This window comes from Pelagirhabdus alkalitolerans, from assembly GCF_900096905.1.
Taxonomy (GTDB): domain Bacteria; phylum Bacillota; class Bacilli; order Bacillales; family Amphibacillaceae; genus Pelagirhabdus; species Pelagirhabdus alkalitolerans.
Genome location: NZ_FMYI01000003.1, coordinates 173,014 through 288,356 on the forward strand (window position 1 = coordinate 173,014; position 115,343 = coordinate 288,356).

Here is a 115,343-nt window from a genome sequence, read left to right on the forward strand (position 1 = left end):
AGAAACTCAAAATGTTCAAATTGATGGTGGTTTCACCGTTCAATCAGCACAGCAATTAGCTGATATTTTAAATGCAGGATCTTTACCTGTTGATTTAAATGAAGAATATTCTCAATCTGTTAGTGCACAGTTTGGGCTAGATGCTTTAAACGAAACAGTATTTGCAGGCGCGATCGGTATTTTATTTATCTTTATATTTATGATCGCTTATTATCGGTTCCCTGGTTTTATATCTGTTGTCACATTAAGTCTATATATCTATTTAGTCATTGTTGTCTTTGGATGGATGAATGGTGTGCTAACGCTCCCTGGTATAGCGGCACTTATTTTAGGTGTTGGGATGGCTGTTGACGCCAATATCATCACTTATGAACGAATGAAAGAAGAGCTCAGAACTGGCAAGACGATGATTGCTGCATATAAAGCGTCAAATACAAACTCATTATCGACGATTATTGATGCTAATGTGACAACATTGATTGCTGCAACGGTTTTATTTATCTTTGGTACAAGTTCAGTACAAGGGTTTGCAACATTACTAATTGTTAGTATTGTCCTCAGCTTTATTACAGCTGTCTTTATTTCTAGGTTCTTGCTCGGTCTATGGATTAAGAGTCGATTCCTTAATAATAAATATCGTTGGTTTGGATTGAATCCGAACAAAGTACAAGACATTGCTGATTCAACACCTATTGAACCAAAAGTGTTCGGTCGACGTTTTGATTTCGTTCAACACCGCAAGAAGTTCTTTACAGCATCTTTATCACTTATTGTATTAGGTATGATTTTCTTAAGTACGATTGGCTTAAACTTAAGTATTGACTTTACAAGTGGTTCAAGAATTGAAATTGACACACAAGAAGAAATCGATGAAGATGTTTTAATCGATCAATTTGAAGAAGTTGATCTGGAAGTATCCAATTTGTCATTTGCGGGAAGCGAAAATGAAATTGCGATTGCTAGAATTGATGAACAACTCAGTCAAGAACGAGTGGCAGAAGTACGTTCTCATTTTAATGATCTATATGACACTGAGGCAAGTATTAATACAGTGAGTCCAATTGTCGGACAGGAATTAGCACGAAATGCCATTCTTTCTGTGATCTATGCTTCGATCTTTATTGTCATATATGTGACAATAAGATTTGAATTCTATTTTGCGTTAACGGCGATTGGGGCTCTCTTGCATGATGCATTCTTTATTCTTGCAATATTTAGCCTCACACAAGTTGAATTTAATGTGACGATTATCGCGGCCATATTAACGATTGTCGGGTATTCAATCAATGACACGATTGTTACCTTTGATCGAATACGAGAGAATTTAAAGATCAAGCAACGTGTTCGCTCATTTGAGCAGTTAAAAGAAGTTGTTAATGATAGTTTAATGCAAACTTTAGCAAGAAGTATCAATACAGTAATAACGGTTATATTTGCAGCGCTATGTCTCTATATATTTGGCGCACATGCAATTACTAGCTTTTCATTCGCACTTGTGATTGGATTATTCGCCGGCATGTATTCTTCGCTTTTCATTGCTGCACAAGTCTGGCTTGTGTGGAGAGGGAGAACCATTGCTGAGAAACCAATCGTTTATCAAGAGAAAAAGCGAAATGATGGTCCACAAGTTTAATGTTAATCATAGACGGCTGGCTTAATATGAGTCAGTCGTCTATTTTTGTTTGAATATGTTGATTAAGTGGTAAATAGAACTATAATTGAATTAATGAGGTGATAGGATGAAGGGACAAGTTTATATTATTTCCGCACTAACTTTTGCATTAATTATTGCTATTTTTGCTGTCATTAATGTTGACGCTGTTGAAGTGAACTATTTGTTTACACAAAGTGAATCTCCTTTAATACTCGTGATTCTTGTATCGGCACTTTTAGGTGGTTTGATTACGGGTGGTTTCGGTATTTACCACTTAATCGGGATTCGAAAGAAAGTAAGACGATTAGAGGAAGAGAATTTAAATTTACGAATGAACCAATCACTTGAAGAGTCAACTGAAGAAGAGGACGCTCAAGAAGTTGAGGTTCTGGATGGCGAGCAATCCGTTTAACGAATAACTTTATTTGAACCCCCTGTGCCACTCTTGTATAATGGGTGAGTCAGGGGTGAATTTATGTTAAAAAACCGAATGAAGTGGAATTTTTTAAATCACGATCGTGATCTGCCAATCATTGATCAACTTTTAGAAAATCGACAGATTAATGATTCAATAGATAAAGAACAATTTTTAAACCCATCACTGGATCACTTAAACAATCCAGAAATGATGGATGGAATGAATATAGCAAAGGTGCGTATTGAAGAGGCAATTGAAAATGGCGAAAGCATTTTAGTTTTTGGTGATTATGATGCTGATGGTGTTACAGCAACAACACTCTTAGTCGAAACATTAAATGAATTGGGTGCGATGTGTGATTATTACATACCGAACCGTTTCACCGAAGGATATGGGCCCAATCCAAACGCATTTAAAGAAGCGAAACAACAAGGGTTCGATCTCATTATTACAGTTGATACAGGCATCGCAGCTGTTGAATCGGCGAGTACTGCTAAAGAATTAGGTTTGGATCTCATTATTACTGATCACCACGAGCCACAAGAAGAACTGCCAGAGGCATTGGCCATTATTCATCCTAAATTATCACCCGAGTATCCTTTTAACGAATTAGCGGGTGTCGGGGTTGCATTTAAACTGGCTCATCACTTACTTGGGTATTTCCCTCATCAGTTCTTAGATCTCGTTGCGATTGGGACAGTTGCTGACTTAGTCCCACTATTAGGGGAGAATCGAGTGTTGGTGCATCATGGTTTGCAAGGACTTAAAACGACGAAAAGACAAGGTCTAAAAGCATTAAAAGAAGTCATCGGCATAAAAGATGATGTGACTGAACAAGACATCGGATTTGGTATTGGACCTCGGTTAAATGCCGTCGGTCGATTACAAGCAGCCTATCCAGCTGTTGAATTGTTGTTAACAGATGATCCATCAGAAGCACAAAAAATAGCTTCAGAGATTCACTTGATAAATCAGGAACGTCAGGAAATTGTCACCGCGATTACTCAAGAGGCTGAAACGATCATAGAAGCCAATATCGAAAAGATGAAGCGAGTCATAGTCGTCGCAAAAGAAGGTTGGAATGAAGGGGTATTAGGTATTGTTGCTTCGAAACTTGTTCGCCACTATCAACGCCCCGTTATTTGTTTAACAATTAAACCGGAAGACCAAAAAGCTAAAGGGTCTGGGCGCAGTATACCGGCATTTGATTTATTCGAGAATGGAATGGAAATTAAACATTTATTTTTACAATTTGGTGGACACGCCCAAGCTGCGGGTATGTCACTTGAGATTGACCAAATTGATGCTGTAAGAGACTCACTCAACAAATTAGCAAAAGAGAAACTCTCAGATGATGATTATAAAGAACAACTTGATATTGATGCGACACTCTCCATTTCGTCTGTTGACCTGAACATTGTAGAGACGATTCAAAAATTAGCTCCGTTTGGGATGGGAAATCCAAAACCGATTTTTCACTTTAAAGGAACAACAAAATCGGTTAAGCAAATTGGTGCGAATAAAAACCATTTGAAGTTTGATTTAATCACTTCTAAAGAAGAACAAGGAATCTCAAGTGTTGCATTTGGCATGGGTGATTTAGTTAAATACCTGACACCAGAAACACCTATTGATGTATCGGCAAACTTAGAGATCAATGAATGGAACGGTATGAAGAAATCACAATTAATGATTAAAGATATTCTGATTGATGATTTTCAATTATTTGATTTTCGTGGCTCAAAGTTTTGGAAGTCTGAATTCAAGGAATTGAATGATGATAATGCTTTATTTGTTCGTTTCCAACCCTCTACGACAAGTGAGTTGTTTTCACTTATCGATGCGGATCAACTAAATGAACAACCAATACAATCAAAGATGGTTGTATTGGTTGATATGCCAAATGACTTATCAGAGATCAGTACGTTACTAAATACGATTCAACCTCAAAATATATTAGCTTGTTACTCAGTAGGAGATGATCATTTTCTAAATAGTTTTCCGACTCGAGATGATTTCAAATGGTTCTATGGCTTCTTAATGAAGAGAAAACGTTATTCAAAAGATCAAGATCGAAAGCTTATTCAACAGCATAAAGGCTGGAAAGAAGAAAAGATTGAATTTATAATTAACGTGTTTTATGACCTTAAATTTGTTACAATATTTAATGGAGTTGTACAACCCAATCAAGATGTGATTAAAAAAGATTTAACTGAATCTAATGTGTATCAAAATCGTTTAAAAGAACGTGAAGTACAAGAAGTGTTGTATTATTCTAATTATAATGAATTAAAAAAATGGCTAAAAAGCCAAGTGGAGCATAGTAGCTCCTCTGAGGAGGAAATCGCACATGGATTTTAAAAAGTATATTACAGTAGTAGAAGATTGGCCTAAAGAAGGTGTCAAATTTAAAGACATTACAACTTTAATGGATAATGGACCAGCATATAAAGCGGCAGTAGATGAAATTGTTCAGTATGCAAAAGAACAAGAAGTTGACCTTGTCGTTGGACCAGAAGCACGCGGATTTATTGTTGGCTGTCCTGTTTCTTACGCACTTGAAATCGGATTTGCACCTGTACGTAAAGAAGGTAAATTACCACGTGAAGTCATTAAAGTTGATTATGGTTTAGAATATGGAAAAGACGTATTAACGATTCACCGTGATGCGATTAAACCAGGTCAACGTGTCTTAATTACAGATGACCTTTTAGCAACAGGAGGTACAATCGAAGCGACCATTAAGCTTGTAGAACAACTGGGTGGTATTGTAGTAGGCTGTGCATTCTTGATTGAGCTCACATACTTGAATGGTAAAGACAAGTTAGAAGGCTATGATGTGTTAACGTTAATGCAGTATTAAGCAAAGTGAAGGGGCGCCTTATACTAAAGGTGCGCCTTCCTTTTTATCTGTCATTCGACAATTGTTGACGGAATTTGTTGAATTTACTTCAATAAATGTTATAGAATATAATGAATACATGTTATGATAAATAGCAACAAACCCCATTGTGTAATGGGAATGAGATGAATGTTTACAAGGATTAAGGTGGTTAACCATGGCTAAAGACAATTTATTGACGGCTCAGGACGTGATTGAAAAAACATCACACTATATGTCAGAAGAAGATCTTGCTTTTATTGAAAAAGCCTATAACTTCGCAAAAGAAGCGCATAGTGATCAATTCAGACGATCAGGAGAGCCATATATTATTCACCCTGTCCAAGTGGCAGGTATATTAGCTGATCTCGGATTAGATAAGGAAACAATCGCTAGCGGCTTTTTACATGATGTCGTTGAAGATACGGACTATACATTAGATGATTTAACGAAAAGATTTAATGAAGAAGTGGCCATGTTAGTCGATGGCGTTACAAAGCTAGGAAAGATCCGTTATAAATCAAAAGAAGCTCAGCAAGCGGAAAATCACCGCAAAATGTTCATTGCGATGTCAAAAGATATACGCGTCATTTTGATTAAGCTAGCAGACCGTGTTCATAATATGCGGACATTAAAACATTTACCACCTGAAAAGCAACGACGAATTGCAAATGAAACGTTAGAAATATTCGCTCCTCTAGCGCATCGACTCGGTATTTCAGCAATCAAGTGGGAATTAGAAGATACATCTTTGCGTTACCTTAATCCACAGCAGTATTATCGTATCGTGAATTTAATGAAGCAAAAGCGTGAAGAACGCGAACATTATATTGAAGAAGTGATGAATGAAGTTAAAAATCAGCTTGAAGATGTTGATATTGATGCTGAATTCTCAGGTAGACCGAAGCACTTATACAGTATTTATCGTAAAATGGTCTTACAAAACAAACAATTTAATGAAATTTATGACCTATTAGCCGTACGTATTATCGTTAATAGTATTAAAGATTGCTATGCTGTTTTAGGCATCATTCATACATGTTGGAAACCAATGCCTGGACGTTTTAAAGACTATATAGCGATGCCCAAACCGAACCTGTATCAGTCGTTGCACACAACAGTTATAGGACCTAAAGGCGCACCACTTGAAGTTCAAATTCGTACCCATGAGATGCATGAAATTGCTGAATATGGTATTGCCGCACACTGGGCATACAAAGAAGGAAAAAAACTCGGAACAGATAGTGAAAACTCAGAGGAGAAACTATCATGGTTTAGAGAAATCCTAGAATCCCAAAGTGAGACGAATGATGCCGAAGAATTTATGGAATCATTAAAAGTGGAATTATTCGCTGATTTAGTCTATGTATTTACACCAAAAGGTGATGTGATTGAATTACCTAAAGGTTCAGTTCCGATAGACTTTGCGTATAAAATACACACTGAAGTGGGTAATCACACAATTGGTGCTAAAGTGAATGGTAAGATGGAACCTCTTGATTATCAACTTAAGAATGGCGATATTATTGAAGTGATGACATCGAAACACTCTTACGGGCCATCACGTGATTGGTTAAGCATGACCCAAACCTCTCAGGCTAAAAATAAAATTAAACAGTTCTTTAAAAAACAGCAACGGGAAGAAAATGTTATTAAAGGTAAAGAATTAGTCGAAAAAGAACTGCGAAACAACGGTTACCAAGTGAAAGATGCATTAACAAATGAAAATCTAGAACGCGTAGCAGACCGGTTTAATTTTATTAGTGTGGATGATATGTATGCTGCCGTAGGCTATCAAGGTATTACAGCTTCACAAATTGCAACACGCTTAACTGATAAGCTTAGAAGAAAAGAAGAAAACCAAGAATTAGAAGAGACGATTGAGAATGTTCAACAAAAGACACAATCAAAACCAACGAAGCGTAAAGATTCTGGTGTTAAAGTAGAAGGTGTCGATAATCTATTAGTGCGTCTAGCTAAATGCTGTAACCCCGTGCCGGGTGATGACATTGTAGGGTTCATTACGAAAGGTCGAGGCGTCTCTGTGCATAGAAGAGACTGCCCGAATTTAAACGTGGATGGATTTGACCAACGTGCCCTTAATGTAGAATGGGAATCAAATAGCGCAAGCTCTAAACAGTATCATGTTGACTTAGAAATTTCAGGCTATGATCGTCGAGGATTACTAAACGATGTTTTACAATACGTGAATGAAATGGGAACGAATATTATTGCGGTGAGCGGTAAATCAGACCGTAATAAAATGGTTGTCATTCATTTAACATTATTGATTCATAACGTCAGTCATCTAAGACGGATCGTCGATCGCTTAAAACAGATTAAAGACGTTTATACAGTTGAACGTGTTGTACAGTAGAAGGTAAAAGGAGTCATAAAGAATGAAAGCAGTTATACAACGTGCCAAAAGAGGGAAGGTCACGGTTTCAGACCAAGTTGTGGGCTCAATTGAATCTGGACTGGTTGTACTTCTAGGCGTGACACATGATGATACATCTGAAGATGCTCAGTATTTAGCCAATAAAATTGTAAACTTACGCATCTTTGAAGATGAAGATCAAAAAATGAATAACTCATTACTAGACCAACAAGGTCAAGTTCTATCAATATCTCAATTTACATTGTACAGTGATACTAGAAAAGGGAGACGTCCTAATTTTATGGAAGCAGCTAAGCCAGATCAAGCCAAACAGTTGTATGAAACGTTCAATGATGCGCTTGGAGCTTTTGGTGTGGTGGTTGAAACGGGTGTGTTTGGTGAAATGATGGATGTTGAACTCGTAAATGATGGACCTGTTACGATTACAATTGATAGTGAACAAAGAAATTCGAAGTAATTATATTCATAGTTTTACATGCAAAATAAAAAACCTTTATTCTTCGCTCTTATGTGGGCGAATGAATAAAGGTTTTTTAATGTTTATAATAAATTTAAAGGTTTGTTCATGCTAATCAATATAGCAGATAATTGAGGGATAAGAAGTCGATAGGAGTTTAGATGGAGGTCTTGTATTGTATAAGATTGTGTAATACAATTATTTACAATAGAATGAAAGAATATTTTGGAATTTACATATTTGTAAGTGTGAAACAATATATATCAAATTGATCCTAAAGTAATTACTTACAAAAAATGTTATCTTATAGATTATGCTTTATATCGTTTAGAAACAGGCATGCTTTTATTCATCAGACTAAATATAAAGAAAGGGAGTTAGTTGTGTTAAAATCAAGATCAAAACTACTCGTTGTGAGTAGTATTTTGACATTGCTATATGGTTATATGTTATCTCCAAGTCCAGAAGAAGTTGCAGGCATACAAGCGTTTTTAGCCGTATTTATTATCTGGCCTGGATTCTTATTATTTCAATTTATTTGTTATGGTTTATTTAAAAACGATCAGAATCATAGTATTTATGTTGGGTTAATTCTTTTAAAGACAGCACTTTTTCTGATTCAACCTGTCAATTTTAACAAATAAAATGAATGATATAGCTTTTTATTTATCTATTTTGGTTATCTTTATCATTGATTTCCACATGATGACATTAGAGAATAAAATAAATATAAAAGAAATGACACTCTCAGTTGAAAAGAAAAATGCTGTAGTCGATCAATTTAACAATGCTTGGCTCTTAATTGGACCTGTTGTAATGTTATTTGCTTTATATTTTCAATTAAGTGAAGGAAATCATACATTGGTTATAACATTCAGTTTGTTTTACATCTTTTTATTTTTAAGAAAGTACAAGTCAAAAGGGAAGTTTGCTCTTATTCAATTGTGTGGTACTGTGTTTGTTTATACTTTATCAGTCAACAATAGCCCAGAAATATTAAAAGGGATCTTATTAATCGCTGCTTTATTTCTTTTGTATCAGATTAAAAAATCTATTTTTGAAAAAGAAAAACTGCTGGATTTAGTAGATTGAACGCTAATTATATATGTTTGTGAAATGGTTTTAGAAAGCGAGAGAGTGGTTGATCAATCTAAATTAAGGGAGTAATAACATGAAAAGCCTGAAATTAAACGTTATTTTTTTAGCTATTGGATTAGTCTTATTAGTTAGCCAGCTCATACTGCTTCTTGATGGACTGATCGGTTTTACTATCGCAACACTATCATTCTTTTTCATTTTCCTAGGTCTATTTTGGAAACAGAATCCAGTTAAAGTCATTATCATGATGCTAGATAATTTATTTTAATGATGTAACGTATTTGAACAGGTCTAAGTTAATTCTTCTATCAATTGAATAAATGCTATTTGCAACAAAAAGACAATTGCTTATATTAAGCAATTGTCTTTTTTTATCGTGAATTATTTACAATCTCTTAACAGTGAATTCATAGTGGCTTTATATTTGAACGTTATGATGTAATTGTGATCGAGATAGCGATCCAAAAATATAGCAATAAGGGGATGACATTCACATGAAACAGTTAAAGTTGAGTTTTTTATTGATGTTAGGATTTGTATTAATGGGCGTTTTAGTTGCTTGCCAAGATTCAAATGATGTAGAAGAAGCTGGTGCAGGTGATGCTGAAGAAACACAGGAAGAAACAACTGATGAAACGAGCGAAAGTGATCCAGAAGGTTATTTAGAAATAAGAGGTTCAGATACGATGGTTAACTTAGGTCAATCATTAGCTGAGCATTATATGGATACAAATCCAAACGCTGATTTATCGGTTACAGGTGGTGGATCTGGAACTGGAATTGCCGCAATGATCAATAATGAAATTGATGTTGCACAATCATCAAGAGCCATGACAGAAGAAGAAATTGAAGATGCAGAAAACAATGGTGCCCAGCCACTTGAATTTATTATTGGACAAGATGGATTAGCTGTTGCAACAAACAATGATAATCCAATTGAAGGCTTAACAGTTGACGAAATCAAGTCTATATTCGTTGGTGATATTACAGATTGGTCTGAATTAGGCTGGGATGATGGTGGAGAGATTACGGTCTATTCAAGACAATCGAACTCTGGTACCTACGTTTATTTTAATGAAAATATAATGGACGGAGAAGATTTTGCTGACGGTGCGATGTTTATGCCTGGTTCATCAGCTATTCGAGAAGCGGTAGAACAAGAAGCGAATGCGATCGGTTATATCGGAATCGGCTATATTGATGGTATTAATGCTCTAAATGTAGCAATAGATGAAGATCACGACTATGTGACACCTTTTGAAGAGTCTAACGTTGATGAAGGGATTTATCCAATCGCAAGACCCCTTTACTTCTATGTGAACGGAGAACCTGATGGTTTGATGTTCGATTACTTGAAGTGGGTCTTACAAGATGAAGACGCAGATGATGTTCGTCATGATACAGGCTTCTATCAAATCGGAAATGATTATCAAGACCAAAACGTAAATACTTTCGATTATTTAGGGATTGAGTGGTAAAAAAGTTATTAAGAGATGGTCTGAGTATTAGACCATCTCTTAAAACCATTAAATAGATAAAAAGAATTGAGGTGCTTATATGGAGGGGGAAACTCACGAAGCAGTTGAGAACAAGTCTGTTTCAAATCATTTAAAACAGCGTTCACTCAAAACAAATATAGTTGATGTTTTAATTGAAAAGATGTTTTTCTTATTTGGCATGATGGCTGTTGTTGTTTTGATGTTAATTTTGTATTTTTTAGTAAGAGAATCGCGGGATGCGTTAGTTGAAGTGGGGATCTTAGAATTCTTGACCGGTACACGCTGGTATCCATCATCACCACAAGGCGCTGGATATGGTGCATTACCATTCATATTCGGTTCGTTTATGGTTACAATCGGTGCTCTTGTCATTTCAGTACCGTGGGGTGTTTTTACAGCTATATTCATTGCTGAGATAGCCCCTAAAAGAGTACGTGAAGTTTTAAAACCTGTTGTTGAGATTTTAGCAATTTTTCCTTCTGTCATATTAGGTTTTATTGCCTTAGTTGTTATTTCACCCATTGTGGCTAATGTATTTGGTTTAACGAACGGGCTCAATGCATTAACTGCTTCAATCATTTTAGGTGTGATGTCATTACCAACGATTATTAGTATTTCTGAAGATGCACTAAAAAGTGTTCCAAAAGATTACCGTGAGGCTGCTTATGCTTTAGGTGCAACGAAATGGGAAACCATTAAAATTGTAATCTTTCCAGCAGCTAAATCAGGTATTACAGCAGGAATCATGTTAGGGTTTGGCCGTGCTGTTGGTGAAACAATGGCCGTACTAATGGCAGCAGGTAATGCTATTGATCTCCCTTTAACTGAAATCTTTGGTGTTCATTTGCCCAATTATTTAACGTCTGTTAGAACATTAACAGCTAATATAGCAATTGAAGGTTCAGATGTCCCTTGGGGAAGCTTGCACTATAGTTCACTATTTGTGATCGCGCTTATATTATTTGTGATTACATTCATTGTGAATATGGGTGCTGATTTACTAATAACGAGACAAAGGAGAAAGATCAAAAATGACTAAAAAGATATCTCAGAGATTTTGGTTTGCTTTTTCTGGCTTGTTTGCCTTTTTAACATTGATCACGCTAGGATTTCTCCTTTTCTCAATTATTCGAGAAGGAATCAGTGTGATTAGCTGGTCATTCATTACAGAACCACCAAGATCAAATATGACTGAAGGGGGCATTTGGCCTGCTTTAGTTGGGACGATTTATGTATCATCATTAACTATATTTATTTCTGTACCTGTAGGTATAGGGGCAGCGATTTATTTAAATGAATATGCTAAACAAGGTGTGATCGTACGTATTATTCGACTAAGCATTCGAAATTTAGCTGGTGTGCCATCCATTGTATATGGTTTATTTGGATTAGCGATTTTCGCTTCAACACTCAGAATAGGTGTGGGTCTATTAACAGCGGCTATCACATTATCCATTATGGTACTCCCGTGGGTTATTACCGCATCTGAAGAATCACTAAAAGCTGTTCCAGACTCATTTAGAGAGGGTGGACTTGCTTTAGGTGCAACGAAATGGCAAATGATTCGCCACTTAGTGTTACCTTCAGCCATACCAGGGATGGCAACAGGAGCCATTCTAGGGTTAGCGAGAGCGGCTGGAGAGACGGCACCCATTATTTTAACGGGCGCAGCTTATTTTTCAAGAAATTTACCATCAAGTTTATCTGACAGTTTTATGGCGTTACCTTATCACCTTTATATATTGGCAACTCAACACGCACAGACAGCTACTGTACGCCCGATAGCCTATGGTACAGCCTTTGTATTGATTTTATTAGTCGTTATTTTAAACTTGTTTGCGATTATGATTCGGAATTATTACCGTCGTCAAAATGAGTATTTGTAAAAAATTAAGGAGGAAATAACATGTTAAAGATTGTCCCGAATGAACAGACAACGAATAAACAAGAGCCTAACAAACAGCTGGATCCGATTTTTGAAACAAAGGATCTTAACTTGTGGTACGGAGAAGATCAGGCCTTAAAAAATATAAATTTATCGATTGATAAACAAAATGTCACAGCAATTATTGGGCCTTCTGGATGTGGTAAGTCGACATTTTTAAAAACGTTGAATCGAATGGTGGAACTTGTCCCAAGTGTTAAAACGAAAGGTGAAATAAATTATCAAGGGGTTAATATCTTTGATGAAAAAATAAATTTAGTTGAATTACGTTCATCAATTGGAATGGTCTTTCAAAAACCGAATCCTTTTCCAAAATCGATTTACGATAATATAGCATTTGGACCGAGAGTTCACGGTAAGAAAAACAAGAAAGAAATTGATGCGTTAGTCGAAAAAAGCTTAAAAGGATCAGGTTTATGGGACGAAGTAAAAGATCGATTAGGGGATTCAGCGCTTAGTCTTTCAGGTGGTCAACAACAACGTTTATGTATTGCGAGAACATTGGCAATCCAACCAGACGTCATATTGATGGATGAGCCAACATCGGCACTTGACCCTAAATCAACATTAATTATTGAAGAATTAATTCAAGAATTAAAACAAAACTATTCAATTATTATTGTGACACATAATATGCAGCAAGCAGCACGTGTATCTGATCATACAGCGTTTTTCTTAAATGGTGAAGTCATCGAGTTCGGTCAAACCGATACACTATTCCAAGCACCAACAGATAAACGAACAGAAGATTATATTACAGGACGTTTCGGTTAATAAAAGGGAGGTTACAGTTGTGCGTGAACAATTTGAAGAAGAGTTACTAGATGTAAAAAATCAGGTCAATCAGTTAGCAAAAAATGTATTAGACCAATTGGATAAATCGATGGATTCACTAAAATTTCATAATAATCAGCTGGCACTTGAAATTATTGAAGAAGATATTAAGATAGATAATTTAGACTTGTCCATTAATGAACAGGTAGTACGATTAATTGCAAAACAACAACCAGTAGCAACAGATTTACGGCATTTGATTGCTACGATTCGAATAACAACGGATTTAGAACGAATGGCTGATCATGCTAAAAACATTGCTCGAGTAACGACTAAATTAAAAGAATCCGAGTCAAGAGAAGTGGACCCAATCATTATCACCATGCATGAATTAGCAACAGAGATGCTAGAAAAAGCGATTGTGGCTTATAAAGAAGAAGATATTACGTTAGCTAAAGAATTAGCCGACAAAGATGATGAAATGGATAAACTCTATGCTAAGTTGCTTGAAGAAGTTGTCATGTATTCTACAGATTCAATTGAAGAACGAGAATGGATGATTCAAACAACTCTATGTGCGCGATTCTTAGAGCGGTTTGGTGATTATTTAACCAATATCTCTGAGAGCATCACCTATATGGTTAAAGGCTATAATATCGATTTGAATAAATAAACCCATAAGATGAGCATCCTATTTAAGGACGTTCGTCTCATGGGTTTAATAATCCTTTAATAACCCCTTCTGAAATAAGGTATTGATAAGGGGTTGATTGAATACGTTCTTCTTCTGTTTGATTCGATAAAAAACCTAATTCTAATAACATGCTGGGTCTTTTAGATAAACGTAGAATTTGATAGTTACCTGTTGAGGCTCCACGGTCATTGGCATCGGTTGTTTCGATCAATTGATCATGAACAGATAACGCAAGTTCTTCATCTATTTTGTCCCGGTAAAAAGTATCCATCCCGTTAGCACTTGGATAGTTTGGTTCACTATTGTAGTGAATACTAATAAAGGCATCAGCATGTTTATAATTACTAAGTGCAGGTCGTGGTCCGAGCGCATGGTAGTAATCATCCGTTCTGGTTAATGCTACATTTGCTCCTAGAAGCTCTAGTTGACGTTGTAAAATATAAGACGTGAAAAGCGCGTATTCACTTTCGTAACGTCCTGATATGCCTGTTGCACCAATATCTTCACCACCATGTCCTGGATCAATGACGATTGTTTGGTCATTGATTGGCTTTGCATCAGACTGATCGACATCTAAAAGCCAACTCGGAATATAACCTACTGTTTCATCACGTGTTTCAACTTGAATCCAACCATCAACGCTTTCAAGAATCGTCACTGTTTGATGTTTGGTAAGTTCTCGAAGTCGATTCGATCCAACCGTTGCGTCTTCTCGCAATGTGACCTTATCAATAGGAATCATCATCATTTCAGGCATATCTCCATTATCAAAAGATGGTGATTCACTTGACTGTTCAATGATGGAAACGAAATCTTCGTGAACCCAACCGGCCGCTTCGTTAAATTCAATTTCTAACCACTCTGCATCTGATTGAAGATAGGGATATGTATCACCAGAGTTGGCAGATCCGATCGGTTCATGTTCAGTGCCAGGTCCGCTTCGAATTAATAAATCATCCGAATCAATTTGAACCGATTGTGCATAAGTCGTATGAGTCGCAAATAGGAAAAAAATAAAGCTAAATCCTAGTAGAGTGGTAGTGATTTTAAAATTCATATAGTAAGCTCCTTTGTTGATCTCTTTATATGATAATAAACCTTCTTACAAAAAGTCAAAACATTCTTTAGTCTAGTAAAGAAAAATAACAGGATAGACTTGACATTACATAGTTCAAACAGTAATATTATAAACAATTCAAGTCAATTAAAGGAACCTCAACACCAATGAAGGAAAAAGTAATTAAAAAGAGCGGATATAAGAGAGGATAGCCACTAGCTGAAAGGTTGTTCATCAAGCATTTTAATGAAAGACATTCCGTAGGTGCTATGTTGAAATTTATAGTAAACATAGCCGCGAGCAGGCGTTATTGTTCAAAGTGGAGTTATCGATCATGCATAACTCAACTAGGGTGGCAACACGGGTTATTCGCTCGTCCCTTTTACAGGGAGGCGTTTTTTTTGTGTCTAAAAAAGGTTAAAGAAAGCTAAAGGAGGCTTATTAATGATTCACTTACCACGAGGAACACAAGATATATTGCCAGGTGATAGTGAAAAATGGCAGTATGTTGAAGATGTATTTACAACAATTTGTCATCAATTTAATTATAAAGAAATACGAACACCGATCTTTGAGCATACTGAATTGTTTCAACGAGGCGTTGGAGACACAACAGATATCGTTCAAAAAGAAATGTATACGTTTAATGACCGAAGTGACAGAAGTCTGACACTTCGCCCTGAAGGAACAGCTTCAGTTGTAAGGTCTTACGTTCAAAATAAATTATATGGCGTAAACACACAGCCACAAAAATTATTTTACAACGGCCCCATGTTTCGATATGAGCGTCCTCAACAAGGTAGAATGCGCCAGTTTGTCCAATTTGGCATAGAAGCGCTAGGAAGTGCAGATCCTTCAATTGACGCAGAGGTGATTGGTCTGGCGATGCACTTATATCAAAGCCTAGGTTTAAAATCACTACGTCTTGTGATTAACTCTTTAGGCGATCAAGAAAGCAGGGAGGCTCACCGTCAAGCTTTAGTCAATCATTTCAAACCGCATGAAGAAGAATTGTGTTCAGATTGTCAGCAACGTCTTGAGAAAAATCCGTTACGTGTATTGGATTGTAAAAAAGATAAAGATCACCCGGCGATGCAAGATGCACCTAAAATTTTATCTTACTTAACAGATGAAGCAAGTGAGTATTTTAACCAACTCAAAAAATACCTTGATGCAATGGGAATTGACTATGTGGTAGATTCTAATCTCGTTCGAGGGTTAGACTACTACAATCACACAGCATTTGAGATCATGAGTGATGCTGATGGGTTTGGTTCGATTTCAACTTTATCAGGTGGCGGTCGCTATAACGGACTCGTTGAAGAGCTAGGCGGTCCAAATACACCAGGTATCGGTTTTGCATTAAGTGTTGAGCGTTTACTTATGGCTCTAGAGGTAGAAGGTGTGGAGTTACCAGTTAATGAAGGATTAGATTGCTACGTGATTTCAATGAATGATGAAGCAAACTTAAAAGCTGTTGAACTCGTTCACGAGCTTAGAAAACATAATATCCAAGTGGATAAAGATTATTTAGGTAAAAAGATGAAAGCTCAATTTAAAACAGCAGATCGTGAAAAGGCAACATTAGTATTAATCATAGGCGATGAAGAATTACAACAAAATGTTGTTCAAGTAAAAAATATGACGGATGGTATACAAGAAACAGTTGATCATAAAGACCTTGTATCATACATTAAAGACCGTATTTAAGGGGGCAAAAACATGGTAAAGGCGCGTTATTTAGCAGGCGACTTAACAGAAAAAGATATTGGAAATCAGGTGACACTGAAAGGTTGGGTCCAAAAACGTCGTGACTTAGGTGGTCTTATATTTATTGACTTAAGAGATCGATCAGGAATTGTCCAAATCGTTTTTAATCCAACTGTATCAGAAGAGGCATTAGCAGTAGCAGAACAAGTACGTACGGAATTTGTTATTGAAGTATCAGGAAATGTCGTTGATCGTGACCCACAAACAGTCAATCCTAACATGAAGACAGGAACGATTGAAGTCAGCATCTCATCAATTGAAATTTTAAATGAAGCGAAGAATCCTCCTTTTTCATTGTCTGAAAAAGATGAAACTTCAGAAGATGTGCGCTTAAAATACCGTTATCTTGATCTGCGTCGTGAATCGATGCAAGAAACGTTCAAGCTACGTCACAAAGCATCACAAAGTATGCGCTCATTCTTAACAGAAGAGGATTACTTAGAGATGGAAACGCCGATGTTAACAAAGAGTACACCGGAAGGGGCAAGGGACTATTTAGTTCCAAGCCGTGTTCATGAGGGCCATTTCTATGCACTACCTCAATCTCCACAGTTGTTTAAACAATTGATTATGATGTCAGGGTTTGAACGTTATTTCCAATTTGCACGCTGCTTTAGAGATGAAGACTTACGAGCAGACCGGCAACCAGAGTTTACGCAAGTCGATATTGAAACGTCATTCATGTCGAGTGATGAAATTATGTCGATGACAGAGCGTATGTTGGCTAAAGTCATGAAAGATGTTAAAGGTATCGATGTTGAAATCCCGTTCAATCGCCTTTCATATGATGAAGCGATGCGTCGATTTGGTTCTGATAAACCTGACACGCGATTCGGATTAGAATTAATGGATGTTTCAGATATAGTCGAGCAATCAGACTTTAAAGTGTTTGCAAGTGCTGTCGCATCAGGTGGGAAAGTAAATGCAATTAACTTGAAAGGACAAGCACAAAACTTCTCTAGGAAAGATATTGATCGCTTGACTGATTTCGTGAAAATATATGGTGCCAAAGGATTGGCTTGGTTGAAAGTAGAAGAAGAAGGTCTAAAAGGACCGATTTCAAAATTCTTCACCGAAGATGTAGCGACTGCTATGACAGACCGTTTAGATGCGAGTGCAGATGATTTATTATTATTTGTGGCTGATGAGACACAGGTCGTTTATGACAGTTTGGGTGCTTTGCGTCTTAAGTTAGCAAAAGAGCTCGACTTAATCGATCATAATCGATTTGACTTTTTATGGGTGACAGACTGGCCGCTTCTTGAATACGATGACAATGAAAACCGATACGTCGCAGCACATCACCCATTCACACTTCCAAAAGAAGAAGATCTTGATAAATTAGAATCTGATCCAGCATCTGTTAAAGCATCTGCTTATGATATTGTTTTAAATGGTTTTGAGCTTGGCGGTGGTTCACTACGTATTCATAAAAAAGATTGGCAAGAGAAAATGTTCCGTGTATTAGGCTTTTCAAAAGAAGAAGCTCAAGATCAATTCCAATTTTTACTTGATGCATTAGAGTACGGAACACCTCCTCATGGTGGGATTGCGCTTGGTTTTGACCGTTTAGTCATGCTTCTGGCGGGTAAATCAAACTTAAGAGATACGATTCTCTTCCCTAAAACGGCTTCAGCAAGTGATCCGTTAACAAATGCACCGGGAACAGTCTCGACAAAACAATTAGAAGAACTACATCTTCAATTAATTGAGAAAAATTCACAGTCATAACAGAGTGAAAACCCTTTCAAATTAACTTGATTTTGCCTAGAATCTATGCTAATATGTATTTAACAAATCAATCCTGATGTGTTCGTTAAAATTATCATGTTTTGACCGAACATTATAAAGTCGGGAGCTTGATGTTTTCTTGTGGAATGCAAGCCTTGCATGTCTTGGACGCAAGAAGCAAGAAGCAGAGCACCCACCTGCCTAGGAGCGGGTTCAAAACTTTTTATTTCAACGGCACGATCGGGATTGAGATGTTTAATGTATTAAACAAACCGTAAGAAAACTAATGAATGTCACTAGTTTTCTTACGGTTTGTTTTTGATGTCTAGTCAACGTTATGAGAGCATTAAAGAATAATTAGTAAGTGCTTCTATATAGTCATTTCACTCATAAAAATAGCGCTTAAAATAAAGCGCTATTTTTAAATTATAAAGATTGTGGTGTAATCGGCTCTAAGTTTCCGTTTTTATCCATTGAGAAAGAAGGGAGTTCTGATGGGTCATTAAAGACAACCATCTTTCTTGCGCGATCCATGATCTTAATAAAGGTTTGATAGTCTTCTTGGACGGTTTCTAGTTGTTCAGTTAACGAATCCACTTGCTTTTTTAATTTCTCGTTTTCTTCAATTAATAATTGGTGCTTTTCTGTTAACGATTGAATAGATTCTTTACCTTTAGCTTCAACGTGCAACATTTGTTTTAATTGAGTTAAAGATTGAATGATTTGATCAATATCAACGGAATCAGTTAATTTGGATTCAGCTTCAACAAATGTATGTTTTAAATCATGTGAGGGCGTTAGGCGTTGTGCTTTAATCTGTGCGCGTTTTAACTCTTTTCTTTCACGTTTAGCCTGATCGACGGCTTTTTCATAGTTTTGTCTGACTTCAGCATTCCACCTAAACCCACAAGCTGCTGACGTTCTATTTAATTGATCGCCAACCTCTTCAAACGCGTTGAGTTGTGTGCTTCCACCGCGAATGTGTTTTAATACTGTTTCGGCTAATAGGCTATCATCTTGACTTGACCATGCATCTTGGCGTTCTTTTGTCATACTTATGGCTCCTTTTCAAGTGATCTAGTTTTACTAGTTAACTAAATCGTATTGTTATACCATAAGTATTCTCAATCATGTGTATTTTATTCATAATTATTGATTTGTTCGTACATTGTTTTTAAAGCTCTTTCAAATTTACCTGTATCTAGAGGCTCATAATAGTTTTTGTGTTGCAATGATTCTGGTAAATAGGTTTGTTTAACCCAACCACCGGGATAATTATGAGGGTATTTATAGTCAATCCCTCGGCCTAGTGACTCTGCTCCCTTATAATGACTGTCCTTCAAATGGATCGGTACTTGTCCGACTTGACCGCTTCGAATATCTGATAATGCCGAATCAAGTGCTTTATATGCTGAATTGGATTTTGGCGATAGTGCTAATTCAACAATTGCAACTGATAGGGGAATTCTAGCTTCGGGAAAACCGACGCGTTCTGCCGCTTCAATGGCAGCGAGTGTTCGTGGGCCTGCTTGTGGATTGGCAAGTCCAATATCTTCATAAGCAATCACTGTCATGCGCCGGGCGATACTATCTAAATCGCCCGCTTCGATGAGTCTAGCTAAGTAATGTAAGCTAGCATCGACATCACTGCCTCGAATTGATTTTTGAAAAGCAGAGAGCACATCATAATGAGCATCTCCATCTTTATCATGTGAGAAACTTTTCTTTTGCATACATGCTTCAGCTACTTCTAAATCAATGTGGATGGTTTCATCTGAACTTGGTTTGGTTGAATAAGCTGCTAATTCCAGTCCATTTAACGCCGCTCTTAAATCACCATTTGCTGCCAAAGCAAAGTGGTCTAATGCATCACTTGAAAGTGTGATGGATTTTTTCTTTAATCCTTTTTCATCATCATTTAGAGCCCGCTTAAGTGCTATTTTTACTTGATCAATCGTTAGACTTTCGAGTTCGAACAAGTGAATACGACTTCTAATAGCTGGATTAATGGAATGATACGGATTACTCGTTGTACATCCGATTAGTGTAATAAGGTTGCTTTCAACATGAGGTAGTAAATAGTCCTGTTTTGCTTTATCAAGTCGGTGCACTTCATCCATTACAATCACAAGTGTGCCGGACATTTTTGCTTCTTCAATCGCGATCTCCATATCTTTTTTCTTATCGGTCACAGCATTAAGGAGTTTATAGCGTAAACCTAATGTTTTAGCCAGTGCAATAGCCATTGATGTTTTACCTGTTCCAGGTGGGCCGTATAAAATCATCGACATTAAGCGATTGGCTTCAATCATCCTATGAATCATTTTTCCAGGTGCAACGAGGTGAAGTTGTCCGATAATGTCATCTATATGTGTGGGGCGCATTTTGAATGCTAATGGTTGGTTGACCATTTTATTCATCTCCTTTTTAAATCGTTCTGTTCATAAATGTTCACTGAATAACACATTATTTGAATAGGTTTTATCTAATTAACCTTGCATTCTAAATGCAAGTATAGAAGCATTCATGCTATAATGTTAAATGGACTTAATCGAAACGTCAAAGTATATAACAACGAATAGATATAGGAGTGTTAAATAATGAAAATTTCAACAAAGGGACGGTACGGATTAACGATCATGATTGCACTGAGTAAACACAATAATGAAGGTCCTATGTCTTTAAAAAAAATTGCATCAGATTATGAGCTAAGTGATCATTATTTAGAACAATTAGTTCCAGCCCTTAGAAATGCTGGATTAGTTAAAAGTATACGAGGGGCGTATGGTGGTTATTTGCTAGCTAAACCCGCTGAAGAGATTACAGCTGGCGATATCATTCGTATATTAGAAGGCCCTATTACACCTGTTGAAGGTATTGAAGATGAAGAACCTGTTAAGCAAGCATTATGGATAAGAGTACGTGATGCTGTCAAAAATGTTTTAGATACGACAACATTAAAAGACTTATCAGAATATAATGAGTCTGAGGATAACGATCCTTATATGTTTTATATTTAGAAAGGATGATGGTTGTGAAAGAACCCATCTATTTAGATCATGCAGCAACAACACCTATGCATGAAGAAGTGATTGATGCTGTGTCTACTTGTATGCGTGAGACGTTCGGTAACCCATCAAGTATTCACCAGTACGGACGCCAGTCACGACGATTATTAGATGAAGCGCGGCGAACACTTGCAAATTCCATTCATGCAAAGGAAAAAGATGTTTATTTTACAAGTGGCGGAACAGAAGCGGACAATTTAGCTGTGATCGGTACGGCACTTGCCAATCGCGATAAAGGTAATCATATTATAACATCAAAAGTAGAACATCACGCGGTTCTTCATGCTGCGGAATATTTAGAGACGATCGGCTTTGATGTGACCTATTTACCAGTTGATGAAAATGGAATTGTGGATGTTTCAACCGTGGCTTCTCATTTAAGAGATGATACCATTTTAGTCTCCGTTATGATGGTCAATAATGAAGTAGGAGCTATTCAACCGATTCGAGAAATCGGTCAATTATTAAACGAACACCAAGCATATTTCCATACAGATGCTGTGCAGGCTTATGGGCTGTTACCGATTGATGTGACAGACTTAATGGTCGATCTGTTAACGGTCTCTGCTCATAAAATTAATGGGCCTAAAGGTGTTGGCTTTTTATACAGCCAGCCAGCTGTTTCTGTGCAGCCTCATTTATTTGGGGGTTCTCAAGAAAGATTAAAGCGTCCAGGCACAGAGGCACTACCGTTGATAAAAGGTATGGAAAAGGCTGTCTCATTATTTAAAAATGATTTAGCAAAAGAATATGAAGCATATCGGACGTTATTTTTAGACCAGTTGAACACGTTAGGTGTTAAATATTCGATCAATGGCAATCTTGAAAATGCTTCACCGGCTATTGTGAATCTTAGTTTTGATGGAATGAATGTTGAATCGTTACTGATGAATTTTGACTTAGAAGGGATTGCTGCTTCTAGTGGAAGTGCCTGTACAGCAGGTTCGATTGAATCCTCGCATGTTTTAAGTGCGATGTATGAACAAAATGATGAACGATTAAATAGTGCGATCCGTTTTAGCTTTGGCTTAGCAAATAATGAAGGTCAAATTAAAGAAGCAGCGAAACGAATCGCTAACGTTATAAGCAGGCTTCAATAAGGAAAAGGAATGGAGGTGATTCTCAGTGAAAGAAAATAAAGATACACGCGTGGTTGTTGGCATGAGTGGTGGTGTTGATTCTTCAGTCACAGCGCTGCTTCTAAAAGAGCAAGGCTATGAAGTGATCGGTATTTTTATGAAAAACTGGGATGACACAGATGATGAGGGGTTTTGCACAGCGACAGAAGATTATGATGATGTCGTCCGTGTGTGCAATCAATTAGATATCCCTTATTTTGCAGTGAATTTTGAAAAACAATATTGGGATAAAGTGTTCACGTATTTCTTAGATGAATACAAAAAAGGAAGAACACCTAATCCAGATGTGATGTGTAATAAAGAAATCAAGTTTAAAGCGTTCTTAGACCACGCTTTATCTTTAGGTGCTGACTACGTTGCAACAGGCCACTATGCTAGAAAACGTGTGACAGGATCAAAAACAGAGATGCTTAAAGGCATCGATCATAATAAAGACCAAACGTATTTTTTAAATCAATTGTCTGAAGATGTGCTAGAGAAAGTATTGTTCCCGTTAGGTGATTTGCCTAAAAGTGATGTTCGTCAAATTGCACATGACCATGGCTTAGTCACGGCAACTAAGAAAGATAGTACAGGGATCTGTTTTATCGGTGAAAGAGACTTTAAGACATTTTTAAGTGAATACCTCCCTGCTCAACCAGGTCGAATCCAAACGATGGACGGTGAGGACAAAGGACAGCACGAAGGCTTGATGTATTATACAATTGGTCAGCGTCAAGGTTTAGGAATTGGTGGGCCAGGTGGTCCGTGGTTTGTTGTTGGTAAAAACTTAGAGGATAATATTCTCTATGTAGAAGCTGGTTATGACAATGTGTACTTGAAATCAGATCAATTATTCGCATCTGATGTCAATTGGATTGACAAAGCACCTAACGAACCGATCACATGTACAGCAAAATTTAGATATCGACAAAAAGACACGCCAGTCCAAGTGACACCACTCGATGATGGACGGATTAAAGTTGATTTCGATCACCAAGAAAGAGCCGTCACACCTGGCCAATCTGTCGTTCTTTATCAAGGCGATGTTTGTTTAGGTGGCGGAACGATTGATGACATATACAGAGAAGGCGAAAAACTAGATTACGTCGGCTAAGTAACAACTTGGCTGTTCTTTAAAAGATCAGCCAAGCCATACATAATGAATCAAACGCTATACTTAAGTATTTTAAAAGGAGAGAATAAAATGGATTTATTAAATCAAGGTGTTGCAAAGATGGAGAAGGGTGATTATCAAGAAGCTGCTGAGTACTTGGAGACATTTATTGAAAAGGAACCAGACAATCCACTCGGATATTTCCAATTTGCTAATCTCTTGTCGATTATGGAAGATGTCAAACGATCTGAAGTCTTTTATAAAAAAGCATTGGAGCTCGATCCGGATTTATCGATTGCTTATTTCGGTCTAGGTCACATCTATTTTGATCAAGATCAATTAAATCAAGCTACTGATCAGTTTTTAAAAGCGAGAGAGACAGGTCTAGAAGAAGTTGATAATGATTTTATGATTGGCATGTGTTTTTATTTATTAGAGTCAACTGAAGAGTCTTTACCGTATTTTGAACGTGCAGTTCAAGAAGACCCAAATCGTTATGAATTTAATTTCCATTACGGTCTAGCTTTAGCCCAACTCGATCAAGTCGATGAGGCCGTTGAATGGTTTGAAAAAGCGAAAACGATTGATCCTGAAAATGGTGATGTTTATTACAATTTAGGTATTGCTAAATTGTTTAAAGATGAAGTGGATGAAGCACTAGAGATTCTTTATACTGCGGTAGAAAAAGACCCAGAGCACGAATTAGCATTTGATGCGATATTCAATATTGAACAATTATTAGATGAAGAGGAATAAAGTGAGGTATGCATAATGGACGAAACATCGGTTGAGACACAATCAAACTATATAAAAGCTCAATTAATTCATATGATTTATGTCAATGAGACCGAGCAGTTCTCCATTGCAAAGGTAAGGGTTCTTGAAACAAATGAAACGTATGAAGATGATGAGATTGTGATTAAAGGTTATTTTGGTGAATTATTAGATGGTGAAGAGTATGTATTTCATGGCGAATTTGTTCATCACAAAAAGTTTGGCCTTCAATATGAAGTCTCACATTACAAACGTTATTTACCAGATACAGAAGAGGGATTGATCGGTTATTTATCCAGTGATTTGTTTTATGGAATTGGAAAGCGAATCGCTACTCGGATCGTTGACTCCCTCGGGCAAACAGCTGTTTCTAAAATCATGAAAGATCCGACTGTTCTGGATTCGATTAAAGGCCTTACTGAAGAAAAGCAAAAGCAACTTGTACAAACGTTAAATGAGCACCAAGGATTTGATCATATTGTTGTTGGTTTGCAGAAGTATGGTATTGGTTTAAAGTTGGCTCAAAAAATATATAAAGTTTATCAAGATCAAGCGCTTGAAACATTGGAGTCCAATCCTTATCAATATGTGTTTGATATCGAGGGGTTTGGTTTTCACAGAGCTGATCTTATAGCCGTTGGACAAGGTGTATCATTAAAAAGTTCAGCACGCATTCAAGCCGGAATCTTATATAGCTTACAAGAATCAATGCAAGAAGGTCATGTTTATTTACCTATGCATGATCTAGCGAATCGTTTAATTCAGCTCCTCGATGGTCATAAACACGGGATTACGGGACAAATGATTGAAGAAGAAGTGATTAAATTAAATGAAGAATCATTTGTCATTACAGAAGAAGAGCGTGTCTATTTACCTGTTTTGTTCTTTGCAGAAGCTGGATTATCAACCCAAGTTAACCGATTATTGCAACATCCAGTAGAAGATAAAGTGACAGAAGCGGACTTACTAAAAATCGTCGGTAATATTGAAGAGGAAGAATCATTAAGTTATGGAAAAGAACAATATGATGCGATCAAAACAGCGTTAGAAGAGAAAGTCATGATTTTAACCGGTGGGCCTGGTACAGGTAAGACAACGGTTATTAAAGGTATTCTAAAAGCATATAGCGTCTTAATGGATCAGTCACTAAATTTAGCTGATTACGATAGTAAAAATAAGTTTCCATTTATTTTAACAGCACCAACTGGCAGAGCTGCAAAGCGCATAACCGAATCAACAGGACTACCTGCTTCAACCATCCACCGATTGCTCGGTTGGGATGGTCATGAAGGTTTTGAAAAAAATGAAGCGAATCAGTTAGAAGGTTCGATCATCGTCGTCGATGAATTTTCAATGGTTGATGTATTTTTAGCCAATCAATTATTTAAAGCGATACCGGATTCGATGCAAGTATTACTTGTGGGTGACGAGGATCAATTACCTTCAGTGGGACCAGGGCAAGTCTTAAGAGATTTATTAGAGAGTAAAAAAGTGCAAGCGACTCAGTTAGATGAAGTGTACAGGCAAAAAGAAGGTTCTAAAATCATTCATTTGGCACATGATATTAAACACAATCGTGTCGACGAAACAACGTTATTAAAAGCATCAGATTTTAATTTTTTAAATAGAGAACAACATGAATTATTAGGCACGATTACACAAATTGTTGAGAAAGCACTTAGTAAAGGATTTGAGTTAAAAGATGTTCAAATTTTAGCTCCTATGTATAAAACAGACGTTGGTATACATCAATTGAACAGACAAATTCAATCAATTGCAAATCCGAAAGAAAAAAACAAGCGCGAATTGTATATGAAAGATGTTGTATTCAGAAAAGGTGATAAGGTCATTCAGCTCGTCAATCAACCTGAAGATGGTGTGTTTAATGGTGATATCGGTGAGATTACAGCTATTTTTAGGGCGAATGAAAATGTTGATGAAGAAGAACAAGTTGTCGTGACATATGAAGAGAACGATGTTGTGTATAACCGGAAAGATCTCTTAAACATTATGCACGCCTACTGTATTTCGATTCATAAATCACAAGGTAGTGAATTTCCGATTGTCGTGATGCCCATGACGATGAGTTACCGTCGCATGTTAAAGAAAAACTTATTGTATACAGCGATCACTCGTGCTAAATCGTCATTAATTATTTGTGGCTCGATGCATGCTTTCTTACAAGGTGTGCGAGCGGAAGATACGAATCAGCGATTTACGACACTGACAGATCGTCTGATTCATACAGTGACAGATTCTAAATATGCGGATCGATTAGAAGAGATCGTAGAAGACGAGCAAAATCTGTCTCCTTTTGATTTTATGAATTAGTTACGAGCTACAAGTTTAAAAAATATCCTTTTTTTCCATACTTAGATTAAGTGTGAAAGAAAGGGTGTTTTTTATGAGATGTTTAAATTGTGGTTCAAATCATTTAGGAGAAATAGGCCCAAGCCAGTATTATTGTTGGAATTGTTATGTCGAAATAAAAAAAGAACGTCATTTATATGACGTTGCGGGGCTCGACCGGGATGGGACACTCGTTTCATTAAATGATCTATTTACTGAAGATGAGCGACGTGTGGAGTAATCTTTTAAGAAAAAAACATGTCATCATTTTATTAATGAGCATCTTAGTTGTCATCCTGGTGACGAGTTTTCGAATGATTGAACCGATTCGTCACTTGGCTATTAAGCTCATGATTCCATTGGCATTAGCATTTTTAATAGCGTGTTTATTAAAACCGATTATGAATCAATTGATCAAATGGTCGATTCCTAAGTACTACAGTGTAGCTATAATTTATGTGAGTGTCATTCTCATCTTTTCGTTGTTTGTGATGGTTATTTATCCGGTTTTAGTCGAACAAATCGAACTTCTAATTAAAGAGGTTCAAACGTTATCGAATCACTATAGTGATACTATCAATATGTGGGTAAGGCGATTACCTCAAACATTGCAAGATGATGGGAAACAATTTACTGAGGCTATAGAGAGCCGTGTGATTCTTTGGATAGAAGACCGACTTACACTATCCTTTACTTATATTGATTATTTAATTAGTTTGTTTGCTATTCCTATTTTAGTTCATTACTTTTTAATTGATTCTGAAGTGTTTATCAAGACATGTTTAAAACGCTTGTCACCTCTTTATCGTGAAGAGGTATATAAATGGATGACTGATCTTTATCATTACTTAATTCAGTATGTGAGAAGTCAAATTCTATTAAGCATTATTGTTGGTGTTTTAACAGGTGTTGTCTATTTTTTATTTCAACTACCGCACAAATTAATGCTGATGCTATTTATGATGATCATGAACTTAATCCCTTTTATTGGTCCACTTTTGGGAGGGTTACCTGCTGCATTCATGATGGCTGCTCAAGATAGTAGACGTGTTATTTATTTAATTATTGCGCTTGTGATTGTTCAAATTATTGAGAGTCAACTTCTTAGTCCTATTATTTTTGGGAGGCGCCTATTGATCCATCCGGTTGCTATAATTGTATCGCTTATTATCTTTCAAGAATGGTTTGGCTTTATAGGGATGGTTTTTGCTGTTCCAATTTTAATTGTGATAAAGCGTTCATGGCCGTTTGTTAAACGGTTAATCTGGATTGACAGATAGTGAAAACTTATCTATAATATCCAGGTGAAGTTATAATGTAAATCATAGATGAACGCGAGTATGTAATAGTCCATTTCTAGAGAGGTTTATTCTTGGCTGAAAAATAAACTAAATGAAGGATTACAGAAGCTTGTTCGGAGTGTAAGGGAAAACTTACCGGTGGCACGCCGTTAATGGTGTATAAGGTGATAGCGTCTAGCGCTATAATCAGGGTGGTACCGCGATTATAATACTCTCGTCCCTGCAGTTCATGCAGAGGTGGGAGTTTTTTTAATACGCTTAAAGTAAGTATATAGCTATTTTAATGATGATGGAGGGAATATATTCATGACTACACTAACGTCACAAGAGATCAGGAAAAAATACTTAGATTTTTTCAAAGAAAAAAATCACCAAATTGAACCGAGTGCATCACTGATTCCTAAAGAAGATCCGACACTTCTATGGATTAACAGTGGTGTCGCAACATTAAAGAAATACTTTGATGGTCGTGTTAAACCAGATAATCCGCGCATCGTTAATGCGCAAAAGTCAATTCGAACAAATGATATCGAAAATGTAGGGTTCACACCACGTCACCATACATTTTTTGAAATGTTAGGGAATTTTTCAATTGGTGATTATTTTAAAGAAGAAGCCATTATGTGGGCGTGGGAATTTTTAACTGATGATAAATGGTTAGGGTTAGATCCTGCCAAACTATCTGTCACTGTGCACCCTGAAGATGATGAAGCGTTCAATTACTGGAAAGATATAGTGAAATTACCTGAAGAGCGCATTATTCGCCTAGAAGAGAATTTCTGGGACATAGGTGAAGGCCCAAGCGGACCAAACACAGAAATTTTTTATGACAGAGGAGAAAGCTATGGGAATGATCTTAATGATCCCGAGCTCTATCCAGGTGGTGAGAATGATCGCTATTTAGAGGTATGGAATCTTGTGTTCTCACAATTCAATCATAACCCTGACGACACGTACACGCCACTGCCAAAGAAAAATATTGATACAGGTATGGGGCTTGAACGAATTGTGTCGATTGTTCAAGACACACCGACAAATTTTGAAACAGACTTATTTTTACCGATTATAAAAGAAATCGAAAAAACAGCTAAAACAGCATATGGCAAGACTGATGAAGTCAATACGGCTTATCGTGTTATTAGTGATCATATTAGAACCGTTGCTTTTGCGATCAGTGACGGTGCACTTCCATCGAATGAAGGACGTGGCTATGTGTTGCGCCGATTGATTCGCCGTGCCATTCGCTTTAGTAAGGATTTAGGCATACATGACCCATTTATGTATAAGCTGGTTCCAACCGTTTCGCAAATTATGAAAGACTTTTATCCAGAAGTCGCTAAAAAAGAATCATTTGTTTCAGACGTCATTAAGAAAGAGGAAGAACGATTCCACGAAACGTTAAATGATGGCCTGCATATTCTTTCATCCATTATAAAGGATGAGAAACAAAAAGGATCAACAGTATTTCCTGGAGAAGCGGTCTTTAAATTATATGACACATATGGTTTTCCTAAGGAATTAACGGAAGAATACGTACAAGAAGAAGGATTCACAATTGATTTAGATGGTTTTAAAAAAGAAATGGAAGCACAACGTGAACGTGCGAGAAATGCGCGTCAATCATCTGATTCTATGCAAGTACAAGATGGTGTTTTCAGTGAATTGAACGTCGACAGTCAATATGTCGGTGAAGAACACCATCAAGTTGAAACGACAATTGAAGCGATTATTGAAAATAAACAGCGCGTTGATGCCTCAAGCGAAGAAGAAATCTATGTTATATTAAAAGACACGCCTTTTTATGCAGAAAGTGGCGGTCAAGTAGCTGATGGGGGAATGATTCAAACTAATGATGCAAAAGCATCAGTTGTAAGTGTTAAAAAGACACCAGATGGTCACCACTTACACCAATTAGCTGTACAATCCGGTAGCTTCCGAGTAGGAGAACAAGTTGAAGCATCAATTGATACAAAAGAACGAAAAGCGATTCAGAAGGCACATACAGCAACACATTTACTTCATCAAGCGTTAAAAGACCAATTAGGTGATCATGTCAATCAAGCAGGATCATTAGTCGAACCAGACCGACTTCGTTTTGACTTCTCACATTTTAATGCTTTAACAAAAGAAGATATAATCGCGATTGAAGAAGCGGTTAATCAAAGAATTTGGGATTCGATTCAAGTTGAAATTGGCTATCACTCACTTGAAGAGGCAAAAGCAAAAGGAGCAATGGCACTATTTGGTGAAAAATATAAAGACACCGTTCGCGTTGTTGAAATTGATGATTATAGCCTTGAGCTGTGCGGTGGTTCTCACGTTCATAACACATCAGAAATTGGCCTGTTTAAGATAACTGTAGAATCAGGTATTGGGGCTGGAACACGTCGGATTGAGGCGACAACTGGCCAAGGCGCGTATCGCCATATGAAACAACAAGAAGCTTTATTGAATGAAGCGGCTTCCTTATTAAAGGTTTCGAATGAACAAGTACCTGAAAAAATAAATACAGTATTTAAAGACTTAAAAGCGTTACAAAAAGAAAAAGAGCAACTTAAACAGAAATTGTCAAATACAGAATCAGCATCTCTTATTAATCAAGTTGAAACAATTAATAATGTTACCGTACTTGTTGAAAAGGTCGATGTGAGTGATATGAATCAATTAAGAACGATGGTTGATGATTTAAAACAAAAATTAGAATCAGGAATTATTTTATTAGCGGCTGCTAATGATGGGAAAGTACAGTTTGCAGCTGGTGTCTCAAAAGACTTAGTAGACCAAGGTTATCATGCAGGAAAACTTATAAAAGAAGCGGCAACAATTTGTGGTGGTGGCGGTGGCGGCCGTCCAGACATGGCACAAGCCGGTGGTAAAAAGCCAGAAATGATTGAGTCTGCCCTAAAGCAAGTAAAAACATTAATTGCTTCAGTTGATTAACTTGTTATTTAGGTGAGTAAACAGGTATAATGGGTGTAACTAACAGATGAAATAAGTGGAAAAGACCCATAAATAATAAAAGGCGGTGTTATCGATGGATTCTATGGATAAAACAATGAAGTTTGATGTATCCAATATGCCAGATGAACAAAATGTTAATGATGTATTGTTAACAGTCTATCACGCACTTCAAGAAAAAGGGTATCACCCAACAAATCAAATTGTAGGATACCTTTTAAGTGGTGATCCTGCTTATATACCTCGTTATAAAGATGCGCGTAATATGATTAGAAGACTTGATCGAGATGAATTAATTGAAGAATTAGTCACATACTATATCGATCATCACAAAGAGGGCTAATATGAAGAAAATGGGACTTGATGTTGGTTCAAAGACAATTGGTGTTGCCATTAGTGATGCATTAGGTTGGACGGCTCAAGGGCTAACGACGATTCATTGGGATGAAGGAGATATTACATCGGCTGATGATGCATTAGCTAAGATTATTTCTGAACATGAAATTGATGAAATTGTTATTGGTCTACCTAAGCATATGAATGGGTCAATTGGTGAACGCGGTGAATTGTCAAAAGAGTACGGCCAACATTTAGAAGAGATATTTCAGATTCCAGCGAAACTCTGGGACGAACGGTTAACGACGATGGCTGCTGAGCGAGTGTTATTAGAAGCAGATGTCAGTCGTAAAAAGAGAAAGAAAGTAATTGATAAAATGGCTGCGGCCATGATATTACAAGGGTATTTGGACGCCCAATAATTAAAGGAGGCCATCACATGGCACTATCAGAAAACGAACGTATTATCATTCCGGATGAAAATGGTGAAGAGCATTTATTTGAGGTTCTTTTCACTTTTGATGTTGAACAGAATAACCAATCTTATATCGCGGTTGTCCCAGTAGACCAAAAAGAAGAGGAAGAACAAGAAGTATTTGCTTTCCGCTTCGAAGAGAAAGAAAACGAAGATGATTTAGCCTTGTTTGCCATCGAAACGGATCAAGAATGGGACATGGTCGAAGAAATGCTAAACACATTAATCGATGAAGAGATATAAAAAAGTTTGTTAAGTAAATGGCGTCGGTGAGTCAAAAAACTCACTAGCGTCATTTTATTTATATAAATTAAATGCTAAGAAACTTATAGAAATATACATAAATGAACGTATGCATTTAGGAGAAGCTCGATATTTAATTTTGATTTAGGTGGTTAAAAAGATGAGTGCAAGAATAATGAAACCAAACGTATCTGATGAATCAAAAAGTGTAAAATTCTCAGAAATATATGATCCAGAAGATCTTTACATTGAAGGTGTAGTGATTGAGGATTGTACGATTTCAAAGTTAGAAGCAAAGGGAATTGAATTTATTAACGTTATTTTTCGCAATGTTCGATTTGAAGATGTTGTGCTGAATTTAACTTATCTAAGGGACGTTTTATTTGAAAAGTGTGATCTCTCTAATGCTCAGTTTGAAAGGTTGACGATGAAGCGTGTTCTATTTGACCACTGTCAAATGACTGGTGTGATGATGGCTGACAGTCGATTAAGTGATGTCACGTTTTCTAATTGCAACTTGCAGTTAGCTGGTTTTGGTTACAGTAAGCAAAAGTTTGTATGTTATGAATCGTGTATAGTGAGAGAAGCAGAGTTTTTTGAAAATGATTGGAAGAAAGTTTACTTTGAAAAGTGTGAAATGACTGGGGCGAATTTAGCCAATACACCTCTAAAAGGTATTGATATTAGTCGATCGACTTTTAATGCGATGACTGTAAGAATTGAAGATTTAAAAGGGTGTATTGTTAATGAGGAACAGGCAAGGGCATTTTCACAATTATTAGGTTTAGTTGTAAAAGATACAGGTTTTATGAGTGATGAGAGCCCATGAGCAGTATAGAGATAAAAAATAATTAGCTTTCACTGTCCAAGAAGATAAAGGAGAAACTGATTATTCACTGGTCTACACACCACCTTACCCAACAACAATTGACGTGTTAAATAAACATCCTGATGCGCTAGATATGTATTGCCATGGTTTAGCTAAATGTATTGATTAATGGTATGGAGCGTTTAAACTTATTTATTCTATGTGAAATACCTGTGATTAAGTAATGAATTTATTATTTATCGCAAAAAATGACGTAAAATAATAGAAATCAAATGGATTTTTATAGTATAATGTAGCGGATGAGGAGGAAATATATTATGTCAAAACAAAACAATGAAGATAAAAATCCTATTGAAAATAAAGATACTGATTCAAATGTAGACGATCAAGAAGCAGATGAGAATACACCTAAGAAAAAGAAAAAAACAACTAAAGATTCACGTCTCGTTAGACGAATCGTCATTTCGTTAATATTAATATTTGTTGCTGTTGTCGGATTTGGTGGATATACAGGCTATCAATATGTTCAGGATGGCTTATCACCAGTTGATGAACAAGATGAAGAATTAAGAGAAATTGAGATTCCGATGGGTACTTCTACATCTGGTATTGCGGACGTCTTAGAAGATGAAGGTATTATTGATAATGCCTTTATGTATACGATTTATTTAAGATTTAACAATTATTCTGGTTTCCAAGCTGGAGATTATCAGCTATCACCTAGTATGACGTTAGAAGAAATTTCAGAAGTGTTGTTAACAGGATCAGTTGGACAAGAAGCTGTATACACAGTGACCATTCCAGAAGGACGAACATTAGAAGAAATTGCTGAGCTATTTGAAACACATGCGAATGTTGATTCGGGTGATTTTATTGAGCAGATGGAAGATGAGGATTACATTGAAGAACTTATCGAAGACTATCCTGAGCTTCTAACAGATGATATCCTAAATGAAGACATTAGATATCCACTCGAAGGTTATCTGTTTGCAGCAACTTATCCAATTTATGATAGTGAGGCGAGTGTTGACGATATAGTGCGTATGATGCTCGATAAATCGGATGATGTTTTATCAGAGTATTATGATGAAATTGCAGCACTTGAAGATAAAAATGTTCACGATGTCGTCACGTTATCCTCTTTAGTTGAACGAGAAGCAAGAGATGAAGAAGAACGCCGTTTAATTTCTGGTGTTTTTTATAACCGCTTAGATGAAGGGATGCGTCTTGAGACTGACCCAACGGTATTGTATGCCCATGGCGAACATAAAGACCGCGTCTTGTTTGAAGATTTAGAAATTGAATCACCTTACAATACGTATTATATCGAAGGATTACCTGTAGGGCCGATTTCTAATTTTGGGGAAAGCTCTTTACGTTCTGTACTAAACCCTGAAGATACGTCATATTTATTCTTTGTCGCTGCACCCGACGGTGAAATTTACTATTCAGAAACTTTTGAAGAACATCGGGACTTAGCAAATGAACATTTAGATCGTGATTTATAAATGATAGAGATCAGAGGATGAGGTGTTGTCCTCTGATCTTCTATGTATTAATGTAGAGGTGGATTTTAATGAGCGAGTCATATTGGGACCAATTTATTGAAGAATCAATCCCTGAAATAAAGGAAATGGAAAGTGAAGCAATGCGTGACCATGTGCCAATTATGGAAGAGGATGGTATTGCTTTCTTGAAACAAATGATAAGAATAAAACAACCCAAAACGATTTTAGAAATTGGGGCAGCTATTGGCTATTCTGCTATACAAATGCACTTTGCTGCCCCGGATAGTCAAATTGTAACGATTGAACGTGATCAAGATCGGTTTGAACGAGCACGATATTATATCTCTAAATTTGATTTACAAGATAAGATTGATTTACAATTAGGTGATGCATTAGCAGATAATATGAATTATAATCATATGGGACCTTTTGATGTTATTTTTATTGATGCAGCTAAAGGGAAATACAAACAGTTTTTCGAAAAGGCAGAACAACTGTTATCTACAAATGGTGTCATTATTACAGACAATGTATTATTTAAAGGATATGTACAAAATCCTGAGTTGGCATCGAAACGACTAAGTAAGGTGGCACAGAAAATCGATCATTATAACAAATGGCTAATGTCACACCCTGATTTTGAAACAATTATTGTACCAGTTGGAGATGGCATTAGTTTGTCTACAAAAAGATAATAAAGGAGTCTAACATGGTTGAAAAAAATAAAAAACCGATTGTAATAGGTGTAGCAGGTGGATCGGGGTCTGGAAAAACATCCGTCACACGTTCAATCTGTGAAAAATTTGCTAATAAATCAATTTTAGTTATGGAACAAGATTTTTACTACAAAGATCAATCTCATTTACCTTTTGAGGAGCGATTGAATACGAATTATGATCATCCATTCGCCTTTGATAATGATCTTTTAATTGCACACTTAAAACAATTAATGAATCATCACCCTGTCGAGAAACCGATGTATGATTTTAAAAGACACACGCGTTCTGATGAAACCATGCAGGTTGAGCCACAGGATGTTATTATTGTAGAAGGTATTCTGATTCTTGAAGATGATCGGCTCATGGATTTGATGGATATCAAAGTGTTCGTCGATACAGATGCGGATCTAAGGATTATTCGTCGTTTACTACGAGATATTAATGAACGTGGACGAACAATTGATTCTGTTATCGATCAATATTTAAATGTCGTGCGACCGATGCACTTACAATTCATTGAACCGACAAAGCGTTATGCAGATATCATCATACCTGAAGGTGGCGAGAATCATGTTGCTATTGATTTAATGGCAACTAAAGTAGAGAAAATATTATCAAAGACGGATGAATAGAGAACGATCAGCATATAAATATGAAAAATTAAGCATTTTCTCTGATCATGCATAGATTATGAGAAGAAACTATTGAAATTATATCAAAAATCTGCCATAGTATTGTTTAGTATCGCTCAGAAAGCGCTATTATTCGGTTGCATGGTCTGAAACTTAAGTGATAAAATGCTTCCAACTAGTCAAAAGTTGAATGTTTTTATGGCACATATATTCCGATACGCAACTAAATTACAGATCTCTTTCAATTTTTGGGTTATTTAGTTTCGATTTGAATAGTCATGTAACATACTTATTTTTGTATATTTAAAGGAGTGTAAGAAATGGCGAACGAGAAAAGCTATTATATGACACAAGAAGGTAAAGACAAATTAATAGAAGAGTTAGAACATTTAAAAACAGTTAAACGTCCAGAAGTCGTAGAACGTATTAAGATTGCACGTGACTTTGGTGATCTGTCTGAAAACTCAGAATATGATGCAGCTAAAGATGAGCAAGCTTTTGTTGAATCAAGAATTACACAAGTTGAGAATATGATTCGCAATGCAGAAATTATTGAAAACAATGGTGGCGACCAAGGTGTTGTCACACTAGGTAAAACAGTTGTGTTCCAAGAATTACCGGATGGTGATGAAGAAGAATATACAATCGTAGGTAGTGCTGAGGCAGATCCATTTGAAGGGAAAATTTCAAATGATTCACCGATTGCAAAGAGCTTAATGGGATGCAAAATTGATGAAGAGGTGAAAGTACCTACACCAGCTGGCGATATGCACGTAAAAATTGTTGAAGTTAAATAATAAAAAAGTGACATATATGTCACTTTTTTATAGTTTTCATGCAAAATATATGTCTTTTTCAAAATAAACGATCATAAGGAGGCGTATAAATGGATTATGAAGAGCCATCGTATAGCCGTTTGAACCGTTTTGAAAAAAAGAGAAACAACACAAAGTGGTTATCGATTTTTATTATCGTTGGTATTAGTTTAGTCGTCTTGTTTATTACGATTATTCTAGTGACGAATGATAATCAAGAAGATACCGTTACTGAGCCTGGTACAGAAGAAACTGAAGAAGAATCAGCAACAGAAACTGAAGAAGAAAATAGTGTAGATGAAGAATTAGAAGAACCGGATGATGAATTTGATTCTGAATCAGAAAACCCCTCGGATGATGAGGAAGACCAAGATCAAGTGAGCCCCAATGATAATGATGTAGAACCTGTTGAATCAGATGACGATAATGTTATTAGGGCATTTACATCAGATTGGGCCCCAATTCCGACAGAGCAGTCAGAACCATTTAATTTTAGCTGGGATCAGTCTGAAAGTGATTGGCAAGAAATGATGCAAGCACTTGAATTAGCCACAGACGTTCCTGTAGATGAAATTTATTATTTATGGGTATCAGGAGATGGGCCTAATCAGATGGTTGCTACATTTTCTAATTCGGACATGACTGAACATTATCGTGTTAATGTCAGATGGGTTGAACAGGAAGGTTTTAAACCTGAGAAGGTGGAAGTGTTGCAAGAACATGATGAAATGGATCGCTTTGAATCCTAGTCATCAATACAGGGTAAGGAGATAAGTGAGTATGGTAATTGGAATAATTGGTGCGATGGATCAAGAGATTCATTTACTGAAGGAAAGTATGAGCGTTAAATCTGAAGAAACAATTGCAAATTGTCATTTTATTAAAGGACAACTAGGTGAAAAAGAGATCGTATTATTAAAGTCGGGTATAGGAAAGGTTAATGCAGCCCTAGCAACAGCTATATTGCACGAACGCTATCAACCGACTTGTATCATTAATACAGGATCAGCAGGTGGTTATGATAAGTCATTGTCTGTTGGAGATCTTGTTATTTCCGACGAAGTGACGCATCATGATGTCGATGTAACGGCATTTAACTATAGTTACGGACAAGTACCTAAAATGCCTGCACGCTTTAAAGCAGATGACAACTTAATTAAATCAGTCTCAGAATCTGTTAAATCGATTGAAGACGTTCAGTACAAACTTGGACTGATCGGTACGGGTGATTCGTTTATTGAGACTGAAGCACAAGTTCAAGTTATAAAGGATCACTTCCCAGATATGTTGGCATTAGAAATGGAAGCAGCAGCGATAGCTCAAGTTTGTCATCAGTACGAAACGCCGTTTGTTATTATTCGAGCGCTATCAGATATAGCAGGCAAAAAATCGTCACTTTCATTTGATCAATTTTTAGAAGTGGCTGCTAAAAACGCTGCAGTACTCATTATGAGCACGTTGCGTAAATTATAATGGATTTAACCAGGTTTCTTTTGTGTGACCTGGTTTCTTTTTATGTGATGTCGTGGGGGTAAGTTTCTTGTGAGTGAACAGGCAAAATTGCAATCCTAATTTTCTTTTATATAATATTCATGAAAAACTTTCATTAAGGCTCTTTTTTCAATTCTAGACACATAACTGCGTGATATATTCAGCTCTTCAGCGATTTCTTTTTGTGTTTTTTCTTCAGTTTGATTAAGCCCGTAGCGTCTAATTAAAATTAATTTTTCACGATCATCGAGCACATCAAAATATTGGTTGATCTTTTCAATCTCCATATTTAACTGTATAAATTCAACAATATCTTCATTTTCCGCTTGTAAGATGTCGATTAAACTGATCTCATTCCCTTCCTTATCTTGACCGATCGGATCTTGAAGTGAAATGTCTTTACTCTGTTTTTTGGTCGATCGAAGATGCATAAGTATTTCATTTTCAATACACCGTGCAGCATATGTTGCTAATTTCGTTCCTTTAGCGGGTGAATAACTCTCAATACCTTTAATTAAACCAATCGTTCCTATTGAAATAAGGTCTTCTTGATCCTCTCGCGCATTTTCAAACTTTTTCACTAAGTGTGCGACGAGACGTAAATTGTGTTCGATTAATTTATTCCTCGCATGATGATCACCAGCTGCCATTCGCTTTAACTGTTCTTGTTCTTCTTGATACGTTAGAGGTTGCGGAAATGTTTGGTTTTTTACATAGGAAACAAAGAAAAGGGCATCTTTCATTAAAAATAAGAGCGCACTTAAAACAATTGACATCTGTACAGCCTCCTAATTTTGTCATTCATTGGGTGAGTAACCTATCTCATTTAGGCTACCTTAGTTTAATTTATGAGTAGGAAGTTGTAAGATGTCTGTCCATAAATAAAAATGTTCAAGCGAGGTGATTTACACAAGAGATAAGCATCTAAAATGTAGAGCTCGACGTGTTATTTCTGCTTCAATTAATTGAATAAAGTCAGTACTTAGTTGTAACTCTAGAGCTTTTTCATACGATTGCAAAAGTAGATCATCAGATAATTTTTCCATGATAGAGCGTCCCTTCTTGCTTTCTATTTACAAAAAATGTTTTTCACATTCATACTGTATCAAATAAGGTTACGATGAACAAGTTCTAAAAATTGGTCTCGGATGTAGATAACTTTGTGAGTAAATTGTATAAAAATTGCTAAAAACATTGCTATTAAGCTTATTTGGTTGTTGATAATGTTATCCACAAACTCGAATTTTGAGTGAAAGTGTCGGACGATTTTAGTCATGAATTTATAAAGAAGATAAGAAATTTATCATTTTATTTGTATTTTGTTAAAATATTTTTGAAAGTAAGAGTTAAATTGTTTATGATGGTAAAGTGAAAAACAATAAAGATATGCTTAATTGAGGTGGAAATACCGTGTTAAAACGTTTTATACCAGATTTATATGTAGATAATATTTTCGAGTTAGAGCCTGAGTTTTTAAAAGATAAAGGCATTAAAGGAATTATAACCGATTTAGATAATACATTAGTCGCTTGGGACGAGACAGATGCTACTGAAAGGGTAGTGTCTTGGTTTAAGCAAATGGAAGAGAATGAAATTGATGTGACGATTATTTCTAACAATAATCAAAAGAGGGTTAAACGGTTTTCGGAACCATTAGAACGTCCTTATGTGTTCAGTGCTAAAAAGCCATTAAAGCGCGCATTTTTAAGAGCGGTTAAAAAAATGGGGTATCAAAAAAACGAAGTGGCAGTCATCGGAGACCAACTCATTACAGATATATTAGGTGGAAATCGTGCGGGGCTTATTAGTATATTAGTCGTCCCGATTGTTAAAACAGATGATAAAGCGACAAGAATTAACCGAAAAATCGAACGAAGAATTTTAAAACATTTAGAAAAAAGAGGGTTAGAAAAATGGGATCAGAAAAAAATGAAAACGTAACATGCCAAGGTTGTGGTGTAACCATTCAATCGAACGATAAAAATCAACCAGGTTTTGTTCCTGCTTCAGCTCTTTCAAATGATGAAGTCATTTGTCAGCGTTGCTTTAGGTTAAAGCATTACAATGAGGTTCAAGATGTACCGTATACTGATCATGACTTTTTACAATTGATTAGTCAAATTGGTGAAACGAATAGTTTGATTGTTAAACTTGTGGATATTTTTGATTTTAGTGGTAGTTTTATAAAAAGTCTCCACCGATTAACAGGCAATAATAAAGTTATTTTAGTAGCGAATAAAGTAGATTTACTGCCTAAGTCAACAAATCGTGGTAAATTAATTCAATGGTTGAAAAAGTCAGCGGCTGATTTAGGCTTAACTGTTCAAGATGTTTATTTAACATCTGCTAAGACTGGTCAAGGTTTTGACCGTGTTAAAGAGGCAATCGAACACCACCGTGACGGTGAAGATGTATACGTAGTAGGGTCTACTAATGTAGGGAAATCAACGTTTATTAATTATTTAATTAATGAGTCAACAGGTTTGAAAGAAGCGATTACAACGTCTTATTTCCCTGGTACAACACTAGGTTTCATTGATATACCATTGGATGAGACATCGTCATTATACGATACACCAGGTGTGATTAACCGAGGACAAATTACACACTACTTATCGAATGAAGACATTAAAACGATCACACCTACCAAAGAAATTAAACCCCAAGTGTTCCAATTAAACAGTGGCCAAACGTTGTTTATTGGGGGAATGGCTCGAATTGATTTCATAAAGGGAGACAGACAACCCTTCGTTTGTTACTTCTCAAATCAAATTACAATTCATCGTACTAAATTAGAAAAAGCAGACCAACTTTACAGCGATCATTTTGGTGAATTATTATCACCACCTAGTGCATCGTCTGTTGATGAGTATCCACCACTTAAGGAAAAGACGTTTAAAATTAGTGGCGATAAAACGGATATAGTTCTACCTGGACTCGGTTGGGTGACCTTAACGGGTGATGATGTGACGGTGTCAATCGCAACACCTGACAATGTACCAGTTTCTAGACGATCAGCGATTATATAGGGAGATGATAGGATGGAATTAGGACTCATTGGATATCCAGTACAAGGCTCATTGTCACCTTGGATCCACCATCAGTTTCTAGATCAGTTAAATATGACGGGTTCGTATGAATTATATGAAATAGCCCCGGATCAATTTGAAGAACAGATTAGTGATTTTAAACGTAAGAATCTGAACGGTTTTAATGTCACCATTCCATACAAGCAACGTATTATCCCTTATTTAGATGCGCTATCGGATAGTGCGCGTGCTATCGGTGCTGTGAATACTGTTGTTTGCCATAATGGAAAGTGGACAGGCTATAATACAGATGGATTTGGTTTGACGGCTGCATTAGAAGAGCGGTTTGATGATTTATTTTATAAAGACAAGCATGCGTTAATCTTGGGTGCCGGTGGAGCAAGTCGTGGTATTTATTATAGCTTACTCCAAGCCGGTTTTAATACAGTAGATATAAGTAATAGAACATATGAAAAAGCCGTTGAGCTCACCGGTTTAAATAACAGTGATACAATAACGAGCCCAATGACGTTTGATGAGGCTGAGCAAAAAATAAATCACTATGACTTAATTGTCCAAACCACTTCAGTTGGCATGACGCCGAATGAAAAGGCTCAGGTAATTGATTTGGAAAAGATTAAAAAAGGTGCCGTTGTAAGTGATATCGTCTATAAACCATTTTGGACTCAGTTATTAAAGCAAGCATATCAAAAAAGAGCACGTGTTCATCATGGACACGAAATGTTACTTTATCAAGCAAAATTAGCATTTGAGCATTTTACTGGTCAATCGGTAGATGCCAAAGGTATTTTAGGTGATTTTGAAAAAATGATTAAATCAAAAAATGAAGGATGATGACCATGTTAACAGGGAAACAAAAACGCTTTTTGCGTTCAAAAGCACATCACTTAAAGCCAATTTTTCAAGTAGGTAAAGATGGTGTTAATGAAAATATGATTATACAAATTAATGAAGCGTTAGAAAAACGTGAGTTAATTAAAATTTCGATTTTACAAAACTGTTTAGAGGATAAAGAAGATGTTGCCGCTCAGCTCATAGAGGGAACAGGAGCTGAAAAGGTTCAAATTATTGGAAATATGATTGTCCTATATAAAGAATCAGAAGATCACAAAGAAATCGAGCTACCATAGGGTCACTATGAAAAAAATTGGTCTTTTAGGCGGAACATTTGATCCACCTCATATCGGTCATTTAGTCATTGCAAATGAAGTGTATGAAAAATTATCATTAGATGAAATCTGGTTCATTCCCTCTGCTGAACCCCCGCATAAAAAGAAAGCAACGGTGTCAACAGATGATCGATTAGCTATGATCAAAAGTGCTATTAAAGATGAGGATCATTTTAAAGTAAACGATATAGAAATTAAGCGCCAAGGTAAGTCTTATACAATTGATACAATTAAAACACTTAAAGATATGCACCCGGATGTATCATTTTACTTTATTATTGGAGCTGATATGGTCGAGTACTTACCGAAATGGTATAACATTAATGAATTGATTCATTTAATCCGATTTGTCGGTGTCAAACGTCCGGAATACCGATTAGAGACAGCGTATCCTGTTACACTATTGGACGTTCCGGGACTTGATATTTCTTCAACATTAATTAGAGAACGCTTGTTAAACAATCAATCTGTCCGGTACTTGGTTCCTTCTGGCGTTATCGATGTGATAAGAAAGAGAGGATTGTATGAATAGAGAAGAAGCACTGAATAGATTAAGACCCCATTTGTCTGAAAAACGGTATAATCATACAGTGAGGGTATTAGATACGGCACTAGAACTTTCGACGTTTTATGAAGTGAACCGAAAAGAAACAGAATTAGCGGCTATTTTTCATGATTATTTTAAAGAACGTGATGTAAGTGAGATGAAGTCCATTATTATAAATAGTGACCTCTCAAATCATCTACTAAACTTTCATCATGAATTATGGCACGGTCCAGTTGCCGCTTATAAACTTGAATCTGAATTAGGGATTGAGAGTTCGCGTATTAAAGAAGCTATTTATTACCACACGACGGGCAAAGCTAATATGTCAATGCTTGATAAAATTATCTATTTAGCTGATTATATAGAGCCAGGGCGTCAATTTGACGGGATTGAAGATGTAAGAAACGAAGCGTTTCGTTCACTTGACTCTGCGTGTTTTATGGCAGTACGAAATAGCATTCGTCATTTATTAGATCTTGAACAGTTAATTTACCCGGAAACGCTAAATATGTATAATGATCTAAAACGAAAATTGGAGGAATCACATAGTGAGTAATGATCAATTTGTAAAATCAATCGTCAATGCTATTGATGATAAAAGAGGACATGATATTTTAACGCTAGACATGAGAGATGTATCTGTTATGGCTGATTATTTTGTTATTTGTGATGCGACAAGTGAACGTCTTGTCCAAACGATCGCAAAGGAAGTTAAAGAAAGAGCAGAAGAACAAGGTGTTGAAGTCAAACGTACAGAAGGATTTGAACATGCGCGTTGGGTCTTAGTTGACTTAGGAGACGTTATTTGTCATATATTCCATCAAGATGAGCGTAATTATTATAATTTAGAAAAATTATGGGGCGATGCACCGATCGTATCGGTAGAAATCGACTAAATAGGAGTTTGAATCATGTATCAAAAAATGGCGAAAGTATATGATGCACTAATGGAAGATGCCCCTTATGAAGATTGGGTTGCTTTTACGAAAGCCATGTTGGATAAAGATTTTGAATCTCAGCCGAAGCAATTACTAGACCTTGGTTGTGGTACAGGGCAAATAACCGTGCAACTAGCGGATTCATTTAGCCAAGTAACGGGTGTAGATTTATCGAGTGATATGTTAACAGAAGCATCGAATCGATCGATTGAAGAAGGCAAATCAATTCAATGGATTCATCAGGATATGACGCAACTTGAAGGTTTAAAAGGTTTTGATACCGTTATTAGTTATTGTGATGTCATCAACTATATAACAGAAGAAGAGAAAGTAAAGAGTGCTTTTTCAAATGCCTATCAAGCATTGAATGATCGAGGTATGTTTTTATTTGATGTTCATAGTCTCAATCATGTTCAATCAAACTTAGTAGGTGAGGTTTTTAGTGAGGTCTATGATGATTTAGCTTACATTTGGTTCTGTCAAGCAGGTGAGCGTGAAGGTGAGATGATTCATGATCTAACGTTTTTCATTCAAAATGACAAGCAATATGACCGAATAGATGAAACCCATCAGCAACGTACGCTTTCAGTTGAGACATACGTACAGTTGTTAAGTAAGGTTGGGTTTTCAAAAATAGAGATTTACAAAGATTTTGAAACGACACCGATTAATGAAGATGACTATGCTTATGCCAATCGTCTTTTCTTCGTTTGCTATAAGTGAGAAATCAGATTAGTGGATGCTTTTCCCAAAGTATTCACTAATTTTTTTAGTTAGAAAAAGAATTTTACCTCATTTTTAAAGCTGTTTAACAAGTTCAAAGTATTAGCAGGTATTCAGTCAAATCCAGTCGAATATACGTAAATGTAAAGTGGTGTGCTACGCAATTCACCTAATGATTTGAGGAGATGCTTTTTGAATTGGATTAAAGACAATCTTGTTATATGTGCTATATTATGTGTCATTTTAACCGCTCTTACATGGGAGTTTTATTTAAGTGAACGCCTTCAAGTCTCTTCAAATGAAACCGCTCCAATTGACACTTCTACTGAACAATCTGCAATTGAAATGGATGATCACCCTCCTGAACATGAGAAAAATCAAACGAATTCAACCTATTATGTAGACGTAAAAGGTGAAATTCAAAACCCGGATGTGTATCAAGTTGATCAGTCAGATCGAGTCATCGATGTGATTGAAAAAGCTGGTGGATTTAACGACGAGGCAGATACACTTAGCATCAACTTAGCAGAACGTGTTTATGATGAAATGGTGATTACTGTTTATCCGTTGGGGGAAGAAAATGAATCTGTTCAAGCAGAACCAACTCATGATAGAATAAGGATTAATATTGCTGATCAAGCAGAACTCGAACGATTACCAGGCATTGGCGAATCAAAAGCTCAGGCCATCTTAGCTTATCGAGATGAAAATGGTCCGTTTCATTCAACTGCTGATTTGGAAAACATATCTGGTATTGGAGCGAAGACGGTCGAGCAATTAGAAGACTATATTCAATTACCATAAAGACTGAGGAGTGATCATATGGAAAGAATCTCATGGCATCAATATTTTATGGCACAATCTCACTTAATCGCGCTTCGGAGCACATGTGAACGCCTAACCGTTGGAGCAACGATTGTACGTGATAAACGCATGATTGCTGGTGGCTACAATGGAAGTGTTTCGGGAAGTGCCCATTGCGTAGATGAGGGGTGCTACGTAATCGATGGTCACTGCGTCAGAACGATTCACGCAGAGATGAATGCGATTTTACAGTGTGCGAAATTTGGTGCCCCAACAGAAGGAGCTGAAATATACGTTACGCACTTTCCTTGCTTGCAATGTTGTAAATCAATTATTCAAGCAGGTATTAAAACGGTGTATTATGCCAAGGATTACAAAAATCACCCCTATGCCATTGAATTATTCAATGAAGCTGGAGTGAAGTTTGAGCGTATTCCATTAGAAGAAAGTACTTTAAATTTGTTACCACCTGAGTAAACGGTAGGGGTGAAGATGTGAGAGGTAAAGGACACCTGTTTGTATTTGCCACCATTGTTGGGTTTAGCTTAGCCTTAGATAACGGATACGGTACGCTTTATTTGTTCGTTTTTTTAATCTGTTTAATGATTTGGTGGGTTAAAAATCGTTTAACACTTTTAGAAATAGGCGTATTGTTAATCGTTTCTCTTTTTTTCTCTGTTCACTTTAGTGCAAATACGGTCATACATGAGGATAAATCATATCAGACAGAAATGATTATAGGTGAAGTAAGGCGGATAACGAACCGACAGGAAGATTTCACGACATTTTATTTTAAATCTTCCTGTCAAAATGAATTGCTTCAAGTGATCGATACAAATCATCATTCGCCAGATTATGAAGTTGGGAATCATTACAGGCTAACAGGTGTTTATCAAGAAATCGAGCGGCCAACAAATCCTGGTCAATTTAATTATCGCTCCTATTTAAGTCGTCAAGGTATATCCTGGCAGTTTCAAGTGAATGAATCAGAGTTAATGGCTTTAGGCAACAATCGTTTAACGCATCGATTGTTACGACTTCGTGAAGAGTTACTCGTGCATATGACGACTACGCATAGTGAATTTAACGCAGGATGGATTCGATCTTTAGTGCTAGGTGATCGTCACGGTTTAGATGATGGGGTCGAGCAGATTTTTCAAAATTGGCATTTGACCCATCTTTTAGCGATATCAGGTTTACATATTAGTATATTGATTGCTTTGATTTTATTTACTGGTTTATTTGTCTTTCGAATGACGAAGACATCGACTTACATGTTAATTCTGTTGGTTTTAGTTTTATTTCCCTTTATAGCTGGTGGTGCTCCATCGGTTTTTAGAGCAAGTGTTGTTAGTGCGATTGTTGTTTTGCTGTGGTTTTCTGATATTCATCTGAAAGTGATTGATTATTTAAGCTTAACCTTTATATTGCTCCTCATTATTTCTCCTAATTGGATTTATCACCTTGGTTTTCAATTTTCATTTTTAATTACTTATAGTATTATTTTATCGCAAAAAGTGCTCTCATCATTACCTCACATCGCTTATCAGTCCATTTACCTGACTCTGTTATCAACGTTTATTGTTATTCCTATTCAAATTCACCATTTTCATTTGTTCAATCCACTTAGCATTGTGATCAATGTCGTGTGGACTTGGTATTTTTCGATTTGGGTTGTGCCACTTGCCTTCATTTTATTTTTTATTTCGTTTATAATGCCCACTCTAATAACACCTCTAGCTTACTTGTTTGAACTAACGCATCGTTATAGTATGACTTTATTATCTTATATTAACGAAACATTTTATTTTAAGATTGTAGTCGGAGAATTTCCTGCCATTTATATGATCATCTTCTACTCAGTAATGATGCTTGTACTTATTCATCTCGAAAAACGGCAATGGAAGAAACTAAAAATTTCTATCTTCCTGCTTATGATGACATTAGGTTTTGTTTTAATTCGTCCTTATCTAAATCCTTATGGTACTGTGACGATGCTAGACCTTGGACAATCTGATGCACTTATTGTGGAATTGCCTCATCGAAAAAGTGTAATTATTTATGATCTTGGGGCACCCTATCATATAAACCAACAAGAGGTTTCAAGTGCAGAGTACAACAATGTGATAAAACCTTTTTTATACCAAGCAGGCATTCAAAAAATCGATGCTGTCATCTTATCTCATGAACATATTGATCATGTGGGGAGTGTTCCTTTTTTAGTGGATGATTTTAAAGTTAAACGATTTATTACGTCTCCTTATTTTGAATGGATAGATGAATTAACGAGCGTAAAGAAAAGCGTTTCTAGTATTGAGACATATGGGATGAGCGATACGTTTGATATTAATGGCCAAGTTTTTCATGTCATCAGTCCTGAGCGTGATTATCATGATGCAAATGATAATTCTCTCGTCGTGCTCACATCAATCAATGAATTGAATTGGTTGTTAACGGGAGATTTATCAAGTGTTGTCGAAGAACAAATTTTAAACGCCTATACTCAACTACCTGTTGATATATTGTCTATCTCTCACCATGGAAGTGATACGTCCTCAAGTGCTGCATTTTTAGATGCGATTGCTATCGATGTTGGGCTAATATCCGTAGGACGATATAATCGCTATCAACATCCTTCAGATCGTGTTATTCAAGATTTAATCGCTCGAAATGTAACCATCTATCGAACGGATCAAAATGGAGCGGTGCAATTTAAATTTCATAAAAACAGACCAGGAACGTTTATGCCGTTTCATCCATAGTATATAGAAGATCAAAGGGTATAAAAAATCAAAACCGTCATCAAATATCGTTTGCTTATGAGTTACCTAGGGCTCATAAGCAAACGTTAATATAGATAAAGGGAAGGTTTGTCCTTCTCTTTTCTTCTTGTCAAAAAAGTAAATAGCGATTAGGATAGTAATTAGTCATGAAGTGAACGGAGTGGACGTATTGAATTACATAGAAGCACGAAAAGAATTAAAAAACAAACCATTACCTAATCTTTTTTTAATATACGGTACAGAGGACTATTTAATTGAATCGATTGTGTCTCAGATCAGTGAACGTGTTTTAAAAACAGATGATGATCAAATCGAACGTTTTGACCTAGAAGAAACGCCTATTGAAGATTGTGTACTTGAAACAGAAACATATCCGTTTTTTGGTGGTGAAAAAATTGTACTTGCTGATCAAGCCTATTTTTTAACCGCTCAAAAATCAAAGTCAACAATTGAGCATCAAATAGATGCTCTTATAAACTATGTAGAAAATCCTGTTGATTTCTCGACCTTAATACTAGTCGCGCCATTTGAGAAATTGGACGAAAGAAAGAAAATAGTAAAAACCTTAAAAAATCAAGCGATGACCATCCATTGTGAGGAAGTCAAATCTTGGCATTATCATAAATGGGTCGATCACTTACTTGATGAGCATCAGTTATCAATTGACCCAAAGGCCAAAGACATATTAGTAGATAAAACTGGGACACATCTTGCCATATTGGAAAATGAGATTAAGAAGTTGGCTCTTTATGTAGCAGAAGATACTCATGTGACAGAGGAAATTGCATCACAGTTAGTATCAAATAATGGTCAATCAAGCGGTTTGAATTTAGTGGATGCTGTGATGAATAAAGATTTAAAAAAGGCAATCGAAGTGTACAAAGATTTACTTCATTTGAATGAAGAGCCTATTGCACTTATTGCTCTATTAGCTTCCCAGCTTAGAACGATTTATCAAGTAAAACGCTTAAAAACGAAAGGGTATAGTCAAAAGCAAATGGCTCAGCAGCTCAAGGTTCATTCGTATTTGATTAAAATGACTTTAGAAAGGGAAAGACGGTTTGATTTGGAGGCATTGTACCAGGCGTTATCTATTTTAAAAGAAACAGATTTGGCGATTAAACAAGGGAAAATGGATAAAAACTTAGCTTTTGAAATGCTTTTGTACAAACTGATTCATCAGTTGAAATAGCAGATAAAAAATGATATGACTTTTTTGAGGCTAACCCCGCAACAGGCGAGTAGTCGATCACACGCACGCTTTTTATAAAAGCAACGCGCCCGATTGTATCTTTACTCCAACATATCTCCAAAAGCCATAAAAAACGATCCTCTCTAATGATTAGAGAGGATCGTTTTTTATGTTGGTCATTTCAGGTTTTGTTATGCACTAAGTTGATTTACTTTTTTAGTTAAGCGTGATTTTTGACGATCACCGTTGTTTTGATGAACAATTCCGTTCTGAACTGCTTTATCAATGCTTTTAACAGCCTTTGGTAGGGCAGCTTTTGCTTCTTCAACGTTATTTTCAGCAACAAGTTTCTCAACATGTTTGATGTTGGTGCGCATTGTTGACTTAAATTTCACGTTCTGTACTCGGCGATCTTCATTAACACGAATACGTTTAACTGCTGATTTAAGATTAGCCATTTATTTTCACCTCCACTTGTTCGAACCATAATTCATTTGTTATGGACAAAGGTCATTGTACCAAAGCTTCGTCAAGTTTTCAATAAAAATATTGGAAAGAAAGGGTTGTATAGATAGTAAATGGGTTGGCTACACTAATTTTATATTTAGAGAGGGGTTAATTTAGATGAAGCATAACGAAGGATTAACGATTCGGACCGATTTAGCGATTGAAGCGAAAGATTTATTTTCTGACTACGACCATTCAACAAAGGATAAGACCATTTCGATGTCAGGGCTTAAGGTTCATCACGTTTGGGTAGATGAAGCGGCAGCTGAAACGCTTAATAAGCGTAAAGGTCATTACATTACGATTGAAACTAATGCGATTAAAAAAAATGACCCGGATCAAAAGCAAAATACATCACATGTTTTAAAAGAGGTACTTCAACAGTTGTTAGGTGAAAAAGGTATTTCACAAGACAGTCAGTGTTTAGTTGTTGGATTAGGGAATAATTATGTCACACCTGACGCACTTGGCCCTTCAGTTATTAGTAAACTGTTAATTACGAATCATTTGTTTGAGTATCACCCTGAATATATTGAAGATCATCAACGTCCAGTTGCAGCTATATCTCCGGGTGTCATGGGTGTTACAGGTATTGAAACAAGTGATGTCATTAAAGGTGTAGTGAATGAAATGAAACCTGACTTTTTATTAGCGATCGATGCGTTAGCTTCGAGGTCGGTTGAACGTGTTTACTCAACTATACAACTATCGGATGCAGGTATTAATCCAGGGTCAGGGATTGGTAATAAACGAAAAGAATTAAGTGAGGATGTCTACGGTATTCCTGTTATATCAATTGGTGTACCAACAGTTGTTGATGCGGTTACGATTACAAGTGATACGATTGATTTTGTATTTAAACACTTCGGAAGAGAGTTTAGTGAGAAGGATCAGCCCAAAAGTCGATTAGCACCGGCCCAAATATCGATTGGAGAGAAAAATTTAACGGAAAGTGATTTGCCAGAAGAGCACACTCGAAAAGAGCTATTTGGTATGATTGGTGGTTTAGAAGAAGATGAAAAACGTCAATTGATCCAAGAAGTATTAACCCCATTGGGGCATAACTTAATGGTAACGCCAAAAGAAGTGGATGCTTATATTCACGAACTATCAAAAGTGATTTCTGATGGAATCAATCAAGCCTTGCATGAACAATCTAGTGATTAGATGTTCATGTTCTATTCATCTATTCTCTAGCATATGCATTACTAATCACTAGAGAAAGAAGGTTGTCCATGCGCCAAACCCATTATTTTAAAAAATATACAATACGAATCGTAAAAGCTATGCTTCTTTGGACACTGATTACCTGTATTCTTTATTTACTTGTTGGATTGGTTGTCTTTCAATCTTTTACTGAGAGACTACCATTTCCGTTATTAAGAGAGTTTAATGAACAAATTGATCAGTCGATCTATCTTCATATGGTAAGTAGGACAAGCTCAGTCTTTAAAGCTGCGCCTGATGAAAGTGAAGTCATATCTACTCGACCGATTCAGTCTCTTTTTACCATGAATGGCGGTGGTACTCGAACATTGTTTGGTAACGAATTACCAGGCTTTTCATCTTTTAATCAACAGATTATTGTCGCGCAAAGTGATACGAATTACAGTAACCTACCTGTGGAGCTAACCCCTCCGATGGAAATCTTTGAATCTAAGAAAGTAGATAATGAAGAAAAACCTAGAGAGTCAGAGACTGAAATAACAGGTGATCCAAATGTGTTTATTTATAATACGCATACAAGGGAATCATTTTTACCGCATTTAGATGGCATTACAGATCCGTCGCATGCGTTTGATGTTGATGTGAATGTCACATTAATTAGCCAATACTTGAAAGATAAATTTGAGAAAAATGGAATTCTTACTTTAGTTGATGAGACAGACTTCACAGATGTATTAACAGAAAATGGGTGGGATTATTGGAGAAGTTACGATGCTAGTCAGCCCGCTGTAAAAGAAGTCATTAATCAATATGAAGCCATTCAATATGTATTTGACGTGCACCGTGATAGCCGTAGGCGGGAAGATACGACCATCACGATTGATGGTGAGGATCACGCACGTATATTTTTTGTTATTGGATCTGATTTTCAAGGAAATGAGACGAATATTGCTATAGCAAAGGAACTACACAATCGTCTTGAAGCTTTTGCACCGGGTATTAGTAGGGGTGTAGTACAGATGGGCGGTCAAGGTAGGAACGGAGTTTATAATCAAGATTTGTTAGATAATAGTTTGCTTATCGAATTTGGTGGTGTTGATAATACATTAGAAGAGATGTATCGTTTAGCAGATGTTTTTGTAGAGGTGTTTAGTGAATACTTTTGGCATGCTGAACCAGTTAATCAATAGAGGAGTGAATGGATATGTTAAAAGGCATTTTAAAATGCATCGTTTATACAGGCGTGATTCTAATGATGATAAACTTGGCTGAAGGAGAACCTCAAGAAGATGTATTTACGGAGGATCTTATATACAACGGATATATAAATGAACAACAAGTAACTGATATACAGAATGATGATCCTATGACTTATGTTATGGCTCAACATGTCGAACGTTGTGGTGTATTTGTATATGATACATTAATTAAAGCAATCGCAAACTCTAATTTATTTTAAATACGATGAATTCAGACTAAGCGTGTCGATAAAAGGTTGCATATTAAGAAAATAATTGAATCCACAACCTTTCACTGCTATAATCAACCTAGTATTGTTGTCTCGAGAAAATAGGAGTGAATATTGTGACGAATAAAAGAAACCAAGAGCGTGTCCGAAACTTTTCTATCATCGCTCATATTGATCACGGAAAATCAACACTAGCTGATCGAATATTAGAAAAAACAAAAGCACTAACACAACGTGAGATGAAAGAACAGTTTTTAGATGGGATGGACCTAGAACGTGAGCGAGGTATTACCATTAAATTAAATGCTGTTCAATTAAAGTACCAACATCACGATGATGAAGAGTATTTATTTCATTTAATTGATACACCGGGGCATGTCGACTTTACATATGAAGTGTCTCGAAGCCTTGCAGCTTGTGAAGGTGCAATCTTAGTGGTTGATGCTGCACAAGGAATTGAAGCTCAAACATTAGCGAACGTGTATTTAGCACTTGATAACGATTTAGAGATCATTCCCGTTATTAACAAGATTGATCTCCCGAGTGCAGACCCAGAACGTGTTAAGCAAGAAATTACCGATGTTATTGGTATCGACGGTGAGGAATCGCTTATGGTTAGTGCGAAATCAGGTATAGGTATTGAGTCGATCTTAGAAGCTATCGTCGATCAAATCCCAGCACCCATAGGAGATTCCAAAAATCCGCTGCAAGCGATGATATTTGATTCAGTGTATGACCCATATCGTGGTGTTATTGCCTATATTAGAGTGAAAGAAGGAACGGTTAAAGTAGGCGATGAAATTCAAATGATGGCCACAGGGAAAACGTTTGTTGTTAATGAAATAGGGGTTTTCACACCTAAGCCAACACCGCTTGATGAACTGACAGTCGGTGATGTAGGGTACTTAACAGCATCAATTAAAAATGTTGGGGATTCACGTGTAGGTGATACGATCACTTTAGCTAATAACCCAGCGACAAAACCGTTACCTGGTTATAAGCGTTTAAATCCAATGGTGTTTTGTGGTCTATACCCAATTGATGCCAATCGTTATAATGATTTAAGAGAAGCGCTAGAACGATTAGAGTTAAACGATTCATCATTACAGTATGAAGCAGAGACCTCACAAGCATTAGGGTTCGGTTTCCGTTGTGGTTTTTTAGGCTTGTTGCACATGGAGATTATTCAAGAACGAATTGAACGTGAATTTAATATTGATTTAATTACAACAGCCCCAAGTGTTATTTATCAAGTCGAAAAAACAGATGGAGAATCTGTCACAATTGATAATCCATCATTTATGCCGGATAATCAATCGATTCATACGGTTTCAGAACCCTACGTTAAAGCAACAGTGATGGTGCCAAATGATTTTGTGGGTCCTGTTATGGAGTTATGTCAGAAAAAACGTGGCGATTTTGTTGATATGGAGTACTTAGACGAAAATCGTGTCAATGTTACGTATGATATTCCTTTAGCAGAGATTGTTTATGATTTCTTTGATACGTTGAAGTCTCAAACCAAAGGGTATGCATCGTTTGATTATGACATGGAAGGTTATAAAGAATCGAACCTTGTGAAGATGGATATCTTACTAAATGGCGAGACGATTGATGCTCTATCATTTATCGTTCACCGTGATTTTGCATTTGATCGTGGGAAACAAATTGTTGAGAAATTGAAAAACTTAATTCCTAGACAACAATTCGAGGTGCCTGTTCAAGCAGCGATTGGAAATAAGATCGTCGCAAGATCCACGATTAAAGCAATGCGTAAAAATGTCTTATCTAAATGCTACGGTGGTGACATTTCAAGAAAGCGTAAATTATTAGAAAAACAAAAAGAAGGTAAAAAACGGATGAAGATGGTAGGATCAGTTGAAGTTCCGCAAGAAGCCTTCATGTCTGTTTTACGTATGGATGATGACGAATAAATAGACGTATGTGCCCTTGTTTATTTCTTTTAACAAGGGCATTAAACTTGTTTAATAAAGCGACATCATCTGTTAGAAAGGGAGGGTTATGTTCATGATTGAATCTGTTTATATACACATCCCATTTTGTGAGAAAATTTGTTATTATTGTGACTTTGTCAAGTTTTTTTATGAAGAAAAAATGGCAGATGATTACTTAGAGGCGCTAGAAAATGAAATGAGTCAACGATTAGCATCTCAAAGACAAAACGTCAAAACAATTTATGTTGGTGGGGGAACACCAACTGCCTTAAATGACCAACAACTTGAAAGGTTGCTCGACCGAATTGCTGGTCACTTCAATACCGAAACTGTTTTAGAATACACCTTTGAAGCAAATCCAGGTGATTTAACGGAATCAAAAATTATATTATTGAAAAACTATGGTGTCAATCGTATTTCAATGGGGGTTCAAACCTTTGATGATGAATTATTAACAGATTTAGGTCGCTTGCACAGGACAGAAGATGTGGATCAAAACATTGAATTATTAAAAAAACATGGCTTAACGAATATTAGTATTGATCTTATGTACGGCTTACCAAAACAAACATTGGAAGGTTTTAGACAGACGATCAAGAAAGCATTGTCCTATGATTTACCACATTATTCATCGTATTCATTGCAAATTGAACCGAAAACTATTTTTTATCAACGTTATAAAAAAGGTCAACTCCAAAAATCTCCAGAAGAATTGGAAGCGGCCATGTTCAATTTATTAATCGAAGAAATGAATAAACACGGTAAAGTGCAGTATGAGATTAGTAATTTCGCTAAACCTGGATATGAAAGTCAACATAACTTGACGTATTGGGACAATAATTATTATTATGGGTTCGGTGCAGGTGCGCACGCTTACTTACCAGGTGAGCGGATCATTAACCTAAGACCGTATCCGTCTTATGTAAAAAAAGCGAACGATACAGGAATGCCTGTACTTCATACTGAGAAGATTACAGTAAAAGAAGAAATAGAAGAAGAGCTCTTTTTAGGTTTGAGAAAACGAGAAGGAGTGAGCGCTAGTCAATTTGTTGAACGATATAATCGGTCTTTAAATGATATTTATGCCGAACCAATCGAGGATCTTATGAACAAAGGCTGGCTTGAACACACTCCAGATGGTATAAGAATGACTGAATCAGGTCAACTATTTGGTAATCATGTTTTTAGTCAATTTCTGTTAGATGATGATTTTAACTTGAATTAAGAATTATAAAGCAATTGCATTGACAACTTATAATGGATTTGATAATTTATTATTAGAATTAGCACTCGAAAAGAGTGAGTGCTAACAGAGGTGATCATCGATGCTATCAAACAGACAACTTTTGGTATTGCAAGTCATAATTGATGAGTTCATCGAAACAGCTCAGCCAATTGGCTCAAGAGCAATATCAAAAAAACAATCGGTCTCATTTAGTCCTGCTACGATCCGTAATGATATGGCGGATCTAGAAGAAATGGGTTTCATTGAGAAAACACACTCTTCATCTGGCCGTGTGCCGTCAGAAAAAGGGTATCGTTTTTATGTGGATCATTTACTATTGCCAGTTCATTTATCAGATCGTGATCAACGAACAATATCAAACTTATTTGATCAAGACTTAGTTGAGTTTGAGCAAGTTGTTCAAAAATCTGCCCATGTCTTATCTGATTTAACAAATTATACATCGATTATTTTGGGCCCAGAGGTTTATGAAACAACACTCAAGCAATTGCAAATTATTCACTTGTCGGAAACGACAGCACTTGCCATTCTTGTGACAAACACAGGCCATGTTGAACATCGGTCGTTTACTGTTCCTGAGAAGATAAAAGCCACTGATTTAGAGAAATTAGTCAACATTTTGAATGAAAGACTGATCGGTGTCCCAATCGTTCATCTTCACAAACAACTGCAAAAAGAATTGACAAGTGTACTCGATCGTTATGTCGATAATGTTGAAACGGCCTTTGACTACTTAAAAAGTGCGCTGTTAGATCAACACCCAAACAATATATATTATGGCGGTGTGACCAACATTATGTTGCAACCTGAATTTAATGATGTGGAAAAAGTCCACTCATTATATTCATTAATGGAAAAAAACGATTTAATTGCGAATGTTTTACGAACAACTGGAGAGGGTATCCATATTTCTATTGGCCAAGAAAACAAAATCGATGAAATGCAAGACTGTAGTTTAATTACGGCCACGTACTCCTTGGCAGGCCAACAATTAGGGACGATTGCACTCCTTGGTCCTAAGCGGATGGAGTATTCGAGAGTTATTTCGTTAATTAATGTGTTATCAAATCAAATGACACGAACATTTAATGATTGGTAGAATTTATAAATTGATAATGGCTTTCGCCTATGTTGATCATGAACTTTCATTTATAATGCGTGTTTTAAATAATAGGGGGTGACCTTTAAATGAGTGAAGAAAATCGCGAAGAAGTAATTGAAGAGGTCGAAGAAGTTGAAGAAGCTGAACAAGAACTTGTTAGTGATACTGATGAGCAAAAAGAAGAAGCAGAAGAGATCTCAGAACTCGACCAAGTAAAAAAAGAAAAAGAAGACTTACAAGATAAGTACGTCAGACTACAGGCTGAATACGATAATTTCAGAAAACGAACTCAACGAGAAAAGGCAGCAGATTTAAAATATAAATCCCAATCTGTCGTTGAACAACTATTACCTGTAGTTGATAATTTCGAACGTGCTTTAGAAGCAAAACCAGATGATGACACCGTAACTACATTCTATGAAGGAATGGAAATGATTTATCGCCAACTTGAACAAGTCCTCGAATCCGAGGGTGTAGAAGAAATTAAAACAGTTGGGGAAGCGTTTGATCCAAATGTGCATCAAGCAGTTTTACAAGTTGAAGATGACAACTATGATTCAAATGTAGTTGTTGAAGAAATGCAAAAAGGCTATCGTTTAAAAGACAGAGTCATAAGACCTGCAATGGTAAAAGTAAATCAATAGAGAAGTAAATCGAAGGAGGAAATTAAAATGAGTAAGATTATTGGAATTGACTTAGGAACAACAAATTCATGTGTATCTGTTATGGAAGGTGGCGAAGCAAACGTCATCCCAAACCCTGAAGGTAATCGAACAACAGCTTCTGTTGTGTCATTTAAAAATGGTGAGCGTCAAGTTGGAGAAGTAGCAAAGCGCCAAGCTATTACAAACCAAAATACAATTCAGTCAATTAAAAGACACATGGGAACTGATTATAAAGTAGAAGTAGAAGGTAAAGAGTATACACCTCAAGAAATATCAGCAATTATCTTACAATATATTAAATCATACGCTGAAGACTATCTAGGTGAAACAGTTGAAAAGGCTGTTATTACTGTACCGGCATACTTCAACGATGCAGAGCGTCAAGCAACAAAAGATGCTGGTAAAATCGCTGGCTTAGAAGTAGAGCGTATTATTAACGAACCAACAGCTGCTGCACTTGCTTATGGTATCGATAAAGGTGACCAAGACCAAACAGTTCTTGTCTATGACCTTGGTGGTGGTACATTTGACGTATCGATCCTAGACATTGGCGACGGTACATTTGAAGTCGTTGCAACAGCAGGTGATAACCGCTTAGGTGGTGACGACTTTGACCAAGTCATCATCGATCATATGGTGAAAGAATTCAAGAAAGAAAACGGTATTGATTTATCACAAGATAAAATGGCTCTTCAGCGTCTAAAAGATGCAGCTGAAAAAGCGAAAAAAGATTTATCTGGTGTGGGTCAAACGCAAATCTCATTACCATTTATTACGGCAGGCGATGCAGGTCCATTACACTTAGAAATGACACTAACCCGTGCGAAATTCGATGAATTATCAACTGAATTAGTCGAACGTACAATGGGGCCAACGCGTCAAGCACTTAAAGATGCTGGTTTTAAAGCATCTGACATTAATAAAGTGTTACTTGTAGGTGGTTCAACACGTATTCCAGCTGTACAAGAAGCAATCAAGAAAGAAATTGGTCAAGAGCCATCTAAAGGTGTTAACCCAGACGAAGTTGTAGCACTAGGTGCCGCGATTCAAGGTGGCGTTTTACAAGGTGATGTTAAAGATGTTGTCTTACTAGACGTTACGCCTCTATCATTAGGTATTGAAACAATGGGTGGTGTGACTACTAAATTAATTGAACGCAATACGACCATTCCAACAAGTCATTCACAAGTATTCTCAACAGCTGCTGATAATCAAACAGCAGTAGACATCCATGTCTTACAAGGTGAACGTGAAATGGCGCAAGATAATAAAACACTCGGACGTTTCCAATTAACAGATATTCCACCAGCACCACGTGGCGTACCTCAAATTGAAGTATCATTTGATATTGATTCAAACGGTATTGTGAACGTGCGTGCTAAAGATTTAGGTACAAATAAAGAACAATCCATCACAATCAAGTCTTCTTCTGGACTTTCAGATGAAGAAGTTGAACAAATGGTGAAAGATGCAGAAGAAAATGCAGAAGAAGATAAGAAGCGTCGTGAAGAAATTGACTTGCGCAACGAAGCGGATCAACTTGTATTCCAAACAGATAAAGTCATCAAAGATTTAGGCGAACAAGTGACAGATGAAGAAAAACAAAAAGCTGAATCAGCTAAAGACGAGCTAAAAGAAGCGCTAGAAGGCGACGATACAGAAGCAATTAAGACAAAGAAAGAAGCGCTTGAACAAGAAGTTCAAACATTATCTATGAAACTGTATGAGCAAGCACAACAAGCTCAAGGCGGCGAGGAACAACAGGCAAAACCTGAAGATGATGTCGTCGATGCAGATTATGAAGAAGTAGATGATGAAGAGGACAAATAAATAAAAATTGCTAGGTTGATACAAAGTCAAAGTCAGGTATACCTTGACTTTGACTTTTGTCCTGTTTAAGCCAGGTGTTAGAAAGAAATGTTGAGGTTCAAAACGTATTAATGTTATGATTAACGTTATGTACTAAAAGAGACGGGAGTGAGACGTCATGAGTAAACGTGATTATTATGATATATTAGGTGTCGATAAAGGGGCGTCAAAAGACGAAATAAAAAAAGCCTATCGAAAATTGGCACGAAAATATCACCCTGATGTCAGTGAAGAAGAAAATGCATCAGATAAATTTAAAGAAGCAAAAGAAGCATATGAAGTCTTAAGCGATGATCAAAAACGTGCCCAATATGACCAATTCGGTCATGATGGCCCACAAAGTCAATTTGGTGGTGGCGGATTTGGTGGCCAAGACTTCGGAGGCTTTGGTGACATCTTTGATATGTTCTTTGGTGGTGGCGGTCGTCGCGATCCAAATGCACCAAGACAAGGGAATGACCTACAATATACGATGGTTTTAGAATTTGAAGAAGCCATATTCGGTAAAGAAACCGATATTCATATCCCGCGTGAAGAAACATGTGAAACATGTAGCGGTTCAGGAGCAAAACCAGGTACACAACCTGAGACGTGTCAACATTGTCAAGGTAGTGGCCAACTAAATGTTGAGCAAAACACACCATTCGGTCGAGTGGTTAATAAACGTGTATGTCATCACTGTAATGGTACTGGAAAAGATATAAAAGATAAATGTACGACATGTCAAGGTAACGGAAAAGTGAAAAAACAAAAGAAAATCCATATCAGTATTCCAGCAGGTATTGATGACGGTCAACAAATCCGAGTGGCTGGACAAGGTGAGCCAGGCATAAATGGTGGACCATCAGGTGATTTATATGTTGTCGTTCAAGTGAAGCAGCATGAATTTTATCAACGTGATGGTGATCACATTTTTTGTGAAATGCCACTTACGTATACGCAAGCAGCTCTTGGTGATGAAATTGAGGTGCCAACTGTTCACGGAAAAGTGAAATTAAAAATTCCAGCCGGAACCCAAACAGGCAAAACGTTCAGACTGAAAAGCAAAGGGGCTCCAAATGTACGTGGATATGGTCATGGAGATCAGCATGTTCGTATGCGTGTCATTACACCGACAAACTTATCTGAGCGTCAAAAAGAGTTGCTTCGTGAATTCAATGACTTAGGTGGAAATGAACCACTTGATGAGCATGAAGATTCGTTTTTTAGTCGAGTGAAACGAGCCTTCAAAGGTGAGTAGTTTTAAACTTTAAAGAAATGAGTTGATGATCTTGAAATGGTCTGAATTGTGTGTTCATACGACGAATGAAGCAATTGAACCGATATCTAATCTAATGCATGAAGCAGGAGCAAGTGGTGTAGTGATTGAAGATGTCCTCGATTTTGCCAAAGAACGACCGGATACATTTGGTGAAATGTATGAGTTAGATCCGAATGATTATCCAGAAGAAGGCGTCATATTAAAGGCATATTTACCTGTAAATAGTTCTTTAAAGGATACAGTCGATCAGATAAAACAAGCGATCAATCATTTAGTAACGTACGGTATTAATATTGGACACAATCAATTAACAGTGAATGAAGTGAATGAAGAAGACTGGGCAACAGCATGGAAAAAGTATTATAAACCAGTCAAAGTATCAAATAAAATTACCATTACACCTACTTGGGAAGATTATCAAAAAGTGTCATCTGATGAAGTAATTGTTGAATTAGACCCTGGTATGGCATTTGGCACAGGAACGCATCCGACAACGGTATTAAGTATGCAAGCATTAGAGAAATACTTGCAAAAAAGTCAAACGGTTATCGATGTGGGAACGGGATCTGGTGTTTTAAGTATAGCATCTGTCTTACTCGGAGCTGACCAAGTCTACGCATATGATTTAGATGATGTAGCTGTCACAGCCGCTAAAATGAATGTCGACTTAAATGATGTGTCATCACAAGTTAAGGTTGAGCAAAACAACTTATTAAATGATGTGACGATTCAACCGGATGTTATGGTTGCTAATATACTTGCAGAAATTATTTTAAAGTTCGAAAAAGATGCTTATCGATTGTTAAAACCAGGTGGTGTGTTTATAAGCTCTGGTATTATTAAACAAAAGAAAGATGATGTTAAACAAGCTTTAATTGATGCAGGTTTTGAGATTTTGGAAGTCAATCAAATGGAAGACTGGATTGCGATCGTTGCCAAAAAAACTGAAGAGGTTTCCTAATATGCAACGCTATTTTATTGATCCTACCAGTTGGAATGAAGACACAGTCGTTATATCAGGAAACGATGCACATCATATTAAGAATGTGATGCGTATGTCAGAAGGTGAAAGTGTCATTTGTGTAAATGTAAAGGCACAAGTCACAGCTGAATGTTGCATTACTAATATTAAGGATGATGTGACGTTAACGGTTTTAAATTATCAAAACGAGGCTGTAGAGCTACCTGTTCACGTGACGATTGCTCAAGGTTTGCCTAAGGGTGAAAAATTGGAATCCATTGTACAAAAGTCGACTGAACTTGGTGTAGATAGGATTGTCCCTTTTGAAGCAGATCGTTCGATTGTGAAATGGGATTATAAAAAGAAAAAGAAAAAACAAGATCGCCTCGTGAAAATATCAAAAGAAGCAGCTGAACAATCCCACCGATCCTACTTGCCAACCATTTCACCGGTGACATCTTTTTCTGATGTTTTAGCAATTCTTGATGATTACGATCATGTATTGGTTGCACATGAAGACACCACAAGACAGATTGAGGCTAAGAGGTTAAGTTATTATTTTTCATTATTCAAACCAGATGATAAGATAATGTGCGTGATCGGCCCAGAAGGTGGTATATCAGAAGGTGAAATAGAAGCGTTACAAGAAGCGAAAGTAAAGCCCATTCGCTTGGGCAGAAGAATCTTACGAACTGAAACAGCAGCACTTTATTTTTTATCTGCTCTTTCGTATCATTTAGAAGAACAAGAATGATTAGAATTCTCACATTAAGGCTAAAACTTAAAGTTGACCTATTATAACCTGTATATTATAATACTAAGAGGCAATAGTTGTAGATACATATTGTCTAATTTAATTGTTAATGCTTCGGAGGGAGGGAAATTAGCATGTCAAACACAACTCGCGTTCGTAAAAACGAGTCTCTTGAAGATGCTCTTCGTCGCTTTAAACGCAGTGTATCAAAATCAGGTACAATATCTGAATATCGTAAGCGTGAATTTTATGAAAAACCTAGTGTTCGTCGTAAGAAGAAATCTGAGGCGGCTAGAAAACGTAAGTAATTTCAATGTGAGAAGCCCAGAGTTTCTTATGAAGAGGGTGTATAAGTAGATGTCATTATTAGACCATCTGAACCAAGATATGAAACAAGCGATGCGAAATCGTGAAAAACAGAAATTAAGTGTTATTCGCATGGTTAAAGCATCACTTCAAAATGAAGCGATCAAACTTGGTAAAGAAGAATTATCTGAGGAAGAAGAATTAACGGTTTTAGCACGTGAGCTAAAACAGCGAAAAGATTCCCTCCGTGAATTTGAAGAAGCTGGTCGTGAAGATCTTGTAGAAAACTTAAGGTTTGAAATAGATGTTTTACAAGTATACATGCCAAAACAGCTAACAACTGAAGAGCTTGAAGAAATTGTGCTTGAAACCATTAAAGAAGTTAACGCAACTTCAAAGCAAGAAATGGGTAAGGTAATGGGTGCGCTCATGCCAAAAGTAAAAGGTAAAGCAGACGGAACAGAAGTGAAAACACTCGTTCAAAAGCATTTATCTTAACAACTCTTCATTGCTCCATAAAAAGAAATCCTCTGTCATCGTGTATGATGGAGGATTTTTTGATCATTGTTTGCTATAAATTACTATATTTAATTAAATGTGGTAAAAAAACGCATCACTCTGGTAAGATGAATAAATTTAACGATAATGCTATTGAATAAATTAATGGAGTCAGTGCGAGATTTTTTTAAAATTATGTTAGAATAAGAAATGACAAGATTTGTTTACTTATAATTCGTGTCTTGTAAAGGAGGTGGTGTATGTGATGTATCGTTTGTTTAAAAGATTTGTATGTATTGCTGTCATTTTCATTGCCACTGGTTTTTTATTGAGTGATTCTACTACTCATGCAGAATCACAAGATGAAGGTGATGGTCAACTCGTCCATGTTATTCCGATAGAAAAGGAAGTTGAGCGAGGGCTAGAGGCTTTTTTAAGACGAACAACTAGTGAAGCGGCTGAGGAAAATGTCGATCATATTATTTTTGAGATTAATACACCTGGCGGAAGAGTCGATGCAGCCAATAACATTGGTGCTTTGTTGCAAGGTGTTGATATTCCAATGACTGCTTACATAAGAAGTCAAGCGCTCTCAGCGGGGTCTTATATAGCACTTTTTTCTGATCAGATTTATATGAATCCTCAAGCAACAATGGGAGCGAGTGGCGTTGTAACAGGTGATGGTACGGCAGCTGATGATAAGGCACAGTCATATTGGATTGAAGCAATGGGAAGTGCTGCTGAGGCTAAAGGGAGAGATCGTCTCTATGCTGAAGCGATGGCTAATGCCGATATCGACTTACCAGAATATAATGCACCTTCTGGATCATACTTAACTTTAGGGCCTGCTTCTGCTCTTGAGGTAGGTTACTCTGAAGGCACGGTAAATCACCGAACTGAGTTACTAGAAGAATTAGGTTTGGCTAATGCAACCGTTGAGGAGATTGAAGTGACAATTGCAGAAGAAGTCGCTCGCTTTTTAACAAACTCCGCAGTTGTATCTATTTTACTTTCACTCGCGGGTCTTGGTTTGATTCTTGAACTTTACTCACCAGGATTTGGTGTAGCGGGGTCAGTCGGTGTTTTATCAATCTTACTCTTTTTCTATGGACACACTATTGCTGGCTTTGCTGGTCAAGAAGCCTTTATCTTGCTAATTCTTGGGATTGGTTTGATTGTGGCTGAATTTTTTGTCCCAGGCGGTATTTTAGGTGGGTTAGGTGCCCTTGGTGTGTTAGGTTCACTTTTTATGGCAACGCCAAATCCACGCCAATTAAGCATTAGTCTTTTAATTGCACTAATCATTACAATTGGAGTGGCAATCTATTTATTCCAAAGAATAGGTCTTGAAAAAGGTGTGTTTAAATATATTATTTTAAACGATTCTGAAACACCAGAAAGAGGTTATATATCCAATCAAAATCGTCATGAGTTAACACATCAAACAGGTACAACGCTTACACCACTGCGACCAGCTGGTACAGCATTGATCAATGGAGAGCGATTAGATGTTGTGTCGGAAGGGAACTTTATTGCTCGGGATCAACAAATAACAGTAGAAAAAGTTGCAGGATCACGAATTGTTGTAAGAGAACGAAAAGAGGAGGATAACTAATGGATAATGGATTTGAAACTGTATCAGATTTTATGCCAATTATTATCATTGCATTAATTATTATTGCTTTGGTGGTACTACTGACATTTATACCCGTTGCTTTATGGATTAGTGCTTTAGCTGCAGGTGTTAAAGTTAGTATTTTCACACTTGTAGGTATGAGGTTACGTCGTGTTGTTCCACAACGTGTTATTAACCCACTGATTAAGGCGCACAAAGCGGGTGTTGATGTCACGATTAATCAACTCGAAAGCCACTACTTGGCTGGTGGTAATGTTGACCGTGTTGTGAATGCTTTAATTGCCGCTCAGCGTGCAAACATTGAATTAAGTTTTGAACGAGCAGCTGCTATTGATTTAGCTGGTCGTGACGTTTTACAAGCCGTTCAAATGAGTGTTAACCCTAAAGTAATCGAAACACCATTTATTGCAGGTATTGCAATGGACGGGATCGAAGTAAAAGCAAAAGCACGTATTACCGTGCGAGCTAACATTGACCGTTTAGTAGGTGGTGCTGGTGAAGACACTGTTATCGCGCGTGTCGGTGAAGGTGTTGTTAGCACAATTGGTAGCTCTCAAAACCACAAAAAAGTGTTAGAAAATCCAGATTCAATCTCACATAATGTATTGAATAGAGGCTTAGATGCTGGTACCGCATTTGAAATTCTATCGATTGATATTGCTGATGTGGATATTGGTAAAAACATTGGTGCGATCTTGCAAACAGATCAAGCTGAAGCAGACAAAAACATCGCACAAGCAAAAGCTGAAGAACGTCGTGCGATGGCAGTTGCTCAAGAGCAAGAGATGGTGGCACGAGTACAAGAGATGCGCGCTAAAGTTGTAGAAGCAGAAGCTGACGTACCTCTTGCGCTAGCTGAAGCACTACGTTCAGGTAATATGGGTGTTATGGATTACATGAACTATAAAAACATCAATGCTGACACAGGAATGAGAGATTCGATTTCTGAAATGACAGAAGATGAATCTGACGACGAATAAAAGTCAAAATAGTGAGGTGGCATAATGGAAGATATAATTGTTCCATTGATAACCTTTTCTTTAATTGTTGGCGGAAGTATGTTTAAATCGTTCCTCTCAGGTCAAAGGGATGAAGAAGCTTCGCCTGATCAAGGAAAAACGCAAAATAGACAGCGTCCTAAGCCGACAATAAAGCCAGAGTATCAACCAGTAGATCAAAAAACGCACGAACAATCTAGTTCCAATTTGGAATCGGATATGTCCGCTGCTAATACTGGCAATCAGAAAAATAAACAGTTAGAAGAATTGAGAAAAAGTCTTAATTTATCTTCTAAAAAAGAAACACAACAACAGAATCAACAAGCGCAAAAGTTAAGACAAAAAAATGGAAGCACGCTCGTTTCTGCTACGAATAAGAAGAAGAAAACAAAAAGGCGTTCATATCTAGCCCCAATAAATCGACAAACATTTGTTCAAAGTGTTGTGATGAAAGAGGTTTTAGGTCCGCCTAGAGCGCAGAAGCCATATCATCCGACTAAGCGCTAAACTAAACTCCAATCATTAATGAATCCATTAATGATTGGAGTTTTTTCGTTCTGTCTCATTAATAAAAACCATATGTTAGTAATAGGTGAGGTGGAGCATGTGTTAAAGCTTATTAATCAAGTGAAATCATATATAGATAATCATGATATTGTAAATGAATTAAAACTTGCAAAAGTGACAACGGTTGGAACGATTCATACCTATGTTGAAAATCATCAAGGTATCATTTCATTCACCTCCAAACAGATAAAACTAGAGGTTCCCAATGGATCGATCGATATATTTGGTAAAGAGTTAATGATCAATCGATTGGAAAAAGATGAAGTGATTATTGAAGGTGAAATTGATCTAATAAAACTTAACGATTCTGATCGAGGTGATAATCCATTCAGTCAAAGATGAACAGGTTGACAAGGACGTTGGTTGGTATTCGAATAAAAGGGGATCAATCGGAAAAATTTTTTGAACTGTGTCGTCGTCATCAGGTTAAATTATTTAAGTTGAAAGAAATAGCAAACAATGACTATATCATGTATATAGCATTAGAAGATTTAAAAAGCGTAAGAAAAATCCGTTATAAAACCAAACTTAAATTAACTTTTATTGATAAGAAAGGATTCCATTTTTTTAAGAACTCATTAATAAAAAAAAGTTCACTTGTTGTGGTTTGCGTGTTAGCTTTTCTTTTCTTTCTTTATTTAACACAAGCTATTTGGCTGATTGAAATTGAAAGTGATCAGGATCAATTAAATTACCATATTAAACAACATTTAAAAGATCACGGAATTAAAGAAGGGGTGTTATCTTGGTGGATTGATTCCCCCTCTACAGTTCAATCAAGGTTATTAGATGCTTTTCCTGAAATTCTTTGGGTCGGTATAAAACAAAGCGGAATCACCTATCAACTAGAAGTTATTCCTAAGCAAATTGAAAAAGAAATAGAAGATGACAAACCGTTTAACTTATATGCTCAAAAAGATGGTGTTATAAAAAGAGCGCACGTGAGAAAAGGAAGACTTGTGGTAGGTCAACATGAATATGTAAAAAAAGGACAGTTGCTAGTGACCGGGCAATTAAATCCGAACGCAGAAGAAAATGATGAAGAAAACGAAGATGAAGTTGAAAATGAAAAATTGACATGGGTGGAAGTTGATGCTGAAATAATCGCAGAGACGTGGTATCGATCGACTGTTGAAGTGCCTCTATCTGTCAAGCAAGACTTAGAAACGGGACGTGTATACCAAAAACATAACGTTAAGATGTATAACATTAATATACCATTATGGGGGTTAAACAATGATCCATTTGACGATTATCATATAGAAAAGAAGGAGACAAGGTGGCGTTTAGGCCCCATTAAATTACCGGTTGTATTTTCATCGAGTCGTTATAAAGAAACGATTCAACACGATGAAGAAAGATCAGTTGAAGAGGCTGTTGAGATTGGAGTTAGACAAGCTAGAGAAAGTTTAAAACATCAAATAGATCCTTCCAGTTCAATTTTAAACGAAAAAATTTTGCATCAACAAGTCGATGATGGTAAAGTGAAGTTACACATATACTTCACTGTAGAAGAAGATATTGTGAATAAAGTGAATGATCGTCAAGGAGATTAGTGTATGTCTGAAGCTTTACAAGAAATTGATTTATACATCAAAGATACAACTGAAGCGATGAATTTATTCGGAGCAGAAGATAGTCATTTAAAGCAACTCGAGTTAAAAGTTGATGCTAGCATTATTACACGTGGTGAAAAAGTAAGTGTAAAGGGATCAAAAGAGCAAGTTGAACTGATTAGTTCTGTTTTAAATGCCTTACTGTTTGTGATTCGTAAAGGTATTAAAGTGTCAGATCGTGATGTGATTTATGCGGTAGAACTTGCGAAACGAGATCAAATTGATCAGTTTAAAACGTTATTTGATGAAGAAATTATGAGAAATGCAGTAGGACGTCCTATTCGTGTTAAGACATTGGGTCAAAGGCATTATGTAAAAAAAATTAAGCAACATGACCTTGTCTTTGGCATTGGACCAGCGGGAACGGGAAAGACTTATTTGGCCGTTGTTATGGCTGTCAAAGCTTTAAAAATCGGTCAAATTAAGCGGATTATTTTAACCAGACCAGCTGTTGAAGCAGGTGAGAGCTTAGGTTTTTTACCAGGTGATTTAAAAGAAAAAGTGGATCCGTATTTACGTCCTTTATATGATGCATTACACGATGTATTTGGTGCAGAACATACTGCCAGACTAATTGAGCGTGGTACCATTGAAGTAGCGCCTTTAGCTTATATGAGAGGTAGAACCTTAGATGATGCATACGTCATTTTGGATGAAGCTCAAAACACAACCCCTGAACAAATGAAAATGTTCTTAACACGTTTAGGCTTTGGATCCAAAATGATTATTACAGGTGACATTACTCAAATTGACCTTCCTAATGGGACTGTTTCTGGATTAAAGTCAGTACAGCATACATTAAAAGGTGTCTCTGGAATTGATTTTGTCTATCTTGACCAATATGATGTTGTAAGACATCCTGTTGTCCAGAAGATCATTGAGGCTTATGACGAAAACAAAGCGTAATAAAACCATCATAGCTAGCTATGGTGGTTTTGTAATTGCTGTAGATAAAAGGATATACAATGATAGAAAATCGTTGTATGATATTGGTAAGCCATATCCTCGTCATATCGAAGGAGCCAATAAATATGAAGAAACTATTCGAAAAATTAAAGACATTTAATACGACCCTAGTATTCATTTTGACGCTTATTATTTTAGGCGTGTCCATTTTTTTGTTTACACTTTCAAATGTCTATACTGAGACATATGAGATTGAAAGATTTAGTAATGCATCAGAAACAATTCGTTCACCAATCACGATCGAGGACACAAGAGAAACTGAAAGAAGACAAAGAGAAGCAATTCAATCAGTTGATGATCGTTATGTTATTTCTCAAGAAGTTACACAGGAGCGACTCGACTATGTGGGTGAGTTGTTTGATGCGATCGAAACGGTGGATGAAACATCGATAGATGAAGAAAATATTGATGAGTTTGAGGAAGAAGAAACCGATCCAGAAGACATTGAATTTGAACGATCAAGTTCAGATAAATTAATCGACTTAAAGCAGCTTCTATCGGAGCACCTAACGGACGCACTATCAGACGATGATTTATTGTCCCTCATTCAAATGAGTGAAAATGAAAAAGAAATTAGTTATGAGCTGTTAACGACAACGTTAAGAGAAATATTTAATGAAGGTATAAGGCGAGATGACATCGAAGAAGCACAAGAACTTCTGAATCAACGTTTACAGTATTCAAATCTAGATGATTCCATTCAAGAAGCGCTTGATTCTGTTGGCCAATTTGCAATTGATGAAAACTCCTTCTTTTCGCTTGAAGATACAATGGAAGCTGAACGTGAAGCCATTGAAAATGTTGAGCCAGCGATGATTCGAGCAGGAGAAGTTATTGTAAGAGAAGGACAAACTATCTCAAATGAGATTTATGACCAATTAGCTTTAGTCGGTTTATTGAGCAATGACCGAAACGTTTTCCCATTAATTGGGTTGTTTGTGATGAGTTTACTCTTAACAGGCCTTTTAGCTTATGGAATGGCTATCTATTTTGATATAAAAAATAAAGATAGTAAACATTTATTTGCGATCGCAGTTATATTTGTTGTCACATTAGGAATTATGAAATTTATTAGTTATTTTACAACAGATGAAAATCAACTTTATTTTCTAATGCCAATTGCAACAAGTAGCTTGCTTTTAAAGATATTATATAATGAAAAAATGACGCTAATGTTCTCGGTTGTGTTTAGTATTATTGCGACCATTATATTTAATGGTGAAATACCAGGTTCATTAAATCTTGAAGCGGGTATCTATTTATTATTCGCACAATTAAGTAGTATGATTGCTTTGATTGCCATTAAAGATCGAATGACGATCTTTAAAACGGTCTTAGCAACCGGGGTTGTCAATATATTAGTCATTTTAACCTTTATTTTCCTATCATATGAAAGTTATCAGTTAAGAGACATTTTTCTTCATAGTGGTTATGGTTTTATTGGCGCCATTGTGTCTGGTATCTTAACAATCGGTGTTTTACCGTTTTTTGAGTCAGTATTGGGTATATTATCAGATACGAAACTCTTAACACTGTCTAGTCCTAACCATCCATTACTTAGAAAGATTTTGACTGAAGCACCAGGTACTTATCACCATAGTGTGATGGTCGCTAATTTAAGTGAAGCAGCTTGTGAATCAATTGGTGCAAATGGTTTATTAGCTCGTGTGGCATCATATTATCATGATTTAGGGAAGACAAAACACCCTCATTATTTTATTGAAAATCAGATGGGTATTAAAAATCCGCATGACTATTTATCACCAAAACAAAGTGCTACCATCATTTTGTCACACCCATATGATGGTGCCAGAATTTTACGCGAACACAAACTACCAAGTGAAATTATTGATATTGCCGAACAACATCATGGCACAACACTTGTGAAGTACTTTTATTACAAACAAAAAGAGATTGATGAGCATGTAAAAGAAAATGATTACCGTTATCCAGGTCCTAAACCACAAACAAAAGAATCGGCCGTTATTTCAATTTGTGATTCTGTTGAAGCGGCTGTACGGTCAATGGATACACCATCCAAAGATAAAATTGATGAATTGATTAACTCGATTATTCATGATCGATTAATTGATGGTCAATTTGATGATAGTGCTTTAACATTTAAAGAATTAAATAAAATAAAATTAACGATTAGTGAGACGTTAAATGGCATCTATCATACACGGATAAAGTATCCAAGTGAAGATTATGCTAAGGAGGAGTTATAAATGCAAATAGACTATCATGATGACACAAACACTGTGAAGGACGATTATATTGATTTAATTGATCAATTAATCCGATTTGCAGCTAAAAAAGAAGCGATCCAATCGGAAATGGAAATGTCGATTAACTTTGTTGACAATGAAATGATTCAAGAACTGAATCGTAATTATCGTCAACTTGATAAACCAACAGATGTCCTATCATTTCCTCTACTAGAAGAAGGTAAAGGAGAAGTGGCTGTCTTTAATGAAGAGTTGCCCATAAGCTTAGGGGATATCGTTATTTCCGTTGAAAAAGCAAAAGAACAAGCTGCCGAATATGACCATAGTTTAGAAAGAGAATTTAGCTTTTTAGCTCTCCACGGATTTCTCCATCTCTTAGGGTATGATCATATGAACGAAGAAGATGAAAAAGCAATGTTTAAAAAACAAGAGGATATTTTACATGAGTTCGGATTATCAAGAGATTAAAAATAAACATGTCGGATTAGGATATGCAATTAAAGGATTAAAATATGCACTTCATCATGAAATTAATATGAGAGTTCATTTGATGATGATGATTTTAGTCATTGGTTGTGGCATCTTTTTAAATGTGAATGCGATTGAATGGGTGTTATTGATCTTAACGATTGGTTTAGTTGTGATGGCTGAACTATTTAACACGGCCATTGAATTAATTTTAGATTACTTAGCACCGGAATGGCATTCAGCGGTTGGTACCATTAAAGATGTGGCAGCAGGCGCTGTTTTAGTGGCGAGTTTATTAGCTATGGTTGTAGGAATCATCATATTTATGCCGAAGATCATAACGTTGTTATTTTAGGAGAAAAGAGGAATTTTATATGACAGATACACCTTTTAAGTCTGGTTTTGTAACCATTATAGGAAGACCCAATGTCGGAAAATCAACATTTTTAAATCGAGTCATTGGTGAGAAAATCGCCATTATGAGTGATAAAGCACAAACGACTCGAAATACGATTCAAGGCGTTTACACATCAGATGATGCTCAAATTGTATTTATTGATACCCCTGGTATTCATAAACCGAAACATAAATTAGGTGACTTCATGGTAAAAGTAGCAATGAACACTTTAAATGAAGTTGATGGTATATTATTTATGGTGAATGCTGAAGAAGGGTTTGGTCGAGGTGATGATTATATCATTGAGCGTTTAAAAAACGTTGATCAACCTGTTTATTTAATCATTAATAAAATTGACAAGGTTCATCCTGACCAATTGTTTGATTTAATTGTTGAATATAAAGAAAAACTCGATTTTAAAGAAATCATTCCAATATCCGCGCTTGAAGGACAAAATGTTGATCATTTAATTACAGTATTGAAAGATCAACTTGAAGAAGGACCGCAATATTATCCAGATGATCATGTAACTGATCACCCAGAACGATTCATCATAAGTGAATTCATCAGAGAAAAAGCGATCACGATGACACGTGAGGAAATTCCGCATTCGATTGCGGTTTTAATCGAAAAAATTGATGATCAGTCTCAAGGTAAAATATTGGTACAAGCATCTATTATTGTAGAACGTTCGTCCCAAAAGGGAATCATCATCGGAAAGCAAGGGACAATGCTTCGAAAAATTGGTAGCCAAGCAAGACGTGATATTGAACTTTTATTAGGTTCTAAAGTGTACTTAGAACTATGGGTTAAAGTTGAAAAAAATTGGAGAAATCGTGATCATCATTTAGCTGAACTTGGCTTTAATGAAGATGATTATTAATCAAGTGTTAAAATGAGACATATTGGTGATCGGTGTAAAATTCATTATTCATGGAAAAAAATAATCAACATTGATCGATTGAATTCGGTTATTCTATGTACATAGACGTGTGATAAAAAACATGAGAGGTTGAATGATTAATGAATCAGTTACCATGGTATGTTTTCACTCGGACAGGAGATGTAGAGGCTTATCTGTTAATGAAAGGTCTTGATATAGAGGATCAGGCATGTAGAAGCGACATCGAAAGTGCAGACACACAGCCATCTATAGAGCAGTCTGCTGAACAGTAAATGGGAGTTGAGTAAGTGTGTTTGAAAAGGTAGAGGGCATTATTATCCGAACTCAAGATTATGGGGAAACACATAAAATTGTATCTATATTGTCAAAACAATTTGGCAAGTTTCAAGCGATTGCAAGAGGAGCCAAAAAGCCCAAAAGTCGAATGGCTTCTGTCACTCAACTGTTTATTGAAGCTGATTATTTAGTTCAGCTAAAGTCGGGATTGAGTGTTCTCCAGCAAGGTGAAGTCATTCAATCGAATCGATACATTCGAGAAGATATTGTAGCAGCAGCGTATGCCAGCTATTTAGCAGAACTATCGGACAAGATGTTGGAAGATAAGCAAGCGAACTTGTTTATCTATCAGCAATTAAAATCTACACTATCAGAGATTTCTGAAAAAAAAGATGCGATGACTTTAGCGATGATGTATGAGTTGAAATTATATCGACTTGCCGGGTTTGCTCCTGTGGTCGATCAATGTGTAAAGTGTTCATCACTCGATTTGAAAGGTTTTTCTATTATTGAAGGTGGCGTTATCTGTTCGCGTTGTTCACACCAAGTAGAAGATATGAGATCACTAACCGATACACAATTAAAACTGTTACGATTGTTTTACGATGTTGATGTATCGAGAGTGCAGAACATTCAAGTAAAAGATGAAAATAAGAACGCACTTAGAGAACTACTAGATGATTATTATGATCAATATGGTGGCTTTATAATTAAATCCAAAAATTTCTTAAAACAACTGGATTTGTTGCAGTGATTAACCAGTGTTCATTCTTGACAAGTTACATTAACTATCATATTATTATGGTTAGCTATTTAATCGATGTGATGAAAGAGAAGAGTAGACCAATGAATTAGTTTAGCGAACTTGGGATGGTGAAAGCCAAGGATAAGGCATGGTTGAACGGCGCTCTGGAACATAGAAGCCAAAAGTGACTAAAGCACTTGCTTTAGTAAGTAGGGTGGAACCGCGGAAATCCCGTCCCTATGTCTTATTCAATTAAGGCATAGGGACGGGATTTTCTTGTTTTTTAAAATGGCGTGGATGTAAAAATTATTAGCGCGAAAACTGTTGATAATACTGTTAGCTTTTTAGTTGTGTACATAAAATAGGAGGTTTAGATATGCATATTCAAGACATGATATTAACACTGCAGAAACATTGGTCTAATCAAGGTTGTATTCTGATGCAGGCATATGATACGGAAAAAGGGGCTGGAACGATGTCACCTATGACATTATTAAGAAGTTTAGGGCCGGAGCCTTGGAATGTAGCTTATGTAGAACCATCAAGAAGGCCGGCAGATGGGCGTTACGGTGAAAACCCTAATCGGTTATACCAACACCATCAATTCCAAGTCATTATGAAGCCCTCACCAGAGAATATCCAGGAGTTATATTTAGATTCCTTAAAACAACTTGGTATTGATCCGTTAAAACATGATATTCGTTTTGTAGAGGATAATTGGGAAAATCCAACTTTAGGTGCAGCTGGACTAGGATGGGAAGTCTGGCTAGATGGAATGGAAATTACTCAATTTACTTATTTCCAGCAAATAGGTGGTCTTGAGGCTGACCCTGTATCAGTAGAGATTACTTACGGATTAGAACGTTTAGCCTCATATATTCAAGATAAAGAAAACGTTTTTGATTTAACGTGGACAGAAGGTGTGACACTGCACGATATCTTTTATCAACCTGAGTATGAGCACTCGAGATATACATTTGAAGAATCGAATACAGACCTTTTATTTAAGTGGTTCAGTGATTATGAACAAGAAGCAAAACAATTGATGGAAAAAGCGCTCGTATTCCCTGCCTATGATTATGTTTTAAAATGTTCTCATACGTTTAACTTACTTGATGCTAAAGGTGTTATTTCTGTGACTGAACGTACAGGGTATATTGGACGGGTACGTTCATTAGCACGTTCAATTGCTTCATTATATGTTAAAGAGCGTGAGAAATTAGGATTTCCAATGTTAAAAAAAGAAGGTGAACAAGATGACGCATAATGTACTATTTGAAGTAGGACTTGAGGATATGCCGGCTCGATTTTTAAAATCAACCGAATCACAATTTTTGAATAAGACAAAAACATGGCTTGATGAACAACGATTAACTTACCATTCTGTTGAGTCTTTTATAACACCGCGACGATTCAGTGTTTTGATTAAAGACCTATCAGAAAAGCAACCAGATCTTCATGAAGAAGTGAAAGGGCCTGCTAAGAAAATTGCTTTAGATGAGTCGGGTAATTGGACAAAGGCTGCAATTGGCTTTGCAAAAGGACAAGGGGCCGATGTTGATGCCATTTATTTTAAGGAAATCAAAGGAGAAGACTACGTCCATGTAGAAAAGTTTATTGAAGGTCAGAGAGCTGATGAAATCTTACAAAACTTTAAAGATGTTATTTTGTCTTTAACATTTCCTAAAAACATGCGTTGGTCTGACCGTTCACTCCGATTTATTCGTCCAATTAAATGGTTGCTTGCTTTAAAAGATGATGAGGTGATTCCGTTTGAAATAGAGGGCGTTCAAACCTCTAATCAGTCGTTTGGTCATCGCTTTTTAGGATCGACATTTACACTTTCTTCACCAACTGAGTATGAAGAAAAACTAGAAACTGAGTGGGTCATTGCAAATAGTGACAAACGAAAAAAACTAATTATGGAGCAGTTAAATCATCTTGAAACTAGTCATAATTGGGTTATTCCAGTTGATGATGATTTATTGGAAGAGGTTACCCAATTAGTTGAGTATCCGACCGCGTTTTACGGTCAATTTAGTGATGACTTTTTAGAAGTACCTGAAGAAGCGCTTGTTACATCGATGAAAGAACATCAGCGCTATTTCCCTGTTCGTGATCAGAACAATCGATTACTTTCCTACTTTATAGGCGTGCGAAATGGAAATGAAGATTATTTAGATACAGTTGCAAAAGGAAATGAGAAAGTTCTAAATGCACGTCTTAAAGATGCCGTCTTTTTCTATCAAGAAGACCAAAAACAAACTATTGATGACTACAATCAGAAATTAAGCCGTATGGTATTTCAGGAAAATCTAGGAACGATTAAAGATAAAGTGGATCGTATTACGAATTTAACAGAACAAATAGCTAAAAGCTTGTCATTAAACGAAACAGACATTAATGATGCCGTTCGAACAGCGGAAATTTGTAAATTTGATCTCGTCACACAGATGGTTAATGAATTCACTAATTTACAAGGAATTATGGGTGAAAAATATGCTCGTTTATTCGGTGAATCAGAAGCCGTTGCAAAAGGTATTAATGAACATTACATGCCTAAACATACAAATGATGCATTACCAAATTCAACGATTGGATCGATCGTTAGTGTGGCTGATAAGCTAGATACAATTGTGGGATGTATAAGTGTTGGACTAGTCCCTTCTGGATCTCAAGATCCATATGCTCTTAGACGTCAAACAATGGGTGTCATTCGGATTCTAAAAGAAGAAAATTGGTCACTTTCGTTTGAAGCGTTGATCGACCTTGTGCTTGAACAATTGACAGAAGTCAATAAAGAGTCACATGATTCAGAAATAACACTAGCCGTTAAACGCTTCTTTGAATCAAGAATTAGTTATCTTGCCAAAGAAGAGAAAATTTCACAAGATATCATTCGCTCAGTTAGTCATAGAAATTTAGGTGTTGTCAGTCAATTATTTGCTAAAGCACATTTATTAGAAAATAAACGTACAGATGAAGCGTTTAAACCGACTCAAGAAGCACTTGTTCGAGTAATGAATTTAGCGAAAAAAGGAGATTCCGTTCAAATTGATGAAACTCAATTTGAAAATGAATATGAAAACAATTTGTTTAATCGTATCGAAGCGGTTCAGCAACCCATTTCTGATGCTTATGATAAAGAAGATTATCAAGACGTACTCAATCAATTAACGTTGTTAACAGACGATATAAATGCTTTCTTTGATCATACAATGGTTATGGCGGATGATTCTAACGTACGTTCTAACCGTCTCGCTATGTTAAATCGTATTGCAGAAATGATTAACCCATTAGCTGACTTTACACTGATTGAATGGAAACAACAATTTTAACGAATAAGGATGAGTTGATGCAAAAACCAGTTGTGTATTTAATTTCAGACTCATTAGGCGAAACAGCTGAAAAAGTAATTAAAGCTGCGCTACTACAATTTATAAATGGACAAGAATATGAATTGATCCGCACCCCTTATGTCGAAGATAAGTCAAGAATTCGCCAAGTTTTATCTGATGCAAAAAAGGATCAAGCCATCGTTGGCTATACGTTAGTGGATCCTGAATTAAGACAATTTGTCATGCGTGAAGCTGTTGAAATGCAGTTAGAAGCAATTGATATTATCGGCCCGATGCTTGAAGCTATGGAAAGATTGTTCCAGAAAAAACCTAGAATGAAACCAGGACTAGGTCATCAACTTGATGAAGCGTACTTTAGACGAGTTGAAGCAATTGAATTTGCGGTTAAATATGATGATGGACGAGACCCTCGTGGTATAGAACAAGCTGATATTGTATTGGTCGGTGTTTCGAGAACTTCAAAGACCCCACTGTCACAGTATCTAGCGTTAAAAAGCTTCAAAGTAGCAAATGTACCGATTGTCCCTGAAGTAGAGCCTCCAAAGGAGTTGTTTGAAACAGATCCAGCTAAGTGTTACGGTTTGAAAATTAGCCCGGATAAATTGAACGATATAAGAAAAGAACGATTAAAAGCACTTGGTTTAAAAGAACATGCTAATTATGCAGCACCTAAGCGTATACATGAAGAGATTGACTATTTTGAAACAGTCGTTGATCGAATTGGCTGTCCAGTGATTGATGTGTCGTATAAGGCAGTGGAGGAAACAGCTAATATTATTTTGCAGTTACAAATGACAACCCGATAAATCTTAGGTGATAAAAATGTGTAGTAATTTAATTCGATTTATATTATAATAGTTGTTTGTGAAAATAACTATTTTCATATAATTACAAACACCCTATCTCTCGGTAAGACAGGGTGAGCTAAACCCTACAAGGTTTAATCTACTAATCTTTGAGGTAAATAGGTAATAGTCACCGAGTTTTCTAATGATTTTTGAATTTGTTGTCGAATGATGCAGGAATTTTTGATACTTTATAGAAATTAAGTGTTGGTGATAAATTATGTCAGGTCAAATTCCTGAGCAATTGATTGAAGAAGTTAGACAAGCTAATGACATTGTTGATGTTGTTGGTGATTATGTTTCTTTAAAGAAACAAGGTAAGAATTACTTTGGACTATGTCCATTTCATGGTGAGAATACCCCCTCTTTTTCAGTGACACAGGATAAACAAATTTATCATTGTTTTGGCTGTGGTAAAGGCGGAAATGCGTTTACCTTTCTAATGGAAATAGAAGGTTTTACATTTCAACAAGCCGTAGAACATTTAGCTGAAAAAAGTGGTTATGAACTGCCAGAGCATGTTAAGGGTCAACAAAATTCAGTCAATCATCAAGATCAAGACTCTCTTATGGCGTACCAATGGTTAACAAAGTTTTATCATCATATCCTAGAGCACGCAAAGGAATCTAAGCACGCAAAGGATTATTTGTATAACCGTGGATTGAATGATGAAATGATTGAGCGTTTTCAAATTGGATTTTCTCCAGAAGTACAAGAATTAACACCGCAGTTTCTGGAGAAGAAAGGTTTTAATTTGCAACAGATGGTTCAATCAGGTTTGTTGATGCGGAACGACCATAATAAAGTATATGATCGATTTAGAGGAAGAATCATTTTCCCTATTCGTAATCATTTAGGCAAAACAGTTGGATTCGGCGGTCGTGCTTTAGGTGATGACGAACCCAAATATTTAAACAGTTCTGAGTCTTCCTTATTCCAAAAAGGAAAGATGTTATTCAACTTTGATTTAGCAAGAAGTGCTATAAAAAAAGAGAAACAAGCGATTTTATTTGAAGGGTATATGGACGTCATATCAGCTTTTCAAGTCGGTATAGAAAATGGTGTCGCTACTTTGGGTACATCCATTACGGATACGCAAGCGTCACTCCTTAAACGTTATGTAGATACAGTTGTTATTTGTTATGACGGCGATCATGCAGGCAGGGAAGCTTCTTATCAGGCGGCTCAGCGACTGAAAAAAGCGGGGTGTGATGTACGAATTGGTATCTTACCGACACAATTAGATCCAGATGCGTATATTAAAGAATATGGCGCGAAAAGGTTTAAACATGAAGTGATCGAGGCAAGCTCTACTTATCCAGCGTTTACAATGTTTTATTTTAAAGGTAAATACAACTTGCAAGTAGAAGCGGATCAAATGGCTTATATCGATCAAATAACTAATGAATTAGCAACAGTAGAAAGAGCGATCGACCGTGAACATTATGCGAGAGAGCTCGCTAATCAATTCAATTTGTCAATTGAAAATATAGTTGAAGAAATTGATAAAAAACGAAGTCAAAATCATCGCTATCATAAGGATAGAACACGTAGTGAAAGCCATACTAACCACTATGTAAAAAAACAAACTAAAAATAAATTGCTTCCTGCTTATCATAATGCAGAAAGAAAGCTATTGACGTATATGCTTTATGATCGGTCAATTGCTGAAAAGATAAAACACCAATTAGGAGCAAACTTTAATATTGACATGCACAAAGTGATCGTCACCCATCTATATGCATTTTATGAAGATGGTTACGATGCAAACGTTAGTCAATTCATTGAACGAATTCCAGATGATGTGATAAAAAACGATGTCATCCAAATGGCAATGGAGCCGGTACTAACAGACATGACAGATGAAGAAATTGATGATTATATACGAATCATTAAGGGAGAAAAAGAAGAAAAAGCAACGATTCGAGATTTAGTACAAAAACAAAAGCAAGCTGAATTAAATAAAGATTATGTTTTAGCTGCGCAGATCGGTATGGAAATCGTTGATTTGCAAAAACGACTTAAATCAAGAAGTCGATAAGGATAGAGACAGTCGGAAGGAGGGGGACTCTCATGGCAGAGAATAAGCCAACTAATTCTAAAGATAACCAGCAAGAATTAACATTGGATCAAGCAAAAGAACAAATCGTTGAACTTGGTAAAAAACGAGGTGTCATTGCTCATGAAGATGTTGCAGAAAAATTAGCGGTATATGAATTAGAAACAGATCAAATTGATGAGTTTTACGAATATTTAGGCGAGCAAGGAGTTGAAGTGGTAGCTGATGCGGGGGATGGCCCTAGTGATCAGCAAATTCAGAAGGTAGAAGAATTTGATCTCAATGATTTAAGTGTCCCATTAGGTATTAAAATTAATGATCCTGTTCGTATGTACCTAAAGGAAATCGGACGTGTTGATTTACTTTCAGCAGCAGAGGAGATTAGTCTAGCTGAAAAAATTGAACAAGGTGACGAAGAAGCAAAACAACGACTAGCAGAAGCAAACTTGAGGCTAGTTGTCAGTATTGCTAAACGTTATGTAGGACGAGGTATGCTGTTTTTAGACTTGATACAAGAAGGAAACATGGGTCTAATTAAAGCAGTTGAAAAATTTGATTATCGAAAAGGATTTAAGTTCAGCACCTATGCGACATGGTGGATTAGACAAGCGATTACACGTGCTATAGCTGACCAGGCTCGTACGATTCGTATCCCAGTTCACATGGTAGAAACAATTAATAAGTTAATTCGTGTTCAAAGACAATTACTGCAAGATTTCGGACGCGAACCGACACCGGAAGAAATCGGTGAAGAAATGGACTTGTCTCCAGATAAAGTAAGAGAAATTCTAAAAATTGCTCAAGAACCTGTATCGTTAGAAACACCAATTGGTGAAGAAGATGATTCTCATTTAGGTGATTTCATTGAAGACCAAGAAGCAACTTCACCATCAGATCATGCAGCATACGAGTTATTAAAAGAGCAATTAGAAGATGTGTTAGATACTTTAACAGACAGAGAAGAAAATGTCTTAAGATTACGTTTTGGACTTGATGATGGCAGAACACGTACCTTAGAAGAAGTCGGTAGAGTATTCGGGGTTACAAGAGAGCGTATTCGTCAAATCGAAGCGAAAGCACTTCGTAAATTACGACACCCAAGTCGTAGTAAGCGATTAAAAGACTTCATGGAATAAACTAAGAGCATATGGTTGGCTCAGTCAATCTAGATTCAGTTGAGCTTCAATTGATTCTTGATTGACTTTTTATTTATTAAAAACCCATATGTAGTGATGCTATCGATCTGAGGTGTAGACATGGATCAAAACAGAAAAGATACGATCATACGTGAAATAAAGTATTGGAAAGACAATCAGTTATTGCCAGATCACTACTGTGATTTTTTACTAGCTTTGTACAGTGAAGGTGAAATAGAAGATGATGAGACAGATGATGTGAGTGATAAAAAAGTTAGAAAAGACGTCTCGGTTTTTCCTGTTTTATTCTTAATGCTAAACCTGATTGTGGTGCCTAGTGTTGTATCTTTAGTTTATTTTTTGAATGTTACCATTAGTTTTTTTATAACACTGATTGTCATTACGCTTATAATTGTCATTGGATTTTATTACATAGGCTCGAGGATCCATGGGATGAGTGTTGAATATGTTTTAGGTGTTTTGTTATTAAATTTATTGCTCATTTCAATTGTGATTATCGAGCAATGGATTCCAAATGTTTGGCTAAGTTTAGTTATTGTACTTGGACAACTATTGTTATGGTTATATATAGGTTATAAAAGAGCGTCAAAACTTTTAATGGCAATGGGTGTTATAGGGATTCTAGTCATGTTAATTGCTGTTATTATATGATGAAAAAGGACTGTTTTATGTGATAAATAAACGATTATCAAGGCGCTTAAAACTCGTCGCGTCTTACTTGCCTAAGAGCGCTTATTTTGCTGATATTGGGAGTGATCATGCCTATTTACCGGTTACTGTCTGTTCGCATGATTTGTCTGCAAAGGCTTTGGCAGGAGAAATTAATGAAGGGCCATTTAAAGCTGCAAAGCAACATGTAGGTGCCTATGGTCTTCACGATCGAATTGAAGTGAGAAGAGGAGACGGGTTGACTATTATTGAGGAAGATCCTGTTAAGCAAGTTACCATTGCTGGTATGGGAGGAAGTCTGATTCGCTCGATTCTAGAAACAGGAGAAGAATATTTGAAATCTGTTGACTTACTCATTCTTCAACCGAATGTAGATAGCTATGACCTAAGACATTGGATGGTTACAAGTCCTTTTTCTTTGGTAGATGAGCAGATTCTTGAAGAAGATGGTCATATATATGAAGTTTTAGTTGCTAAAAGAGGGCAATCTGGTTTTAATGAGATGTCGTATAAACAACTCCTCTTAGGGCCTATCTTAATGAAAGAAAAATCGAAACCTTTCATCTCCAAATGGAAGCGTGAACGAGATAATAAAGAAAGAATTGTTGAGCAAATGAAGTTAGCAACATCACCAAACCAATTAAAAATAGACCAATTTATTAAAGATATTCAATTAATTAATGAGGTGATCGAAAATGACTAAACACGTATCAGCGGGTAAAGTGATCAATTTATTTGAACAGTGGGTTCCAAAATACTTAGCGTATGATTGGGACAATGTTGGCTTGCAAGTCGGTCAACTGTCTCAGCCGGTTCAAAAGGTTATGACAACTCTGGACGTAACAGAATCTGTCGTAGATGAAGCGATTGAAAAAGAAATTGATTTAATTATTGCTCACCACCCATTGCTCTTTAAGTCATTGAAGCAAATTGATTTAAGCACACCTAAAGGTCGAATTGTTCAAAAATTATTAACACACGATATTACTGTTTACGCAGCACATACAAACCTAGATATAGTGCCGGGTGGTGTGAATGATATGCTCAGCGATCAATTAAATTTACAACACACTTCTGTTTTAATTCCTGAAAGAAAAGAATCACTATATAAATTGTGTATTTATGTACCAGTAAATGCATTGGAAACAGTAGATCAAGCATTGGTTGAAGAAGGAATTGGACAATTAGGCAACTATAAAGATTGTTCGTATCGAATAAACGGTACAGGTACATTCACGCCAATGGACGAATCGAATCCATATATAGGTGAAAAAGAGGAACGTTCGTTTGTCGATGAAGTGAAAATTGAATACGCAGTTGAACAAAACCAAATAAAAACCGCACTTCAAATCTTGCACACGAATCACCCGTATGAAGAACCAGCTTATGACTTGATCAAATTAGAAAATGAAGCAATGACGTATGGTTTAGGACGTATTGGTGAACTGAGCGAACCAACATCGCTTAAAGATTTTTGTTCATATGTTAAGACACAATTTGGCTTAAACGGTTTACGCGTAACAGGAGATCTTGATCAAAAAGTTTCTAAAGTTGCGATCTTAGGAGGCAGTGGTGAAGGTTTCTTTACACAAGCAAAACGTTTAGGGGCAGATGTCTATATAACGGGGGATATGACCTTCCATCCTGCACAAGATGCTGAAGCTATCGGTTTATCCATTATTGATGTGGGTCATTATGTTGAAAAAACGATGATTTCAGGTGTTAAAGACTATTTAACGAAAAAAGTGGAAGAAAACAATCTAAATATTAATGTAATAAAGTCTGAAGTGAATACAGACCCATTTAGATTCATCTAATATGGTAAGTATTCATTTCAGTGCAATTTAAGAAATCATCGATTATAATAGTAAATGAAAGATACGAAAGCTTTTACAAATGAGGAGTCTATTATGGAAAACCATCAATTTAAAGAATACAATTTACAACCATGGATACACGATGTGATCAAACGTCTTGAGTTTAAAAATCCTACACCGATTCAACAAAAAGTGATTCCAGCTATACTACGTCATGAAAGTGTTATTGGCCAATCTCATACAGGTAGTGGAAAGACACATGCGTTTTTAATTCCATTATTTAATCAAATTGACCCTGCAAAAGATGAAGTTCAAGCCGTTATTACATCACCGACACGTGAATTAGCGACTCAAATTTTTGAAGAAGTCAAGAAAATGATTGCTTATCAAGACGAAAAAGATCAGGTCAGTGCTAAACTTCTTATAGGAGGAACGGACAAGCAGCGGTCTGTTGCAAAACTTACCACACAACCTCAAATTATCGTGGCGACACCAGGTCGACTTTTAGACCTAGTAAAAGAAGAAGCCATTAACCTATATACAGCCAAATCATTTGTCATTGATGAGGCAGACTTAATGTTAGACTTAGGTTTAATAGATGAAGTGGATCAAATGCTTGTGAGAAGTCATGAAGATATTCAAGTGCTTGTGTTTTCAGCAACCATACCCGAACGTTTACAGCCATTTTTGAAAAAATATTTGCAGAGTCCGACGCATGTTCATATTAAGGATCAATTACCAAAAGAGCTGATCGAGCATCGTTTGATACCCATTAGACATCGGGAACCTTCAGAAGTGATCAAACAAATTGCAACGGTTATTAACCCGTACCTAGCGATCATTTTTACTAACGGTAAAAAAGAAAGTGATGCACTTTATCAGAAGCTACTCGACCAAGGTTTATCAGTCGGTTTAATGCACGGTGGGTTAAAACCACGTGAGAGAAAACGTGTGTTAAAAGATATTCAAGCGTTAAAGTATCAATATATTGTAGCAACAGATTTAGCTGCTAGAGGCATTGATATTAAAGGGGTTAGTCATGTTATTAATGCTCAACTACCTAAAGAAGAAGAGTTTTACTTGCATCGAGTGGGTCGAACAGCTAGAGCAGGTATGAAAGGTACTGCGATTAACTTGTATCATGATGATGATCTTTCATTAATTCAAAAATTACATCAGAATGGTACTGAATTTGATACGTATGATATTACCAATGGACAGTGGAAAGAAATAAAACCATGGAATGAACGAGCGAAAAGAAAAAAACAAGGACATGATGTCGATAAAGAAGCGTGGAAAAAGGTTCGTAAGCCTAAAACAGTCAAGCCAGGTTATAAAAAGAAAATGAAACGTCAACAAGAAAAAATTAAAAAACAAATGAGCAGGAGAAATAAAAAATAGGGGTGATTTAAATGACATTAGGATCTCACGTTTCAATGAGTGGAAAAAAAATGCTCTTAGGTTCAAGTGAAGAGGCAACACAATATGGATCAACAGCCATGATGATTTACACGGGTGCTCCACAAAATACACGAAGAAAAGCAATAGAAGACTTGAATATTGAAGCTGGAAAAGAGCACATGAAAGATCACGGTATTGAAGATTTAATTGTTCATGCGCCTTATATTATTAATCTAGGTAATACAACAAAACCGGAGACATTTGAACTTGCTGTATCATTTATGCAAAGTGAAATTGAACGAACAGCAGCTCTTGGTGCAAAGCAAATTGTACTCCATCCCGGTGCACATGTTGGTGCCGGTGCTGATAAAGGGATCAATAAAATTGTAGAAGGTTTAAATGAAGTGTTAAAAAAAGAACATGATGTCCAAATTGCTCTAGAAACAATGGCAGGAAAAGGGACAGAAATAGGACGGACTTTTGAAGAGTTGGCAAAAATTATTGCTGGTGTTGACCAAAGTGATAAATTATCTGTATGTTTAGATACATGCCATGTTCATGATGCAGGTTATGATATTGTTAATCACTTTGATGACGTATTGGATGAATTTGATTCAATTGTAGGTTTGGAACGCTTAAAAGTCATTCATGTGAATGATAGTAAGAACGAAAAGGGTGCCCACAAAGACCGACATGAAAATATAGGATTTGGGTACATTGGATTTGATGCGTTAAATTATATTGTTCACCATCCAAAGTTAGCTCATTTACCAAAAATCCTTGAAACACCATATGTAGGTGAAGATAAGAAGAACAAAAAACCACCTTATAAATTTGAGATCGACATGTTAAGAGCTCAAAAATTTGATCCGGATCTTAAAGAAAAAATAATGAATCAATAATAAAATTTTTAAAAAAACGCATGACCCTTCTATATTCGAAGGATCATGCGTTTTAAATTTAGCTTATGATTTAAACCAACTTTCAGCCTGATAAAGATCAATGTATTCACGAAGTATTTGTTGTAATTTCAATGTTGTTTGTGGTGATGTTAGTCTTTCAATTTTTTCGAATAATTGTTGTAAATCACTTAAATTAAAGGGATCAAAGTGAGGATCTTTTAAGTATACAAGAATTTGATGTGCTTGTTCATGTGAGAGTGAGATGGAGTACATGGATGCATATTCGAGCAATTCAAAAACGGTTAATTGCTTAATTTTTGATCGAATAACTTCTTTAAACATAAAATTCATACTATTCCTCCTATTCAATAATGAATACGCTTTAAAACCCAATAAAATACATATAATAACTATATAAAGATATAAATGGTAATTAAAACCAATCTCGAACGTTTATAGTTGCATTTGAAAATAATATCAGTTAGGATAGCGACTTGTAGTCATAATGATTACAAGAAAGGAATGATGAACATGCAACAAAATCAATTTATGAGCATTATGGGTATTGTCCTAACAGCTATTATTTTCTTTACTATTCATATACAAGACCCATCACTTGTACAAGCACAAGATGAGGACGAGATACAATTAATTGCTCAAAATAAAGAAACGACTGACCGGTTTGATGAGCAAACGATCAAAGAGAGTGACACACTTCTAACACCATTTAACTGGGATAATGTAGAAGAGGCTGCAAACGAGATGGTCGAAGACAGCAATGGGGAATTTAAAAAATCATGGGCCGTTTATTTAATCAATGAAGCAAATGCCTATGATATCGATCCATTTTTAGTTTATGAACTCTTAAAAGTTGAAACAGGTCATACATTCAACCCAGATTTAGTTGGACCAGAAACGCAGTATGGTCATGCTTATGGCTTAGCGCAATTTATGACAAACACAGCGCCGTGGATCGCTGATATGGCTAATTTACCATATAGCTTTGAGTTGTTGTTCGACCCTTACTATTCAATGGAACTCTCTGTTGTTTATCTCGATTATTTATATGACGAATATAATAATTGGGATGAAGCATTGACTGCTTATCATCGCGGGATGTCTGGCATGGAGACCTATAAGAGTCAAAACGGCACAGCTAGAAGTGAATATGCAGAGGTTATCCAAACAAATGCCGAAGAGCACTATGTTGCAACAAGTGATTAATTAAAAAAGTTTTAGCGAAAACTCGTATCTATAATAGATGCGAGTTTTTTAATATTTTATTGCTCATCATATTTTGGCCATAAATAGTGATCCCCTATGTTTAATTCGTTATGATTGGCTTTTGGATTTAAAGCATAGAAGTCTAATAATGCCTGCTCCATATCGATCGTTTTTCTATTATTTATTTTAAACACAACCGCTTGAAACGTATCATGAGGTTCAATTCGATAAGATTTCACTTGAAAGCTTTGTGTGAGTTGATCATAATGAGAGTAAGTAGGTTGGATATTAGAAGTTTCAACATCTTTTGATAGGTCAATTAATAAACTGAATATGAACAGTATCAATATAAATTTAAACAAAGTTGATCACTCGCTTTAATGCTCTAGTTATATAAGTTTATACAAAAAGGGGAATCATTATGATGAATGTTTTGGCTTTTGATGGATTAAGTTTTATCTTGGTTGGACTTGCGAGTCTGTTTTTGATCGGAGAATTACTAGTTAAAGCAAGAGGCGGATTTTTTGTTCTAGGCTTTATATTCATAACATTATATTTCATGATTTATTTAGACCCGTCTATGGTATTAACGATGTCAATTATTTATTTTTTAGGTGTCATCTTAATTTTTGTAGATGGCCAATTTATAAATGAAGGCTTTCTTGCTGGAATTGGTGGACTCCTCATGATTATTTCTGTTGGACTCAGCTCACCAAATTGGGTCGTTGGTTTGTATGCCATTATTGGTGTAGTGATTGGAGGGGCTTTGTCATTTCTTTGGTTGAAATGGCTACCTAAGCGAAATATGTGGACGAAGATCACTTTGGTGGATTCATTAACAGACGATTTAGGCTATAGCTCAATGAATGTTAGTTATAAAGGCTTGATTGGTGAAGAAGGGGTATGTATAACCGATATGCGCCCCATTGGCACGATAAAAGTAAAAGGCAATCAATACAGCGCTATTTCAAATGGACATTGGATAAAGAAAGATACGACGATTGTAGTAAAGCAAGTAGATGGGACACGTATCCTTGTTGAGCCGGCTGAGTGACAGCAACAAAGGAGAAATTAAGAAGAGTGTAAATTTAGTGTAAATTTTAGTCGAATTCTCTTTACATTTAGCAAGTAAATCATTAATAATGAGAAAGGATTGTTTTTTAGAGACATATATTTTAAATGTGAAGGGATGAGAATCCATGGAAATTGAGATCCAAAATGTGTTATTTGAATTCTTTGGAGGCCTCGGTATATTTTTATTAGGTATAAAATATATGGGGGATGGACTTCAAAAAACAGCAGGAGACAGACTAAAGGATTTATTAGATAAATTTACAAGTAATCCTTTTATGGGTGTATTATCGGGGATTATTGTCACAATCTTGTTGCAAACAAGTACTGGTACAACCGTCCTTGCAGTCGGTTTAGTTAATGCTGGCTTTATGACGTTAAGACAATCAATCGGTGTTATTATGGGTGCTAACGTCGGGACAACGTTCACTGCATTCATTATTGGTATCAAGATTGAAGAATATGCTTTGCCCATTGTCGCTGTTGGTGCTTTAATGCTCTTTTTCTTTAAGAATCAAAAATTACTTAATTATGGTCAGACAATATTCGGTTTTGGTGCCCTTTTCTTAGGCCTGGATCTAATGGGTAGTGGGCTTTATCCGCTCCGCTATTTACAAGCCTTTCAAGATTTGATGGTTCAATTATCTGACCAGCCATTACTAGGTGTCATGATTGGAGCCTTGTTTACATTCCTTGTACAAAGCTCAAGTGGTACCATTGGTATTTTGCAAAATTTATATGGCCAAGGAGCTATGGAATTACAAGAAGCGATGCCGATTTTATTTGGTAACAACATAGGTACGACCATTACAGCTATTATCGCATCAATTGGTGCAAGTATTGCTGCTAGACGTGCCGCTTTAACACACGTAATTTTTAATTTAACGGGCGCGATTATTATTATTTTATTATTAAGACCCTATACAGCACTTATTGCTATGATTCAAGAATCTCTTGGTCTAAATGCGGAAATGACCGTTGCGTTTGCCCACGGTATTTTTAACGTGGCAAACTTGATTATTTCATTCCCATTCATTGGTTTATTAGCATACTTAGTTACGAAGCTAATTCCTGGTGAGGATTCTGCTATTGAATTTAAACCGACACATTTAGATCCTATTTTCATAAAACAATCACCAGCAGTAGCTCTTGATCAAGCTAGAGAAGAGATTATTCGAATGGGCGATTATGCTTATCGTGGTTTAACTGAGACAGCTCTGTTTTTAAACAATCATGAAACAAAACACTCAGATAATGCATTTCAACTTGAGAATGCATTAAACAAATTGGATAGAGAAATTACAGATTACTTAGTTCATTTATCAGTTTCTCAATTATCAGATGCAGACAGCGAGAGACATACAGCGATGATGGATGCTGTTCGTGATATAGAGAGAATTGGCGATCACTTTGAAAATATAATTGAACTGATTCAATTTAAAATTTCAAGCAAGATCGTATTAACAGATGATGCGAAACAAGATTTAAATCATATGATTGAATTAACAAACAGTACGGTTAAAAAAGCCGTGGAAGCTTTATCCACAATGAATCGTGAAGATGCGTTGGAAGTAGTAAAACTTGAGAATAATATTGATCGATTGGAAAAGAAATATCGTAAAAGTCATATTATTCGTTTGAATGAAGGGAAATGTTCTGGTTCATCTGGTATTGTCTATGTTGATATTTTAAGTAACTTAGAACGTATTGGTGACCATGCGTTAAATATCGCAGAAGAAGTGCTAGGAGAGAAAATACCAGAAACAGTGCATTAGGACAAGGTTTAAGTAGCAAAGTGAATGTGTTTATTCATTTTGCTACTTTCTATTGATTGTTTATGATAAACATGCTATATTAATTAAGGCGTTGATGAAGTGAAAAAAATGTATTGACGAACTTTTCAAATCGTGGTATATTATTAAACGTCGCTGAACTTAGTTCGGCACACACACGATACATTGTTAATTATTCCACAGTAGCTCAGTGGTAGAGCTATCGGCTGTTAACCGATCGGTCGTAGGTTCGAATCCTACCTGTGGAGCCATATTGTGGCGGCGTAGCTCAGCTGGCGAGAGCGTACGGTTCATACCCGTGAGGTCGTGGGTTCGATCCCCTCCGCCGCTACCATTTACATAAAGAATATGGCGGTCGTGGTGAAGTGGTTAACACATCGGATTGTGGTTCCGACATTCGTGGGTTCGATCCCCACCGGTCGCCCCATGCGCGCGGACCCTTAGCTCAGTTGGTTAGAGCTATCGGCTCATAACCGATCGGTCGCAGGTTCGAATCCTGCAGGGTCCACCATTTCATAAATTATATTTTTTCATGCGGAGGAATACCCAAGTCTGGCTGAAGGGATCGGTCTTGAAAACCGACAGGGGCTTCATCGCCCGCGGGGGTTCGAATCCCTCTTCCTCCTCCATTTTATTTCCAACTACATAGGTATGGCTTGGTAGCTCAGTCGGTAGAGCAACGGATTGAAGCTCCGTGTGTCGGCGGTTCGATTCCGTCTCAAGCCACTAAAGTAAAACCATCAGGTGCAATGCATCTGATGGTTTTTACTTTTGTCTATGTTTAATGTTTTATAATAACAGGTAAACTATAACAAACAGATTAATATAGGGAGTGTTTTTATGGACAAACCTGTTCATTTAGATCAAGTTAAAGAGCTTTTACTGACAAGAAAAAAAGACTTAATGGCAAGCAAAAGTCAACAATCAAATTTAGATACGACAACTGAATTATCTGATTATGATAATCACCCAGGTGATCTTGGTACAGAATTACATGAGCGTGATAAATCACAGGTATTATCAGAGTACGAAGAAAAAGAATTAGAGGATATTAAAATTGCGTTAAAACGAATCACCGAAGGTACACATGGGTATTGTGATGAATGCTCTAAATTAATTAATCGTGAACGCATGTTGGCCGTACCAACAACTCGTTATTGCATTGAACATGCAAAAGAACAGCAAAATCAAGTATCAGAAGATCAACAATCCATGAGCTCATTAGAAATGGATGATACAGATACGTGGAAAACCGTTGAAGAATATGGGTCATCAGAACACAACACAAAGCTGAATGAAAATCAGCGAAAAGTAAATGGTGATTCATTATCATAAATGGGTTTAACATGTTTCATTTTAGTGAATAGTATCTTTAAGTAGGGGTTCAAATAGAAAGAGCAAATTGTTTGAAACTGAGATATGAATTTGTTAAAGTAAAGATGGTTGAGAAAGTGAACATTTTGTGAACTTTCTCAAAAAAAGATTAAAAATTTTAAGGAGGCAATACTTATGGCGAAATTTGAATTACCAGAACTACCTTATGCATACGATGCGTTGGAGCCTTATATTGACAAGGAGACAATGAACATTCACCATACGAAGCACCACAACACATATGTTACGAAATTGAATGCTGCTTTAGAAGGGCATAGCGATCTTCAAGACAAATCATTAGATGAACTATTGTCTGATCTAGATGCTCTACCAAAAGACATCCAAACAGCTGTTAGAAATAATGGTGGCGGTCATGCTAACCATAGCCTGTTTTGGACATTGTTATCACCAAATGGTGGCGGTGAACCTTCAGGCGATATTGCAAAAGCTATTGATCAAAAATTTGGTAGCTTTGATGCATTTAAAGATGAATTTAAAACAGCAGCAACAGGTCGTTTCGGATCTGGTTGGGCATGGTTAATTGTTGATAATGGAGACATCGCAATTACTAGCACACCTAACCAAGACACACCAGTTATGGATGGTAAAACACCAATCCTAGGCTTAGATGTTTGGGAGCATGCTTATTACCTTAAATACCAAAACAAACGCCCAGATTACATCGAAGCGTTCTGGAATGTCGTTGACTGGAATAAAGTAAACGAACTTTACAATCAAGCTAAATAATTTCTATTAAAACCTGAGCCTAAAAATAGGGCTCAGGTTTTTTTCATAATAAATGAAATAAGTTGGAAATCATGTTATAATATCATGTACGTAAACAAGAAGAGGTGAAGACAGTTGGCTTCGAAAAAAAAGAAAAAAAGAACACAGTTGCCACTAAGACTAAACGTCTTATTTCTATCTATATTTGTACTCTTTTCATTATTAATTTTACAACTTGGTGTTGTTCAAATATTAAATGGGGAAGAAGCAAGACAGAGAGTAAATGAAACAGAAAATACACGTGCTTCTCTATCCGTTCCTAGAGGTCTAATGTATGACCGGTATGGGAATCTATTATTAGATAATGAACCTCAACGTGCTATTACATATACTCCACCTAAAAATGGAGATTCTGCATTAACACGTTTAGAAATCGCGGAGAATCTTGCTGATGTGATGACCATGACAAATGATTTTGATGAACTTGAAACAATGGTTCGTGAGCGAGATAAACAAGAGTATTGGTACTTATTAAATACTGAAGAAGCAAACAGTCGCTTAACAGATGAAGAAAGAGAACTTGATACTGGTGAGCAATATCAACGTATTTTGGATCATATTGATGAAGATGATTACAATGAATATGATTGGTCAGATGAGTATTTACTCAATGTAGTCGCGATCAAGAAAGAATTAGATCAAGCATATGAACTATCTCCGCATACGATTAAAAATGATGATGTTTCAGAAGAAGAATTCGCACTCATATCAGAGAATCTTCATGAGTTACCAGGGATCGATGCTATTATTGATTGGGATCGTATCACTCGGTATGACTCTACTTTCTCTAGTTTCATTGGTGGTATTACCTCATCTGATGAAGGGATACCTAGTGAAGATCGAGATCGCTATCTGTCACTCGGATACAGTCGAAATGATCGAGTAGGAACGAGTGGTTTAGAGCAGCAGTATGAGAGTGTTTTACGTGGTCAAAAGGAAATTATTGAATACACGACGGATAATAGTGGAAATATTGTTGGAACCGAAACCGTGAAAGAAGGCAAGAGTGGAAATGATTTAATTCTCTCATTAGATGTAGAATTCCAACAAGAATTAGACCGCATTGTTCAAGAAGAACTTGAAGATTTCATTAATCAAAACCCAAGTGAGAATCAATATATGGAAGATGCACTTGTCGCAGTCTTGGATCCTCAAACGGGGGATGTACTAGGTATGTCAGGCGCACATTATAATCGTGATGAAGATCAGTTTCAAGATCAAGCTTATCGTGTAATTTACGATTCACACATTCCTGGTTCTTCAATAAAAGGTGCAACCGTGCTAACTGGTTACGACACAGGCGTTATATCGCCAGGTACTGTTATAGAAGATCGACCGATTCGAATTGCCGGAACACCAGTCAAACGATCTCACACAACGATGGGACGTATCGATGATTTAACTGCAATTGAAGATTCATCAAACGTCTATATGTTTGAAATTGCGATGCGCCTTGCCGGTGCGAATTATACACCAAATGAGCCGCTTCGTAATTTTGATAATGATAGTTTTCAAGAAATGCGTAGATACTTTAATCAGTTTGGGTTAGGCGCAGAAACAGGTATTGATTTGCCATATGAATCTACTGGATTCGTCGGTACTAACATACAAGACCCGGGTCTACTTCTTGACTTTGCAATCGGACAATATGACAACTATACCACCCTCCAACTGGCACAGTATGTATCAACCATTGCAAATGATGGTTATCGCATTAGTCCAAGACTTGTTAAAGAAATTCGCCAGTCAAACGGTGATAAAGATTCATTAGGTTCTGTGATTGATAATTATAGTCCTGAAGTGAAAAATCGTATCGATATGGACGATCATTATATAGAGCGTGTCCAAGAAGGGTTTAGAAGAGTAGCAACAGACGGAACGGGTAGTGGTCACTGGGCCGATAGTCCTTATGATGTCGCGATTAAGACAGGTACGGCTCAAAACCATTTCTTTGATGATGGTGTGCAGCAAGAAACTAATAACTTAACACTTGTCGGTTATGCTCCATATGATGAACCGGAAGTTGCATTTGCCATTGTTGTACCTAGATCTGGAACAGGTAATGACCACAACGGTATTCACCATAATATAGGTAACCAGTTGATTGACACGTATTTCGAAATGAAAGAAGAGCGTAATGAAGATGGAATTGATGAATCGATTATTTCTGAAATGGCAGAAGATGCAGAATAACAACTCACTAAAACACCCCTTACTTTCATATTAAAAGTAAGGGGTGTTTTAAGATTAATTTTGACTCGCAATTGTATCCACAACTTCTTCCAAACTCATATCTCGACTTAATTCAAATTGACCGACTTGGATGTTAGTCCCATAGTCATGCTCCGAAAGAAAATCTGTAAATTCTTCTCGTGAATCAATGATACTTGCTACGATCAAATAATCTGCAACTTGTGAGACAGTCATACCTTCTTCGATTGTCAAAATAAATTGATCATTATCAGCTTCATTTTGCTCATCATTTTCTAAATCAGAATCGGCTTCACTCACGTTATTTTCATCATCACTTTCATCCTCATTTTCATCTTCATTATCTTCTGTATAACTTTCTGGCTCAACTTCATCTAAAGTTGGCTCATCTTGTGAAATAAAATAGCCTTCTGCTTCAAGCCTGTTAATCATCTCAAGATCGGTTAATTCTTCTTGTTCGACTTCATGTGTAATGTCTTCAAATTGGTAATGATAGACTAGTATAATCAGTGTTGCTGTTATAAGACCTAGCGCAAATGCTCGCAAATAATGTTTCATATGGACTCCTTTATGAATGTAGTCTAGAGTTGATTAACAACCATTTCAATGTCATATTCACTTAATTGTGTTTTCTTACTTATATCTTGAACGGAATAGCCTTGTTTATAGAGTAGTTCAACTTGTTTTTTATGATTAGATCGTGAAGATGAGGGACCTTTGAAATCCTTTAAGTCAACCTCGTTGGGCAATAATTCTTCTTCAAGAACTTTAATTTTTTTCTTCATTTGATAGTTATCTTGCAATGTTGATAACGAAAGTTGCTCAATTTGATCCTCTAATTTTTTGAATTTATCTTCAGCGAAAAAGGAAATAATAAAAATTAAAAGTGCAACAATAAGTATCGTAATTCCAGCTATGTACATGTATATTCCTCCAGTCTAGTCTCCTTATAGTTATAACATATTTTAAAGGTTAGGAAAATCATCAATTATAATATTGAATTAGAGACTTGAAAAACATTCATTAATTTGATAATATAATTAAGTCTGAAATGATCTAATAAATTTGACAGTTGAAAAGTTTGGAGGGATAAACATGCGTGTAAACATCACACTTGCGTGTACAGAAACAGGCGATCGTAATTACATTACGACAAAAAATAAACGTAACAACCCAGAGCGTATTGAAATGAAAAAATATTGCCCACGTTTAAAGAAACACACATTACATCGTGAAACAAAATAATGTATAAAAGACTCTTACCTGATTCGGTAAGAGTTTTTTTAAAATTATAATGAAGGTGATGTCATGAAAGAGCAGTTAAGAAAACACTATTTAAATGAATTAAAAACAATACCTGAAATAGATCGTGAGCGTATTAATCAAAAATTACAAGAACAACTTTTTCAGCATCCGAAGTGGACACAATCCAAATCGATAGGTATTACCATTTCAGCGTGTTATGAATGGGATACGATACCGATTATTGAAAAAGCATGGTCAGAAGGAAAATATATAGCCGTACCAAAGACAGTCCCTGAAACAAAATCAATGATATTTTATTATATCTCCAATTTTGATTATTTAAAAAAAGAAGCATTTGGATTGCTAGAGCCTGACCCGAACTATTTGGCTAAAGCAACTGATGGTGATCTTGATCTAATCATTGTACCTGGTATTGCATTTGACGATGACGGCTACCGTATTGGTCATGGTGGTGGTTACTACGATCGATATTTAGCTAAGCAAAATGTGAATACATTAAGTCTTTTGTCAAATCAACAACTTGTAAAGAAACTACCAATTGATGATTATGATATACCGGTAAAAGACTTAATCGTCGTTTATTGATGAATCTGTTGTATTAGCATTTCTGGTTCTTGATTAACATTCGTAAATAATACGAGTAATTCATCGAGTTGCTTAGAAATGAGGATTAAAGGCATGTAACTAGTAGTATGGTCAGTATCTTGACTAAAAGGAATGATATAGTGTTTGTATAACCCTTCAAACAATTGACCGATCACTTTCGTCTTCGTTTCTTCTGAAAATGTATTGAAATACTCGTGTTCTTGTTTAGTCAATTCAATTAAAGGTACAGCCCAATACTCATCTTGATTGATATTAAAGTGATGAATTAAGTTTTTCCATTCCCTATTCAAACGTTCAAGAGCGTCTTGTCTTACTAATGTTTGTATATGTTTTTCTGTTTGATTTTTTGGCTCCTTAAAACTTTGATATTTTTGATTAATTGAATAAACAAAAGCTTGATCGTGAGTCAATGTGTGAAAGCTATTAATACTTTTAGAATCTGTATGCCTCTCTCCGTAATGAAAAGATAGACTTTCATAAAGGGCATCTTGATGATGATCAAAAGCACTCATTTGACTGATGTCTCGTTCATTTTCTTTCCACTTAGACATGATACCTTTTAATCGACCATTTTTGTATAGTAGGCCAACATCTTGACGTAAATAGACTGGAATATTGCTACTAGATGTAACAGACCATTCAATAGAAGGAGTTTGAATATTATCTTTAAGCAAGATTGATGTAGAACTTTCAGTTATTTGATTTTTTTCATCGATTGGGTAATAAGTTAAACTAGTAGGAATTGAAGATTGATTTGAGTGCAACACAATCCACAAGGTAAACATTAAAAAAAGTAAGGAAAAGTATAATGAACACTTAAACATAGTCAACACTCCAAATTGTCATAAATTTTAATCGATTTTTCATCTAAAATTAATCTGATTTTATTTCATATTATGATTAAAAGTTTGCTATAATACTTAGAGAATCTAGAATTTGTATAACTATTAGAATTTATAATACATAGCGACCTAACATTAAAAACAATTACAAAGGAGACTTAATAATGAAAAAATATTTATTTGGTGTAGATATTGGTGGAACAACAATAAAATTAGGCATTATTTCAACAGAAGGTCATATTATTGATAAATGGGAGATTACGACAAAAAAAGGCGATCAGTCTGATCAAATTCCAAATGATATTTGGGAAGCACTCAGCTTGAAAATGAACGACCATCAGATTGATAAAAACCAGGTGCTAGGTATTGGAGCTGGTGCCCCTGGATTTGTTATGACGGAAACAGGGGTTATTGCGCAAGCGGTGAATTTAGGATGGATAGACTTTCCTTTAGGCGAATTGCTTAAAAATTTATCAGGTTTACCTGTATATATTGATAATGATGCAAACATCGCAGCTTTAGGAGAAAACTGGTTAGGGTCTGGAGATCTAGCTGAAAACTTAGTGGCAATTACTTTAGGTACGGGTGTCGGGGGTGGCATTATAGCAAATGGCCAAATTGTTAGCGGCACAAATGGCATGGCTGGTGAGATTGGTCATATGACGATGCAATACAATGGTGCGCCTTGTAACTGTGGACGAAATGGATGCCTTGAAACGATTGCTTCTGCAACAGGAATTGCTCGTATTACGAATGAGCGGATCGATAAGTACCCTAATTCAATTTTACGTGATATTCGATCTTTAAAAGGTAAAGTAACGGCTAAAGATGTCTTCGATGCCTATAAAGAAAGTGACGAATTAGCAACAGAAGTTGTGAACCATATCACCGATGTATTAGGGCTTGCGATTTCTAACATTGCAACGATCGTTAATCCATCTAAAATTGTCGTCGGTGGCGGTGTCTCTAAAGCAAAAGATGCACTGTTAGTTCCACTTGAAGCGGCTTATAAGCGCTATGCTTTGCCTCGAATCGTTGAAGGAAGTTCATTTACTATCGCAAGTTTAGGGAATGACGCGGGTATTATTGGTGGTGCTTACTTAGTTAAGCAACATCAATTGTAAATCAAATTATTTTCCCTTTGTAACTTAAAAAGGTATTATAGCGTCTAATCATTAGTGGGTTTGCCAAGTTAATAAAAAGGGTAAATACTTTAATGATGTGAATATAAATAGAGTCGTTCACATGTGTTTAATTTTAAGGGAGGACTATTCATGTTCCAAACAAATAACAAATTAAATTTATATGTGTTAGCTAGCTTGTTATTCGGTGCTAAAACGTATATAATTTATCGATTTTTCTTTAATATTGATATTGAGAATTTTATGCAAGAGATTATACTTTTTATTAATCCTTTTGCCACAGCATTTTTAATTTTAGGGGTTAGTGTGTGGTTTAAAGAAAAACATCAAATTCGATATATTAAATATGCCATGATCTTCGGCACGTTAATTCTATATTTCAACATTTTGTTCTATAGAAACTTTGGAGACTTTCTTACGTTTCCTGTCTTGTTCCAAGGTAGTAACGCAGCCGATTTAGGATCGAGTATATTAGCGTTAGTAGAACCTTTTGATTTAATTGTTCTAGCTGACTTAATTGCGATTTGGTGGATCACAAAACGTGATCAATTAGCTATTACCGTTTCATTTCCGAAAAAGAAAAAGTTACTTGTCTTAAGTGTGTCTTTTGTCTTTTTACTAGGGAATTATGTGTTGGCTGAAATTGAACGCCCTCAGTTGTTACAAAGAGGTTTTGACAGAGAATATCTCGTTAAAAATATTGGGTTATTTAATTTCCATGTGTACGATGTCATTCAACATTCTAGATCGCGCGCACAACGTGTGTTCGCTGATGGGAATGAATTATCTGATATTTTAAGTTATGTTGATGAACACACAACAGATAACGAAGAGACCGATATGTACGGGATTGCAGAAGATAAGAACGTTATATTTGTCACGCTCGAATCACTCCAATCATTTGTGATTAACAATGAGTTACATGGTGAAGAGATTACACCGTTTTTAAATGAGTTGATTGATGACAGTTATTACTTTGAAAACTTTTATCATCAAACTGAACAAGGAAAAACGGCTGATTCTGAGTTTATAATGGAGACCTCTTTATATCCACTACCGAGTGGTTCGGCTTACTTTACGCACAGTAGTAATGAATTCTTATCAACTCCCCAAATGTTAGCTGAAGAAGATTATACATCGGCAGTATTCCATGCTAACAATGCTAGTTTTTGGAATCGTAACAGTATGTACGATAATCTAGACGTTGATCATTTCTATGACATTGATGCTTACGAGGTTACAGATGACAATAGTGTCGGTTGGGGGATGAAAGATAAAGAATTCTTTGAACAATCTATGAAATATCTAACATCATTACCTGAACCGTATTATGCTAGGTTCATAACATTGACAAATCATCATCCGTTTGATTTAGATGAAGAAGATGCAACCATTGATAAATTTGATTCGAACTCACGTACATTGAATCAGTATTTCCAAACGGTTCGTTATATGGATGAAGCGATCGAAGAATTCTTTGACCACTTAAAAGCTGAAGGGATCTATGAAGACTCGTTAATTGTCATGATGGGTGACCATTATGGTATTAGTGATTTTCATGACCGTGCCATGGCACAATATTTAGAAAAAGATGAGATTACACCTTATGATCACATTCAATTGCAACGTGTACCATTCTATATTCATATGCCAGGTCATGAAGGTGAAGTCATTTCTGATATCTCAGGTCAAGTAGATGTGAAGCCAACATTAATGCACTTACTTGGCATTGACGATTCACATGATGTTTCGTTTGGTACCAATTTATTCGGGTCTGATCGTAAGGAATATATTGCACTTCGTGATGGAAGCTTCATCACTGACGACTACATTTACACAAGAGATACTTGTTATGATCGTGAAAGTGGTGAAGTTGAAGGAACAGAAAGCACAAGTTTAATTGGTGATGAAGTTGACTCAACAGAGACGCCTTGTGGACCAATGATTGAACAGGTTGAGCAAGAGATGTCTTATTCAGACAAATTAATTTATGGTGATTTATTTAGATTCCACGATTTTGAAACAGAATAAACACAATAGACCCCTTACACATACTGTAAGGGGTCTATTCCGATACATAGGAGGATTAAGATGAATGTAGAAAGAATGTCTTTAGGACAACTTGGAACAAACGGCTATATCATTTATCAAGAAAACAGTGCACTTATCATTGACCCAGGTGCTGATGAAGAGCGTATTAAGTATTTTGTTGAGCAACATCAACTCAATCCTAAAGCGATTCTATTGACACATGCACACTTTGATCATATTGGTGCAGTTGATGCAATTCGTGATAAGTATAATATCCCGGTTTATTTACATGAGGATGAATCTGATTGGCTAGAAGATCCTAAGTTGAATAGTTCAGTCCTATTTCCGTTAGGTGATATTACTGCCCGAAGAGCTGATTATGGTTTATCTGAAGGCATTATGGAGATTGATGGATTTAAATTTGAAGTGCGCCATACACCTGGACACTCACCAGGCGGTGTCATATTTGTTTTTGATGAAGAAGATTTCGTGATCGCCGGGGACAGTTTATTTAATGGTGGGATTGGACGAACAGATTTACCAGGTGGGGATTATCAAGTGTTACAATCGTCAATCAAAAATCAGTTGTACACCTTGCCAGATCATTTTCAAGTTCTACCAGGACATGGTGATGTGACAACGATCGAAAAAGAAAAGCGATCAAATCCATTTGTGAGAAGTGATGATTGATCATCTCAAAAAAATCGACTGCTTACTTTATTATTAAAGTAGAGCAGTTGATTTTTTATTTGTCATGACTGAAATTAAGGTTTTTGTATTGTATAATGTCTTGTTTTTCGGTGAGATGAAATGGATGCTCTTACCTGAAACGTTAGTGTATCTTCATCCTTATCTGTTACCCGAATTGTTGCGCTGCCATGTGGATAATCATATGTGACTGATTGATCTACAACAGTTACTTCTATGAATTGTTCCGTTGCTAATCGATGTATATTATCTAACTGCAAATTTATCATTTCCATTTGAGAAAGTGAATGTTCGTTATACGTAGTGCGAATAAGGGTGAATAAAAAGATAGACATAATCGATGTAATCAATAAGCTAAGGATAAGGATCGAACCTGATTCATTACGGTATCGTTTTATGAATGTTTTTTTCATAGTGTTCTCCTGATTGTGTCATGACCTTGATATGAATGAAATGCTCATTCTCAACTAATTCAAAAGACAAAACATCTCTCAATAATATCTCATGGCCTGATTGGTTAACTCGCCTCCTAATAACTGTCTGGTATTGTTCAATCGTAATCGTTTCATTTAAAGTGTTGTTCAGCTGCATTTGATCGTTAGATACACTATAGATCTCAGATTGTGATATTTCATCTGTTATAAAGTGAAAAAACTGATACACAGCGTGTTGATCGTATTCTCTTACAGGAACAACAAGCGTATAAAGACTAGGAAGTAAGAGAGTTATCAATGATAAAACAACAATAGAAATCAAGGCCTCAACAAGAGTAAACCCGTCTTGATTTTTATTTGTGAAGATAAAACGTGACGAAGTCTTGATCTCTTTTAACATTTTGCCACTCGCCTTTAATGAGTATTAGATCCTTATCCTCTTCAGTAGAAAGTTTAATTGATTGGTCGGGATCAAGTTGAATAGTCGTCGTTTCAATCGACTGTGCATCTTGTGTTTCAATGTAATTAAATACGGCATGATGATATTCAAGCCTTTCTCTTAACATAACCTTATTCATTCTCAATCTTTCTATAATTGGAAAACCAACAGTAAAAATGGCAGAAATCATAATCAAGCTTATTAGGCTTTCAATTAACAAGAATCCAGATTGGTCATGTTTTAACATAATATGACCGTCCTTTCCCAAACGGAAATATGATGGTGTACGTAGCACGCTTTGTCTTAATTTGCATTCGACCAGGTCCTCTGATCGTTCCGTGATTCGAAAAATAAATTGGATTGTTGAGTGACGTCATTGTAATGGTCCAATTTGATGGTGTATCTCTTGTTGTGATAGGTGGTTCAATTGGACTATGTCTAATTTGGTATTTATGGTCATTGGGATAGATTTGAATGATCGGTTGTTTATCCGTTAATATGGTTTCTTTTTGAATCGTTAATAAATCAAGTTCGAATTGGGTATACCATTGTTTAAATTGATAGTGATGATAGTAAGATAATGAGACTTGTGAACCAATCCATAAAGTTAATTGAATAATAAACAGCACAAGGAGTAGTTCGATCAGTGTAAAACCAGATTGCTGCTTAATCCACATCTTCGGTTGTAACCCGGTAATTCAATGTGTCTTCGTAAATAAGACGCTTTGTTTTATTAGCAACCAAATCTGTCGATAAATAATCGGCTGCGACTAATGCCTGAATAGACTCTGGGTATTGTCCATGATCGATAAAATAAGCTTGTGTTTGATTTTCGGCCATCTGCACCATGGTTTCCTCGCTCTTAGCGTGTATGTCTTTATTACGGTCTGCTAGATTAGGCACGAGCAAGATAAGCAAAATACTAATGACAGCAAGTACAATTAACATTTCGATAAGCGTAAAGCCTTTTTCATTTTTCATCATGTGATCAGCTCCTAAATCGTTTGAATAAGTTGTAACATGGGGATTAAAATGGATAAATAAATTAAAATAATTGAACATGCTATAATCGAAAATACAATAGGCTGGATACGTCGAATGAGTAATTGGCATCGTTCTTGAAGGTCACTTAAGGTAAAAGAGGCATACATTTCCAAATCTTTTTTTAAGTGTAAATGATCGCTTTGTCTTTCAAATAGAGAGATAAATTCTTTTTCAAAAAAATTAATACGTTGTAAAGCTTCGTTAGTTGTTTCACCACGCTCAAGATCATTTAATAAGCGAGTAGCATAGAAGTTTACTAGTGTTTTTTCTTGATGGTGCGAAATAAAAGTTAAGCTAGATTTTAATGAAAAATGTGCATCTAATAATGAACTTAGATGAATCGCAAAATGAAAACTTACATAAAGTGAAATCCATTTTTTGATAAATCGAAAATGCTGTAAGATGTTGTGAATTCTCTCCAGCTTGATTTGCTTATTTACTTGGATCATGATGGTGATAAGTATGGAACATAGGATTGAGAGGGTTAATAAAATATTAAAAAGGGATTGGGTTGTGACAATGGCTAAATGAAGAATAGTAGATGAATTATAATGTGTTGAATATAATTGTTCGAAGGCCGGATAAACAAACCAATTAATAAATAATAGTATAATGAGAAACATGGTAATTAGAATCAAGGGATAGCGAATTGTATTGAAAAATTGATGCTGTAGCTCTCTTCTTTTTTTAATATACTGAGTAGCTTCTTGTATAGCTTGATGAAGGTGACCATTCTTTAAAGAGAAATGGATGTATGTGATAATGTGTGGATTAAAACCAAGATTTTTTAAACAATGATCAAATGTTTGACCTTTATTTAACTCATCTTTAATGTAGTCACAAATTTCTCTATAAAATGATTGTGACTTAAGGAGGTGAAGAGCATCAAACATCACATATCCTTGTTCAAATAAGTGACTAAGTCGATCTAAAAACCTTAATTGATGATCAATTGTTAATGTAAGGGGAGGTTTGGGTTTCAAAAACGGTTTGATCAGAAAAACCATAAGCAAAAGCCTTTCTTCTTGAGTCATAAAATGATTTTCCTTGCAAAGGATTAAGGGTTTGATCATGGAGGTAAGCCTGAATATCGTTTTCATTTAACTGTTCCAAAATCGCTGCTCGTCTTGATGTGTGTTCATGTGGCTTAATTGAAATGAGTTCTAAGGCAACAACTCCCATCAGGTTTTGAATAATATCAACTTTTTCAATCCCCATTTCTTGTAGTCGGTGAAGGGTTCCAAAAGCATTTTTAGCATGTAATGTAGAAAACACAAGGTGCCCTGTATAGGCCGCATGAAAGACAAATTCAGCCGTCTTATGATCCCGTATTTCACCTACCATTAGTATGTCAGGGTCATGTCTGAGAGCTGCCTTTAATCCAGTATTGTAATTTAATCCAGATGATTCATTCACTTGTATTTGGAGAAAATTCGTCATCTCTTTTTCAACGGGATCTTCGAGAGTGATCGTTTGGTAAGCTTTTTCTTTTAAGAGATGGTCTAACAAAGAGTATAGTAAGGTCGTTTTTCCCGATCCAGTTGCTCCAGTGAATAAGATCACTCCAGAAGTTCGATTGACCATATTCTTCAATTGAGTAGCTTGGCTATTAAATAAGAGTAACTCATTGATGGAGAGAATCGATTGATGGGGAAGAATACGAATCGCTAAACTTTCATTTTGCTTAGTCGGCAATGTAGATAATCTTAAATTGAGGTTTGTGTGATCGAGCGGATATTGAAGAGCTCCGTCCTGTGGTTTTCTTTGTTCACCAATATCCATAGAACTTGTGAACTTAAGATAGTTAATAATAAATTGATAATGATTAAGGGTAAGGTCATAATGAAAAACACGTGAACCATTGATACGAAAAAAGATGCTAACTTTATCGTTCTCCGGGAAAAAGTGAATGTCTGTAACATTCATCGATAGAGCCGTTTTAAACAATCGATTTAAAAATTGTGATGCTGAATATATTATGCTCACCTCACTTTCTTGATAAAATGTACTATAGCCTAAGTGAAGGAATTGGGCAAATGGGCGAAATAATAATTTATCATACATGGAAAGAGAAGTTTTTACATGTAAAGAGCATTCAGTAAATAATGAGCCGAGTTGCCGGCTCGTTTTATAAAAGATAAAGACATGCTATAATATGAAAAAAGATTCGAGGTGAAGGAATTGGATAGTCTCTATTTAATTGGATTTATGGGAAGCGGGAAATCGACGATTGGAAAAGTTTTATCCAAACGACTCAATGTCCCTTTATATGACATGGATAATGAAATTGTATTAAAGGCAGAAAAAGAGATTAAGGATATTTTTGCTGAAGAAGGGGAGTCTGTTTTTCGTGATTACGAAACGACGATACTAAAACAAATGCCGACAAAGGATGCGATTATTTCAACGGGCGGTGGCGTTATTGAGCGAGAAGACAATAGGGAGTGGCTTAAAAACAAGCAGTCGATTTATTTAAGAGTGTCATTTGACACCGTTAAAAAACGATTAAAAAAGGATGCATCACGTCCATTATGGAATGATTCATCCAAAGATAAAAAAGAACTTCTAAATCAGCGCGATCCTAAATATACACTAAGTGCAACTTACACAATTGATGTGGATTCATTATCTGTTGAAGAAGTTGTTGATGAAATCGTTAAAACCTTAAATCTACATGAGTTGTGATCAAGAACAGTGAAAAATACCACAATTTACGATTTTATATATAATAGAAGGTTGATAATTGGCTTTAATATTTTCAAGTTCTGTTTCATCATTTTTATCCATTGAATCAAAATAGGCGAGATGTTTTTGCTGATTTTCATAAGCGTACCTAGCCCAAATATGTTTTTTGTAGCTTAATTGTTCTGTCAGACATTTCATAATACGCTGGTAACCATTTTCAATACGAATTAAAGGTGTCAATACATAGCAATAATCACTAATTTGATTCGACCACTCATCATTCGAAAAATGATTAAATGCATGATCAATAATGGTGCCTTTTATCAAATTGATCGCTAAACTGTGCATATTTTCTTCATGATAGTCCCCTTTATAAGTGATCTTGACTGTGATAATTAACCACGGGTAAAGAGCTGTTTGTTTATCAGTTTGAATGATCTGGTATAGATTAGTGAATCGACCCTTTTCAATCGCATCGGCATAAATTTTCATAAATAGATCTGAACCCAGTTGAATTAAAGAATTGTTGTTAGTACGGTTAAGGGGAGAAAAAGATAAATCGAGTTGTAGAGGTATGCCTTCTTGTTTCATCATATCTTGATAGTGCCAATAAAAAGGTCGATTCATTAATAGTTGATCCATTTCCTTTGTTAAATGAACGGTTGTTTTTTCTCCTTCTGTATGAATCGAACAATGATTAAGATTAAAATAGTCATAGATGAGTTGCTTTAAACTCGGATGGTTCATCATAGATTCAGTACCCTCACTTTATTTAATGGATTTGTGGGAGGATTTCATCTAGATCTCCGACAACCCATTTACAGATGGCTAACTTTTTATATAATTGATCCATTATGGTGTCTTCAATCGTGTGTTTAATGGAGAAGTTGTAGATATGCACGTCTTGTTGTTGGCCGAGCCTGTGAATACGCCCAATCCTTTGCTCGACGCGCATTGGATTCCAAGGTAAATCATAATTAATAAGGTGGTGGCAAAACTGAAGGTTAATACCCTCACCAGCTGCTTCAGTTGCAATCATAACTTGAATTTTATCTTTAAATAATTGTTGAACCCACTCTCGTTTTCCTTTCTTAAAATGACCACTATACAGAACGGAAGAAATACCGTGTTGATGTAATAACCACTGAAGGTAAGCTTGTGTACCTCTGAATTCCGTGAAAACAACACACTTGTGATTAATATTTTTTACTAATTCAATTAATTTAAGTGCTTTTGGATGCTCGTTCAGTGTATTTAATCTGTTGAGTATTAACTGATGATCAGGTAATTGGTTTTTCTTAATGCTTAAATAGAGTGCTTGATGAGACGAGCACCACTCTCTTAAATACAAATGATAAAAGGAAACTGAATGCGTCCTTAAATAACGAAGAAGGTCTTGATAAAAGGTTGATTCGTCTTCATTTAATTCAATTGGGATCAAGTAACTGAAGCGTTGATTCCACTGAATCGAGGTTTCTTTTCTCATAAAGCGGGTCATGACTTGATCAAGTTTTGGTCTTAACTCAATGTGATTAGCATCATTGGCTAAATGGTCAACATCTTTTTTCGTGATCAAACCTGGCTTAATGAGTTGGCTTAAATGATAAAGGTCATGAGATGAGTTGTGTACGGGTGTCGCTGTTAGAAGCAAACAGTATTTTTTGTTGATTTGTTTAACAAATTGATAATTTTTTGTTCGATTATTTTTTAATTTATGTGCTTCATCTATAATAACCAAATCATATGGAAGAGATAAAATAATGTCTTGATGTTGTGAACGTTTGGCTAAGTCGATTGATGATATCATGATTTTCGACTGTTTCCAGTTAGGGTTCTTTTTCGCAATCGTTGTGCGGATATGAAATTTGTTGTAAAGTTCTTCCGCCCACTGATGATTTAAAGAAGCGGGGCATAAGATTAGAACTTTCTTAACAAGACCTCGAATTAAGTATTCTTTCAAAATTAATCCAGCTTCAATCGTTTTACCTAAACCAACTTCATCTGCTAGTAGAGCGCGACCATTCATGTCTTGAACCACTTTTTTTACAGTTGTAAGTTGGTGGGGAAGGATTGTTAAGTGAGACAATAATGAGGGAGCAATTAATGAATCAATCGAAGGACAAAGCGAGAATTCTGCCATTTTATGAGCAAGAGCAAATTGTTCCCAAGTTGCAAGATTAGTGGATTGTGTTAAAGCATGAGTGAAATCATCAAATGTATGATCGTCTGTCATCATTTTGATATGCATGTAGTCATGACCACCTTCCGTTGATAGTCATAGTCTGCCCGATTAACGAGAAATTTATAAATAAATAGAGGAGATATGCTTATTAAATAATATTGGACAATAAAAAAAGCAACTTCAAGGAGTCGCTTTTTTTATTTTAAAAGTTTGCTCTAAATTAATATGAGCTTTTCTTTGTTTTTTTGATTTTGCCTGTCCATTTCTTGAAACCATCTTTTAATTGATAGAGCTCTTCGTGTCCTTGCTTATGAAGTGTCCAAGCAGCTCTAGCTGCACGTGAGCCCGTTTGGCAATATAGATATATAGGCATGTCTTTTCTCAATTCTTGTTTCCGTTGTTTTAGCTGCGTCACTGGAATATTCCTAGCGCCCCATATGTGACCTGCATCATATTCTTTCTGTTCACGCACGTCAATTAGCTGTGCCTTCCGGTATCCATCACGAAATTCTGATTCAGTTAATGTGGTTAGGATTTTTCTCGTCTTTATATAACGATAAACTGTATACCCTAGATATCCAGCTAACAATATGAGTAAAATAATCCAATCCCATGTAAGTCCTAAAATAAGTTGCATAGTATTTTCCCCTTTTTTTCAGTCTGCTACTATTATACGACGTTTAGTTTGTTTTTTCAAAATAAAAATAAGCGGATACATCCAATCAACTCTACTTGTCTGTTTAATCAATCTATTGTATTCTTTAGATAGTACAAAATTATGATAAATACATGTGTGTACGTGTTAAATTGGGGGATAAATATGCCAACACCTAGTATGGAAGATTATATAGAACAGATTTACTTATTAATTGAATCAAAAGGATACGCGCGTGTATCTGATATAGCTGATGCTTTAGAAGTCCATCCGTCCTCCGTCACGAAGATGGTTCAAAAACTTGATAAAGATGGTTATCTAAACTACGAGAAATACCGTGGTTTAATACTAACACCACAAGGAAAGAAGATTGGAAAACGATTAGTGTATAGACATGATCTACTTGAAGAGTTTCTTGAGCTAATTGGCGTGAATGCTGAGAATATTTATGAGGATGTAGAAGGGATTGAACATCATTTAAGCTGGAATTCAATTGATCGTATTGGTGATCTTGTCCAGTACTTTGATCTAAATCCGAACCGAAAGAAAGAACTTAAGTTTTTAATTAAAGCTGCAGATGAAGAAGGCGAATAACGGATTAAAATCACCTAAATTAAGGTGATTTTTTTATTTCGAATAGATGTGATAAAAGTATGTTTTAAATTCACCTTTCATATAGTGTTTAAAAAGAATGAAGAAGGTGAAGTATGCAAATTGATGTGGTGTTTTCAGGCGGTGGTGCACGCGGTTTTGCCTATATAGGTGTCTTGCAGGCGATTGAATCAAAAAATTTCACCATAAAAAGTTCAATAGGTAGTTCGGTGGGGGCTATTATGGCAGGGTTAATCGCGTGTGATTATACTTCAACGGAATTATATGATTTATTTATTCGATTAGATATCACGAGGTTACTTAAAGATAAAGAACCTCCTTCATTTTTAGCTTGGTTTAAATGGCTTAAATTATATTATTGTCTAGGTCTTTATAATACAGATCCATTAGAAAACATCTTGACGGAATTATGTGCAAAAAAAGGCTATCATACCTTTGGTCAGCTTGAAAAAGGCAAGCTGTGCGTTACAGCTGTTGATTTAACATTAGGCAAGCTGATTGTTATTCCAGATGACTTAGAGACCTATTACGGTATTAACCCCGATCTTTTTTCAATAGCCAAAGCATTAACGATGAGTGCGAGTTTACCTTATTTTTTTAAACCGTATCGATTAAAGACTGCCAAAGGCAAAACGCACTTAATCGTGGACGGGGGGTTAGTTAGTAATTTGCCGATGTGGTTAAAGGAAGAACAATCCAACCGGTTAAAACGTCCTTTAGTAGGATTTCAACTACAATCAAAAGAAAACTACTTCCATCAACCGAAGCTAGATAATGGGATAAATTATACGAAAGTATTACTCAAAACAATGCAAGACGCACAGGATGTACGCTATTTATTAGCTAACCAAACGCGTCATGTGGTTTACTTAAATACAGATTTCATTAAAACGATCCATTTTCAAATCTCAAAAAAAGAACGCCTTCAGTTGATCGAACTGGGGCGTAAACGGACTGAAAGCTATTTGAACAAACTATAAACTAAAGAGAGGCACGATCATCTTTACTCTTTTTCTTACCATCAATCACCCGTAAATGCGGTGGTGGGGTTGAACGCTTTTTATTCATTTTAGGCACTTGCTTAGCTGTAGGTGCTTTTTTCTTTTCTTTACTTCGTTTTTTAGAGGCCTTAGCTGCCTTTTTATATTTTTTCAGATCATCTTGGTGAGGATTATTACGGTTCATAATAAAACGAAAACCGACATAAATAAGGGCGATTAATCCAATTATGGACAAGATGTTTTGAATAAATGATGTAAAATCAGTAAAAACACTTTGAACAATACCAAGTACGGCAAAAATGACAACAAGGAAAACGAGTCCTCTTATGAATTGTCTATTTCTCATACAATCCCTCATTTCTATACATGTGTTAGTACATTATTCCCAATTTCAACCTTACTTAATCAATTATTGAGACGTATATTCTTATTCTATCATGGAAAAAGTATGTACAGAGGTGATAAATATGTCAAATTTAAAATTAAAAAAAGAATCAGTTCGTGTATTGAAGTTAAGAATGATGATCACCGGTTTTGTAGCGGGTGTTTTTTTATATGTGACGATGTCCATTTCAAACTTTTTTTACTTTGTGGATGCCTCATTGTCATCAATATTTTTTGAATGGTTTCCTAAAGGGTATCAATTTAATAATTGGACGAGAGAAAGCTTAACATTTATTTCTATTTGTATCGTGTCGATTCTGATTACATACGTGTATTACTTGTTGTTTAAAAAAATCTATAATGTGTGGTTTGGTATGATTTTTGGAGTTTTCATGTGGCTTATTATATATGTATGGCTCTTAGCAGGCGACTTATCGTTAAATGACGTCACAACAAGTGGTTGTATTTTTATTTTGTACGGTATCTTTATTAGTTGCACCATTGGATATGACTTCTTAGATGCAGATCTTACGTAAATGAGTAGAAACATCGTCAAAGGCCTCGAATTTATGATACACTTAAAGACGGATTATAAAACGATTTATTTAAGTGAAGGGTGGTCATTAGATGAATAACCAAATAACTCAATTACGTGAAGCGTTAGTTAAAAATGAATTAGATGCATTAATTGTAACGAATGCATACAATCGTCGTTATTTGAGCCGGTTTACTGGAACAGCTGGTTTATTATTAATCACACAAACGGAACAACTATTTATCACAGATTTTCGTTACACAGAACAAGCCCAAAAACAAGCGGTTGGTTTTGACATTATCGAACATAAAGAGTCCATCATTAAGGAATTAGCAAATCAAATTGAACAAAGAGACTTGAAGCGTGTTGGTTTTGAACAACATGATTTAACGTACTTAACGTATACGTTGTATAAAAAAACAATCGAAGCTGAACTTGTGCCAACTTCTAATATTGTAGAAGAAATCCGTATGATCAAAACGGATCAAGAACTTTCTATTTTAGAAGAAGCAGCTGACATATCAGATAAAGCATATGATCATATTTTAAACGTGGTTGAACCAGGTATGCGTGAGATTGATGTGGCAATTGAGCTAGAATTTTTCATGCGTAAAAATGGGGCAACATCATCAAGTTTTGACATGATTGTCGCAAGTGGTGAACGCTCAGCCTTACCACACGGGGTAGCGAGTGAGAAAACGATTCAAAAAGGTGAACTTGTGACCTTAGATTTCGGTGCCTTATACAATGGCTATTGTTCAGATATGACGCGGACATTTGCTGTTGGTGACATATCGGATCAGTTGCGTGATATTTATGATACGGTCTTAGAAGCACACCTAAGAGGTTTAGAAGGTACAAAAGCAGGAATGACTGGAAAAGAAGCTGATGCTCTAACAAGAGACTATATTAACGAAAAAGGTTACGGAGAATACTTTGGCCATGGAACAGGTCACGGATTAGGTATCGAAGTGCATGAAGGACCGCGATTATCACCAACGTCTAAAACGACACTTAAAGAAAACATGGTTGTCACAGTTGAACCGGGGATCTACATTCCAAATGTTGGCGGTTGTCGTATTGAAGATGACATTGTCATCACTAAAGAAGGAAATAGAAGCTTGAATCAAGCGCCCAAAGACCTTATTATATTATAGGGACTGCAACAATTTAAAGAGGAGGAATTATAAATGATTTCAGTAAATGATTTTAAAACAGGTTTAACGATTGAAGTTGACAATAACATTTGGCAAGTGATTGAATTCCAACACGTAAAACCTGGTAAAGGGGCAGCATTTGTTCGCTCAAAACTTAGAAATTTAAGAAACGGGAATATACAAGATAAAACATTCCGTGCGGGTGAAAAAGTAAATAAGGCTCACATTGAAAACCGTAAAATGCAGTATCTATACGCAGCAGGTGAAATGCATACATTTATGGATATGGAAACATATGATCAAGTGGAAATTCCAGCCAAACAAATCGAAAATGAATTAAATTATTTATTAGAAAACATGGAAGTGAATATTATTTCATATGAAGGCGAAACATTAGGTGTTACGCTTCCTAATAATGTTGAATTAGAAGTTGTAGAAACAGAGCCTGGTATTAAAGGCGATACAGCAAGTGGTGGCTCAAAACCAGCCAAAATGGAAACGGGCTTAACGGTTCAAGTACCATTTTTTGTTAATCAAGGCGACCGTTTAATTGTTAGTACACAAGACGGCAAATACGTATCAAGAGCGTAAAGGCGTGTCTATATAAAAAAAGCTTCGTTCAATCTTCTTAACGATTGAACGAAGCTTTTTTATCTATTCATTTGAAGTTTCATGTTGATTTAACTGATTTTACTAATCATTCGAACGATTAATTGTAACAAGACCCAAACAACATCAGTAAATATGATCGCGGTTTCCATTGTGAAAGGGTTAAACCATGAAGCGTCTGGATATGTAATAAACTCTATTCCTAATAGCACTGATATCGTTATCATAACAGCGTTTGCTCCAACCATATACAAAAGTTTAATATTTAATGATCATACACTAACAATTACTAGTAGGACTACTAATAATAAATTGATTAACTCGAACGGAACAGTTAACCATCCAGCGTTTTGATTTGTTTCGAAGAAATGGGATAAAAAGGGTGCAGGAATCAAAGTGAGTGTTAACCAAAAGTATTTAATGAAGAGCGCCTGCTCTATTAAGTCATAATAATTTTTATAGACACAGTGTATGAAATCATAATAAGGGCATATATACCCTTTCTTGCCCATTATTTATGAATTATGAATGTCTAAAATCGCTTTTATATCGGGTACAGCTTCAAATGTATAGTCAGGCTTTTTTGAAAAATGATCAGTTTGAACATTTTCTAACCACGAAACACCAACCGTTTTAACACCCGCTCTTATGCCAGCTTCAATATCGGCATCACTATCACCAATAAATAATGCGTGATGAGGATCTACCTCTAAAATAGATAATGCCTTTTGTAAACCTTCTGGATCCGGCTTGGGTGTGTTAACGTCATCTCCTGTTATAACGACGTCAAAAAGATTATTCATTTGAAGCGCCTCTAATGAGATATCCAAACTTCTTTTTGCTTTTCCGGTCACAATCCCTATCTTAATTTGTTTTTCTTTCAGTTCTTTAATAAGGGCAATAAGTTCAGGCTTGGGTTTAACGAACGCATCATGATGGTTTTTGTAGATGTCATAATACCACTCGATGGCGTGGTCTGTTTGTTCGCTTTCTAGATTTTCTTTAATGATGTCTGTTTCAGAAGGCCCAAACATTGCGAGTATACCATCATTTGAATAGTCCTTATGATCAAATTCACGAAAAACAGATTGAAATGCGAAAAAACAAAGCGGTAATGTGTCTGCTAGTGTCCCATCAAAGTCAAAAATAGTAGCTTTCATAAAATCACAACCTTTTTTCAATTTTTTAATAACGCTTCACACAATCCATTAACTTAAACAATTATATATTCATGTTACCATGTGAGATTTACGTTCGTCGATTAAATCTGTTCTCCATTAAGCATATTTATCTGTCAGAATCATACGTTTTAATTAGACGTCGTAACAAATAAGAGGTGATCTATGAACAACCAAACGATTGTTGACTTATTTCCAGATACGTACCAGCCGGTAGTTGAGATGATGTTCAAGCGCTATCCAAATCAAATTGAAGAGATACGAATCCGTTTGAATCAGCCCATTGAATTTGTTTTAAACAATCAAGATTATGTCACGCATGGTTCTTCTATTCAACCTGCTCACTGTCAATATATTTTCACGCGAATTTCTGGTTATTCAACGTATCGTTTAGCAGAAGAGCTAAAACAAGGTTATATAACAGTTAAGGGAGGGCATCGCATCGGAATCGTTGGACAAGTTGTGATTAACAATTCGCAAATCGAACACCTTCAGAATATTTCATCATTCAACATCCGAATCGCGAAAGAATCCATTGGCATATCAGAATCAATCATTCATCATTTAAGAGATAATAATCGCTATTTTAATACGTTACTCATCGGACCTCCTCAATCTGGCAAGACGACTTTATTAAGAGATATTGCGCGGTATATTGGCTCTGGGTCAAACAAGCACCCTGCACAAAAAGTCCTCATCATTGATGAAAGAAGTGAAATCGCGGGATGCGTTGATGGAGCACCTCAGTTTAACTTAGGAAGGCGAACAGATGTGTTAGATCACTGTCCGAAATATGAAGGGATGATGTTAGCCATCCGGTCGATGTCACCTGATGTTTTAATTGTAGATGAAATCGGATCAGCTTTGGATTTAGAAGCAATTCAAGACTGTTTGAAAGCAGGGGTCACGGTGTTTTGTTCAGCTCATAGTGACGATTTGGAACAATTGAAAAAGCGTAAAAATTTCCAATCCATAATAGATTCTAATTTGTTCAGCCGATATGTTGTCATAAACACGAATCGTCGAGATCAATTTAACGTGTTCGATCAATCAGGAATGAAGTTCTCAGCTGAACGGAGGGTTGATAGTGAATGGCATAGGCGCGCTTTTAATCGTTAGTGCATCGACCTTAATTGGCTATTATTTATCGGTACAGTTTACACAACGAATTAAACAAATCACAACTTTAAAAGCTGCCATTCAACTGCTGGAAGCAGAAATGGTTTATAGCCAGCGTGATCTACAATCTATTTTTTGTGATTTGTCAAAAAGAATCGAAGGAGCCATTGG

Annotated in this window: 125 protein-coding genes, 6 tRNA genes, 1 other RNA gene and 2 other annotated features (2 of these 134 only partly in view); of the genes, 108 read left to right on the forward strand and 24 right to left on the reverse strand. The window is 36.1% G+C overall.

The annotated features are described in order from the left end of the window. The 14 genes from secDF to phoU form a co-directional block, all read left to right on the forward strand. A protein-coding gene (gene secDF / locus BLR62_RS05425) for a protein translocase subunit SecDF (protein ID WP_090794300.1) crosses the window boundary here: on the forward strand, positions 1-1,633 show its 3' portion. The gene continues 623 nt to the left of window position 1, outside the view; the window shows 1,633 of its 2,256 coding nt (coding positions 624-2,256); the start codon falls outside the window, past its left edge; the stop codon is at positions 1,631-1,633. A 106-nt stretch (positions 1,634-1,739) separates the two neighbouring features. After that, positions 1,740-2,066, forward strand: a complete 327-nt coding sequence (locus tag BLR62_RS05430; protein WP_090794303.1) for a LapA family protein — start codon at positions 1,740-1,742, stop codon at positions 2,064-2,066. A gap of 63 nt (positions 2,067-2,129) precedes the next feature. Next, positions 2,130-4,433 carry a single-stranded-DNA-specific exonuclease RecJ gene (recJ, locus tag BLR62_RS05435; RefSeq protein WP_090794306.1) on the forward strand — a complete coding sequence of 768 codons (2,304 nt, stop codon included), beginning with the start codon at positions 2,130-2,132 and terminating at the stop codon, positions 4,431-4,433. Next, on the forward strand, positions 4,423-4,935 hold the full coding sequence (locus BLR62_RS05440; protein ID WP_090794309.1) for an adenine phosphoribosyltransferase: 513 nt from the start codon (positions 4,423-4,425) through the stop codon (positions 4,933-4,935). Before recJ ends, BLR62_RS05440 begins: the two co-directional genes overlap by 11 nt. A gap of 196 nt (positions 4,936-5,131) precedes the next feature. Next, complete coding sequence (locus BLR62_RS05445; protein ID WP_090794311.1) at positions 5,132-7,330, forward strand: RelA/SpoT family protein; 2,199 nt, start codon at positions 5,132-5,134, stop codon at positions 7,328-7,330. A gap of 22 nt (positions 7,331-7,352) precedes the next feature. Continuing rightward, a complete protein-coding gene (gene dtd / locus BLR62_RS05450) occupies positions 7,353-7,808 on the forward strand; it encodes a D-aminoacyl-tRNA deacylase (protein WP_090794314.1) in 456 nt (151 codons plus the stop codon). Between the two features lie 383 nt (positions 7,809-8,191). Then, positions 8,192-8,452, forward strand: coding sequence for a hypothetical protein (locus BLR62_RS05455; RefSeq protein ID WP_090794318.1), 261 nt, complete (start codon positions 8,192-8,194; stop codon positions 8,450-8,452). A 1-nt stretch (position 8,453) separates the two neighbouring features. Further along, complete coding sequence (locus BLR62_RS05460) at positions 8,454-8,900, forward strand: hypothetical protein (RefSeq protein WP_218119754.1); 447 nt, start codon at positions 8,454-8,456, stop codon at positions 8,898-8,900. 79 nt (positions 8,901-8,979) lie between these two features. Continuing rightward, positions 8,980-9,174, forward strand: coding sequence for a hypothetical protein (locus BLR62_RS05465; RefSeq protein WP_090794323.1), 195 nt, complete (start codon positions 8,980-8,982; stop codon positions 9,172-9,174). A gap of 226 nt (positions 9,175-9,400) precedes the next feature. Further along, on the forward strand, positions 9,401-10,384 hold the full coding sequence (locus BLR62_RS05470) for a phosphate ABC transporter substrate-binding protein (protein ID WP_245719401.1): 984 nt from the start codon (positions 9,401-9,403) through the stop codon (positions 10,382-10,384). 79 nt (positions 10,385-10,463) lie between these two features. Then, on the forward strand, positions 10,464-11,444 hold the full coding sequence (gene pstC / locus BLR62_RS05475; protein WP_176759223.1) for a phosphate ABC transporter permease subunit PstC: 981 nt from the start codon (positions 10,464-10,466) through the stop codon (positions 11,442-11,444). After that, the gene (gene pstA / locus BLR62_RS05480; protein ID WP_090794325.1) at positions 11,437-12,291 is read left to right on the forward strand and encodes a phosphate ABC transporter permease PstA; all 855 of its coding nucleotides are present in this window, start codon (positions 11,437-11,439) and stop codon (positions 12,289-12,291) included. Before pstC ends, pstA begins: the two co-directional genes overlap by 8 nt. 20 nt (positions 12,292-12,311) lie before the next feature. Beyond that, entirely contained in the window at positions 12,312-13,124 is an 813-nt protein-coding gene (gene pstB / locus BLR62_RS05485; protein ID WP_090794328.1) for a phosphate ABC transporter ATP-binding protein PstB, read from the forward strand. Positions 13,125-13,143: 19 nt separating this feature from the next. Beyond that, a complete protein-coding gene (gene phoU / locus BLR62_RS05490; protein ID WP_176759224.1) occupies positions 13,144-13,797 on the forward strand; it encodes a phosphate signaling complex protein PhoU in 654 nt (217 codons plus the stop codon). Between the two features lie 37 nt (positions 13,798-13,834). Here phoU and BLR62_RS05495 read toward each other — a convergent pair whose 3' ends face one another. After that, entirely contained in the window at positions 13,835-14,875 is a 1,041-nt protein-coding gene (locus tag BLR62_RS05495; RefSeq protein ID WP_090794334.1) for an N-acetylmuramoyl-L-alanine amidase family protein, read from the reverse strand. Between the two features lie 158 nt (positions 14,876-15,033). Then, positions 15,034-15,259: a binding site (T-box leader), on the forward strand. A gap of 60 nt (positions 15,260-15,319) precedes the next feature. Here BLR62_RS05495 and hisS point away from each other — a divergent pair. The 3 genes from hisS (at position 15,320) to ssrS (ending at position 18,627) form a co-directional block, all read left to right on the forward strand. Further along, positions 15,320-16,585 carry a histidine--tRNA ligase gene (hisS, locus tag BLR62_RS05500; protein ID WP_090794337.1) on the forward strand — a complete coding sequence of 422 codons (1,266 nt, stop codon included), beginning with the start codon at positions 15,320-15,322 and terminating at the stop codon, positions 16,583-16,585. 12 nt (positions 16,586-16,597) lie between these two features. Continuing rightward, positions 16,598-18,376: an aspartate--tRNA ligase gene (aspS, locus tag BLR62_RS05505; protein ID WP_090794339.1), complete on the forward strand. Its 1,779-nt coding sequence runs from the start codon at positions 16,598-16,600 to the stop codon at positions 18,374-18,376. A 67-nt stretch (positions 18,377-18,443) separates the two neighbouring features. After that, positions 18,444-18,627: non-coding RNA, 6S RNA (gene ssrS / locus BLR62_RS05510), on the forward strand. 175 nt (positions 18,628-18,802) lie between these two features. Here ssrS and BLR62_RS05515 read toward each other — a convergent pair. Both BLR62_RS05515 and BLR62_RS05520 read right to left on the reverse strand, forming a co-directional pair. Then, the gene (locus tag BLR62_RS05515; protein ID WP_090794342.1) at positions 18,803-19,429 is read right to left on the reverse strand and encodes an RsfA family transcriptional regulator; all 627 of its coding nucleotides are present in this window, start codon (positions 19,427-19,429) and stop codon (positions 18,803-18,805) included. 86 nt (positions 19,430-19,515) lie between these two features. Next, positions 19,516-20,787 (reverse strand): replication-associated recombination protein A, encoded by a 1,272-nt coding sequence (locus BLR62_RS05520; RefSeq protein ID WP_090794345.1) that lies wholly within the window; start codon positions 20,785-20,787, stop codon positions 19,516-19,518. Between the two features lie 189 nt (positions 20,788-20,976). On the opposite strand from BLR62_RS05520, the gene cymR reads away from it, so the two are divergent. The 18 genes from cymR to mtnN all read left to right on the forward strand — a co-directional run bounded on the left by cymR (position 20,977) and on the right by mtnN (position 38,091). Next, entirely contained in the window at positions 20,977-21,396 is a 420-nt protein-coding gene (cymR, locus tag BLR62_RS05525) for a cysteine metabolism transcriptional regulator CymR (RefSeq protein ID WP_090794347.1), read from the forward strand. Between the two features lie 14 nt (positions 21,397-21,410). Beyond that, positions 21,411-22,544: a cysteine desulfurase family protein gene (locus tag BLR62_RS05530; protein ID WP_281241146.1), complete on the forward strand. Its 1,134-nt coding sequence runs from the start codon at positions 21,411-21,413 to the stop codon at positions 22,542-22,544. Between the two features lie 25 nt (positions 22,545-22,569). Then, positions 22,570-23,679, forward strand: coding sequence for a tRNA 2-thiouridine(34) synthase MnmA (gene mnmA / locus BLR62_RS05535; protein ID WP_090794350.1), 1,110 nt, complete (start codon positions 22,570-22,572; stop codon positions 23,677-23,679). A gap of 90 nt (positions 23,680-23,769) precedes the next feature. After that, positions 23,770-24,435, forward strand: coding sequence for a tetratricopeptide repeat protein (locus tag BLR62_RS05540; RefSeq protein WP_176759225.1), 666 nt, complete (start codon positions 23,770-23,772; stop codon positions 24,433-24,435). A gap of 15 nt (positions 24,436-24,450) precedes the next feature. Beyond that, positions 24,451-26,784 (forward strand): SF1B family DNA helicase RecD2, encoded by a 2,334-nt coding sequence (recD2, locus tag BLR62_RS05545; RefSeq protein WP_090794355.1) that lies wholly within the window; start codon positions 24,451-24,453, stop codon positions 26,782-26,784. Between the two features lie 73 nt (positions 26,785-26,857). Further along, positions 26,858-27,043: a hypothetical protein gene (locus BLR62_RS05550; protein ID WP_090794359.1), complete on the forward strand. Its 186-nt coding sequence runs from the start codon at positions 26,858-26,860 to the stop codon at positions 27,041-27,043. Between the two features lie 34 nt (positions 27,044-27,077). Then, positions 27,078-28,082: an AI-2E family transporter gene (locus BLR62_RS05555; RefSeq protein WP_218119755.1), complete on the forward strand. Its 1,005-nt coding sequence runs from the start codon at positions 27,078-27,080 to the stop codon at positions 28,080-28,082. A 36-nt stretch (positions 28,083-28,118) separates the two neighbouring features. Next, positions 28,119-28,328 (forward strand) — a binding site (T-box leader). A gap of 81 nt (positions 28,329-28,409) precedes the next feature. Further along, positions 28,410-31,043 carry an alanine--tRNA ligase gene (gene alaS, locus BLR62_RS05560; protein ID WP_090794364.1) on the forward strand — a complete coding sequence of 878 codons (2,634 nt, stop codon included), beginning with the start codon at positions 28,410-28,412 and terminating at the stop codon, positions 31,041-31,043. Positions 31,044-31,137: 94 nt separating this feature from the next. Further along, positions 31,138-31,404 (forward strand): IreB family regulatory phosphoprotein, encoded by a 267-nt coding sequence (locus tag BLR62_RS05565; protein WP_090794367.1) that lies wholly within the window; start codon positions 31,138-31,140, stop codon positions 31,402-31,404. A 1-nt stretch (position 31,405) separates the two neighbouring features. Continuing rightward, positions 31,406-31,819, forward strand: a complete 414-nt coding sequence (ruvX, locus tag BLR62_RS05570; RefSeq protein ID WP_090794370.1) for a Holliday junction resolvase RuvX — start codon at positions 31,406-31,408, stop codon at positions 31,817-31,819. A gap of 17 nt (positions 31,820-31,836) precedes the next feature. Continuing rightward, positions 31,837-32,115, forward strand: coding sequence for a DUF1292 domain-containing protein (locus BLR62_RS05575; RefSeq protein ID WP_090794372.1), 279 nt, complete (start codon positions 31,837-31,839; stop codon positions 32,113-32,115). 160 nt (positions 32,116-32,275) lie between these two features. After that, positions 32,276-32,944, forward strand: a complete 669-nt coding sequence (locus tag BLR62_RS05580) for a pentapeptide repeat-containing protein (protein WP_090794374.1) — start codon at positions 32,276-32,278, stop codon at positions 32,942-32,944. A 317-nt stretch (positions 32,945-33,261) separates the two neighbouring features. Continuing rightward, positions 33,262-34,452: an endolytic transglycosylase MltG gene (gene mltG / locus BLR62_RS05585; RefSeq protein WP_090794377.1), complete on the forward strand. Its 1,191-nt coding sequence runs from the start codon at positions 33,262-33,264 to the stop codon at positions 34,450-34,452. A 68-nt stretch (positions 34,453-34,520) separates the two neighbouring features. Continuing rightward, positions 34,521-35,147 (forward strand): O-methyltransferase, encoded by a 627-nt coding sequence (locus BLR62_RS05590; protein ID WP_090794380.1) that lies wholly within the window; start codon positions 34,521-34,523, stop codon positions 35,145-35,147. Between the two features lie 14 nt (positions 35,148-35,161). After that, complete coding sequence (udk, locus tag BLR62_RS05595; protein WP_090794382.1) at positions 35,162-35,803, forward strand: uridine kinase; 642 nt, start codon at positions 35,162-35,164, stop codon at positions 35,801-35,803. Between the two features lie 320 nt (positions 35,804-36,123). Beyond that, on the forward strand, positions 36,124-36,600 hold the full coding sequence (gene greA, locus BLR62_RS05600; RefSeq protein WP_090794385.1) for a transcription elongation factor GreA: 477 nt from the start codon (positions 36,124-36,126) through the stop codon (positions 36,598-36,600). A gap of 89 nt (positions 36,601-36,689) precedes the next feature. Further along, positions 36,690-37,367, forward strand: a complete 678-nt coding sequence (locus BLR62_RS05605; protein WP_090794388.1) for a YrrS family protein — start codon at positions 36,690-36,692, stop codon at positions 37,365-37,367. Positions 37,368-37,398: 31 nt separating this feature from the next. Next, positions 37,399-38,091: a 5'-methylthioadenosine/S-adenosylhomocysteine nucleosidase gene (gene mtnN, locus BLR62_RS05610; RefSeq protein ID WP_090794391.1), complete on the forward strand. Its 693-nt coding sequence runs from the start codon at positions 37,399-37,401 to the stop codon at positions 38,089-38,091. 95 nt (positions 38,092-38,186) lie between these two features. Here mtnN and sigK read toward each other — a convergent pair whose 3' ends face one another. Next, entirely contained in the window at positions 38,187-38,885 is a 699-nt protein-coding gene (sigK, locus tag BLR62_RS05615; RefSeq protein ID WP_090794393.1) for an RNA polymerase sporulation sigma factor SigK, read from the reverse strand. A 129-nt stretch (positions 38,886-39,014) separates the two neighbouring features. Then, complete coding sequence (locus BLR62_RS05620) at positions 39,015-39,155, reverse strand: sporulation histidine kinase inhibitor Sda (protein ID WP_090794396.1); 141 nt, start codon at positions 39,153-39,155, stop codon at positions 39,015-39,017. A gap of 364 nt (positions 39,156-39,519) precedes the next feature. Here BLR62_RS05620 and BLR62_RS05625 point away from each other — a divergent pair, with 364 nt between their 5' ends. The 12 genes from BLR62_RS05625 (at position 39,520) to holA (ending at position 49,315) form a co-directional block, all read left to right on the forward strand. Then, positions 39,520-40,050, forward strand: coding sequence for a YqeG family HAD IIIA-type phosphatase (locus tag BLR62_RS05625; RefSeq protein WP_090794399.1), 531 nt, complete (start codon positions 39,520-39,522; stop codon positions 40,048-40,050). After that, complete coding sequence (yqeH, locus tag BLR62_RS05630; protein WP_090794402.1) at positions 40,023-41,138, forward strand: ribosome biogenesis GTPase YqeH; 1,116 nt, start codon at positions 40,023-40,025, stop codon at positions 41,136-41,138. The genes BLR62_RS05625 and yqeH overlap by 28 nt, the downstream gene beginning before the upstream one ends. A gap of 12 nt (positions 41,139-41,150) precedes the next feature. Beyond that, a complete protein-coding gene (aroE, locus tag BLR62_RS05635; RefSeq protein WP_090794405.1) occupies positions 41,151-41,993 on the forward strand; it encodes a shikimate dehydrogenase in 843 nt (280 codons plus the stop codon). A 5-nt stretch (positions 41,994-41,998) separates the two neighbouring features. After that, entirely contained in the window at positions 41,999-42,289 is a 291-nt protein-coding gene (gene yhbY / locus BLR62_RS05640) for a ribosome assembly RNA-binding protein YhbY (protein ID WP_090794408.1), read from the forward strand. Positions 42,290-42,296: 7 nt separating this feature from the next. Next, the gene (locus BLR62_RS05645) at positions 42,297-42,860 is read left to right on the forward strand and encodes a nicotinate-nucleotide adenylyltransferase (protein ID WP_090794411.1); all 564 of its coding nucleotides are present in this window, start codon (positions 42,297-42,299) and stop codon (positions 42,858-42,860) included. Continuing rightward, on the forward strand, positions 42,853-43,431 hold the full coding sequence (gene yqeK, locus BLR62_RS05650) for a bis(5'-nucleosyl)-tetraphosphatase (symmetrical) YqeK (RefSeq protein WP_090794417.1): 579 nt from the start codon (positions 42,853-42,855) through the stop codon (positions 43,429-43,431). Before BLR62_RS05645 ends, yqeK begins: the two co-directional genes overlap by 8 nt. After that, entirely contained in the window at positions 43,424-43,771 is a 348-nt protein-coding gene (gene rsfS / locus BLR62_RS05655; RefSeq protein WP_090794419.1) for a ribosome silencing factor, read from the forward strand. The genes yqeK and rsfS overlap by 8 nt, the downstream gene beginning before the upstream one ends. 15 nt (positions 43,772-43,786) lie before the next feature. Further along, entirely contained in the window at positions 43,787-44,536 is a 750-nt protein-coding gene (locus tag BLR62_RS05660) for a class I SAM-dependent DNA methyltransferase (protein ID WP_245719403.1), read from the forward strand. Positions 44,537-44,728: 192 nt separating this feature from the next. After that, positions 44,729-45,340, forward strand: coding sequence for a ComEA family DNA-binding protein (locus BLR62_RS05665; protein ID WP_090794426.1), 612 nt, complete (start codon positions 44,729-44,731; stop codon positions 45,338-45,340). A gap of 18 nt (positions 45,341-45,358) precedes the next feature. Further along, positions 45,359-45,817: a ComE operon protein 2 gene (locus tag BLR62_RS05670; RefSeq protein WP_090794429.1), complete on the forward strand. Its 459-nt coding sequence runs from the start codon at positions 45,359-45,361 to the stop codon at positions 45,815-45,817. A 17-nt stretch (positions 45,818-45,834) separates the two neighbouring features. After that, entirely contained in the window at positions 45,835-48,102 is a 2,268-nt protein-coding gene (locus BLR62_RS05675) for a DNA internalization-related competence protein ComEC/Rec2 (RefSeq protein ID WP_090794432.1), read from the forward strand. Positions 48,103-48,292: 190 nt separating this feature from the next. Further along, a complete protein-coding gene (holA, locus tag BLR62_RS05680; protein WP_090794434.1) occupies positions 48,293-49,315 on the forward strand; it encodes a DNA polymerase III subunit delta in 1,023 nt (340 codons plus the stop codon). A 191-nt stretch (positions 49,316-49,506) separates the two neighbouring features. On the opposite strand, the gene rpsT is transcribed toward holA, so the two are convergent. Next, on the reverse strand, positions 49,507-49,773 hold the full coding sequence (gene rpsT, locus BLR62_RS05685; RefSeq protein WP_090794437.1) for a 30S ribosomal protein S20: 267 nt from the start codon (positions 49,771-49,773) through the stop codon (positions 49,507-49,509). A 166-nt stretch (positions 49,774-49,939) separates the two neighbouring features. Here rpsT and gpr point away from each other — a divergent pair, with 166 nt between their 5' ends. From gpr to BLR62_RS05865, 36 genes are all read left to right on the forward strand, one after another. Further along, on the forward strand, positions 49,940-50,989 hold the full coding sequence (gpr, locus tag BLR62_RS05690; RefSeq protein WP_090794440.1) for a GPR endopeptidase: 1,050 nt from the start codon (positions 49,940-49,942) through the stop codon (positions 50,987-50,989). A 68-nt stretch (positions 50,990-51,057) separates the two neighbouring features. Beyond that, positions 51,058-52,179, forward strand: a complete 1,122-nt coding sequence (gene spoIIP, locus BLR62_RS05695) for a stage II sporulation protein P (protein ID WP_090794443.1) — start codon at positions 51,058-51,060, stop codon at positions 52,177-52,179. 14 nt (positions 52,180-52,193) lie between these two features. Then, entirely contained in the window at positions 52,194-52,448 is a 255-nt protein-coding gene (locus BLR62_RS05700; RefSeq protein WP_090794446.1) for a hypothetical protein, read from the forward strand. A 125-nt stretch (positions 52,449-52,573) separates the two neighbouring features. Next, positions 52,574-54,391, forward strand: a complete 1,818-nt coding sequence (gene lepA / locus BLR62_RS05705; RefSeq protein ID WP_090794448.1) for a translation elongation factor 4 — start codon at positions 52,574-52,576, stop codon at positions 54,389-54,391. A 94-nt stretch (positions 54,392-54,485) separates the two neighbouring features. After that, positions 54,486-55,637: a radical SAM family heme chaperone HemW gene (hemW, locus tag BLR62_RS05710; protein WP_090794450.1), complete on the forward strand. Its 1,152-nt coding sequence runs from the start codon at positions 54,486-54,488 to the stop codon at positions 55,635-55,637. Between the two features lie 100 nt (positions 55,638-55,737). After that, positions 55,738-56,757: a heat-inducible transcriptional repressor HrcA gene (gene hrcA / locus BLR62_RS05715; RefSeq protein ID WP_090794452.1), complete on the forward strand. Its 1,020-nt coding sequence runs from the start codon at positions 55,738-55,740 to the stop codon at positions 56,755-56,757. An 89-nt stretch (positions 56,758-56,846) separates the two neighbouring features. After that, on the forward strand, positions 56,847-57,404 hold the full coding sequence (gene grpE, locus BLR62_RS05720; RefSeq protein ID WP_090794455.1) for a nucleotide exchange factor GrpE: 558 nt from the start codon (positions 56,847-56,849) through the stop codon (positions 57,402-57,404). Between the two features lie 27 nt (positions 57,405-57,431). Beyond that, positions 57,432-59,255, forward strand: a complete 1,824-nt coding sequence (gene dnaK / locus BLR62_RS05725) for a molecular chaperone DnaK (RefSeq protein WP_090794459.1) — start codon at positions 57,432-57,434, stop codon at positions 59,253-59,255. 157 nt (positions 59,256-59,412) lie between these two features. Then, positions 59,413-60,534, forward strand: coding sequence for a molecular chaperone DnaJ (gene dnaJ / locus BLR62_RS05730; RefSeq protein ID WP_090794462.1), 1,122 nt, complete (start codon positions 59,413-59,415; stop codon positions 60,532-60,534). A gap of 31 nt (positions 60,535-60,565) precedes the next feature. Next, a complete protein-coding gene (gene prmA, locus BLR62_RS05735) occupies positions 60,566-61,516 on the forward strand; it encodes a 50S ribosomal protein L11 methyltransferase (RefSeq protein WP_090794807.1) in 951 nt (316 codons plus the stop codon). 1 nt (position 61,517) lies between these two features. After that, the gene (locus BLR62_RS05740; RefSeq protein WP_090794465.1) at positions 61,518-62,270 is read left to right on the forward strand and encodes a 16S rRNA (uracil(1498)-N(3))-methyltransferase; all 753 of its coding nucleotides are present in this window, start codon (positions 61,518-61,520) and stop codon (positions 62,268-62,270) included. 134 nt (positions 62,271-62,404) lie between these two features. After that, a complete protein-coding gene (gene rpsU / locus BLR62_RS05745) occupies positions 62,405-62,578 on the forward strand; it encodes a 30S ribosomal protein S21 (protein WP_090794468.1) in 174 nt (57 codons plus the stop codon). A gap of 49 nt (positions 62,579-62,627) precedes the next feature. Then, positions 62,628-63,074 (forward strand): GatB/YqeY domain-containing protein, encoded by a 447-nt coding sequence (locus BLR62_RS05750; RefSeq protein WP_090794471.1) that lies wholly within the window; start codon positions 62,628-62,630, stop codon positions 63,072-63,074. Between the two features lie 265 nt (positions 63,075-63,339). Continuing rightward, positions 63,340-64,689 carry an NfeD family protein gene (locus tag BLR62_RS05755; protein WP_090794809.1) on the forward strand — a complete coding sequence of 450 codons (1,350 nt, stop codon included), beginning with the start codon at positions 63,340-63,342 and terminating at the stop codon, positions 64,687-64,689. After that, positions 64,689-65,690, forward strand: a complete 1,002-nt coding sequence (gene floA, locus BLR62_RS05760; protein ID WP_090794474.1) for a flotillin-like protein FloA — start codon at positions 64,689-64,691, stop codon at positions 65,688-65,690. Before BLR62_RS05755 ends, floA begins: the two co-directional genes overlap by 1 nt. Positions 65,691-65,714: 24 nt before the next feature. Then, positions 65,715-66,215, forward strand: a complete 501-nt coding sequence (locus BLR62_RS05765; RefSeq protein WP_090794476.1) for a hypothetical protein — start codon at positions 65,715-65,717, stop codon at positions 66,213-66,215. Between the two features lie 99 nt (positions 66,216-66,314). Further along, positions 66,315-66,617, forward strand: coding sequence for a YabP/YqfC family sporulation protein (locus BLR62_RS05770; RefSeq protein WP_176759227.1), 303 nt, complete (start codon positions 66,315-66,317; stop codon positions 66,615-66,617). 5 nt (positions 66,618-66,622) lie between these two features. Continuing rightward, positions 66,623-67,831: a sporulation protein YqfD gene (yqfD, locus tag BLR62_RS05775; protein WP_176759228.1), complete on the forward strand. Its 1,209-nt coding sequence runs from the start codon at positions 66,623-66,625 to the stop codon at positions 67,829-67,831. A 3-nt stretch (positions 67,832-67,834) separates the two neighbouring features. Continuing rightward, a complete protein-coding gene (locus BLR62_RS05780; RefSeq protein ID WP_090794483.1) occupies positions 67,835-68,797 on the forward strand; it encodes a PhoH family protein in 963 nt (320 codons plus the stop codon). Then, a complete protein-coding gene (locus tag BLR62_RS12450) occupies positions 68,778-68,957 on the forward strand; it encodes a hypothetical protein (protein ID WP_090794484.1) in 180 nt (59 codons plus the stop codon). Before BLR62_RS05780 ends, BLR62_RS12450 begins: the two co-directional genes overlap by 20 nt. Then, a complete protein-coding gene (locus BLR62_RS05790) occupies positions 68,923-71,085 on the forward strand; it encodes an HD family phosphohydrolase (RefSeq protein ID WP_090794487.1) in 2,163 nt (720 codons plus the stop codon). The genes BLR62_RS12450 and BLR62_RS05790 overlap by 35 nt, the downstream gene beginning before the upstream one ends. Further along, complete coding sequence (ybeY, locus tag BLR62_RS05795; protein WP_090794489.1) at positions 71,086-71,553, forward strand: rRNA maturation RNase YbeY; 468 nt, start codon at positions 71,086-71,088, stop codon at positions 71,551-71,553. Further along, the gene (locus BLR62_RS05800; RefSeq protein ID WP_090794492.1) at positions 71,528-71,908 is read left to right on the forward strand and encodes a diacylglycerol kinase family protein; all 381 of its coding nucleotides are present in this window, start codon (positions 71,528-71,530) and stop codon (positions 71,906-71,908) included. The genes ybeY and BLR62_RS05800 overlap by 26 nt, the downstream gene beginning before the upstream one ends. Positions 71,909-71,927: 19 nt before the next feature. Further along, positions 71,928-72,833: a GTPase Era gene (gene era, locus BLR62_RS05805; protein ID WP_090794495.1), complete on the forward strand. Its 906-nt coding sequence runs from the start codon at positions 71,928-71,930 to the stop codon at positions 72,831-72,833. Between the two features lie 140 nt (positions 72,834-72,973). Then, complete coding sequence (locus BLR62_RS05810; RefSeq protein ID WP_090794500.1) at positions 72,974-73,126, forward strand: YqzL family protein; 153 nt, start codon at positions 72,974-72,976, stop codon at positions 73,124-73,126. Between the two features lie 17 nt (positions 73,127-73,143). Continuing rightward, positions 73,144-73,884 carry a DNA repair protein RecO gene (recO, locus tag BLR62_RS05815; RefSeq protein ID WP_090794504.1) on the forward strand — a complete coding sequence of 247 codons (741 nt, stop codon included), beginning with the start codon at positions 73,144-73,146 and terminating at the stop codon, positions 73,882-73,884. Between the two features lie 367 nt (positions 73,885-74,251). After that, positions 74,252-75,142: a glycine--tRNA ligase subunit alpha gene (glyQ, locus tag BLR62_RS05820; RefSeq protein WP_090794507.1), complete on the forward strand. Its 891-nt coding sequence runs from the start codon at positions 74,252-74,254 to the stop codon at positions 75,140-75,142. Next, entirely contained in the window at positions 75,132-77,213 is a 2,082-nt protein-coding gene (glyS, locus tag BLR62_RS05825) for a glycine--tRNA ligase subunit beta (protein WP_090794510.1), read from the forward strand. Before glyQ ends, glyS begins: the two co-directional genes overlap by 11 nt. A 17-nt stretch (positions 77,214-77,230) precedes the next feature. After that, positions 77,231-78,040, forward strand: a complete 810-nt coding sequence (locus tag BLR62_RS05830; RefSeq protein WP_090794513.1) for a pyruvate, water dikinase regulatory protein — start codon at positions 77,231-77,233, stop codon at positions 78,038-78,040. 259 nt (positions 78,041-78,299) lie between these two features. Then, complete coding sequence (dnaG, locus tag BLR62_RS05835; RefSeq protein WP_090794517.1) at positions 78,300-80,120, forward strand: DNA primase; 1,821 nt, start codon at positions 78,300-78,302, stop codon at positions 80,118-80,120. 32 nt (positions 80,121-80,152) lie between these two features. Beyond that, the gene (gene rpoD / locus BLR62_RS05840) at positions 80,153-81,274 is read left to right on the forward strand and encodes an RNA polymerase sigma factor RpoD (protein ID WP_090794520.1); all 1,122 of its coding nucleotides are present in this window, start codon (positions 80,153-80,155) and stop codon (positions 81,272-81,274) included. Between the two features lie 120 nt (positions 81,275-81,394). Then, positions 81,395-81,946 carry a hypothetical protein gene (locus BLR62_RS05845; RefSeq protein ID WP_090794523.1) on the forward strand — a complete coding sequence of 184 codons (552 nt, stop codon included), beginning with the start codon at positions 81,395-81,397 and terminating at the stop codon, positions 81,944-81,946. Then, positions 81,930-82,667, forward strand: a complete 738-nt coding sequence (locus tag BLR62_RS05850) for a tRNA (adenine(22)-N(1))-methyltransferase (protein WP_245719404.1) — start codon at positions 81,930-81,932, stop codon at positions 82,665-82,667. Before BLR62_RS05845 ends, BLR62_RS05850 begins: the two co-directional genes overlap by 17 nt. After that, positions 82,660-83,781 (forward strand): Nif3-like dinuclear metal center hexameric protein, encoded by a 1,122-nt coding sequence (locus tag BLR62_RS05855; protein WP_090794525.1) that lies wholly within the window; start codon positions 82,660-82,662, stop codon positions 83,779-83,781. Before BLR62_RS05850 ends, BLR62_RS05855 begins: the two co-directional genes overlap by 8 nt. Positions 83,782-83,874: 93 nt before the next feature. Further along, on the forward strand, positions 83,875-85,182 hold the full coding sequence (locus BLR62_RS05860; RefSeq protein ID WP_090794528.1) for a DEAD/DEAH box helicase: 1,308 nt from the start codon (positions 83,875-83,877) through the stop codon (positions 85,180-85,182). 11 nt (positions 85,183-85,193) lie between these two features. Then, positions 85,194-86,084 carry a deoxyribonuclease IV gene (locus tag BLR62_RS05865; protein ID WP_090794530.1) on the forward strand — a complete coding sequence of 297 codons (891 nt, stop codon included), beginning with the start codon at positions 85,194-85,196 and terminating at the stop codon, positions 86,082-86,084. Positions 86,085-86,147: 63 nt separating this feature from the next. On the opposite strand, the gene BLR62_RS05870 is transcribed toward BLR62_RS05865, so the two are convergent. Further along, positions 86,148-86,435, reverse strand: a complete 288-nt coding sequence (locus BLR62_RS05870; protein WP_090794532.1) for a DUF2624 family protein — start codon at positions 86,433-86,435, stop codon at positions 86,148-86,150. Positions 86,436-86,615: 180 nt separating this feature from the next. Here BLR62_RS05870 and BLR62_RS05875 point away from each other — a divergent pair, with 180 nt between their 5' ends. Further along, a complete protein-coding gene (locus BLR62_RS05875; protein ID WP_245719405.1) occupies positions 86,616-87,308 on the forward strand; it encodes a lytic transglycosylase domain-containing protein in 693 nt (230 codons plus the stop codon). Positions 87,309-87,364: 56 nt separating this feature from the next. On the opposite strand, the gene BLR62_RS05880 is transcribed toward BLR62_RS05875, so the two are convergent. Further along, positions 87,365-87,655 (reverse strand): hypothetical protein, encoded by a 291-nt coding sequence (locus BLR62_RS05880; protein WP_218119756.1) that lies wholly within the window; start codon positions 87,653-87,655, stop codon positions 87,365-87,367. A gap of 74 nt (positions 87,656-87,729) precedes the next feature. Here BLR62_RS05880 and BLR62_RS05885 point away from each other — a divergent pair, with 74 nt between their 5' ends. The 11 genes from BLR62_RS05885 to BLR62_RS05935 all read left to right on the forward strand — a co-directional run bounded on the left by BLR62_RS05885 (position 87,730) and on the right by BLR62_RS05935 (position 94,525). Next, on the forward strand, positions 87,730-88,362 hold the full coding sequence (locus tag BLR62_RS05885) for an NfeD family protein (protein WP_342706534.1): 633 nt from the start codon (positions 87,730-87,732) through the stop codon (positions 88,360-88,362). Between the two features lie 145 nt (positions 88,363-88,507). After that, complete coding sequence (locus BLR62_RS05890) at positions 88,508-90,154, forward strand: Na/Pi cotransporter family protein (protein WP_090794540.1); 1,647 nt, start codon at positions 88,508-88,510, stop codon at positions 90,152-90,154. Between the two features lie 194 nt (positions 90,155-90,348). Further along, positions 90,349-90,423: transfer RNA gene (locus tag BLR62_RS05895), tRNA-Asn, on the forward strand. A gap of 6 nt (positions 90,424-90,429) precedes the next feature. After that, positions 90,430-90,506: transfer RNA gene (locus BLR62_RS05900), tRNA-Met, on the forward strand. A 17-nt stretch (positions 90,507-90,523) separates the two neighbouring features. After that, positions 90,524-90,599: transfer RNA gene (locus BLR62_RS05905), tRNA-His, on the forward strand. A 7-nt stretch (positions 90,600-90,606) separates the two neighbouring features. Then, positions 90,607-90,683, forward strand: a tRNA-Ile gene (locus BLR62_RS05910). Between the two features lie 25 nt (positions 90,684-90,708). After that, positions 90,709-90,801 (forward strand) — tRNA-Ser (locus tag BLR62_RS05915). Positions 90,802-90,825: 24 nt separating this feature from the next. Further along, positions 90,826-90,898: transfer RNA gene (locus BLR62_RS05920), tRNA-Phe, on the forward strand. A 114-nt stretch (positions 90,899-91,012) separates the two neighbouring features. Beyond that, a complete protein-coding gene (locus BLR62_RS05925) occupies positions 91,013-91,507 on the forward strand; it encodes a TraR/DksA C4-type zinc finger protein (protein ID WP_090794543.1) in 495 nt (164 codons plus the stop codon). A 174-nt stretch (positions 91,508-91,681) separates the two neighbouring features. After that, the gene (locus BLR62_RS05930) at positions 91,682-92,293 is read left to right on the forward strand and encodes a superoxide dismutase (protein ID WP_090794546.1); all 612 of its coding nucleotides are present in this window, start codon (positions 91,682-91,684) and stop codon (positions 92,291-92,293) included. A 114-nt stretch (positions 92,294-92,407) separates the two neighbouring features. Continuing rightward, positions 92,408-94,525, forward strand: coding sequence for a peptidoglycan D,D-transpeptidase FtsI family protein (locus BLR62_RS05935; protein ID WP_090794549.1), 2,118 nt, complete (start codon positions 92,408-92,410; stop codon positions 94,523-94,525). Positions 94,526-94,579: 54 nt separating this feature from the next. Here BLR62_RS05935 and BLR62_RS05940 read toward each other — a convergent pair whose 3' ends face one another. Then, positions 94,580-95,101, reverse strand: a complete 522-nt coding sequence (locus tag BLR62_RS05940) for a hypothetical protein (protein ID WP_090794552.1) — start codon at positions 95,099-95,101, stop codon at positions 94,580-94,582. 23 nt (positions 95,102-95,124) lie between these two features. Next, complete coding sequence (locus BLR62_RS05945) at positions 95,125-95,466, reverse strand: hypothetical protein (RefSeq protein WP_090794556.1); 342 nt, start codon at positions 95,464-95,466, stop codon at positions 95,125-95,127. Positions 95,467-95,638: 172 nt separating this feature from the next. On the opposite strand from BLR62_RS05945, the gene rpmG reads away from it, so the two are divergent. Further along, positions 95,639-95,788 (forward strand): 50S ribosomal protein L33, encoded by a 150-nt coding sequence (rpmG, locus tag BLR62_RS05950; RefSeq protein ID WP_090794561.1) that lies wholly within the window; start codon positions 95,639-95,641, stop codon positions 95,786-95,788. A gap of 63 nt (positions 95,789-95,851) precedes the next feature. Continuing rightward, a complete protein-coding gene (locus BLR62_RS05955) occupies positions 95,852-96,394 on the forward strand; it encodes a 5-formyltetrahydrofolate cyclo-ligase (RefSeq protein ID WP_090794564.1) in 543 nt (180 codons plus the stop codon). Here BLR62_RS05955 and BLR62_RS05960 read toward each other — a convergent pair. Beyond that, entirely contained in the window at positions 96,388-97,200 is an 813-nt protein-coding gene (locus tag BLR62_RS05960) for a hypothetical protein (RefSeq protein WP_176759229.1), read from the reverse strand. The genes BLR62_RS05955 and BLR62_RS05960 overlap by 7 nt on opposite strands. A gap of 221 nt (positions 97,201-97,421) precedes the next feature. On the opposite strand from BLR62_RS05960, the gene BLR62_RS05965 reads away from it, so the two are divergent. The 3 genes from BLR62_RS05965 to BLR62_RS05975 all read left to right on the forward strand — a co-directional run bounded on the left by BLR62_RS05965 (position 97,422) and on the right by BLR62_RS05975 (position 101,120). After that, entirely contained in the window at positions 97,422-98,381 is a 960-nt protein-coding gene (locus BLR62_RS05965) for an ROK family glucokinase (protein ID WP_090794571.1), read from the forward strand. A 150-nt stretch (positions 98,382-98,531) separates the two neighbouring features. Next, entirely contained in the window at positions 98,532-100,430 is a 1,899-nt protein-coding gene (locus tag BLR62_RS05970; protein WP_090794574.1) for an LTA synthase family protein, read from the forward strand. Positions 100,431-100,490: 60 nt separating this feature from the next. Continuing rightward, positions 100,491-101,120 (forward strand): MBL fold metallo-hydrolase, encoded by a 630-nt coding sequence (locus BLR62_RS05975; RefSeq protein WP_090794579.1) that lies wholly within the window; start codon positions 100,491-100,493, stop codon positions 101,118-101,120. Positions 101,121-101,194: 74 nt separating this feature from the next. Here the strand turns inward: BLR62_RS05975 and BLR62_RS05980 are convergent, their stop codons facing one another. Genes BLR62_RS05980 through comGA form a run of 7 tightly spaced genes read right to left on the reverse strand, consistent with a single transcriptional unit; the run spans position 101,195 to position 105,119 of the window. Next, entirely contained in the window at positions 101,195-101,551 is a 357-nt protein-coding gene (locus BLR62_RS05980) for a hypothetical protein (RefSeq protein ID WP_090794582.1), read from the reverse strand. Then, a complete protein-coding gene (comGF, locus tag BLR62_RS05985; RefSeq protein ID WP_090794636.1) occupies positions 101,520-101,972 on the reverse strand; it encodes a competence type IV pilus minor pilin ComGF in 453 nt (150 codons plus the stop codon). The genes BLR62_RS05980 and comGF overlap by 32 nt, the downstream gene beginning before the upstream one ends. Next, positions 101,926-102,258: a type II secretion system protein gene (locus BLR62_RS05990; protein ID WP_090794639.1), complete on the reverse strand. Its 333-nt coding sequence runs from the start codon at positions 102,256-102,258 to the stop codon at positions 101,926-101,928. The genes comGF and BLR62_RS05990 overlap by 47 nt, the downstream gene beginning before the upstream one ends. Beyond that, the gene (gene comGD, locus BLR62_RS05995; protein WP_090794642.1) at positions 102,245-102,688 is read right to left on the reverse strand and encodes a competence type IV pilus minor pilin ComGD; all 444 of its coding nucleotides are present in this window, start codon (positions 102,686-102,688) and stop codon (positions 102,245-102,247) included. The genes BLR62_RS05990 and comGD overlap by 14 nt, the downstream gene beginning before the upstream one ends. Beyond that, a complete protein-coding gene (gene comGC / locus BLR62_RS06000; protein WP_090794645.1) occupies positions 102,678-102,995 on the reverse strand; it encodes a competence type IV pilus major pilin ComGC in 318 nt (105 codons plus the stop codon). The genes comGD and comGC overlap by 11 nt, the downstream gene beginning before the upstream one ends. 11 nt (positions 102,996-103,006) lie before the next feature. Further along, complete coding sequence (comGB, locus tag BLR62_RS06005; RefSeq protein WP_090794647.1) at positions 103,007-104,089, reverse strand: competence type IV pilus assembly protein ComGB; 1,083 nt, start codon at positions 104,087-104,089, stop codon at positions 103,007-103,009. Continuing rightward, positions 104,004-105,119: a competence type IV pilus ATPase ComGA gene (gene comGA / locus BLR62_RS06010; protein ID WP_090794650.1), complete on the reverse strand. Its 1,116-nt coding sequence runs from the start codon at positions 105,117-105,119 to the stop codon at positions 104,004-104,006. Before comGA ends, comGB begins: the two co-directional genes overlap by 86 nt. A 108-nt stretch (positions 105,120-105,227) precedes the next feature. On the opposite strand from comGA, the gene BLR62_RS06015 reads away from it, so the two are divergent. Further along, on the forward strand, positions 105,228-105,740 hold the full coding sequence (locus BLR62_RS06015; protein ID WP_245719406.1) for a shikimate kinase: 513 nt from the start codon (positions 105,228-105,230) through the stop codon (positions 105,738-105,740). Here the strand turns inward: BLR62_RS06015 and BLR62_RS06020 are convergent, their stop codons facing one another. From BLR62_RS06020 to BLR62_RS06030, 3 genes are all read right to left on the reverse strand, one after another. Further along, positions 105,741-106,487, reverse strand: a complete 747-nt coding sequence (locus BLR62_RS06020) for a YqhG family protein (protein WP_218119757.1) — start codon at positions 106,485-106,487, stop codon at positions 105,741-105,743. It lies immediately after the preceding gene. 25 nt (positions 106,488-106,512) lie between these two features. Continuing rightward, positions 106,513-107,988 carry a DEAD/DEAH box helicase gene (locus BLR62_RS06025; RefSeq protein WP_090794667.1) on the reverse strand — a complete coding sequence of 492 codons (1,476 nt, stop codon included), beginning with the start codon at positions 107,986-107,988 and terminating at the stop codon, positions 106,513-106,515. A 154-nt stretch (positions 107,989-108,142) separates the two neighbouring features. Continuing rightward, positions 108,143-108,559: a rhodanese-like domain-containing protein gene (locus tag BLR62_RS06030; protein WP_090794670.1), complete on the reverse strand. Its 417-nt coding sequence runs from the start codon at positions 108,557-108,559 to the stop codon at positions 108,143-108,145. A 183-nt stretch (positions 108,560-108,742) separates the two neighbouring features. Here BLR62_RS06030 and mntR point away from each other — a divergent pair, with 183 nt between their 5' ends. Both mntR and BLR62_RS06040 read left to right on the forward strand, forming a co-directional pair. Then, positions 108,743-109,171, forward strand: a complete 429-nt coding sequence (gene mntR, locus BLR62_RS06035; protein WP_090794674.1) for a transcriptional regulator MntR — start codon at positions 108,743-108,745, stop codon at positions 109,169-109,171. Between the two features lie 113 nt (positions 109,172-109,284). Next, the gene (locus BLR62_RS06040; protein WP_090794676.1) at positions 109,285-110,169 is read left to right on the forward strand and encodes a patatin-like phospholipase family protein; all 885 of its coding nucleotides are present in this window, start codon (positions 109,285-109,287) and stop codon (positions 110,167-110,169) included. Between the two features lies 1 nt (position 110,170). Here the strand turns inward: BLR62_RS06040 and BLR62_RS06045 are convergent, their stop codons facing one another. Then, positions 110,171-110,536, reverse strand: coding sequence for an SA1362 family protein (locus tag BLR62_RS06045; RefSeq protein ID WP_090794678.1), 366 nt, complete (start codon positions 110,534-110,536; stop codon positions 110,171-110,173). A 121-nt stretch (positions 110,537-110,657) separates the two neighbouring features. On the opposite strand from BLR62_RS06045, the gene BLR62_RS06050 reads away from it, so the two are divergent. From BLR62_RS06050 to efp, 3 genes are all read left to right on the forward strand, one after another. Continuing rightward, positions 110,658-111,110 carry a YqhR family membrane protein gene (locus BLR62_RS06050; RefSeq protein WP_176759230.1) on the forward strand — a complete coding sequence of 151 codons (453 nt, stop codon included), beginning with the start codon at positions 110,658-110,660 and terminating at the stop codon, positions 111,108-111,110. 91 nt (positions 111,111-111,201) lie between these two features. Then, positions 111,202-112,266 carry a M24 family metallopeptidase gene (locus BLR62_RS06055; protein ID WP_090794684.1) on the forward strand — a complete coding sequence of 355 codons (1,065 nt, stop codon included), beginning with the start codon at positions 111,202-111,204 and terminating at the stop codon, positions 112,264-112,266. Positions 112,267-112,299: 33 nt separating this feature from the next. Beyond that, the gene (efp, locus tag BLR62_RS06060) at positions 112,300-112,857 is read left to right on the forward strand and encodes an elongation factor P (RefSeq protein WP_090794686.1); all 558 of its coding nucleotides are present in this window, start codon (positions 112,300-112,302) and stop codon (positions 112,855-112,857) included. An 89-nt stretch (positions 112,858-112,946) separates the two neighbouring features. On the opposite strand, the gene BLR62_RS12455 is transcribed toward efp, so the two are convergent. Together BLR62_RS12455 and BLR62_RS06065 are read right to left on the reverse strand one after the other, a co-directional pair. Next, positions 112,947-113,102: a hypothetical protein gene (locus BLR62_RS12455; protein ID WP_218119758.1), complete on the reverse strand. Its 156-nt coding sequence runs from the start codon at positions 113,100-113,102 to the stop codon at positions 112,947-112,949. 288 nt (positions 113,103-113,390) lie between these two features. Beyond that, complete coding sequence (locus BLR62_RS06065) at positions 113,391-114,035, reverse strand: HAD family hydrolase (RefSeq protein WP_090794688.1); 645 nt, start codon at positions 114,033-114,035, stop codon at positions 113,391-113,393. 183 nt (positions 114,036-114,218) lie between these two features. Here BLR62_RS06065 and spoIIIAA point away from each other — a divergent pair, with 183 nt between their 5' ends. Together spoIIIAA and BLR62_RS06075 are read left to right on the forward strand one after the other, a co-directional pair. After that, complete coding sequence (gene spoIIIAA / locus BLR62_RS06070) at positions 114,219-115,172, forward strand: stage III sporulation protein AA (RefSeq protein ID WP_090794690.1); 954 nt, start codon at positions 114,219-114,221, stop codon at positions 115,170-115,172. Next, a protein-coding gene (locus tag BLR62_RS06075) for a stage III sporulation protein AB (RefSeq protein ID WP_176759232.1) crosses the window boundary here: on the forward strand, positions 115,141-115,343 show its start. The gene runs 307 nt beyond the window's last position; only the first 203 of its 510 coding nucleotides appear in the window; it begins with the start codon at positions 115,141-115,143; its stop codon lies beyond the right edge, outside the window. Before spoIIIAA ends, BLR62_RS06075 begins: the two co-directional genes overlap by 32 nt.

Coding starts and splice junctions, on each gene's coding strand:
- BLR62_RS05430 (WP_090794303.1), top strand. CDS start 1,740: ATGAAGGGACAAGTTTATATTATTTCCGCACTAACTTTTGCATTAATT.
- recJ (WP_090794306.1), top strand. CDS start 2,130: ATGTTAAAAAACCGAATGAAGTGGAATTTTTTAAATCACGATCGTGAT.
- BLR62_RS05440 (WP_090794309.1), top strand. CDS start 4,423: ATGGATTTTAAAAAGTATATTACAGTAGTAGAAGATTGGCCTAAAGAA.
- BLR62_RS05445 (WP_090794311.1), top strand. CDS start 5,132: ATGGCTAAAGACAATTTATTGACGGCTCAGGACGTGATTGAAAAAACA.
- dtd (WP_090794314.1), top strand. CDS start 7,353: ATGAAAGCAGTTATACAACGTGCCAAAAGAGGGAAGGTCACGGTTTCA.
- BLR62_RS05460 (WP_218119754.1), top strand. CDS start 8,454: ATGAATGATATAGCTTTTTATTTATCTATTTTGGTTATCTTTATCATT.
- BLR62_RS05465 (WP_090794323.1), top strand. CDS start 8,980: ATGAAAAGCCTGAAATTAAACGTTATTTTTTTAGCTATTGGATTAGTC.
- BLR62_RS05470 (WP_245719401.1), top strand. CDS start 9,401: ATGAAACAGTTAAAGTTGAGTTTTTTATTGATGTTAGGATTTGTATTA.
- pstC (WP_176759223.1), top strand. CDS start 10,464: ATGGAGGGGGAAACTCACGAAGCAGTTGAGAACAAGTCTGTTTCAAAT.
- pstA (WP_090794325.1), top strand. CDS start 11,437: ATGACTAAAAAGATATCTCAGAGATTTTGGTTTGCTTTTTCTGGCTTG.
- pstB (WP_090794328.1), top strand. CDS start 12,312: ATGTTAAAGATTGTCCCGAATGAACAGACAACGAATAAACAAGAGCCT.
- BLR62_RS05495 (WP_090794334.1), bottom strand. CDS start 14,875: ATGAATTTTAAAATCACTACCACTCTACTAGGATTTAGCTTTATTTTT.
- hisS (WP_090794337.1), top strand. CDS start 15,320: ATGATTCACTTACCACGAGGAACACAAGATATATTGCCAGGTGATAGT.
- aspS (WP_090794339.1), top strand. CDS start 16,598: ATGGTAAAGGCGCGTTATTTAGCAGGCGACTTAACAGAAAAAGATATT.
- BLR62_RS05515 (WP_090794342.1), bottom strand. CDS start 19,429: ATGACAAAAGAACGCCAAGATGCATGGTCAAGTCAAGATGATAGCCTA.
- BLR62_RS05520 (WP_090794345.1), bottom strand. CDS start 20,787: ATGGTCAACCAACCATTAGCATTCAAAATGCGCCCCACACATATAGAT.
- cymR (WP_090794347.1), top strand. CDS start 20,977: ATGAAAATTTCAACAAAGGGACGGTACGGATTAACGATCATGATTGCA.
- BLR62_RS05540 (WP_176759225.1), top strand. CDS start 23,770: ATGGATTTATTAAATCAAGGTGTTGCAAAGATGGAGAAGGGTGATTAT.
- recD2 (WP_090794355.1), top strand. CDS start 24,451: ATGGACGAAACATCGGTTGAGACACAATCAAACTATATAAAAGCTCAA.
- BLR62_RS05550 (WP_090794359.1), top strand. CDS start 26,858: ATGAGATGTTTAAATTGTGGTTCAAATCATTTAGGAGAAATAGGCCCA.
- BLR62_RS05555 (WP_218119755.1), top strand. CDS start 27,078: ATGAGCATCTTAGTTGTCATCCTGGTGACGAGTTTTCGAATGATTGAA.
- alaS (WP_090794364.1), top strand. CDS start 28,410: ATGACTACACTAACGTCACAAGAGATCAGGAAAAAATACTTAGATTTT.
- BLR62_RS05565 (WP_090794367.1), top strand. CDS start 31,138: ATGGATTCTATGGATAAAACAATGAAGTTTGATGTATCCAATATGCCA.
- ruvX (WP_090794370.1), top strand. CDS start 31,406: ATGAAGAAAATGGGACTTGATGTTGGTTCAAAGACAATTGGTGTTGCC.
- BLR62_RS05575 (WP_090794372.1), top strand. CDS start 31,837: ATGGCACTATCAGAAAACGAACGTATTATCATTCCGGATGAAAATGGT.
- BLR62_RS05580 (WP_090794374.1), top strand. CDS start 32,276: ATGAGTGCAAGAATAATGAAACCAAACGTATCTGATGAATCAAAAAGT.
- mltG (WP_090794377.1), top strand. CDS start 33,262: ATGTCAAAACAAAACAATGAAGATAAAAATCCTATTGAAAATAAAGAT.
- BLR62_RS05590 (WP_090794380.1), top strand. CDS start 34,521: ATGAGCGAGTCATATTGGGACCAATTTATTGAAGAATCAATCCCTGAA.
- udk (WP_090794382.1), top strand. CDS start 35,162: ATGGTTGAAAAAAATAAAAAACCGATTGTAATAGGTGTAGCAGGTGGA.
- greA (WP_090794385.1), top strand. CDS start 36,124: ATGGCGAACGAGAAAAGCTATTATATGACACAAGAAGGTAAAGACAAA.
- BLR62_RS05605 (WP_090794388.1), top strand. CDS start 36,690: ATGGATTATGAAGAGCCATCGTATAGCCGTTTGAACCGTTTTGAAAAA.
- mtnN (WP_090794391.1), top strand. CDS start 37,399: ATGGTAATTGGAATAATTGGTGCGATGGATCAAGAGATTCATTTACTG.
- sigK (WP_090794393.1), bottom strand. CDS start 38,885: ATGTCAATTGTTTTAAGTGCGCTCTTATTTTTAATGAAAGATGCCCTT.
- BLR62_RS05620 (WP_090794396.1), bottom strand. CDS start 39,155: ATGGAAAAATTATCTGATGATCTACTTTTGCAATCGTATGAAAAAGCT.
- yqeH (WP_090794402.1), top strand. CDS start 40,023: ATGGGATCAGAAAAAAATGAAAACGTAACATGCCAAGGTTGTGGTGTA.
- aroE (WP_090794405.1), top strand. CDS start 41,151: ATGGAATTAGGACTCATTGGATATCCAGTACAAGGCTCATTGTCACCT.
- yhbY (WP_090794408.1), top strand. CDS start 41,999: ATGTTAACAGGGAAACAAAAACGCTTTTTGCGTTCAAAAGCACATCAC.
- BLR62_RS05645 (WP_090794411.1), top strand. CDS start 42,297: ATGAAAAAAATTGGTCTTTTAGGCGGAACATTTGATCCACCTCATATC.
- yqeK (WP_090794417.1), top strand. CDS start 42,853: ATGAATAGAGAAGAAGCACTGAATAGATTAAGACCCCATTTGTCTGAA.
- BLR62_RS05660 (WP_245719403.1), top strand. CDS start 43,787: ATGTATCAAAAAATGGCGAAAGTATATGATGCACTAATGGAAGATGCC.
- BLR62_RS05670 (WP_090794429.1), top strand. CDS start 45,359: ATGGAAAGAATCTCATGGCATCAATATTTTATGGCACAATCTCACTTA.
- rpsT (WP_090794437.1), bottom strand. CDS start 49,773: ATGGCTAATCTTAAATCAGCAGTTAAACGTATTCGTGTTAATGAAGAT.
- gpr (WP_090794440.1), top strand. CDS start 49,940: ATGAAGCATAACGAAGGATTAACGATTCGGACCGATTTAGCGATTGAA.
- spoIIP (WP_090794443.1), top strand. CDS start 51,058: ATGCGCCAAACCCATTATTTTAAAAAATATACAATACGAATCGTAAAA.
- BLR62_RS05700 (WP_090794446.1), top strand. CDS start 52,194: ATGTTAAAAGGCATTTTAAAATGCATCGTTTATACAGGCGTGATTCTA.
- hemW (WP_090794450.1), top strand. CDS start 54,486: ATGATTGAATCTGTTTATATACACATCCCATTTTGTGAGAAAATTTGT.
- hrcA (WP_090794452.1), top strand. CDS start 55,738: ATGCTATCAAACAGACAACTTTTGGTATTGCAAGTCATAATTGATGAG.
- grpE (WP_090794455.1), top strand. CDS start 56,847: ATGAGTGAAGAAAATCGCGAAGAAGTAATTGAAGAGGTCGAAGAAGTT.
- dnaK (WP_090794459.1), top strand. CDS start 57,432: ATGAGTAAGATTATTGGAATTGACTTAGGAACAACAAATTCATGTGTA.
- dnaJ (WP_090794462.1), top strand. CDS start 59,413: ATGAGTAAACGTGATTATTATGATATATTAGGTGTCGATAAAGGGGCG.
- BLR62_RS05740 (WP_090794465.1), top strand. CDS start 61,518: ATGCAACGCTATTTTATTGATCCTACCAGTTGGAATGAAGACACAGTC.
- rpsU (WP_090794468.1), top strand. CDS start 62,405: ATGTCAAACACAACTCGCGTTCGTAAAAACGAGTCTCTTGAAGATGCT.
- BLR62_RS05750 (WP_090794471.1), top strand. CDS start 62,628: ATGTCATTATTAGACCATCTGAACCAAGATATGAAACAAGCGATGCGA.
- BLR62_RS05755 (WP_090794809.1), top strand. CDS start 63,340: ATGTATCGTTTGTTTAAAAGATTTGTATGTATTGCTGTCATTTTCATT.
- floA (WP_090794474.1), top strand. CDS start 64,689: ATGGATAATGGATTTGAAACTGTATCAGATTTTATGCCAATTATTATC.
- BLR62_RS05765 (WP_090794476.1), top strand. CDS start 65,715: ATGGAAGATATAATTGTTCCATTGATAACCTTTTCTTTAATTGTTGGC.
- BLR62_RS05780 (WP_090794483.1), top strand. CDS start 67,835: ATGTCTGAAGCTTTACAAGAAATTGATTTATACATCAAAGATACAACT.
- BLR62_RS12450 (WP_090794484.1), top strand. CDS start 68,778: ATGACGAAAACAAAGCGTAATAAAACCATCATAGCTAGCTATGGTGGT.
- BLR62_RS05790 (WP_090794487.1), top strand. CDS start 68,923: ATGAAGAAACTATTCGAAAAATTAAAGACATTTAATACGACCCTAGTA.
- ybeY (WP_090794489.1), top strand. CDS start 71,086: ATGCAAATAGACTATCATGATGACACAAACACTGTGAAGGACGATTAT.
- BLR62_RS05800 (WP_090794492.1), top strand. CDS start 71,528: ATGAGTTCGGATTATCAAGAGATTAAAAATAAACATGTCGGATTAGGA.
- era (WP_090794495.1), top strand. CDS start 71,928: ATGACAGATACACCTTTTAAGTCTGGTTTTGTAACCATTATAGGAAGA.
- BLR62_RS05810 (WP_090794500.1), top strand. CDS start 72,974: ATGAATCAGTTACCATGGTATGTTTTCACTCGGACAGGAGATGTAGAG.
- glyQ (WP_090794507.1), top strand. CDS start 74,252: ATGCATATTCAAGACATGATATTAACACTGCAGAAACATTGGTCTAAT.
- glyS (WP_090794510.1), top strand. CDS start 75,132: ATGACGCATAATGTACTATTTGAAGTAGGACTTGAGGATATGCCGGCT.
- BLR62_RS05830 (WP_090794513.1), top strand. CDS start 77,231: ATGCAAAAACCAGTTGTGTATTTAATTTCAGACTCATTAGGCGAAACA.
- dnaG (WP_090794517.1), top strand. CDS start 78,300: ATGTCAGGTCAAATTCCTGAGCAATTGATTGAAGAAGTTAGACAAGCT.
- rpoD (WP_090794520.1), top strand. CDS start 80,153: ATGGCAGAGAATAAGCCAACTAATTCTAAAGATAACCAGCAAGAATTA.
- BLR62_RS05845 (WP_090794523.1), top strand. CDS start 81,395: ATGGATCAAAACAGAAAAGATACGATCATACGTGAAATAAAGTATTGG.
- BLR62_RS05855 (WP_090794525.1), top strand. CDS start 82,660: ATGACTAAACACGTATCAGCGGGTAAAGTGATCAATTTATTTGAACAG.
- BLR62_RS05860 (WP_090794528.1), top strand. CDS start 83,875: ATGGAAAACCATCAATTTAAAGAATACAATTTACAACCATGGATACAC.
- BLR62_RS05865 (WP_090794530.1), top strand. CDS start 85,194: ATGACATTAGGATCTCACGTTTCAATGAGTGGAAAAAAAATGCTCTTA.
- BLR62_RS05870 (WP_090794532.1), bottom strand. CDS start 86,435: ATGAATTTTATGTTTAAAGAAGTTATTCGATCAAAAATTAAGCAATTA.
- BLR62_RS05875 (WP_245719405.1), top strand. CDS start 86,616: ATGCAACAAAATCAATTTATGAGCATTATGGGTATTGTCCTAACAGCT.
- BLR62_RS05885 (WP_342706534.1), top strand. CDS start 87,730: ATGATGAATGTTTTGGCTTTTGATGGATTAAGTTTTATCTTGGTTGGA.
- BLR62_RS05890 (WP_090794540.1), top strand. CDS start 88,508: ATGGAAATTGAGATCCAAAATGTGTTATTTGAATTCTTTGGAGGCCTC.
- BLR62_RS05925 (WP_090794543.1), top strand. CDS start 91,013: ATGGACAAACCTGTTCATTTAGATCAAGTTAAAGAGCTTTTACTGACA.
- BLR62_RS05930 (WP_090794546.1), top strand. CDS start 91,682: ATGGCGAAATTTGAATTACCAGAACTACCTTATGCATACGATGCGTTG.
- BLR62_RS05940 (WP_090794552.1), bottom strand. CDS start 95,101: ATGAAACATTATTTGCGAGCATTTGCGCTAGGTCTTATAACAGCAACA.
- BLR62_RS05945 (WP_090794556.1), bottom strand. CDS start 95,466: ATGTACATAGCTGGAATTACGATACTTATTGTTGCACTTTTAATTTTT.
- rpmG (WP_090794561.1), top strand. CDS start 95,639: ATGCGTGTAAACATCACACTTGCGTGTACAGAAACAGGCGATCGTAAT.
- BLR62_RS05955 (WP_090794564.1), top strand. CDS start 95,852: ATGAAAGAGCAGTTAAGAAAACACTATTTAAATGAATTAAAAACAATA.
- BLR62_RS05960 (WP_176759229.1), bottom strand. CDS start 97,200: ATGTTTACCTTGTGGATTGTGTTGCACTCAAATCAATCTTCAATTCCT.
- BLR62_RS05965 (WP_090794571.1), top strand. CDS start 97,422: ATGAAAAAATATTTATTTGGTGTAGATATTGGTGGAACAACAATAAAA.
- BLR62_RS05970 (WP_090794574.1), top strand. CDS start 98,532: ATGTTCCAAACAAATAACAAATTAAATTTATATGTGTTAGCTAGCTTG.
- BLR62_RS05975 (WP_090794579.1), top strand. CDS start 100,491: ATGAATGTAGAAAGAATGTCTTTAGGACAACTTGGAACAAACGGCTAT.
- BLR62_RS05980 (WP_090794582.1), bottom strand. CDS start 101,551: ATGAAAAAAACATTCATAAAACGATACCGTAATGAATCAGGTTCGATC.
- comGF (WP_090794636.1), bottom strand. CDS start 101,972: ATGTTAAAAGAGATCAAGACTTCGTCACGTTTTATCTTCACAAATAAA.
- BLR62_RS05990 (WP_090794639.1), bottom strand. CDS start 102,258: ATGTTAAAACATGACCAATCTGGATTCTTGTTAATTGAAAGCCTAATA.
- comGD (WP_090794642.1), bottom strand. CDS start 102,688: ATGTGGATTAAGCAGCAATCTGGTTTTACACTGATCGAACTACTCCTT.
- comGC (WP_090794645.1), bottom strand. CDS start 102,995: ATGATGAAAAATGAAAAAGGCTTTACGCTTATCGAAATGTTAATTGTA.
- comGB (WP_090794647.1), bottom strand. CDS start 104,089: ATGACTCAAGAAGAAAGGCTTTTGCTTATGGTTTTTCTGATCAAACCG.
- comGA (WP_090794650.1), bottom strand. CDS start 105,119: ATGTATGATAAATTATTATTTCGCCCATTTGCCCAATTCCTTCACTTA.
- BLR62_RS06020 (WP_218119757.1), bottom strand. CDS start 106,487: ATGAACCATCCGAGTTTAAAGCAACTCATCTATGACTATTTTAATCTT.
- BLR62_RS06025 (WP_090794667.1), bottom strand. CDS start 107,988: ATGCATATCAAAATGATGACAGACGATCATACATTTGATGATTTCACT.
- BLR62_RS06030 (WP_090794670.1), bottom strand. CDS start 108,559: ATGCAACTTATTTTAGGACTTACATGGGATTGGATTATTTTACTCATA.
- mntR (WP_090794674.1), top strand. CDS start 108,743: ATGCCAACACCTAGTATGGAAGATTATATAGAACAGATTTACTTATTA.
- BLR62_RS06040 (WP_090794676.1), top strand. CDS start 109,285: ATGCAAATTGATGTGGTGTTTTCAGGCGGTGGTGCACGCGGTTTTGCC.
- BLR62_RS06045 (WP_090794678.1), bottom strand. CDS start 110,536: ATGAGAAATAGACAATTCATAAGAGGACTCGTTTTCCTTGTTGTCATT.
- BLR62_RS06050 (WP_176759230.1), top strand. CDS start 110,658: ATGTCAAATTTAAAATTAAAAAAAGAATCAGTTCGTGTATTGAAGTTA.
- BLR62_RS06055 (WP_090794684.1), top strand. CDS start 111,202: ATGAATAACCAAATAACTCAATTACGTGAAGCGTTAGTTAAAAATGAA.
- efp (WP_090794686.1), top strand. CDS start 112,300: ATGATTTCAGTAAATGATTTTAAAACAGGTTTAACGATTGAAGTTGAC.
- BLR62_RS12455 (WP_218119758.1), bottom strand. CDS start 113,102: ATGATAACGATATCAGTGCTATTAGGAATAGAGTTTATTACATATCCA.
- BLR62_RS06065 (WP_090794688.1), bottom strand. CDS start 114,035: ATGAAAGCTACTATTTTTGACTTTGATGGGACACTAGCAGACACATTA.
- spoIIIAA (WP_090794690.1), top strand. CDS start 114,219: ATGAACAACCAAACGATTGTTGACTTATTTCCAGATACGTACCAGCCG.